This window comes from Gordonia aichiensis (assembly GCF_039946255.1).
GTDB lineage: Bacteria > Actinomycetota > Actinomycetes > Mycobacteriales > Mycobacteriaceae > Gordonia > Gordonia aichiensis_A.
This window is the reverse complement of the sequence record NZ_JBCDWL010000014.1, coordinates 1-111,633: the sequence shown is the minus strand read 5'-3', so window position 1 is coordinate 111,633 and position 111,633 is coordinate 1. Positions and strand designations below refer to the sequence as shown.

Sequence of the window (111,633 nt, the reverse complement as noted above, 5' to 3'; positions counted from 1 at the left end):
TCACCACCCCGTCTCCGAGGCGACCTTCCCAGCCTAACACCGTCACCCGAAGTTCTGCAAACCGTTGGTTTCCGTTGGAAATCCGTTGATCTTCAGTTCCGAGCACCAGTAGCCGGACCCGCAAAAACCACCGCGAACCAGCCGCGGTGATCGATTTCGGGGGCTTGTCTTCGCGGCCGGGCCGCTCTGACTTCAAATAAGTTACGCACCGATGGACACAAACACAAATCCCCAGGTCAAAGCGCTCATTGCAGAGTTTCAGGCGCGCGCCAGCGCAGGGATCGGCCGTTCCGTTGGCATTCGCTGCACGCCGGCAACTGGACCCTTCGGATGGGAATTGGCTGTCACTGTGACAAAACCCGGTGTCCTTCCCCTGCCGGTTCAGAAGCCCTGTCGGACCAGCGACTCCAGAACGTTTCCGGCCGGCGGAAGTAACGAGTTTCCGATGGATGTGCACCTCATGCGCGAGCAAGGACACTGGCTGGTCTGCTGATGCAGCACGGAAACCACGACGAGACCGAGCCGGCGCACTGGTGGACCCGCCGACCGACCACCCTTCGGACAGGCGTCGGAGTACCTGATCAGTGTCCTTCGACTGGACGTCACCCCGCTTGGCACCACACCTATTCGCGGCTGTTCCGGCCCCCGGACGGCTCGCTAGGTTCGGAGCACCACCTCGGTCCAAGTGAAGGGAACACCATGAGAACTCGGAACGGTCGACGTCTCCTCACCAGCGTCCTCGCCGTCACCGCCGGTGCGGCCGTTGCCGGTGCGCTCGGTGCCGGTCCCACTGCCGCCGCCGGAACGAAGATTCTGAAGACCGACACCAGGGTGCCGAACACTGTCGTCCTCACCGTGACCAACGCCGACTCCTACAACGGGATCGACTGCTCGGTCTACGGATTCGGCCCGACCCGCTTCACCGCGCACGGGTTCAGCGTCTCCCCGCGGAACTCGAAGACGTTGACGGTCGGCTCGGTGCCGGCAGGCAACTACACGCTGAGCTGGGGCTGCGGTTCCTTCGCGCAAGAGAAGCACCTCATCACCGTGACCGGCAGGTCCTCGCTGCCTGCGAAGCCGCACATCGTGCCGAATGACTCGGTCCGACTGCCCGCCCCCGGGCCCGCGCCCCGACCGTCGCCGAAACCGGCTCCGTCCGACAACGGCTCCCTCGGCAGCTCCGTGCTGCCTCCGCTCATCGACGCCCTCCGCCCGTTCGTCCCGCCGATCGTCTTCGGGTCGCTCGCCTGACCCGAGACGTTTTCACCGGTGGTTCTCCCAGGTCACGACGCCGAAGGGGGCGGCCCGGCACGAATGCCGGACCGCCCCTTGGAGCAGGCGCGTCGCTGAGCCTGCGGTCTCCTGGCGCAGGACTGCTACCGCTGCGCGACCATCGTCGGCGTGATCGGCGACGGCAGCTGCGTCGACCCCATCAGGTACGCGTCGGCACCCGCCGCTGCGCTGCGCCCTTCCGCGATCGCCCACACGATCAGCGACTGGCCGCGACCGGCATCACCGGCGACGAAGACGCCGGGCAGCCCGGTCGCGCCGAAGTCGGCACCGCGATCGATGTTGCCCCGATCGGTGTAGGTGACGCCGTAGTCGTCGAGGAGGTCGCCCCGTTCCGGGCCGACGAAGCCCATCGCGAGCAGGACCAGGTCGGCCTTCAACTCGAAGTCGCTGTCCTCGACCTTCTCGAACCGGCCGCCGACCATCTTGACCTCGTGCGCCTTCAGCCCGGTGACGGTGCCCCCGTCGCCGACGAACGACTCGGTGTTGACACTGAACACTCGTTCACCGCCCTCCTCGTGCGCTGAGGAGACGCGGAACATCAACGGGTACAACGGCCACGGCGTCGACTCGGCGCGGGTACTCGGCGGACGAGGCATGATCTCGAACTGGTGGACCTGCGCGGCACCCTGGCGCAGCGCCGTGCCGAGGCAGTCCGCCCCGGTGTCACCGCCGCCGATGATCACCACGTGCTTGCCCTCGGCGGTGATCTGACCGTCGACGGTGTCGCCGGCGGCGACGCGGTTGGCCTGCGGCAGGTACTCCATCGCCTGATGGATGCCGTCGAGCTCGCGTCCGGGAATGGGCAGGTCGCGACCGATGGTAGAGCCGTTCGCCAGGATCACCGCGTCGAAGTCGGCGCGGAGCTGCTCGACGGTGAGGTCGACGCCGACGTTGACGCCGGTGCGGAAGAGCGTGCCCTCAGCGGTCATCTGCGCCAGCCGACGGTCGATGATCCGCTTCTCCATCTTGAACTCGGGGATGCCGTAGCGGAGCAGTCCGCCGATCCGGTCCGCACGCTCGAAGACCGTCACTGCGTGGCCGGCGCGCGTCAGCTGCTGCGCCGCAGCCAGACCGGCGGGTCCGGATCCGACGACCGCGACCTTCTTTCCGGTCTGCACGGTCGGCAGCACCGGGGTCACATAGTCCTCACCCCACGCGTTCTCGATCAGTTCACGCTCGACCTGCTTGATGGTGACCGCGGGCTGGTTGATTCCGAGCACACACGACGACTCGCACGGCGCCGGGCACAGCCGGCCGGTGAACTCCGGGAAGTTGTTGGTCGCGTGCAGCCGGTCCATGCCGGCGTCCCACTGCTCGCGATACACCAGGTCGTTCCACTCGGGAATCAGATTGCCCAGCGGACAACCGTTGTGGCAGAACGGAACTCCGCAGTCCATGCAACGGCTCGCCTGGGTCTCCAGAGTCTTCTTGTCGAAGTCGGTGTAGACCTCCTTCCAGTCGAGCAGCCGCAGTTCGACGGGCCGTCGGACCGGCGTATGCCGCTCGGTGTGCTTGAGAAAACCTCTTGGATCAGCCATGTGCCGCCTCCATGATCGCGTCGTTCACGTCTCGTCCCGAGCGCTCGGCGGCGTCGATGGCGACGAGCACTCTCTTGTAATCGCGGGGCATCACCTTCACGAAATGCCCCTGGGCGACGGCCCAGTCGTCGAGGATCGCGGCCGCGACCGTCGATCCGGTCTCGTCCCGGTGCTCGACCAGCAGGCTCGACAGCACCGACAGGTCCTCGTCGTCGAGCGCTTCGAGGTCGACCAACTCGGTGTTCAGATTCGCCTCGAACTGCCCGTGCGGGTTGTACACGTACGCCACGCCGCCCGACATGCCTGCGGCGAAGTTGTGACCGGTGCGACCGAGGATCACCGCGGTCCCGCCGGTCATGTACTCGCAGGCGTGGTCGCCGACGCCCTCGACGACGGCCTGGACACCCGAGTTGCGGACACAGAACCGCTGGCCGACCACACCGCGCAGGAAGATCTTGCCGCCGGTGCCGCCGAAGGCGATCACATTGCCGCCGATGGTGTTGTCCTCGGCGACGAACTCCGCGGGCGCCGACGCCGGCGGTCGGACCACCAGCTTGCCGCCCGAGAGCCCCTTGCCGAGGTAGTCGTTCGCGTCGCCCTCGATGCGCATGGTGATGCCGCGCGGCACGAAGGCGCCGAAGCTGTTGCCCGCCGAACCGGTGAAGTCGATCGCGATGGTGCCCTCGGGCAGCCCGGTGGCACCGTAGGCCTTGGTGACCTCGTGGCCGAGCATGGTGCCGACGGTCCGGTTGACGTTGCTGATCGGCGAGGCGAGGGTCACCCGTGTACCGGATTCGATGGCGGCGCGTGCCTTCTCGATCAGCTCGTTGTCGAGTGCCTTGTCCAGTCCGTGATCCTGCTTGCCGGAGCAGTACAGGTCCTGGTTCATGAACGGCGACTCGGGCATCGTCAGGATCGGCGACAGGTCGAGCTTGCCTGCCTTCGCGCCCTTCCAGTGCGCCATCGCCTTGGTGGTGTCGAGCGCCTCCACATGCCCGACGGCGTCCTGCAGCGTCCGGAAGCCGAGACGAGCCAGGAGTTCGCGGACCTCTTCGGCGATGTAGAGCATGAAGTTCTCGACGAACTCCGGCTTGCCGGTGAACCGCTCGCGCAGCAGCGGGTTCTGCGTCGCGACGCCGACCGGGCAGGTGTCCAGGTGGCACACACGCATCATGATGCAGCCCGACACCACCAGCGGCGCCGTGGCGAAACCGAACTCCTCGCCGCCGAGCAGCGCGGCGATCATCACGTCGCGGCCGGTCTTCAGCTGGCCGTCGACCTGCACGACGATGCGGTCGCGCAGCCCGTTGAGCAGCAGCGTCTGCTGGGTCTCGGCCAGGCCGAGCTCCCACGGAGCGCCGGCGTGCTTGAGCGAGGTCAGCGGGCTGGCCCCGGTGCCGCCGTCGTGCCCGGAGATCAGGACGACGTCGGCGTGCGCCTTCGACACGCCCGCCGCGACGGTGCCGACGCCGAGCTCGGAGACGAGCTTGACGTGGATCCGGGCGCGCGGGTTGGCGTTCTTCAGGTCGTGGATCAGCTGCGCGAGATCCTCGATCGAGTAGATGTCGTGGTGCGGCGGCGGCGAGATGAGGCCGACTCCCGGGGTGGAGCCGCGGACCTCGGCGATCCACGGGTACACCTTGTGCGGCGGCAGCTGACCGCCCTCACCGGGCTTGGCGCCCTGCGCCATCTTGATCTGGATGTCGGTGCAGTTGGTCAGGTAGTGGCTGGTCACGCCGAACCGACCCGACGCGACCTGCTTGATCGCGCTGCGCCGCCAGTCACCGTTCTCGTCGGGGCTGAACCGCAGCGGATCCTCGCCGCCCTCCCCCGAGTTGGAACGCGCGCCGAGTCGGTTCATCGCGATCGCCAGGGTCTCGTGCGCCTCGGCGGAGATGGAGCCGTAGCTCATCGCACCGGTCGAGAACCGCTTGACGATCTCGCTCGCCGGCTCCACCTTGTCGATCGGGATCGGGTCGCGGTCGCCGAAGTTGAAGTCGAACAGCCCGCGCAGGGTGCCGATCCGGGCGGCCTGGTCGTCGACCAGCTTGGTGTACTCCTTGAAGACCGAGTACTGCCCGGTGCGGGTGGAGTGCTGCAGCTTGAACACCGTGTCCGGGTTGAACAGGTGGTACTCGCCCTCGCGTCGCCACTGGTACTCGCCGCCCACCTCGAGCTCGCGGTGAGCGCGTTCGGCGGGACGGTCGGTGAACGCGAGCGCGTGCCGCTGCGCGACCTCGTCGGCCAGCTCGTCGAGCCCGATGCCGCCGAGCTGACTGTTCAGGCCGGTGAAGAACTCGTCGACGATCTCCTGGCTGAGGCCGATGACCTGGAACAACTGGGCGCCGTTGTACGACGGCACGGTGGAGATGCCCATCTTGCTCATCACCTTCAGCACGCCCTTGCCGGCGGCCTTGATGTAGTTGTTGCGAGCCTTGGTGAACCTCTCCTCATGGCTCAGCTCTTCGGTGCCGGGCACCACCAGAGCACCCGACTCCAGCATGTCCTCGATGGTCTCGAAGGCCATGTACGGGTTGATGCCGCTGGCCCCGAAACCGACGAGCAAGGCCATGTGGTGCACCTCGCGGGCGTCACCCGACTCGATGATCAGGCTGGCGCGGGTACGGGTCCGCTCGCGGACGAGATGGTGGTGGACCGCAGCGGTCAGCAGCAGCGACGGCATCGGCGCGAGGGTGTCGTCGGACTCGCGGTCGGACAGCACGATGATGCGGGCACCGTCGGCGATCGCGGCCGACACCCTGCTGCGGACGCCGTCGAGCGCACGGCGCAATCCCGCGCCGCCCTCGGCGACCGGGTACAGGCCGTGGATGTGGACCGACGGGAAGCCGGTGGCGTCGCCATCGATGTCGACCAGGCGCGAGAGATCCTCGTTGTCCAGGATCGGCTGGCTCAGGACGATCTGCTTGGCCGAATCCGGACCCGGGTGCAGCAGATCGCGCTCCCCGCCGATGCGGATGCCGAGGCTGGTGACGACCTCCTCGCGGATCGCGTCGAGCGGCGGATTGGTGACCTGCGCGAACATCTGCTGGAAGTAGTCGAACAGCATCCGCGGCCGGTTCGACAGGACAGCGACGGGAGTGTCGGTTCCCATCGAACCGAGCGCCTCGCCACCGGTGGCAGCCATCGGCCCGATCAGCAGCTTGAGGTCCTCGTTGCTGTACCCGAAGACCTGCTGGCGCAGGGTGACGCGATCGTGCGCCATATGGCCGCGCGGCGGAGCCGGCAGATCGGCGAGCGCGACCTGATTGTCGTCGAGCCACTGCTGGTAGGGAGCGGCGGCCGCGAGGGAGTCCTTGATCTCCTCGTCGGCGACGATCCGGCCGGCCGCGGTGTCGACCAGGAACATCTTTCCCGGGCGCAGCCGCTGCTTGGCGACGATGTCGGCCGGGTCGATGTCGAGGACACCGACCTCCGAACCCAGGACGACGAGCCCGTCGCGGGTCACCCAGATGCGCGACGGGCGCAGTCCGTTGCGGTCCAGGACCGCGCCGATCACCGTGCCGTCGGTGAAGCACACCGACGCCGGCCCGTCCCAGGCCTCCATCAGCGCCGAGTGGTACTCGTAGAACGCACGGTGCGCGGGCTTCATGTCCTCGGCGCGCTCCCACGCCTCCGGGACCATCATCAGCACCGCGTGCGGCAGGCTGCGACCGCCCAGGTGCAGCATCTCGAGCACCTCGTCGAACCGCGCGGTGTCCGACGCACCCGGCGTGCACACCGGGAAGATCTTGTCCAGGTCGGAGGTGGTGAATCCCGACCCGCTCACTCCGTTCCCGGCGATCAGCGCCTCCCGGGCGCGCATCCAGTTCTCGTTGCCGGAGACCGTGTTGATCTCGCCGTTGTGTGCGACGCGGCGGAACGGATGCGCGAGCGGCCACGACGGAAAGGTGTTGGTGGAGAACCGGCTGTGGACCATGCCCAGGGCGCTCTCGACACGGTCGTCCTGCAGGTCGAGGTAGAAGTCGCGCAGCTGGGGGGTGGTCAGCATGCCCTTGTAGACGAAGGTCTGACCCGACAGGCTCGGGAAGTAGACGGTCTCCCGACCGGGACCGTCCTGTCCGGCACCCTTCTCGCCCAGCTCGTACTGGACACGCTTGCGGATCACGTAGACCCGGCGCTCCAGCTCCATGATCTCGGCGTCGGTGGGCGCGGCGTCGCCGGCTTCGGGCCGGGCGATGAACAGCTGACGGATGGTCGGCATCGCATCGCGGGCCAGGGCGCCCAACGTCGACTCGTCGACCGGGACCTCACGCCACCCGAGCACCACGAGACCCTCGTCAGCGACGATCGCCTCGACGCCTTCGACGGCCGCGGCGATGTCACCGCAGGCCTGCGGGAGAAAGGCGATACCGGTGGCGTATGTCCCCGGCGCCGGCAAGGTGAAGTCGACGGCCTCGCGCAGGAACCGGTCGGGCACCTGAATCATGATTCCGGCGCCGTCGCCGGTGTTGGGCTCGGCGCCTGCCGCGCCGCGGTGTTCGAGGTTGACCAGCGCGGTGATCGCCTTCTCGACGATGTCGCGGCTGCGACGACCGTGCATGTCCACGACGAATGCGACGCCACATGCGTCATGCTCATTGGCCGGATCGTAGAGCCCGACGGGCCCCGGCAAGTGCTTCATGAATCTGCCTACTCCGCACGCGACGCTGCGTACTAAACGTACTGGAGAGTCCCGGATCAGAAGTCGGCGCGGACCAGCCGCACCGCCCGGGGAATTCAGCTTCATTGCTGGCCCGCTCAAGCCACAGGGGACAAACCCTGGACACAAGCGCAGTGGTCCTAGTATTCCACTCCGGCCCCGTTGAGGCAAAAAGAAGATATGGTCTCACCGTGTATTCCACGTCACAGTCGCAGCGTGGTCCGTCGCTGCGCGCCCGCGCGTTCGCCACCTCGACCGTCGCCTCGCGACCCCTGATGGCAGCCGCCGGACGCGGGGCCGTCGCCGGCCCCCGACTACTGACCCTCGCCCGGTCGAGCGTCAATCGCGGCCTGTCGTTGGCGAGCCCGGTCCCCCGCCGAACACAGATCACCGCGCTGCGTGCACGCACCGAATCCGGCCAGATCCGCGGCGAGTGGGTACACCAGCGCAGCGGGCTCGGCGGCGGCATCCCACGCCCGGCGTCCGGGACGTCGATGGTCTACTACCTGCACGGCAGCGGCTACGTCATCTGCTCCGCGCGCACCCACCGCGGACTCGTCGCGCGGCTGACCGGGCGCTCGGGCATCGGCGCGTTCAGCCTCGACTACCGGCTCGGCCCGGAGTACCGGTGGCCGAGCGCCGGCGACGACGCGGTCCGCGGCTATCGCTGGCTGCTGGCGCAGGGATTCGACGCCAAGCAGATCATCGTCGCGGGCGACTCCGCCGGCGGACACCTCGCGCTCGACCTGTTGGCTGCCAATCACCGGGACGGCGTGCCCCAACCGCGGGCGATGGCGCTGTTCTCCCCGCTGTACGACCCGTCATTCGAGCTCGCCTGCGCGCTGGAGGCCAGCGGCGTACGCGATCCGATCATCGACGCGGCCGCCGCGCAGCGCTTCCTCCGGCTGTACACCGGTGACGCCGATCCCGACGATCCGCGCATGCGCGTGCAACTGTCGGCCGACATGGACCTTCCGCCCACCTTGATCCAGGTGGGTTCGCGCGAAGTGATGGCCGACGACGCCCGCGCGATCCACCGCCTCCTGACCGAGGCCGGCGGCCAGTCGGAACTGCAGGAATGGCCCGGTCAGGGCCACGTCTTCCAGATGTTCCCGTACTTCACCCCCGAATCGCGCACCGCCGTCCGCGAGGCGGCGAACTTCATCGCCGCACACAGTCGCACGCTCGCCTGATCTACTGCGGCGCCGGTCGGAACGGACCGAATCCGAGCACCTCGGCCGCGACCCCGACCGTGGCAGGATCGGCAACATCCGGCGTGACCGCGGCCGGCCCGCCCCGCGAGCACGAAAGCCGGACGGCGTCCTCCCCATCGGGGAGGACGCCGTCAAGCGTTCACACGGGTGTTCTCAGTGCGCGGTCACCGCGGGGCAGGCAGTCCGGCCTCGCCCGGCAAGGTCTCCGCGTGGGTGTCGCGGCCGCCGTTGCGGCGCTGGTAGATGAGCCCGGCGATCACCGCCGCGATGGTCACGATCGTGGTCAGCGCCAGCGATTCCCGACTGTCGTCGCGCATCGCCATTCCGACGATCACGGCGCCGAGAACGATCAGCACCAGGACGTTGAGCACCGGGAAGAGCCACATCTTGAAGTCGAGCCCGGCACGCTGCTCGGCCGTCAGATTGCGGCGACTGCGCATGTGGGTGACGGTGATGATGATGTAGACGACCACGGCGATCGACCCGGACGAGTTGAGCAGGAACTGATAGACGGTCGCCGTCGGCAGCGCGTAGTTGGCGAACACGGTGAACAGCCCGACGCTCGATGCCGCGAAGACGGCGAAGATCGGAACTCCGCGAGAAGTGGTGCGGCGCAGCAGTTTCGGCGCCTCTCCTCGGTCGGCGAGCGAGAACAGCATGCGCGACGACGAGTAGATGCCCGCATTCAGGCACGAGAGCACGGCCACCAGGACGATGACGTTCATGATGGTGCCCGCGTACGGGATGCTCAGATGGTTGAGCACTGCCGAGTACGGCGATTCGGCGACGTCGGTGGAGTTCCACGGGAGCAGCACGACAATCACCGCGATCGAACCCACGTAGAACAGCAGGATCCGCCAGACGACGCTGTTGATGCCGGCCTTCACGGCCTTGACCGGGTTCTTGGCCTCACCGGCGGCGATGGTCACCGCTTCGGTGCCGAAGAACGAGAAGAACACGATGAGTGAGGCCGTCAGGACGGCGGTCCACCCCATCGGGGCGAATCCGCCCTGGCCGGTCAGATTCGTCATGCCCGGCGCATCCGCACTCGGCAGCAGCCCGAAGATCGCCGCGACGCCGAGCAGCAGGAAGACGACGATGGCCGCCACCTTGATCATCGCGAACCAGTACTCGAAGGTGCCGAAGTTCTCGACCCGGGTGAGGTTGACGCTGATCAGGACCGCCATGTAGACGAGCGCGGCCAGCCAGGTGGGTATCGCGGGGAACATCTGGTGGGTGACGGCGGCGCCGACGACGGCTTCGAAGCCGATCGTCACGCACCACTGGTAGGCGTACAGCCAGCCCACCGACAGGCCGGCCCACGGGCCGAGTTCGCGGCTGGCGTACGACGAGAACGAGCCGGTGGCCGGATTGTTCACCGACATCTCGCCGAGCATCCGCATCACGAGCACGATCAGCACACCGATGGCGGCGTACGAGACGAGCACCGCGGGGCCGGCGTTCTGGATGGCGGTGCCGCTGCCGACGAACAGACCGGCGCCGATGACGCCGCCGATCGCGATCATCGTCATCTGCCGCTCGGTCAACGCACCACGGAGCCGTTCCGTGGCCGACGCCGAGGTGGACGGCGATTGCAAGTGATCCATAGGGGTTCTCCGAGTCACTGTGGGGAGGATTACAGGGGAGGGTCAGGATTAACAGTGTGGCCGATCACAGCAAGAAATGCAAAATAATTTGCATCAGTCACGATCGATGCATGTGATTCCTGCAGATTTTGGGTTACCGTGGACGTGAAGCCAGTCACGTCAGACCGACCGGCACCGACAGTGAGGAACCGAAGAATGACCGATGTCACCATCCGCGAGCAGTCGATCGCAGGCATCGACTGGCTGGTCGTGAGCGGCCCCCGAAGCGATGCCTTCCGCGCCCTCGGCGAACACGCTCGCGACAGCATCGCCGCAGTTCAGGACGCCATGCCCGAGCGCGCCGGCCTACAACGATTCACCACCACCGACAAGGGCCGCGCGGCGCTGGCCGCCGTCACCGACGCCTCGGCCGCCGACCAGCCCGGCCCCCTGGCCGACCTGCGGGCCCTCGCCGAGGGCTCCGGACAGGACTTCGAGGCCCTGCTGCTGGCGAACTTCCGCGGCGACCTCGGCTACGACGACGGCACCGGCTGCAGCGACCTCGCATGGTCTCGCGAATCGGCGTTCATCGCCCACAACGAGGACGGGGCGCCCGGCCTGGACGGCCACTTCCGCTTCGTCACCCTGCTCCTCGACGGCGAGCAGCCGGTCACCGCGCAGTGGTACCCCGGCTTCCTTCCGTCGAATGCCTGGGCGGTCAACGCCGCAGGCCTGGCGTGGGGCATCAACCACGTGCAGGTGGCCCACCCGACCGTCGCGGCAGGTCGCCACTATGTGGCACGCGGACTGCAGGGCGCGAAGAGTCTCGACGACGCCGTCGCCTACCTGCGCGAGCATCCGATCGCCGGCGGCTTCACGTTCACCATCGGCGAGTCGGGCACCGGACGGTCGGTCACCGTCGAATCGGCGGCCGGACAGATCGCCACGCGCACCCCGACCGCCGAGTCCCCGCTGGTGTGGCACACCAACCATCTGCGTTTCCTGCCGACCGAGATCGATGCGCCCGCCTCCCAGTCGCTCGACCAGGCCACCTCGCACCTGGGCCTGTACGACGAGAGCGTCGACCGCGGCCGGGTGCTCGACGGTCTGGCGCTGCCTGCGGGCGAGCCCGACGTCGCGTGGTTCACCGAGCTGATGTGCGACAACCCGATCCCGTGCGGCGGCGTCCACCGCACCGCCGAGGGCGACGACCCGCTGACCACGCTGTGCACCACCATCGTCGACCTGCACGCCGGGCGCGTGCACCTGCGGTCCCCGCACGGCACCTCGTCGATCGCGGTCGCGGACTTCGCGAACGGCCTCGGCTAGTCCGGTCGCCGACGGCCGACGCAGGACACTAGTCGGCGTCGGCGGCGTAGTACGTCTCGAAGCTGCTCAGCAGTCCCTCCTCCTCGAGGAGGGACTCGCGGGCGCTGTGTCCCATCTGCTGCGCGACGCTCGCCGCCAGCGCCTGGACCAGCACCGTGAAGGCGGTCATCGACCGGAGCACCGAGGGGCTGGCGGCCTCGAGGTAGAAGACGTCGTGACCGCTCACCGCCAGCGGCGAACTGGGGTTGTCGGTGAGGGTGATGACGTGGGCGCCCCGCTCGCGGGCGCTCTGCGCGCTGCGCACCGTCTCCATCGAGTACCGGTGAATCGACACTGCGACGAAGCAGTCGCCTTCGCGGATGTGCCGGATGTCGTCGGTGAGTCCGCCGAAGCTGCCGGTGACCACCGAGACCTCCTCGCGGAGCATCCCCAGCAGGTAGCCCAGCAGATACGCCGGCGCGAAGGTCTTGCGCTGGCCCATGACGTGCACGCGCGGCGCGGAGGCCAACGCCTGCACCGCGGACTCCCAGGTGGAGTCGCTGATCTGCGCGAAGGTCCGCGCCACGTTGGTCTGGTCCATCGCCACCGCGCTGGCGCGCAGGTCGCCGTCGAGGTTCTCCAGATTCTCGAAACGGCGAAGCAGCTGCGCCTGCTCGCGCAGCCGTTCCCGGCACAGTGCGACGAGCCCCGGGAATCCCTTCAACCCGAGGCCGCTGGCGAACCTGACCACCGTGGCCTCGTTGACGTCGACGGCCGCCGCCAGCTCCGAGACGGTCATGAACGCCACGCTCTCCGGATCGACCATCACCCGCTCGGCGATGCGCTTGTGCGACGGCGACAGGGCCTCCATCCGAGCGTGGAGCAGCACGAGGAGTTCCTCGAACGTCGTCGGCGCATCGGCGGCCGCCACCTTCTTCGCCATCGTCTTCCTCTCGGCTGTGTCTGATTTCCAACGGTACTAGCGCCCTTTCAACGCTACTGGGGGGTCGACGAGGCTTCGTCGACCCCATCGTAAGAATTGCACGGCCGAACCATTCTGCAATTTTTATTGCATTTCTTGTCGTTCTCTAGTTGAATGGGACGCACCTGCCGTGGTGAGTGATTTCCGCGACAGTCACCTTCCCCGCACGCCTGCCACTCTCGAAACCAGGAGGCCTCCGATGACCCCCGTGCTCACGACGGTCGACGGATCCGTCCAGACCATCGCCTTCAACCGGCCCGACCGACTCAACGCCGTCAGCGAAGAGCTGTACGAGCAGACCATCGTCGCGCTGCGCGCCGCCGACGCCGATCCCGCGATCCGCGCCGTCGTGCTGACCGGCACCGGCCGCGCATTCTGCGTCGGCGCCGACCTGAAGGCCCACGATGCAGGCGGCCGCACCCCGGAACGCCAGCGGTACTACACCGATCTGGGTCAGCGCGTGTGCGAACAGATTCAGACCATGTCGACCCCGGTCATCGCCGCCGTGGCGGGCTACGCACTCGGCGCGGGCGCCGAGATGGCCGTGAGCGCCGACTTCCTGCTGATGGCCGAGGACGCCAAGATGGGCTTCCCCGAGGTCTCGATCGGCACCTACGTGGGCGGCGGCGTCACCCATCGCCTCCCCCGCCTGGTGGGACTGCGGCGCGCCACCGACCTGTTGGTCCTCGGCGACCGGTTCACCGGCGAGCAGGCCGCCGAGTGGGGCCTGGCCTACCGCGCGGTCCCGCTCGAGGAGTTGACCGCCGCGGCCCACGAGCTGGCCGCCAAACTCGCCGCCAAGGCACCGCTGTCGATGGCCAAGATCAAGGCCGCCCTGTACCGCGACGACGACATCGAGACCGCCCTGGCCGACGAGCCCCGGCAGCTCGTGGAACTGATGGGCACGTACGACTGGGCCGAGGGCGTCGCCGCCTTCGCCGAGAAGCGCGACCCCGTCTTCGAGGGCCGGTGACGACATGACCACCGTGAATCCCGTTCTCGACCCCGCCCGCCAGAACCTCGATCCCCTCGACCGTCTGCTGGATCCGCAGTCGATCGCCGTGATCGGCGCCTCGACCAACCCGGCCAAGCGCGGCTACCAGGCCATCCGAGCACTGCAGGACGCCGGCTACGCCCACCCCGTGTTCCCGGTGAACCCCACCGCCGACACCATCCTCGATCTGCCGGTGACCTCGGCGATCACCGACCTTCCGTACGGCGTCGACGCGGCGCTCATCGCGCTGCCCGCAGCCGCCGTGCCGGACGCCCTGCGCGACTGCGCGCGCGTCGGCATCCCCGGCGCGATCGTGCTGGCCAACGGCTTCAAGGAGACCGGTGACCGCGGTGCCGGAGCCGAGGCCCGCCTGCTCGAAGCGATCGCCGAGACCGGCGTGCGGGTGATCGGACCCAACACCTCCGGCATGCTCAACGTCAGCTCCGGCGCCAACCTCGTCGGCCTGCCCGGCGTGCCCGACGGCCCGGTCAGCATCGTCACCCAGAGCGGAAACATGCTGCTCTCGCTGGTCAACGACGACCGCCAGCTCAAGGGCCCGGGCTTCCACGCCTACGTGGGTCTGGGCAACCAGTCCGACGTCCGCTACGACGAGTGCATCACGGCGCTGGCCCGCCAACCGGAGACCGGCGCGGTGGCCCTGCATTCGGAGGGCTTCGTCGACGGCCGCGCCGTGCTCACCGCCCTCGCGGCGACGACGCCGACCACCCCGGTGGTGCTCCTGCGCGGCGGCCGGTCGGAGATCGGCCAGCGCACGGCCCTCTCGCACACCGGCTCCATCGCCGGCTCGGACGCGGTGGCCACGGCAGTGCTCCGACAGGCCGGTGCCGAACTGGTCGACCGATCCGACGAACTGGCCGTCATCGCGGGCACCCTGGCCACCACGGCGGCCCTGCCCGCGGGCAAGAAGGTCGCGATCCTCAGCGACGGCGGCGGCCACGCCACCCTCGCCGCCGATGCGCTCGCCGACGCCGGCGTCCCGCTCGCCGAACTTGCCGACGAGACGCAGGCCGCGTTGCGTCACAAGCTCGGCACCGCTGCGGCCGTCCACAATCCGGTCGACGTCGCCGGCGCCACCGACGCCGACCCGACGGTCTTCGCCGACTGCGTCCGCACGCTGGTCGCCGATCCCGAGGTCGGCCTGGTCCTGATCGTCGGCCTGTTCGGCGGCTACCACGTGCGGTTCGACCCCCGACTGGCCGACGCCGAGGACGCCACCGCGCGCGACCTGCTGGAGATCTCGGCCGACTCGGGCATCCCGCTGCTGGTGCAGAGCTGCTACGCGGCAGAAGACCTGGCCAACCACGGCGTGCTGCGCGCCGGCGGCGTCCAGGTGGTCTCGTCCATCGACCACGCGGTCCGCGCGGTCACCGCGCTGTACCGCCGCGGTCGCCGGATCGCCTCGGCATCGGAGCGGTCGACGCTGGCACTGCCGGCACCGACCGGCCCGACGCTGCCCGCCGGCGTCCTCGACGAACCCGGTGCGCGCCGTCTGGTGGAGGCCGCAGGCATCGACGTGGGGCCCTGGACGCTGGCCGACTCGCCGGAAGCCGCCGCCGCGGCCGTCGCCGAGCACGGCGTGCCGTGCGCGCTCAAGGTGGTCTCGGCGCAGGTCCTGCACAAGTCCGACGCCGGCGGCGTGATCTTGAACGTGACCGCCGACGATGCACGCGAGCGCGCCGCCGCCATGCTCGAGACCGTGCTCTCGCACGTCCCCGACGCGGTGATCGACGGCATCGTCGTCACGCCGATGGCCGAGCGCGGCGTCGAACTGCTGGTCGGCGCCACGCAAGACCCCATCTACGGTCCGGTCGTGGCCTTCGGCACCGGCGGTGTGCTGGTGGAGGCCCTGGCCGACGTCACCTTCCGCGCCGCGCCCTTCACCGAGCTCGAAGCCCTGGAGATGATCGACGAGACCGTCGCATCGCGGATGCTCGACGGCTACCGGAACCTGCCCGCCGTCGATCGCGGCGAACTGGCCCGCTTCCTGGTCCGGGTCGGCGACATCGTCGCCTCGACCCCCCAGATCAGCGAGCTCGACCTCAACCCCGTCATCGCCTCGGGCACCACAGTGCTGCCGGTGGACGTCCGCGTCATCCTGTCCGAATGAGCCCCAACAACCATCCCGGAGCTGATCCCATGACCACTTCTCCCCTGCTGATCGAGCGTGACGGCCACGTCGTCACGTGGACCCTCAACACCCCCGAGACGCGCAATCCCATCTCCGAGCCCGACATGGTCGAGGCGATCGAGAACGCGGTGGCCGACGTCGCCGCCGACCCGACCGTCCGCGTCGCGATCCTCACCGGTGCCGGTTCGGCGTTCTCCTCCGGCGGCAACGTCAAGCACATGCGCGACAAGACCGGCATGTTCGGCGGCACCCCCGCGGAGCTGCGCCAGGGTTACCGGCACGGCATCCAGCGCATCACTCGCGCCGTGTACCACTGTGAGATCCCGATCGTGGCCGCCGTGAACGGTCCGGCGATCGGCGCGGGCTGCGACCTGTCGCTGATGTGCGATCTTCGCGTCGCCAGCACCACCGCGCGGTTCGCCGAGAGCTTCGTCAAGGTCGGCATCATCCCGGGCGACGGCGGCGCGTGGCTGCTGCCCCGGATCGTCGGTGCGGCCCGAGCCGCCGAGATGGCGCTCACCGGCGACGCGATCAATGCGGCGACCGCCCTCGACTGGGGTCTGGTCTCCTCGGTTCACGAGCCCGACGAGCTGCTCGCGGCGGCTCGGACGCTCGCCGATCGTGTTGCGGTGAACCCGCCGCAGGTGATCCGCATGACCAAGCGGCTGCTGCGCGAGTCCCAGCACCAGAGCCTGGAGTCGGCGCTGGAGTTCGCGGCGGCGATGCAGTCGATCGCGCACCAGACCAGCGATCACCTCGAAGCGGTCAACGCCATGCTCGAGCGTCGCGACCCGGAGTTCACCGGGCAGTGACGGCCTCGGCCCACGGCGGCCGATCGACTGACTGACGGACCGGGTTTCGACGCCCGGTCCGTCTGTCATCGGCGGGAGAAGTCGGCGGGCACCGCATAGGATCACCGCATGCAACGATTCCTGCTGTCGGTGATCGCGGTCGTCGCCACCGCGGTCGGCGTGCTCTGGCCGGTCGCCGCCGGATGGGGGTCGTCGTCGAGCGGCACCGCCGACCCGGTGGTCGTCTCCGACTACACCGCCGACTACCAGTTGGCGCGCGACGGCGAGTTGACCGCCACCGAGACCCTGACGACGGAGTTTCCCGGCGGGCGCCACGGGATCTTCCGGTTCTGGGACCTGTCCGACGCGGGTGATGTGAACAAGGGTGTGCGGTACCTCCCCGAGGACATCCGCATCACCATGGACGGGCATGCGGTCCCGGTGTCGATGGGCACCGAACAGCAGGGCCGGTTCAAGGTGGCGAAGATCGGCGACCCGAACTCCTTCGTCGCCCCCGGCACCCACACCTATCAGATCTCCTACCGCATCGCCGGGACCATCGCCAACGGTGATCCGGGACGCTTCGTCTGGCGCGTGGTCGCCAACGGCTGGTCGATGCCGATCGACCGGTCGACCAGCACCGTTCACTTCCCGCAGGCGCCGACATCGTTCGCGTGCAGCACCAACGACGGCTCGCCGTGCACGGTGAGCGAACCCGATCCGACGACCCGCGTGGTCATCACCGGGCCCCTGGCCCCCAACGTCGGTGTGGCGGTCAAGGCCGACCTGCCCTTCCCCGGCCCGGGCCGCACGCAGGTGCCCTGGGGCATCGGGTGGGATCCCGTGCTCGGCCGCTCGGTGGCGATACCGATCGGGTTCGTCGTCTTGTCGCTGCTGACCTTCGGCGGCGGCTTCTACTGGATGCGCCGCAGCCGCGAGCAGACGCCGCTGCTCCCGGTGATGTACGAGCCGCCCGCCGACCCGCAGACTCCGAGCCGGCGGCTGGGACCGGCCCAGACGTACTACGTCGCCTACGAGGCGATGCCGAAGAAGGCACTGGTCTCGACCCTGTTCCACCTCGCCGAGCAGGGCCACGTGAAACTCGACCGGTCCGGGAAGAAGGACTGGACCGTCACCTCGCAGCTCACCCCGGAGCGCTTCGCGTCCCTCGACCCGGCCGCCAACGCGGTCGTCGCCTCGCTCGGCCTCTCGCACGCCGGCTCGACCTTCCGCGCCGACGGATCCAAGGACGCGGGACTGAAGCTGTCGAAGGCGACGACCGAACTCGAGGCGGCCACCCGCGGGTGGGGAATCCTCAGCGGCACCCTCACGCGCAGCCCGCTGGAGATGACCGGTCGCGTGGCCGTCGCCGCCGCGGCCGTCCTGGCCGCGGCGCTGATGATCTTCCAGGTCCTGCCCGCGACGATCATGGCGCTGCCGGTGGCGGCCTTCGCGATCGGCGGCGCGGGCCTGTTCGCGCGGGGCGTCGGGACGCGCCGCACCCGCCTCGGACGGGAGGTGTGGTCTCGCGCGGGCGGTTTCGAGCGGCTGCTGTCGACGACGTCGAACCAGGAGCGACTCGACTTCTCTGCCCGCAAGGAGCTCTTCACCAGCTACATCCCGTACGCGATGGCGTTCGACTGCGCCGACGCCTGGGCCGCCAAGTACCGCTACGCCACCGGCCAGGAGCCGCCCGACCCGGTGTGGTTCCCGGGCTTCTACATGGGCGGCTCGCACGGCCTGTTCGGCGGCGGCTCGGGCTTCGACAGTTTCGAGTCGAGCCTGTCGTCGTCGCTGTCGGCGTACAGCTCGTCGCAGTCCTCGAGCGGCGGCGGCGGGTTCGGCGGCGGCTTCGGCGGAGGCGGTGGCGGCGGTGGCGGCGGTGGATCCTGGTGAACGCGCCGCGCCGCGACCGACGCCCGACGGCACATCGTGACAAGCTCTGTGAAAGCCCCCGAAAGAAAGAGGCACCCTAGTGATCTGGGCATTGATCATCATCGTCGTCCTGCTCGTCCTCCTCGCGGCCTTCGTGATGGTCGGCTTCAACAAGCTGCGCAAGGCCGACATCACCGCGCAGGAGGCGCTCGGCGGCATCGACGTGCAGCTGACCCGGCGCGCCGACCTGATCCCCAACCTGGTCAATACCGTGAAGGGGTACGCCTCCCACGAGTCGGGGGTCCTGGAAGCGGTGACCGCCGCGCGCGCCGGTCTGCAGCAGGCGGCGCAGGGATCATCGGTGCAGGCCAAGGCCGCTGCCGAGGCGCAGATGAGCGGCGCGCTCGGTCGGCTGTTCGCCGTCGCCGAGAACTACCCGCAACTGCAGGCCGCCCCCAACTTCGCGGCGCTGCAGACCGAGCTCGCCGAGACCGAGAACAAGCTCTCGTTCGCGCGCCAGTACTACAACGACGCCGTCTCGCGCCTCAACCAGGCGGTGCAGACCATCCCGTGGATGCTGTTCGCCGGCATGGCCGGGGTCCGCACCCGCGAGTTCTACCAGGCGCCGGCCGGGCAGGAGCTGCCGCCGCAGGTTCAGTTCTGAGCCGACCGGCGGGTACGCGGCGGTGGGCGTCTCAGGGCTCCCACCGTCGGCTGGCGCTCGGATATCGCACCCGCAGGTAGCTGTAGAGGTACCAGCTGACCAGCAGGGCGATCGCCGAGCCGAGCGCCCACCACAGCCACCCGTTCAACAGGCTCAGCCGCACCGCCGCCACCAGCCAGGCCAGCACGAAGAAGACGGTCGCGATGGTCGCCAACAGTCGCACGGTCAACACCAGAGTGGCCGCGATCGACCAGATGGCCCGCCGCCCGACCTCGTGTTCGGGGTCATCACCCATACCGCAAGCTTAGTGTCGCAAGCACAATGGAACTGTGAAGACGATCCTGAACGTGCTGTGGCTGGTGCTGTGCGGGCTGTGGATGGCGATCGGCTACGCGGTCGCCGGCATCATCTGCTGCCTGCTGATCATCACGATCCCGTTCGGGATCGCCTCGTTCCGCATGGCCGACTACGCCCTGTGGCCGTTCGGCCGCACCGTGATCCGCCGACCCGAGGCCGGCGCGGCGTCGACGCTCGGCAACATCATCTGGATCGTGGTGGCCGGCATCTGGCTGGCCATCGGTCACCTCGCCACCGGCGTGGCCCTGTGCATCACGATCATCGGCATCCCGCTCGGGATCGCCAGTTTCAAGATGATCCCGATCTCGCTGGTGCCGCTGGGCGCCCAGATCGTCTCGACCAGCGACCCGCGCGTCGCGTACTGAGCCGTCCGGGCCCCTCCCTGCGAGCCTCACCCCGGAGCGCCCTCGCCGTCCTGCGCGCCGGAGAGCTTCTCGAAGGCCCGCACCGCCGAGCCGACGCCCGGATAGACGCTGTCGGCGGCGAGGTCGGCCATGATCCGTGCCGTCTCCAGCGACTCCCGCAGTTCGGGCGTCACACCGGCCAGAATGAAGCGGGCGCCCACCGAGTGCACGTAGTCGATGAGGTTGTGGAGGGCGGTGGCCGCCGAATAGTCGACGGCGGAGACCGCCGAGCAGTCGAGAACCAGCCAGCGCACCGGGTCGGGCGCGGCCTTGATCAGCGCGGTCACATCGTCGGTGAACCGGCCGACATTGGCGTAGAACAGGTCGGCGTCGTAGCGGAAGACGATCAGGCCCGGCAGGGTCTGGTGGCCCGGCCGCGCGCTCTCATACCGGCGTTGCCCGTGCCGGCCGACGCCGACGACGAACCGTTCGGGCAGATACTGCCGGTGAATGATCTGCAGCAATGACAGCACCATCGCGACGACGACGCCGGTCAGCACGCCGAAGGCGATGACCATGACCGTGGTGAGCACCGCGATCGCGAACTCGACCCGCCGAATCCGCCAGATGCGGGCGAAGCCGGCGCCGTCGATCAAGTCGATCCCGACGACGAAGACGATGGCGGCCAGGACCGCGTCGGGCAGGTGGCCGAGCGGTCCGGACGCGACCGCGACCACCGCCAGCGTCGCGGCGGCCATCGTCAGGTTGGCCACCTGCGTGCGCCCGTGCTGCTGGTCGAGGACGGCGGTCTTGGTCGGGCTGCCGTTGACGACGAACGAGCCGGTCAGCGAGGCGCTGACGTTGGCCGCCGACAGCCCGAGGATGTCGCGGTTGACGTCGACGGCGTCGCCGTGACGCTGCGCGAAGCTCCGGGCGGTGGCGGCGCTCTGCGCCAGGATCACCAGCAGACAGCCGAACGAGATGGTGAGCACGGTCGGGAACTTCGCGATCACCTCCGACATCGGCGGAAAGTGCAGTGACGGAACACCCACGTCGATCGGTCCGATGGTCGGCACCCAGCGGCGCAGGTCGAACACCATCACCGCGGCGATCGAGCCGATGACCACCAGGATCGGCATCGGGAGGGCCGGCCGCCACCGTCGGACCACGAGCAGGCCGAGCAGGGTCAACCCGGCGAACACCATCGCCTGCCACCGCACCTGTCCCAGATGTTCGATGACCGCGCCCCACTTGGCGAGCACATGCCCGCCGGAATGCTTGGGTTCGCCGAGCATCCCGGGGATCTGTTCGGTGATCACCAGGACGCCGACGCCGGCGAGGAAGCCGACGAGCACCGACGTCGACAGGAAGTCGCCGAGGAAGCCGAGCCGCAGTGCCCAGGCCAGCAGCAGCATCGCGCCCGTGACCAGCGCGATCAGGCCGGCCCACGCCAGCCACTCCCCGGTGTCGGGTCGCAGTCCGGCGATGCCCAGTCCGGCGATGCCGGACGCCAGCAGCGCCGCAGTCGCCGAGTCGGCGCCGACGACCAGCAGCTTCGACGCGCCGATCAGCGCGAAGACGATGGCCGGCACGATCAGCGAGTACAGACCGGCGCCGATCGGCACGTGCGCGATGGAGCTGTAGCCCATCGCCTCCGGGATGGCGACGGCGGCCAGTGAGGCACCGGCCAGCACGTCGGCGCGCAGCCAGGAGCGCTGATAGCCGCTCAGTGCCGGTGGCGTGAGGGCGGTTGGTATCAGGCGCCTGCGGCCGCGACCCCGGCTCATCTCCCCGCGGCTCCGAACTCGATCCGGTGACGCAGGGCCTCGAGGACCGCGTCGGCGCTGCGGGCGACGTATCCGCTGACCAATCGTGCCGTCAGGTAGCCGGTCACCGCTCCGCCGATCACGAAGTCGAACTGGACGGTGATCACCGAGTCGGCTCCGTCCGCGGCCACGGTGAACCGCGCTCGATGGCGGAAGCCGCTCACCGCGTGCCAGGCGAGGACTCGGTCACCGACCTCGTCGATCTGGACGGTGCCGCCCACGTACATGGTTCCCAGCACCATGAACACCGCCCATTGCGGGCTGCCGTCGGCGGCGTCCCCGGTGCGCGCGGTGCGGCCGAGGGTGCCGACCGCCGCCATCACCGCCGCCGGGTCGGCGAGCACCGCGGCGACCTCGTCGACCGGGCGCCGAACGGTGATGGACCTCGTCATGGTCGCCATCAGCCGAGCACCGGCAGGACCGATTTGGCGGCGAGCTTCGAGAGCGCCACCTGCATCACGGAGGTCACGTACCGGTAGGCGTCATCCCAATCCGGTTCGTCGCCGTACCGTTCGTGCAGGTCGATGGGCGGCAGCACCTGGATGCGGATCTTGGCGGGCAGCGGCACGTGAGGCAGATCCGCGGGCAGCAGGCCCCACGGCACGCTCAGGCTCAGCGGGACGGTCTTGACCCGCAGCAGTCGGTCGAAATGCAGCCGACGGGCCGTGGCGCGGCCGTCGTTGAGGACGACGAAGGTCTCCTGACCGCCGGTGGCGACCACCGGCACGATCTTCACCTCGTTGGCGTACGCCAACCGCAGGAAGCCTTCCCGGCCGTCGAAGACGATCCGGTTGCGATCGCGCCACGGCCGCAGGGCCTCCACGTCGCCGCCCGGGTAGACGAGGACGTTGGCGCCCTGCGCCAGCAGCCGGCCCGCTCCGTCCATGTCGGCCTGGATCATCCCGAAGCGACGAGCGAACTCCCCGATCCCGGGCACGTTCATCACCAGTTGGTGCGCCAACCCGGCCAGCGGCCGCCCCTCCACAGTGAAGTACGTGTGGTAGGCCAGCATGAACACGAAGGTGTCGGGGACGTTGGCGCCGCCGCTGTGGTTGCCGACGAACAGGACCGGCTCGTCGGGGACGTTCTCGAAGCCTGCGACCTCGGCGCGGAAGTAGAGCCGCGCGGCCAACCAGAAGCGCGGCAGCCACTCGCGGATGAACTCGGGATCGCGGCCCTCCAGCCCCTCCGGGCCACCGGCCAGGACCCGGCCGACCGCCGCGAGCGGTTCCCTGATCAGCGACGACCAGACATCCATCGGTCCACTCCCCTCCGGTCGCCGACGGTCCCCGCTACCGGGGCCGTCGGCGACCGCCTCTCAATGTCCGCGCCGAATCCACTCGTCCAGATCGCCGGCCTCGGCGCCGACCGTCGTCTCGTCGCCGTGCCCGGTGCACACCCGCGTCTGCGGGTCGAGCACCAGGATGCGGTCGCGGATCGACGCGATGATGTCGTCGAAGCTCGAGAACGACCGCCCGGTGGCGCCGGGCCCGCCCTGGAACAGCGTGTCGCCGCTGAACAGCACCTGCTCCGACGGTGCCCAGACCACGCACGAACCCGGTGAATGCCCGGGCGTGTTGATCACCTGCAGCTCGGTGCCGCCGACGGCGATCGTCTGGCCGTCGGCCAAGTCGCCGTGCGCGACGCCAGGATGGGTCTGCTCCCACAGCATCTCGTCGGCCGGGTGCAACAGGATCGGCGCCCCGGTGGCCTCGGCCAACTCCGGCGCCACCCCGATGTGGTCGTTGTGCGCGTGGGTCAGGACGATGGCGACCACCTTGCGGTCGCCGACGGCCTCCAGGATGGGGGCCGCCGTGTGCGCGGCGTCGATGATGACGGCCTCGGCGTCGTCGCCGACCACCCAGACGTTGTTGTCGACGTCCCAGGTGCCGCCGTCGAGCGAGAAGGTGCCCGAGGTGATCACCCGCGTGATGGTCAGGGTGCCGGGAGCGGCGTTCTGGGCGCTCACAGCTCCACCACCGATCGCAGCACGCGGCCTTCCTCCATCGCCTTGAAGGCCGCGTCGACGCCGTCGATGCCGATGCGCTCGGTGACGAACTTGTCCAGCGGCAGCCGCCCCTGCAGGAACAGATCGATCAGCATCGGGAAGTCCCGTTCGGGCAGGCAGTCGCCGTACCACGACGACTTCAGGGCACCGCCGTGGCTGAAGAAGTCGACCAGCGGCATCTCCAGACGCATCTCCGGGGTCGGGACGCCGACGAGGACTACGGTTCCGGCGAGATCGCGCGCGTAGAACGCGGTCTCGTAGGTTTCGGGGCGGCCGACGGCGTCGATCACCACATCGGCGCCGAAGCCGTCGGTGAGGTCCTTGACCGCGGCGGCGACGTCGTCGATCGCCGAGGCGTCGACGGTGTGCGTGGCGCCCAGTTCGGCGGCCCACTCGAGTTTCCGGGGATCGCGGTCGATGGCGACGATGGTCGTGGCGCCGGCGAGCTTGGCACCGGCGATCGCCGCGTCTCCGACGCCGCCGCAGCCGATCACGGCGACCGAGTCGCCGCGACTCACGCCGCCGGTGTTCATCGCCGCGCCGAGGCCCGCCATGACGCCGCAGCCCAGCAGGCAGGCGACCGCCGGGTCGGCGGCCTCGTCGACCTTGGTGCACTGCCCCTCGTGGACCAGCGTCTTCTCGGCGAAGGCGCCGATGCCGAGCGCCGGGGTGAGCGCGGTGCCGTCGGTCAGGGTCATCGGGGTGCTGGCGTTGAAGGTGTCGAAGCAGTACCAGGGGCGTCCGCGCTTGCAGGCGCGGCATTCTCCGCAGACGGCGCGCCAGTTGAGGACCACGTAATCGCCCACCGCGACGTGCGTGACGGACTCGCCGACCGTTTCGACGATGCCCGCCGCCTCGTGACCGAGCAGGAACGGGTACTCGTCGTTGATGCCGCCGGTGGCGTATGCGAGGTCGGTGTGGCACACCCCGCAGGTGCTTATCTTCACCACCACGTCATTGGGCCCGGGATCGGGGATCACGATGTCGACCAGTTCGGTCGGTGCGTTCTTGGTCCGGGAGATAACTCCCTTGACGACGGTGGACACGAAGTCTCCTATTCGACGATCAGCCGAGAGCGGCGATGAGTTCTGCCTTCTTCATCGATGAGTATCCCTTGATTCCCGCGGCCTTGGCGTCGGCCCGCAGATCTGCCACCGTCTTGGACGCGTTGCCCGACTTCGGCGACGTGGATTTCGCCGGTGCGGCCGCGGCCGCGGCGGGCTTGGTCGGAGCCGACTTGGCTGCAGTGGGCTTGGTTGCGGCGGGCTTAGTTGCGGCCGGCTTGGTAGCGGCGGGTTTGGTCGCAGCAGACTTGGCCGGAGTCGGCTTGGCTGCGGCGGGTTTGGCCGGAGCCGGCTTGGCTGCGGCGGGTTTGGCTGCGGCGGGCTTGGTCGCAGCGGGCTTCGCTGCGGCGGACTCAGTTGCGGCCGGCTTGGTAGCGGCGGGCTTGGCCGGGGCCGACTTCGCTGCGGCAGGCTTGGATGCAGCGGGCTTTGCCGCAGCGGGCTTGGTCGCCGCCGGCTTCGATGCAGCGGGCTCGGCTGCGGCCTGTTCGGCCTCAGCAGGCTTCGCGCCGACAGGCTTCGCGGCTTCGATCGCAGGCGTGTCTTGATTCACCAGTCCCGCGGTCAACGGCGAGCGCGCCAACAGCGCATCCCGGAGCGCGACGACCTCCGCGGAAAGTCGCCGGACCTCCTTCTCGAGGCGCTTGATCAGACTCTTGTTCTTCCCACTCATCACCGGTGTCCCTCCAAGGTTCCTCGCCCGGACGGAGTGCCCGACCGGGTCAATTGTGACCCTACTGGGACAATTCAGCCCGCCGCGACTCGCGGGTAACACAATCTGCTCTCCCCGCCGACACCGGGGTCACCACTGGCGTCTGGAAGCTTCCCGGTCCCAGACGTGTGGCCCAACGCCGATCCATCGAGGTCGCGGTCATCGCCGCAGATCAGGTCGGCGACGGCTTGCCTCATGGCGAGATCGATGGGGTGCGACGTCCCCCTCATCAGCAATTAGAGACGTCTGGTGAGTTCAGTCTCAAAATCCTTGACGCCCCCGTCCCGCGCGCGGAACAGTGGAGACATAAGTCCACTCACGTCGTAGCCTTCAGGAGGTCTCCCATGAGCTCATCGTCGTGGTTCGTCGCTCTTCGTCGCCCCGCCCCGGCCGACTTCGAGCGCTGGTTGGAGGCCAAGGCCGCCGACGGCCAGGTGCTGACCGAGTACAGCACCCTCAGCCCGCTGCGGATGAAGTTCACCGACTCCGCGCCGGCGCAGGTCCGGTACGCCGTCGAGCGGCGCGCCTCCCCGGCACCGATCGACTACTACCGGTTCCGCGAACAGCAGGGCTGGGAGCACGTCGGACATGCGGCCGACTTCCACATCTGGAGCCGCACCTACACCGACGAGCGGCCGGCCGGTTTCATCGGCGAGGACCTCGACCACCGCGCGTCCCGGCTGGGCGTCCTGCTCGGCATCGTCGCGGCACTCGCGCTGATCCTCACCGTGGGTCTGGCCGCCGCGAGCGGGCTGGCGGCGGCCGAATCGATCGCCGTCGACTTCTGGGCACCGGCGATCGTCTCGGGCGTCGTCTTCCTCATCGCAGGCTGCGGAACGGTCGCGCTGGCCGTGTCGGCACGCAAGGGCGCCACCCCGGATCACCGCCCCGAGCGGGAGCCGACCAGGGTCTGACCCGGCTGTCGGCTTCTGCCCGAAAGTGTCGGTGGCGCCTGTTAACGTGAGGCCATCCTTGCAGGGAGGTCACGATGCCATCCACATCCAACGCCTTCTCCGAGGCCGCCTTCGACGCGGCGATCGATCGGACCTGGCTGCGTTTCCGGTGCGAGCTCGCCGACCGGCTCGATGCGATGCGCGCGGGCCATCCGATCACCGTCTACGCGCTGTGGACAGAGCTCCTCGGCCCGCAGCCGACGATCGCGTTCAGCCTCACCGGGAACAACCGTCTGCGCTTGACGATCGCCACCGCCGATCTGTTTCCATACGGTCCCGAAGACCGGCAGCGAGTTCAACTGCTCGTCGGCGAGCAGTGGCGAGCCCTGCACGATGCGACGTGCATCCGGGAGTTCGCCCGCCGGCGGGTCGACGCCGCGGCCATGGCGGCGCAGTTCGCGCTGCGCGAGGTCTGGGACGTACCCGACCCGAGTTATCTGGTGGCCGACCAGGATCGCACCCTGCACACCTTCATCACCACCGACACCGCGACCCGCGAACCCAAGATGCGCTGATCGGCTGATCAGCAGCCGTCGGTCGCGGACAGCCGCTCCACGTAACGGTCGCGCGCCGAATCCGACAGCGGCAGCGTGTGCGTGCACACCCACCGAAGGCCCACCGCCGGATCGGTGGTCTGCGAGAAGAGCATGCCCGCGCCGTCCCCGGCGACCGTGTAGTCGTCACCGCCACCGGCAAAGGCCGGTAGCACCCACCGCGCATCGTCGTCGCTCGCCACCCCCAGGGTGGGCGACACCCGCAACGACCGGCTGAACGAGCCATTCACGAGATCGAACTCGAGGATCTCCCGGGTCGCGGTACTGACCAGCAGCCGCGACCCCAACCGGCCGAGCAGGTCGGCGTGCGCATCGACGATCCGGTCGGTCAGTTCCGCCTTCTGCCCGGGTTCCCCGAGTCGCCACACCGACAGATCGCCCGCGGCGGCGACCACGTATCGTCCGTCGGCGCTGAAGACCGCCGACGTGGCCGCCTGTCCCGCATGCATGACCGCGGCCGACCGATCCGGGCCGTCGAGCCGGTAGACGTAGACGTTCCCGTCGTCGGCGGTGACCGCCAACCCGGTTCCCGTGTCGTTGAAGCTCGCGCTCCGCACCAGGTCGTCGGGCCCGACCAGCGGTTCCCCGAGGGCTTTGGGTGCGGCCGGATCGCCGACGTCCCACAGCTGTATGCGCCGGTCGTCGACGCCGGCGGCAAGCACCGGTCCGACCGGCGAGAAGTCCAGCGCATAGGTGTAGCGGGTGTCGGTGCGCAGTTCGCCCGCGCGACGGGGACGGTCGGGATCGGACAGATCCCACAGCTCCACCAGGCCGCCGTTGTTGTTCGCGGTCGCCGCCAGCCGCCCGTCGGCCGAGATCGCCACCCGCGGACGGTTGTTGGCGCGGCGGTCGGTCAGCGCCGAGCCGCGACGCTGCCAGGTGCCCCGGTCGGCGGTGAAGACATTCAGGCGGGTGTCGGTCCCGGTGCTGACCAGGGTCGGCGCGTGCAGGGCGCGCGCCAGACCGCTGGTGCCCGCGGCTCGTTCCGGTTGGACGCCGGGAGGCAGTGACCAGATGTCGACGCCGCCGTCCGACCGCCCCACCGCCAGCTCCCGGCCGTCGCGGCTGAACGCGTTGGTCAGCATCCGCACCGCGCCCTGCGCCGCAGACTTCTGCAGGTTCCACACCAGCAGCGGCGCCGCGGGCGAACTGACATTCCACACGTGGACGATGCCGTCGAAACCGGCCTGCGCCAGCAGCGGGCTGCCGTGACTGGCGTTGACCGACCAGGTGCCCGCCGTCACGCCGGGCAGCGCCTGGTTCTCCGGCCGCGGCGCCATCGGATCGCGCACATCCCAGATCTGCACATTGGCACTGTCGCCGCCGATCACCAGGTCGGCGTCGCCGGGCAGGAAGTTGAGCGAATGGGTGATGCTGGGAAACCCGGTCAGCTGTCCGGCCATGCGCGGCTGGTCTGTGTCGGCGCCGGTCCACAGCCGCACCGTCTGGTCTTCGCTGCCGCTGGCCAGCACGGTTCCGGCGTTGTTGAACACCAGTGTTCGGGCGGCGCCGGAGTGCCCGCGCAGCACGGCCGTCTGAACGGGCTCCCGATCGCCGTCGATCCGGTACATGACCACCGAACCGTCGTCCGACGACGTCGCCAGGTACCGACCGTTGGGACTGAACCGCGTCAGGTAGGCGGTGCCCGCCCCCGGATGCAACACCGCGACCTGCCGCGGCCGGTGCAGATCGGCGATGTCCCACAGCCGGACCGTCCCGTCGCCGCTGGCCCCGGCGACCAGCGGCAGGGACGGATGCAGCGTCACCGAGGTGACGTAGTCACCGAAGCCGTCTAGCTTGGCGACCTCGTGGAAGGGCGGCCCGCCGACCTCGTCGCTGCGCTCCCACACCCGCACCGTGCGGTCGTTGCTGGCGGTGGCCAGCAATCGCCCGTCCGGCGAGAACACCACGTCGAACACCCCCGCGCCGTGGCCGACCAGGGTGCGGGCCAACGGGGCGCTCGCCGCCGCGATCAGACCGCTGCGGATGGTGGCATCGTCCGGGTAGTGCCGGGCGGCGACCGCCAGCAGGCGCGCGGCCAACGACGGGTCGGACCGCTCGAGCCCCTCGATGTTCGACACCAGCGCCGAGTGCTCGGCGGCATTGCGCTCCTGCGCCAGCGCGGCGGACTGCCGCGTCGCGATCACCGCGGTGATCGTCGACGCCAGTCCCAGCAGGACGACCAGGGCGATCGCGCCGACGCGCAGGCGCGTCCGCACGCGCTGCTGCCCGACCGCCGCATCCAGGAACGCCACCGACTCCGTCGACAGCAGCACCTGCCGGTGGGCGCCCATCTCGTCGCGATGCTCCAACGCGGAGGCGAGGCGACCGCCGCTGTACAGGTAGTCCGACGGTCGACCGCTCTCATTCCAGGTCTCGGCATCGGTCTGCAGCTGCTGCCGCCACACCAGGAGGTCGGCGTCGTCGGCGATCCACTCGGCCATGCGCGGCCACGACGACATCACCGCGTCGTGAATGAAGGTGACCGAGTCGGTGCTGACGGTGAGCAGACGAGCATCGGAGAAGGCGTCGACGATTCGAGCGGCCGACTCCGGGAAACGCTCCCGCAGGTCCTCCGGTGACACCGCGTTCCGCATCGGGGTGCGCCACGGACCGAACTGCACCAGGGCCAGCAGCAGTGCGCGGGCCTGGTCTCGATCCGCGGGATCGATTCCCGCCCAAGTGGTTTCGGCGGTATCGGCGAGCGCGGACGTGATCCCGCCCGCCTCGCGGTACGCGGTGGTGGTGAGTCGGTTCCCCACTCGTCGGCCCCACATCACCTGCAGGGCGTGCGCGAGGAGCGGCAGCCGCCCGGCCCGGTCTCCTTCGCGGGAGGCCTGATGGAGGTCGTAAATCATGAGGTCGACGAGTCCCTCGTCGATCCGCCCGCCGGCCAGCCGGACCGGCTCGACGATCACCTGACGCAGCTGCTCGTCGCTCATCTCCGAGACGATCATCGAATGCTCTTGCCAGGCCCGGGCCAGCATCGGGATCTCGACGCAGGCGGCGAAGAAGTCGGCGCGCACGCCCAGCACCACCACGACGCCCGCCGCGGTGAGGGCCGCCACCTCGGCGAGCACGCCGTCGCGGTCGGCCTCCTCGAGCGCGAAGACCTCCTCGAACTGATCGACGACCACCAGGTGGGCGCCGTCGCGGATCTTGCGGCCGGTGAGCTTGCCTCGCCCGACGCGGCGACGGATCGCCGCATCCCAGGGCGAGCCGGCCCGGGCCAGGCCCGCGCCGAGCAGCGACGACTTTCCGGCTCCGGAGATCCCGGTGACCACCACGATGCGGTTGTCGGCACTGGCCTGGGCGCGCCCGAGAAGCACCGCCAACGCGGCGATCGTGTCATCGCGTCCGAAGTAGCGGTCACGGTCGGTGGCCCGCATCGAGGCCAGCCCGGGGAAGGGCGCTTCCAGGCGGGGCTGACTGCCGCCGGGCTCATGGTGCTGCCGCCACAGTCGTTCCCAATCCGGGATCGACACCAGGTCGGTGACGCCGGCGGCGACCGCGCGCTGGTTGAGCCACAGCAGCAGGGGCAGCACGGTGTCGAAGTCTCGCGGAACGTGCCTGCCGTTGCGCCAGTCACTGATCCGCTGCGGAGTCGCCTCGGACCGGCCCGACCTCGCCATTCCCTCGGCGGCGGCGCGCAGCGTCGGCTTGCCGGCTTGGCGGAAGAGTCTCGCGAGCGCCGGACCGAACTCGCTCTCCGGCGGCGTCGAGGTCACGTCTGTGAGGTTATCCGAGGCACCCGACAGGCCCGTCGGTTTCCCTGGCCGCTGCCCCGTTGCGGGCCGTCCGGAGCCGGATTCATCCGGTCCGGAGAACTTTCTGCACCGCCGCTGCCTGGGCATATGCACGGATCTGTCAGCAAATTCTCCGAATCTGACATATCTGCACTTCTAATGTGATAGCCGCCCGCCGCTCCGGTGGGCTCCGTCCATCTACCGTCGGGGTATTCAATGACCAAACGTCTGACCGCGCTGACCGCCGTCGTCACCGCTTTCATCGCCACCGCAGCGCTGCTGCCCGCCACCGCCTCGGCGGCCACGCACCACACCCGCGAGGGAGTCGGCATCGAGCTGACTGCCGCGCAGGTCTCGGTCAAGAAGATCCCGCCGCTCGACTCGTCGCCGACCTCGGCCGAAGCCCTGCTCTCCTCCGACGTGCACGCCGCGCTGACCGGCATCGAGGGCAAGAAGGTCAAGGTCACCCTCGAACTCGGCTACCAGGTCGGCTACCCGGTCTCGATCGCGCCGACCGGCGTGAAGATCACCGCGCACACCCCCGACCTGAAGCTGACCAGCGGCGTCAACATCAAGGCGGCACCGGAGGTCTCCGCCTCGGGCACCGGCGCCGGACTGTCCGTGGGCGAGGTCGGCGCCGAGGTGGGAGCCGAGGCCACGGTCATTCCGTCCGCCGACGTCGAGTTCGAGGTGGGCGCAGGCAAGATCACCACCGTTCCGCTGGCCGAGATCGCGCTGACCAAGCCGACCGCGAACATCGTGCTGTCGGGCGTCGAACTGCACGTCACCAACGCGATCGGCCCCGTCTCGGTGCGTCCCTTCGCGAAGATCTCGGTGTCGACCGAAACCGGCGTCTACGTCTACTACGCCTACGGCAAGACCAGCCGAATCTGACCATCGACGCACCCCGGTCGGGGCCGGGGCCCCGACCGGCGTTTGCGCAGCACACCGGGGCGCGGACGGTCCGCGCACAACCCCCGGAAGGCCAATCCGGTTTCGTCAGAATCGGCGTGCGCCGATAGAGTGAGTCCGGAAATCGGCCTCCGCGGGGAACGAATCCGGTGGGACCAAAAGTTTGCGGTGTGCGCAGGGCACAGCCCACGGGCGCACCAGTTGGGAGAACTACGAGCATGACTGCATGGGACAGCGACCTCCAGGGTTGCTATGACATCGTGATCAACCGCAACCCGGGCGAGCCCGAGTTCCACCAGGCAGTCCAGGAAGTCTTCGAGTCGCTGAGCCCGGTGATGGCCAAGCATCCGGAGTACCAGGACGTCCTGACCCGCATGTGCGAACCCGAGCGCCAGATCATCTTCCGCGTGCCGTGGATCGACGACGCCGGCCAGGTGCAGATCAACCGCGGCTTCCGCGTCGAGTTCAACTCGGCCCTGGGCCCGTACAAGGGCGGCCTGCGTTTCCACCCGTCGGTGAACCTGTCGATCGTCAAGTTCCTCGGCTTCGAGCAGATCTTCAAGAACGCGCTCACCGGCCTGCCCATCGGCGGCGGCAAGGGCGGCTCGGACTTCGACCCCAAGGGTCGCTCCGAGATCGAGATCATGCGCTTCTGCCAGTCGTTCATGACCGAGCTGTACCGCCACATCGGTGAGTACACCGACGTCCCGGCCGGCGACATCGGCGTCGGCGGCCGCGAGATCGGCTACCTGTTCGGCCAGTACAAGCGCATCACCAACCGGTACGAGTCGGGCGTGCTGACCGGCAAGGGCCTGTCGTGGGGCGGGTCGCAGGTCCGTCCGGAGGCCACCGGCTACGGCGCGGTGTTCTTCGTCGACGAGATGCTCAAGGCCAAGAGCGACAGCTTCGAGGGCAAGAAGGTCCTCGTGTCCGGTTCGGGCAACGTCGCGACCTACGCGATCGAGAAGATCCACCAGCTCGGCGGCACCGTGATCGCCTGCTCCGACTCGTCCGGCTACATCGTCGACGAGAAGGGCATCGACCTGGACATCCTCAAGGAGGTCAAGCAGGTCCGCCGCGCCCGGCTGTCGGAGTACGTCGAACTGCGCGGCAACGGCACGCGCGTGGTCTCCGAGGGCACCCTGTGGCAGGTTCCGGCCGACATCGCGCTGCCCTGCGCGACCCAGAACGAGCTCGACGAGAACGACGCCGAGGCGCTGGTTCGCAACGGCTGCAAGATCGTCGCCGAGGGCGCCAACATGCCCACCACGCCGGAGGCCATCAAGGTCCTGCAGGCCGCGGGCGTCGGCTTCGCTCCGGGCAAGGCCGCCAACGCCGGCGGCGTGGCCACCTCGGCACTGGAGATGCAGCAGAACGCCTCGCGCGACTCGTGGAGCTTCGAGTACGCCGAAGAGCGTCTGAGCACCATCATGCGCACCCTGCACCACAACTGCCTGACGACCGCCGACAAGTACGACGATCCGGGCAACTACCTGCTGGGCGCCAACATCGCTGGCTTCGTCCAGGTCGCCGACGCGATGAACGCCCTGGGCGTCATCTAACAGCCGATCGGATCGACGAGGGGGCCCGCCGCATTCGGCGGGCCCCCTCGTCGTCTTCGGCGCTCAGACGCCTACGCGGTCTTCGCCGCCACCTTGTCGACGGCCTTGGCGAAAGTCGTGTTGAAGGCGGCCAGGTCGGGGCCGCCGCCGGCTCCGGCGTCGCCCGCCTGCACGCCCACCAGGTAGCCGTTCACCTGGGCGAAGCCGAGCACCCTGGTGGTCTTGACGGTGGTCCCGTTGAGGACGATCGTCGACCGCTGCTCGACCGCGATCGCCTTGTCGGCCTTGGTCTCGGGGACGTCGATGACCTTCGACGTGGTGGTGCCCTTCCCGCCCGCGGCCTGCCCCTCGGTGATCTCGACCGTTACCTTCGTGCAGGCGCCGCTGATGCTCTTGCGGACATCGTCGACGGTCTGGTCCGAGACCAGCACGGTCTCGGCCAGCATCGACGTGGCCTTCATCGCGACGGCGAAACCGACCTGGGCCAGATCCAGTCGGTCGGGGAACAACGCCACCTGACCGCATTCGGCCGGCGTGACCTTCGCCGACCGCACGGTACCGAGCATCGAGTCGGAGATCTGCTTCAGCTGACCGCGCGGCACCTCGAGCACCTGGTAGCCCGCGGGGAAGCCCGACTTGTCGAGCACCAGGCTCGACGCCCTGCCCGGGTCGGCCGACGACGCCGGAGCGGCCGCCGAGCCCGGGGCCGGGGCGCTGTCGCCGCCGGAACCGCATCCGGCGACCAGGAGCAGCGCCGCGCCGGCGGCGATCGTCGCAGTCGTCTTCTTGATGGTCACGTCTTCGTCATCCCTGTCTGTCGATCGGTGTCGATCTGGCGACCGACACCGACCATCCTGACCGACTCCCGCGGGACGACTGCGTCCGGTGCCGGTGTCCGCTCAGGCGGCGACCTTGTCGACCGCGGCGGCGAAGATCTTCTCGAACGCCGCGCGGTCCAGGTCGGCCTCGGCCAGCGACGACATCTGGACGGTGACGGCGTATCCGCCCACCACGGCCCGACCGACGAGCAGTCGGCTCGTGCCCGATCCCCGACCGTGCACAGTGTGACTGGCGGACTCGACGACCAGAGTCTGGGAGGCCCTGGTGACCGGGCTCGGGAGCACGGTGTAGCCGACGTCGATCCGGGCGTCCTTGATCGGGCCCGCTCCCACCTCGACGCGAACGCTGCGGCACTGTCCGCTGACCCGCTCGCGGGCCGCCGTCAGGTCGGTGCCGGGGGCACCGGGTACGACGGGAACGACCGATTCGCTGATGGCGTGGTCCCGGCTCCGAGCGGCCATCAGACCCGTGTGCCCGGTGTCGACGCTGCCCGCCACCGAACCCGGCGCCGCGCACCCCGACGGCGAGACGGTGGTCTTGGCGGTCGCGTCGTGCAGTTGATCGGCCATCGATTGGATCTCGTCCTTGCCGAGTTTGACGGCGGTGAAACCGCCGGGCAGCTCGGCCTGGGTCAGGGTCAGCTCGGCGGCTCGACCGTCGCCCCGGTCGGACCCGCATGCGGTGGTCAGCGCCAGCACCGCCGCACCCGCCAGCACCGCTCCCGACACCCGCCTCGTCCTGGTCTGCATGTGTCTCCTTCGCCGCACAGCTTCGGCCCTGAATCTACTTGCCGCGCGGCCCGAGTCGGTACTTCAGTGGCGCGGCGCGCGTCGGCCCGTCCACTCGCTCACCGCGCGGCCGCCGATCAGATGCTCGTCGACCATTCTCGGCACCCGGTCCGCCGACAGCCCGTCGTACCAGACGTCGTCGGGGTAGACCGCGACGACGGGCGCCTGCGAACACGGGAACAGACAGCCGGTGACCGTCACGAGGACGTCGTCGTCGCCCAGCCCGCGGTCCTCGAGCACGCGGGCCAGCTCCGGCTGCGTCTCGGCGGCTCCGCGCGCCGAGCAGCGCGGTCCCCGGCACACCAGCACGTGGCGGGAGAAGCCGGGCACCTGTTCCCACAGCGGCGAGGTCAGCGGCGCGGTGGTCTCGCCTGCGGGCACCCCGCCGTCAACGATCGCCTGCTCGAGCATCACCGCGTATCCGTCGCTGTCGCACAGGGAGCCGCCGAAGCGCACCTGCGGACGGGCACCCGCGGGGCGCTCCCGGAGCCAGTGCCCGACCACCCGCCGGAACCATGCGTCCATCTTCCGATCGGTGAGCGTCTGCCCGCTCACCAGCAGCACGCACCGCGCACCGGCGTCGGCCGCGTCGTCGAGGGCCTCGGTGATCGTGTGCGAGGCGCCGCCGAGCACCGCGACGCGCAGCTCGACGTCCGGGAGTCGCTTGGCGAGCGCGGCCAGGGCCGCGGTGAGTTCGGCCGCGGGGTCGCCGCCCCGGTCGGTCGGCGCGGTGACGACCACCCAGTCGGGGGCGGCGGCGGTCCGGTCGATCTGCCGGCTCATCGGACTCCTTCCGTCATCGGCCGCGATGGGGCGACGCCGCACATCACGACCATCGGGGCACCCGTGCGCGGATGCGGCATCACCTCGGCGTCGAGGCCGTAGACCTGCGCGAGCAGGTCGGGGGTCAACACCTCGGCCGGCGCGCCCTCGGCGCAGACCCGCCCGCCGTCGAGCACGATGAGGCGGTCGCAGTACATCGCGGCCAGCTGCAGATCGTGCAGCGCCGCGACCACCGTCAGGCCGAGGCCCCGCGCGAGGTCGAGGATCTGCAGGCCGGCGGCCGCGTCGAGGTGGTTGGTCGGCTCGTCCAGGACCAGTACCCGGGGCCGTTGCGCGACGGCGCGGGCCACCTGCGTCTTCTGCCGCTCACCGCCGGAGAGCGAATGCCAGGCCCGCCGGCGCAGCGACTGCAGACCGACGGTCGCGATGGCCTCCTCGACCGCGTCGGACGCCTCGCCGAGCGGCCGTCCCCACCCCGACGAGTGCGGGATGGTCCCGAGTTCGACGATCTGTTCGACCGTCAGCTCCATCACCGTCGCCGAATGCTGTTCCACCTCGGCGACGATGCGGGCGAAGTCGCGGCGACGGATGGCGCGCACGTCGACCCCGCCGAGCAGGATGTGCCCGGCGTCGGGCTTCTGCCAGCGCATGATCATCGACAGCAGCGTCGACTTCCCCGACCCGTTGGGACCGATGACGCCGGTGAACTGTCCGGCCGGCAGGTCGGCGCTGACCTGCTGCAGAATGCGGTTGCCGTCGCGGGTGAAGTCGATCTCGCGGACGGCGATGCCGGGCGGACCGGGTTCCGAGAACGGTGCTCTCATCATTCGGTCCCTTGCTGTCGGCGGAGCAGGTAGATGAAGGCGGGCACGCCGAGCACCGACGTGACCAGCCCCAGCGGCAGTTCCCGCGACTGCATCAGGCTGCGGGCCAGGATGTCGGCCCAGACCACCACCAGCGCGCCGACCAGGATCGCCATCGGCAGCACGCGGGCGTGCAGCGGGCCGACGAGGAAGCGCACCGCGTGGGGCACCACCAGGCCGACGAAGCCGACGATGCCCGCGATGGCCACCAGGACCGCCGTGCACAGCGACACCAGCGTGTAGAGCACCCAGCGGGTGCGGGCGACGTGGGTGCCCAGTCCGGCGGCGGCCCGCTCACCGAAGGCGAAGGCGTCCAGGGTCCGCGAGTGCAGCAGCACGGCGATCACCGTCACCACGGTGACGACCGCGGTCAGCGCGAGCGTGTTCCAGCGGACGCCGGCCACCGAGCCGAGCGACCAGAACATCACCCGATCGGCGGTGCCGTGCGGACCGAAGTAGATCAGTGCCGAACTCAGCGCGGCCGTCAGGAGTCCGACGGCCACACCGGCCAGGATCAGCCGACCCGGCAGCAGGGCCCCGCCGCGGGTCACCGAGATCCCGAAGACCAGCAGCAACGCGCCCATCGCCCCGACGAACGCTGCCAGCGACACCACCGCGCCGCCTGCCAGGGCGCCCATGCCGAGCCCGGTGCTCAGCACCGTCACCGCGCCGAGCGAGGCGCCGCCCGACATCCCCAGGATGTACGGGTCGGCGAGCTGGTTGCCGGTCAGCGACTGCAGCACCGCCCCGCACACGGCCAGCCCCGCGCCGATCAACGCCGCCCCCACCACCCGCGGCAGGCGCAGCTCGACGACGATGTTCTGGTCGATCAGGTCGGCGTCGCCGATCCCGAGGCGGGCGGCGATCGCATCGACCACCGTCCCCACCGACAGGTCGGCGCTGCCGACCGCGACCCCGATCACCATGCTGACCAGCAACAGGGCGGTCAGCGCGATCAGCCAGCCGGTCAGCGCCGGCAGACCTCGCAGCTTCTCGCGCACGCGCGGACTACTTCGCCAACGCGTCCGACAGGCGTACGGCGCCGTCGATCATCCGGGCGCCCGGTGTGCTCTCGGAGAACGGGATCACCACGAACGATCCCGCCTTGACCGCCTTCAGGTCCTTCATCGCCGGGTCGGATTCGAGGTACCGGCGCTTGGCGTCGGCGCGGTCCCAGTCGGCGTCGATCAGGACGATCACGTCGGGGTCCGCCTTCAGCACGGCCTCCCAACTGGTGTCGGCCCAGTTGCCCGGCAGGTCGGCGAACGCGTTGGTGGCCCTGACCGCGTCCATCACCAGCTGCGGGCCGCCGTCGCGGCCGCCGACCGACGGCGTCGTGGTCTGCGCGTCCCACCACATCACGGTCTTCCCCTTGCCCGCGGCCTTCTCCGTCAACCGGTCGAGGGTGGCGCGCATCTGGTCGTTCACCCTGGTCGCGTCGCCCTGTCGGCCGAACATCGTTCCGTAGTCGCTGGTCTCGCCGGCGACGGCGTCCCAGGACGCCTTCGGCCGCTGCGTCTTGTCGGCGCAGCCGAAGGGCGAGACGTAGCTCGCGATGCCGAGCTCGGCCAGCGACTGCTCGCTGCCGAGCGCCTTGTCGTCGAAGGCGCTGCTGTACGACGCGGCGATCAGGTCGGGCCGCTTCTCGAGCACCGCCTCGCGGCTCGGGTACTTCGCCGACAGGACCGGGATCTTTGCATAGGCCTGCGCCCACTGCGGGGCGATCACGTCGTCGAGGTAGGCGGTGCCGATCAGCTGATCGGCGGCGCCGATCGCGAGTGCCGACTCGGTGGCCCCCTGGTTGACCGTGATGGCGGCCTTCGCCGGTCCGTCGAGGGTGACGGTTCGGCCGCAGTTCTGCAGGGTGATGGCGCCGCTCGACGCGGAGTCGGTCGCCTTGTCGCCGCCTGAGCAGGCGGTGACCGTCAGGACCGCGGCGGTGCAGGCGAGAACCGCCATGTTCTTCAGGGTGCGCAAAGCGACCCCCTTTCCAGATGCTCGTGGAACTACGGGGTTACGTCGCGGCCGGTCTCCTGACTTCACAGGGCTGCCGACAGTCGCACCTTCCCGGGTGGCGAGCAACCAGTGGCCGGAGTCGTCAACTCCCGGCGACTGCCGGACCTGTTCACAGTGGCGAGTACCGTGCCGGAATCTCACCGGACTTCCCGAACACCGTGACGTATCGGGTCGAGTGTATCGGGAGTGGCCGATATCGCCGATTCGCACCGACCGCGCGGGCCGTCAGTTCGCCGTCTGTGCGACGATCCGGCGCAGCGCCGCGAGGAGGTCGTCGACGCCGTCGGACGGCAGCCCGGACCGCAGTGCGGTCTCCAGGCCGGCGACCTCCGCGGCCATCCGAGCGTGCAGGTCGCGCCCGAGGTCGCTGATCCGGACCACCACCTTGCGGCGGTCGGTGGCACTCGGGCTGCGGTACACCAGCGAACGGCTCACCAGACGATCGACCGCCCGGGTCAGCGAGGCGCCGGAGGCGAGGGTCCGCGCGGACACCTCGGACATCGAGACACCGTCGGCGCGGTGCAGCGCGTCCAGGATCAGCCATTCGTCGACCGACAGGTCCAGGCGGGCGCCCAGCGCGGCCACCGCCGCCGTCGTCGCGTGCGCGCCGAGCAGCAGGTTCGTCACCAGTTCGGTGGACGTGGCCGGTTCGGTGGACATGGCGGGAGCCGTGGTTCCGGCGGGCTCTGCGGCTGCGCTCATCTGCCACCTCGGAGTCGTGATCGGCGATCGCCGGACCAATACGCTGTCGGACCAATACGCTACAGAGTAGTTTGACCAGCCGCGAAGCACCTCGCTTCGGTGTGCTTCGCCCCGTCGGAGGAGGCCGGATGCCGCAGCTGCTCCCGGTCGGTCCGACATGCTTCCGAATCGGGGTGGTGATCCCCCTGCAGGGGCCCGGCGGCATCTTCGGTCCGTCGTGCGTGGCGGTGTGCGAGATGGCCAGGGACGAGCTGAACCGAGGCGACGGCGTCGACGGCCGGCGCGTCGAGATCGTCTACATCGACGGCGGGCGGCCGCCGCAGCAGGTGGCCGCCGAGGTCGCGCGGCTGATCGACACCGACCGGATCGACGCCGTCACCGGCTGGCACATCTCGTCGGTGCGCCGACTGCTGGCGCCGCTCGTGAGCGGCCGGGTGCCGTACGTGTACACCTCGCTGTTCGAGGGCGGTGAACGCGCGCCGGGCGTGTACTGCAGCGGCGAGACGCCCGAGCAGCAGATCTTCCCGGCGCTGGCGTGGATGCGCCACCATCTGGGCCTGCGCCGCTGGCACGTGGTGGGCGCCAAGTACGTGTGGCCGCTGATGTCGATGGACAAGACGATCCGGTCGGCGGGCACCCTCGACATCGAGATCGTCGGGAGCACGTTCGTCGAGATGGGCGCGGGAGACGATCCGCGGCTGCCCGCCGCCGTCGCGGGCAGCGGATGCGACGGGGTGCTGATGCTGCTGGTCGGACAGGACGCGGTGGCCTTCAACCGCTCGTTCGCCGCCGCCGGGCTGGATCGGCGGATCACCCGCTACAGTCCGCTGATGGACGAGAACATGCTGCTCGCCAGCGGGGCCGAGGCCACCGAGCGGCTGTACTGTTCGGCGTCGTACTTCAGCAGCCTCACCAGCGGGCACGCCGTCGACTTCCTGGGCCGCTACCTCGCCGCGGCCGGTCCGTCGGCGCCGACGCTCAACAACATGGCGCAGTCCTGCTACCAGGGCATTCAGACGCTGCTCGAGCTCGGTCGTCGGGCCGACGAGCTGTCGGTGTCGGCGTTCGACGCCGCGATCGACGGGCTGGTGCTCGAGAGCCCGCGCGGCGTGGTGACCTATCACGGCAACCAGGCGGTGCAGTCGGTGAATCTGGCGCGCGCCGACACCTTCGACTTCGATGTGCTCCTGACCCTGTGAACCGCCCGCGCCTGCGCTCAGATCGCGAGGATCGGCGCCGCCACCGCGAGCGGCGCCAGCAGCAGGCCCGCCATGACGAACCGACGCCACCGAACGTCCACTCCGCTGCGGCGGAGCTGGTCGTGCCACAGCAGGGTCGCCAACGACGCCCACGGCGTCACGACGGGTCCGGCGTTGACGCCGATCAACAGCGCCGCCATTCCCGCGACGTCGCCGACGCCGACGTCCAGCGCCAGGAAGGCGGGGATGTTGTTGACGGCGTTCGCCAGCAACGCGCCCACCGCGCCGAGGAGCATCAGCCCCGCGGTCGACGTCTCCCACTGCATCACGCGCGCACCGATCCACGCCGCCGCACCGGCCGCGTGCAGCGCCGCAGCCACTGTCGACAGCGAGGTGACCAGCAGCAGCGACGACCACGGCACCAGTCGCACCGACAGTGACGTCGGCGCCGTGCGGATGCCGACCACGACGAGGACCGCGGCCGCCGCCGTCGCCGACAACCAGTACGGGACGGGTGAGACGAGCAGCGGCAGCAGGCAGCCGAGCGTGCCGAGGCTGATGCGCAGCCGGCCGTCCAGCGGGCCCGGGGCACCCCGCGGAGCCGCCGGGTCGGCGCTGATGCGATGCCGCGAGCGGCGCCGATAGACGACCGCCGAGGCGAGGACCGCGAGCGCCGCGGCGACGAGCGCGGGGCGCCACATCGTCGCCAGGTAGTCGCCGGTGCCGCCGAACATCCCTCCGGACACGGCGAGCAGGTTCGTCAGATTCGACACCGGGAGCAGCAACGAACCCAGGTTCGCGATCCAGACGACGGTCAGGCCCACCGCCCACACATCGGCGCCCGAGCGGCGAGCCAGCACGACCGCCAGCGGGGTGACCATGATCGCCGTCGTGTCGAGGGAGAAGAAGACCGTCGACACGGTGGCCAACGCCACCACCTGCACCCAGGTCGCGGCGCGAGCCGGCAGTCCCGGCCATCGGCGCTGCTGCAGCCAGGCCGCGAGGTAGCCGAAGGCGCCCGCGTCGGCCGCCAGGTTGACCACGACCGACATCGCCGCGACGAACAGCAGCACCGGTCCCAGCCGCCCCGCGAGGGCCGCCGCGTCGCGGGGCGCCGTCGCCAGGAGCCAGCCGCCCGCGCCGACGGTGCCCGCAGCGGCCGGAACGAGGGTCCTGATGTCGCGGCTCCTCTCGATCCGGCCGCGGCAGCGGCGTCAGGCTCCGACCGGTGCGCGGCGTCCCTGCATCGGATCGGACTGTTCGATGTAGTGTCCCACCCGCAGCACCGTCTCCTCGTCGAACGCCTTGCCGATGATCTGCACACCGACCGGCAGACCGTCGTCGAGCCCGGCCGGCACCGTCATCGCGGGCAGTCCGGTGAGGTTGCTGGGTCCGGTGTAGCGGATGAAGTTGTCCACCAGGTCAACCGGATCGCCGTTCAGGTCGGCGACCGCCGACCCGATGTCGGGCGCCATCACCGGCAGCGTCGGTGCGATCAGGACGTCGACGCCGGAGAGTGCGGCGGCGAAGTCGTGCTTGATCTGCCTGCGGACCTGCTGCGCCTGCAGGTAGTCGACCGACGAGAACAGCTCGCCCAGGTAGAACAGGAACCGGATGTCGGCGCCGAAGTCCTCGGGGCGGGTCTGCAGGTCGCGGTGATGGATGGCGGAGGCCTCCGACAGGCTGACCGCGAGCTCGGTCCACTCCGAGTACTTCAGCGCCGGGATGCTCACCTTCTCCACGCGGGCGCCGCGGCTGACGAGGTCGTCGATGCGGGCCCGGACCAGTCGCTCCACCTCGGTGTCGACGTCGCGGAAGTAGTAGTCCTCCTCCACGCCGATGACCAGCCCGGTGGGATCACCGGTCAGGGCGCCCCGGTAGTCGCCGACCGGGACGTCGACGCTGGTCGGGTCACGCCGGTCGAAGCCGGCGATCGCCTGCAGCATCGCCGCGGCGTCGTCGACCGTCTTGGCCATCGGGCCGATGTGGTCGAGGGTCCAGGCGAGCGGATAGCAGCCGAACTTCGCGACGCGCCCGTGGGTGGGTTTGAGCCCGACCAGCCCGCACGCCGACGACGGGATCCGGATGGAGCCCGCGGTGTCGGTGCCGAGGGTGCTGAAAGACATGTCGGAGGCCACCGCGGCGCCCGAGCCGCCGCTGGAGCCGCCCGGCACCTTGTCGAGGTTCCACGGGTTGTGGACGGCGCCGAAGTGCGGGCTGTTGTTGTCGATGCCCCAGGCGTACTCGTGCATGTTGAGCTTGCCCGTGAGCACGACGCCGGCCTCGCGGAGCCGGCCGACGACCGTCGCATCGTCGGCCGAGACGAAGTCCCCGTGGATCTTCGAGGCCATCGTGGTCACCTCGCCGGCCACGTACAGGTTGTCCTTGAGCGCCATCGGCACGCCGTGCAGCGGGCCACGGTGATCGCCCGCGACGATCTCCTCCTCGGCCTTCGCCGCCTCGGCGAGGGCCTGCTCGTCGCGGAAGCTGATGTAGGCGTTGACCTGGCCGTTGAGCTCATGCGCGTGGTCGAGCAGCCGCTGCGTCACCTCGACCGGCGACACCTCGCGGGTGCGGATGAGCTCCCCGACCTCGACGGCCGTCTTCGTGAGCAACTCGTCAGCCAACGTGATCGTCTCCCGGGATGTTGCGGACCGCGATGTCGGCGTCGTCGATGCCGATGCCGGCCAGGTCTGCCTTCAGCGCGGAGATCTCGGCCCACTTGGCCTCGATCCGGGCGAGTTCCTCGGCGGTCGGGCTCAGGCCGCGCGCCGCGAGTGTGTCCTTGATGGACAGGGTCATCGGTGGTTCTCCGTCCGATCGGGGTCCCTCGGGCGTCACACCCGCGAGATGAGAGTCATTTGAAATTGTTCCAAATGGAACAGTTTCAAATTAACCGCTTTCGCTCCCCTCCGGGCCCGAACGAGCCAGATCGCCGAGCACCGCCGGACATCGGACGGCAGACCGCGGTCCCCGGGGGCATCTCGCCCCCGGACCGGCGTCAGGACGGGTCTTTGAAGTAGACGAGCTGGTGAGTCGTCGCCAGGAGCGTGTCGCCGGACCAGATCTCGCCGTACTGGTCGAAGTGCCCGTGGCCGAAGCGGGCGGCCTTCGCCGTCGCGAGGACGTGGGCACAGCCGTGCGCCGCCAACTCGTCGGCGGTCGCATGGAAGTACGTGGTCAGCGAGATGGTCCCGGCCGGCATGTACGTGCCGTGCCGCAGGAACACCCGCGGGAAGAAGACGTCGGTCATCGCCGTCAACGAGGGGAAGTCGAGCGGTCGATCCGGTCGGTCGCGGAGCCAGAGCGTCGACGTCGAATCGTCGGCCCGGCCGACGTCGAGCCCGCCGACCACGAAGCGCTTGTCGTAGTTCTTGGCCCACTCGATGAACTCGACGTACTCGCTGGGCGCCACCTCCTCGGGCGCGGGCGCCGCGGGCGGTGCGGACTCGGTGTCGGCCCATGTGTCGCGGACGATGCCGAACACCGCGGTACCGGTGGCGACGATCTGCTCGTCCTGCACGATCGTGAACGTCCAGTGCTGGTTGGTGCGGTTGGTCCGCACCGGCGACGACTCGAGCCGCCAACTCCCCTCGGCGATCGGCGCGGTGTAGTTGACGGTCAGCGCGAGCGGGTCGCCGAGCACGTCGGGGTGCTCGGCGATGCCGCGGACGACGGCCGCGGCCGTGATGCCGCCGAACGGGCCGACCATGTTGTTGTACGCGGGGTGGGTCTGAGCGGTGCGCACCCCGTCGGCCGCGGGGCCGACCGGGGTCGACGCGATCGCCTCGTCGAAAACGTGAGTCATGTCGCGACGGTAGCAGAATGATCGTTCTACATACGAGTAGTATGTGGTCATGGCCACCCCTCCCGTCCGCGACCGACTGCTGATGTCGGCCATCACCCTGCTGCGCAGCAAGGGCGCCGACGGCTTCGGCATGTCGGAGCTGATGGCCCACAGCGGGGTCGCCCGCCGGTCGATGTACCAGCACTTTCCCGAGGGAAAGGCGGAGCTGCTGGAAGCGGCGACCGCCGAGGCCGGCCGGTTCGCGGGCGCGCTGCTGGCCCGCGCACTGGCCGACATGCCCACCGTCGCCGGGCTCACCGCCGTCGCCGAACAGTGGAAGCGCATCCTGGTCGACAGCGACTACGACCTCGGCTGCCCGCTGGTCGCGGCCGCAACGGCCGCCGCCGAGTACCCGGCGGCCGCACACCGGGCCGCGGCGGCCTTCGCCGACATGTCGCGCCAGGTCGCCGACGCCTTCGCGCGAGACGGGCTGCCCGCCGCCCAGGCCGCGCATGCTGGCGAGATGCTGGTCGCCGCCCTCGAAGGCGCCATCATCACCGCTCGCGCACAGCGGTCCACCGCGCCGCTCGATGCGCTCGTGGCACACGTTCACGACACGTGGGGACGTCCGGCCGACGAGTGAGGTCCCTCACCGATCGATGCACGCCGCTTTCCGATTCTGTACAAACGTACATGTACATCCGTACAGAATTGGGCGGCGAGCGACTCGGGAGGAACCGTGGCCAGACAGGACCCGCAGGCGCGGCGCGAAGCGATTCTTGAGGCGGCCGCCGACCTGGTGGTCGAATCCGGCCCCAATCGGCTCACCCACCGCCGGGTGGCCGAGCGTGCCGGCGTCCCGCTGGGTTCCACCACGGCCTACTTCACCTCGATCGACGATCTGCGCACCCAGGCGCTGGAGAAGTTGGCGGCCGAGATCGACGCCGACCTCGCGATCGTCGAACGGGGGCTCGCCGACTCGCAGGGGTCGATCGAGACCCTGGTGGAGCAGATGCACGAGTATCTGACCGACGGCCGGAAGGTCGCCGCCGACGTCTCGCTGATGTCTGCGGCCGCATTCGACCCAGACCTGCGCGAGCTCTCCCTGCGCTGGCAGAACCGGCTGATCGAGATCCTCACCGGCTACGTCGGCCCCGACAACGCTCTCGGGTTGGCCGTCCTCGCCGACGGCGTGACCGTCCACGCGGCCCTGCACGGGACCGCGATCTCCAAGACCACCCTGCACACCATCGTCGCGCCCTTCATGGCGCAGGAATGACGTCCACCATGAGCACCCTCTCGCCCACCGACACCGGGCCCTCGACCCGCCGCGCCTGGATCGCGACCGCGGTGCTGAGCGCCAGCCTGCTCGTGATCGTGATGGACATGACGATCCTCAACATCGCACTGCCCGCGATGTCCGAGGAACTGCGCCCGAGCGCCGATCAACTGCTGTGGATCGTCGACGTCTACTCGCTCGTGCTCGCCGGCCTGCTGGTCCCAGCGGCCTCCCTCGCCGACCGTTGGGGCCGCAAGCGCATGCTGCTGGCCGGCTACACCGTGTTCGGCGGCGCCTCGCTGCTGATCCTGGTCGCCGACACGGCGACCGCGGTGATCGGCGTGCGGGCCCTGCTCGGCATCGGCGGCGCCTTCATCATGCCCGCCACCCTGTCGATGATCCGGATACTGTTCACCGACCCGCGCCAGCGCGCTCGCGCACTGGCGGTGTGGGCGTCGGTCGCCGGCCTCGGCGCCGCGATCGGCCCGCTGATCGGCGGCTTCCTGGTCGAGCACTTCTCCTGGCAGTCGGCCTTCCTGGTGAACGTTCCCCTGATGGCGCTGGCCGTGGTCGCCGGCGTCCTCCTGCTGCCGGAGTCCCGTTCGGCCGATCCCGGAGTGTGGGACTGGGTCGGCATCGCGCTGTCGTTCTCCGGGATGGTGCTGCTGATGTGGTCGGTGAAGCACTTCGGTGCCGAGTCGACCCTCGCGAGTCCCGGAGGCTGGGCCGCCTTCCTGGGCGGCGTCGCCCTGCTGGTCCTGTTCGTGCGCCGCAGTCGGCGCCAAGAACGACCGATGCTCGATTTCGGCCTGTTCGGCAGCCGCGTCTTCACCGGCGGCATCATCGCCGCGCTCGGCTCGATGTTCGCGATGGCCGCCGCCCTGCTGCTGCTCGCACAGTGGCTGCAGGCGGTCGAGGGAAGCTCACCGATCCGCGCCGGCCTTCAGCTGGTACCGCTCGCGCTGTCGGCCGCGGTCGCGTCGTTGGCGGCGCCCGCACTGGCTGAACGCATCGGACCGCGCGCGGTCATCGTCGGCGGCATCGCGGCGGCCGGTCTGGGCATGATCGTCGTCTACCTGGTTCCCGGCGAGCTGCACTACGCCTCGGCCGTGGTGTCGCTCTGTCTGGTCGGCGTCGGGATGGGCGCACTGGCCATCGGTTCGGCGCTGATCATGTCGGGCAGTCCCGAGGATCGGGCAGGCAACGCCGCCGCGATGGAGGAGACGTCGTACGAGCTCGGCAGCGTCGTCGGCGTCGCCCTGCTCGGCAGCATCGCCGCGGTGCTGTACCGCAGCCGCCTGGACGCCTCCGGGCAACTCGACGCCCTCGACCCGCGTCTGCACGAGGCCGCCCGCGAGTCGATCGGCTCCGCCGCGGGCGTCGCCGAGCAGCTTCGCCTCCCCGAGCTGGCCGACGAAGCCGGCGCCGCATTCACCGAATCGATGCAGGTCACCAGCCTCACCGGCGGGCTCATCATGCTGGCCGTCGCCGCCGCCGTCTACTGGGTGGTCCCCGCGAGCACGCGGCTGTAAGTAATCGAGTAGCCCGCGAACGAAGTGAGCGAGCGTATCGAGATGGCCCAGTCTCGATACGCCGTCTCGCTGCGCTCGATGGCTACTCGACAACCCTGAAACCGCACGCCCCAGCCGACGCCCCAGACACCTCGCGCAACCCGCACCCCAGGCACCTCGCGCAGCTCACTTCCCAGGCTTATCGCGCAGCCCAAGCGCCTCGCGTAGCTCGCTTCCCAGGCTCATCGAGTAGCCCGCGAACGAAGTGAGCGAGCGTATCGAGATGCCTCGATACGCCGTCTCGCTGCGCTCGATGGCTACTCGACAACCCTGCAACGGCACGCCTCAGCCGACCACACGCATCGCGCAGCCCGCACCCCAGACACCTCGCGCAGCTCACGTCCCAGGCTCATCGAGTAGCCCGCGAACGAAGTGAGCGAGCGTATCGAGATGGCCCAGTCTCGATACGCCGTCTCGCTGCGCTCGATGGCTACTCGACAACCCTGCAACGGCACGCCTCAGCCGACCACACGCATCGCGCAGCCCGCACCCCAGACACCTCGCGCAGCTCACGTCCCAGGCTCATCGAGTAGCCCGCGAACGAAGTGAGCGAGCGTATCGAGATGCCCCAGTCTCGATACGCCGTCTCGCTGCGCTCGATGGCTACTCGACAACCCTGAGGCGACACGCCCCACCTCCGAGCTGGGTCGGCCACCACTCTTGACATCTCAATGTGATCCACTCTACAGTGCAAACATAAGTAATTACTTATGTTTGGCTTGCGGCGGGCGATCGGCCCGCACGAAGGGAACGGATCTCCCATGGCACAACTCAAGCGGACCATCGGTCCGATGACACTGGTCGCGGTCGGGGCCGCGGGCATCATCGGATCGAGCTTCCTCTACCTGACCAGCCAGTTCTTCTCGAACTTCGGCCTCGGCGGCACGCTGATCGGCATGATCCTGGCGACCGTCTTCGCCAGCTGCGTCGCTCTGGCCATCAGCGAGCTGACCTCGATGTTCCCGCGCGCCGGCGGAGAACTCGTGTTCAGCTACGTGGCCTTCAACCGCGGCGTCGGCTTCGCCGTCGGATGGCTGTTGATCAGCATCTTCACCGGAATCGTCGCCTTCTACGTGACGGCGACCGGCTTCCTCATCAGCACCGTCGCACCCGGGATGAACTCGATCCCGCTCTACTCCGTCGGCGGGAAAACGGTGTTCCTGCCGGTCCTGGCACTCGGCGTCGGCCTGATGCTGGTGATGCTCGCCCTCAACTGGTTCGGCGCGAGCCTCAGCTTCCGTCTCCAGTTGATGCTGTTCATCGCGATGCTCGTCATCGGCGCGGTCGTCATCGCCGTCGGTTTCGGTGCCGGGTCCATCGACAACTTCTGGCCGATGTTCGATTCGACGGTCACCGGCGACACCTCACCCATCGCACAGTCGATCACCTTCATCCTGCCCGCACTCGGCTTCCTCACCGGCTTCAGCATCGTCGCCGTGATGGCCGAGGAGGCCAACGTGCCCGCCGGCCGGATCGGCAAGATCGTCGTCATCGCCGTGATGATCGCCGGCGCCTTCTACGCCGCCATCTTCGCGGCCACCGGCTATGTCCTGCCCTGGCAGGAGACCGCGGCGCTCGACAGCGGCACCATCGAGGCCTTCAAGGTCGCCGGCTTCCCGATCATCTCGTGGGCCGCATTCGTGATCGGCGTCATCGGCATCCTCACCACCTTCATCGCCGTCTTCTCCTCGGTGTCGCGCCTGATCTTCTCGCTCGCCCGCGTCGGACTGCTGCCGAGCTTCCTCTCGCGCGTCGACGAGAAGACCGGCGCGCCGCGCCCGGCCCTGCTGTTCACCGCGGTCGTCGGCCTCGCCCTCGGCTGGATCGGCCCCGGCGGCCTGGTCTGGTTCCTCGACATCGGCGGCGTCAACGTCTCACTGGTGTGGATCTTCACCGTCGCCGCGTTCTACCGCATGCGTCGCAAGTACCCGAACCTGGAACGCCCCTACCTGGTCCGATTCTCCTGGGTTCCCGCAATCGGCGCGCTGGTCGGCGTCGGCCTGATCGTCGCCAGCCTGACGCCGGGCTCGTCGATGCAGCTGCTGTGGCCGGCCGAGTACATCATGATCCTCGCGACCTGGGGCCTCGGCGCCATCTTCTGGTTCGCCGCCCCGCGCAAGCAGACCGCCGAGGAGAGCCTGCAGGGACTGCTCGGCGAGCACTACGCCCAGTTGCAGGAGCCGACTCAGTCGTCGACGTCGTCGGCCACGCCCGCAACGACGGTCGACGCGCCGTGAAGGTACTGCTCGAGGTAGCCGATCACCATCACCTTCAGCTCTTCGACGAGCGCCATGTCGGGCGGATCGGTGGCGAAGGCACTGTCGATGACCTCGGTGATGGTGCGGACGACCACCCCGGCGACGGCGCGGGCACGCGCACCGCTCAGCTCCGGATTCAGCTCGCTGAGCCGCACGACGATCAGCTCGATCGCCCCGCGGGTCGACTCCTCGTCGATCTCGCGGAGGTCGATGCTGCTGCGGACGATCTTGCGGATCTCGACCGCGCCGGGAACGTCGAGCCGGAACTGGGCCAACCGGTCGATGACGGTGGCATACCACTCGCGCCAGTCGTCGCGCCCGAACCGCTGGGCCATCTCCTCGACGTAACCGAACCGCTCGTCCTCGAACTGCTGGGCCAGCTGGCGCACGATCGCGGTCTTGTCGGGGAAGTAGGAGTAGACGGTCGCCACGTTGACGTGGGCGCGTTTGGCGATGACGTTGGTGTTCACCGCATCCATGCCGTCCGTGACCAGCAGTTCGGCCGTCGCCTCGAGGATCGCCGCGAAGGTGCGTTTGCCTCGCGCCTGCGTCGGAATGCGAATTCCGTTCCCCGCGGCCGCGGCCCGTGTGGCTCCCACGCCGTCTCCCTCCCCGATGAACATGACAGTCATCAGCCTATCGAGACCGTCGGCACCGGCCGACGGCTCCCGCCCACCGGGAGCCCGACCTGCGGCGGTGGTCGGCGATGAGCCTGCCGCTGTCCGGGATCCGCGTGGTGGACCTGACCCAGTACATCGCCGGCCCGTACGCGACCATGCTGATGGCCGACGCCGGCGCCACCGTCATCAAGGTGGAGTCCCCCGCCGGCGACGACACCCGTCGCATCGGCCCCTGGGTGCCCGCGGCCGACGGCGACGTCAGCGCCTTCCATCTGCGGATGAACCGCGGCAAGCAGAGCGTCGTCCTCGATCTCAAGTCCGACGACGGTCGTGCCGCACTGGCCTCGCTCATCGCGGGCGCCGACGTGCTGGTGGAGAACTACCGCGCCGGCGTCCTCGAACGCCTGGGCTTCGGTGCGGACCGGCTGAACCGGCTCAATCCCGGCCTGGTGTACTGCTCGATCAGCGGTTTCGGACACACCCCGTCGCCCGACCGCGACCGTCCCGCCTACAACACGGTGGCCGAGTTCGAGTCCGGCATCTACTCGCCGCCGCACCCGCGGGTTCCCGGTGATCTGCCCGGATCGATCGGCCTGCCGGTCGGCGACATGGTCCCGGCGCTCCACGCCCTGGCGGGGTTGAGCATGGCGCTGCTGCAGCGGGCGCGAACCGGCGCGGGCTCGCACGTCGACATCTCGATGTTCGACTCGATGCTCTCGCTCAACGAACTGCGCAGCAGTACCGCGATCAGCACCGACACCGACGCGGTGCCCGACGGCCGCGACTACTTCTGCCCGTACGGGGTGTATCCGACGCGCGACGGCCACCTCTTCCTCGACGTCACCACCGATCGGCAGTGGCGCGGCTTCTGCGCGACCATCGGTCGCCCCGACCTGGCCGACGACCCCGGACTGGCCACCGGGCCCGACCGGTCGGCCCGGTACGACGACGTCATCGGCGAACCGTTGGAGACCTGGCTCGCCGCTCGCGGTCGGGACGAGGCCTGCGCCGCCTTCCTCGCGCACGGCGTGCCCGTGGCGGTGCTGCGGTCTCCGGCCGAGGCCCTGCTTTCCGCGCAGTCCGCCGCACGCGGCATGCCGCTGCTCGTCGACGACGGGCACGGCGCTCAGGTGACCGTTCCCGCCAGCCCGATCCGGGTCCGTCCCTCGACGGCGCCGCACGACCCGATGCCACGACCGCACACCGCGGCCCGACTCGGCCGCGACACCCGCGAGGTGCTGTGCGCGTTCACCGATCTCGACCCGTCCACCATCGACCGCCTGTGCTCCGCGCAGGCCGACCTGTGAGGAGCTATCCGTGCCGGTACTGCAGACCATGGCGGGCCTGACCGGGCCCGCCGCCAGCGACGTCCTCGACGACCGCTGGGTGATGAACTACTTCGCCGCCGTCGGCGACTCCGATCCCCGCTACTTCGACAACCGCGGCGACACGCCTCTCCCCGCGCACGCCGCCTACGTCTCCCATCTCGAATGGGACGCGATCGACCTGCTCCACGAAACCCATCTCGAGGCGTTGACCCCGGCCGAGCGCGTGCGCGGGGTGCACTCGTTCAACTCCACCAGGCTGCACCGACCGCTGCGCTCGGGCGACGCGTTGTCGTCGACGGCCACCGTGGTCGGGGTCGAGCGCCGTCGCGCAGGAGCGAAGATCACCATGCGGATCGACACCGTCGACGACGCCGGGACCGCGGTCGCGACGTCGTACACGGCGACCAACTTCCTCGGCGTCGACGCCGACGGCGACGTGCTGCCGCCGGAGGTCCGGCTCTCGACCGCCGCCGCCGGCGCCGAACCCGTCCGCACCGAGGACATCGAGATCGGCCCGCTGGCGCCGTACGTGTTCTCCGAGTGCGCCCGTGACTACGGGATCATCCACACCGACCTGCAGGTCGCGACCGCTGCGGGCTTCCCCGGCCTCATCCTGCACGGGACCGGAAACATCGCCTACGCGGTGTCGTCGCTGACACGCCACGAATGCGGCGGCGACCCGACCCGCGTCCGCGGTTTCCAGGCTCGCCTCACCGGCATGGTGCTGTGCCCGTCGACGATGACCGTCCGCGTCTTCGACTCCACCGGTGACGGCGCCGTGCACTTCGACGTCCTCACCGACAGCGGCGAGGTCGCCCTCGCCGACGGCATCCTGCTGATCGGAGACCCGGCATGACCACCGACCCGACGCGGCCCGCTCCCGGCGACGACTACTTCCTCAGCGACTGGTTCACCCTCGACCGCGAGCACCTGCAGCAGTTCGCGTGGTCGACCTACCTGGACCCCGAGCACGTCGATCTGACCGTCAGCCACAACAATCCGCTCGGCGCCGACCTCGTCGACGGCTTCTGGCAGGTCAGCATGCTGCTCTACTTCCATTTCAAGTACGGCGCGGGCGGCGCCGACGGCGAGTACGGCTTCAACTACGGCCTCGACCGCGTCCGCTTCCCCGCCCCGCTCCTGCTCGGTCAGCGGATCCGCGTCCACTGCCAGATCCTGGCCGCCGCCGATCATCCGTCCGGCACCCTCGTCACCACCCGCAACACGATGGAGGTCGAGGGGCAGGAGCGCCCGTGCATGGTCGCCGACCTCCTCCTACTGCGCATCGCGCCCCAGCTCAACCAAGGAACCACCCGATGATCCCGCACCTGCCCACCGTCCCCGACTACCTCGCGCACTGGGCGCAGCACACGCCCGACGCACCCGCCGTCGTCTACCGCGACCAGACGCTCACCTACGCGGAGCTGGCCGTCGAGGTCGACCGCGTCGCCGCCGCGCTGCTGGCCTCCGGGGTGCGCCCCGGCGATCGGGTCGCGGTGCTGGCCAACCCCAGCCGCACGTTCTGGCTGACCTTCCTCGGGTCGCTCTCGATCGGCGCGGTGTGGCTGGGCCTGAACCCGAAGTACCGGCTCCCCGAGCTGGCGTACAACGTCGACAACAGCCGACCGTCGCTGCTGATCGGCATGGGCCGGTTCGGCGACCAGGACTTCGCGCCGACGCTGTCGGCGTTGGCCGCCCCGCACGGGTTGTCGCCGATCGTCTTCGACGCGCCCGCCGCCGAGGGCGCCGAGGACTGGGACGCCTTCCTGGCGCGCGGCACCGCGGTCGACGCCGCTGCGCTCGCGGCGGCCCGCGAGGGCATTCGCGCGGACTCCCCCGCGCTGATCGTCTACACCTCCGGCAGCACCGGCCGCCCCAAGGGCGCGGTGCTCGGGCACGGCGGGCTGGCGCGCAGCTTCGAGATCCAGGCGCACCGCGCGCCCGTCGCGCCGCTGCGCGTGGTGGCGAACCTGCCGATCAACCACATCGGCGGGGTCGGCGACCTCTGCTGCACCCCGCTGATCCAGGGCGGGACCATCGTCTTCCAGGACGTCTTCGACGCCCGCGCGATGCTCGACTCGGTGGCCGAGTACGGCGTCAACGCCTTCATGCAGGTGCCGACCACGCTGAAGATCCTGTTCGAGCGTCCCGACATCGACTCCTTCGACCTGTCGGGCCTGCGGTACGTGAGCTGGGGCGGCGGTCCGCTGCCCGCGGACATCATCCGGCGTCTGCGCAGCCGCGACCTTCACGTCGGCACCACCTACGGGATGACCGAGATCACCGGCTCGGTGACCTACTCCGACCTCGACGCCGACGTCGAGCAACTGGCGAACACCGTCGGACGGCCGATCCCGGACATCGAGTTCCGGCTGGTCGACGAGCACGGCGACGAGGTCGCGCCCGGCCAGACCGGCGAAGTCCTCGTCAAGCACCCGGGGCTGCTGCTCGAATACTTCGACAACCCCGCCGCGACCGCCGATTCGTTCACCGCCGACGGCTTCTTCGCCACCGGCGACGTCGGGCTGATCCGCGCCGACGGCAACATGCAGTTGGTGGCGCGGACCAAGGAGATCTTCAAGTCGGGCGGCTACAACACCTATCCGCGCGAGATCGAGCTGGTCCTCGAGGAGCATCCGGCCGTGCGTCTGGCCGCCGTCGTCCCGGTCAAGCACCCGGTGTTCGACGAGGTCGGAATCGCCTACCTGGAGGCCGACCCGGCGCAGGTCGGCGACGACGAGCTGGCGCAGTGGTGCCGCGACCGGCTGGCGAACTACAAGGTGCCCAAGGGGTTCGTGATGATGGACGCGCTCCCGCTGCTGCCGGTCGGCAAGGTGGACCGGATGGCGCTGCGGGCGATGGCCGCCGATCGATTCGCGGACGCGTTCGCGAGCTGACGCGGCACCGAATGCCTCACGCGCGGGCGATGTTTCACGTGAATCAATGCCACGACGATGCATCGCCCGCGCGGCCGTCGTCGAGGTGGCATGGTGGGACGATGACCTCCGCTCACGCCGCCCTCGCCCGCCGCGCCTACGAGTCCCTCGAGCCCTTTCATGTGCTCGCCTACTTCAATCCGGGGCTCGGCAGCGCCCAGGAGTCCCTCGGCATCGATCCGCACGCGTTCTATGTCGGCGCCCGGGCCCGGCCGCTCGGCGAGACCACCGGCGCCGTGGTCGCCGCCGCCTTCTACAACTTCTCCCCCGACCTGATCGAGGCGTCATGGGAGCGGGCCGTCGCCGTCGGCCTGGACGCGATCGACGCCGCGCGCTACGCGATGCTCGACGAGCAGTACCGCGCCATCCTGGGCACGGCCTGCGACGACCTCGCGCCGCTGCTGCCCGAGTACGAGGCCGTCGTCGCCGACCTGCCGCGTTCCGGTCGGCCCCTCGGTGCGGCGTGGGCGGCGAGCCCCGCACCGAGCGAGCCGCACCTGGCGCTGTGGCGTCACCTGTCGATCCTGCGGGAGTGGCGGGGCGACAACCACATCGCCGAGCTCGTCAGCCACGGCCTCGACGGCATCGACGCCGGCGTCTTCCACGAGGCCCAACTGCCCGATCCGGCCGTGCCGCGGCGGGTGATGGGGCGGCGGATGTTCCAGCTGACCCGCGGATTGTCGGACCAGGACTGGGCCGGCGCCCTCGACCGGCTGGCCTCGCGCGGGCTGGTCGAGATCGAGGGCGACAGCCACCGTCTCACCGCCGCCGGTTACGAGCTGTACCGGCTGCTCGAGGATCGGACCGACGAGGTCACCGGCGCGAGCCTGCCCGCCGGATTCGGTGATCTCATCGACCGGACCCGCCCGTTCGTCAAACCGATCCTCGACGCCGGCGTCCTGCCCGGAACCAGGAAGAAGGCCTGATCACGGCTTCCACGAACCGCCTTCCTGCCGGGTGGCGTGGTTGACGCGGTTGTAGAAGTTGATCGTGGAGATGGCGACGACGAGGGCCGCGAGCTGCGCCTCGTCGAAGGCCTCGACCGCCCGCTCCCACAGGTCGTCGGAGACGGCCTCGGGCTTGATCGACAGGTGCGTCAGCTCCTCGGTCATCTCCAGTGCGACGCGCTCGGCCTCGGTGAAGTACGGCGAGTCCCGCCACGCGCCCACCGCGAACAGCTTCTCGTCGCTGACGCCGAACCGGCGCGCCAGCCGCCAGTGGCCGTCGAGGCAGGTGCTGCAACCGTTGAGCTGGCTGGCGCGCATGTTGACCATCTCGCACAGATCCTGCGGGAGGCCGGTGTCGGCGACGGACTTGTGCATCGCCATCAGGGCGTCGAAGACGCCGGGCAGAAGCATGGCGGGGTTGGTCATCCGAGCGGTCATGGTGGTTCTCTCCTCGTGTCTGGGCCGGTGCGATCACCGGACTGTCACAGGCGAAGCATTCGCTCCCCTCACCCATATGACGCGACAGCAGACAAGGATGTGACACATGGACGAAGAGATCTTCACCGCGGCGCGCCCGCAGCTCCTGGGGGTGGCGACCCGGATCCTCGGCTCGGCCGCCGACGCGGAGGAGGCGGTGCAGGAGGCGTGGATTCGCAGCGCCGCGGCACCGGCAGACCTCGAGCGCCCCACCGCGTGGCTGACGACGGTCGTCTCGCGGATCTGTCTGGACATGCTGCGCGCCCGCCGTGACAGTGCCCCGATCGATGCCGTCGAGCCCGTCGATCCGATGCCGGGTCCGGAGGCGCAGACCCAATTGGCCGACGCCGTCGGCGCCGCACTGGGCGCAGTGCTTGACTCCCTGGGCCCGGCCGAGCGGGTGGCGTTCGTGCTGCACGACGTGTTCGGCGTCCCCTTCGACGACGTCGCGGTGATCCTCGGCAAGACGCCGGCGGCCACCCGTCAGGTCGCCGGCCGGGCGCGTCGTCGTGTCGCCTCGCCCGAGCCGGCGACCGGTTCGCGGCGGGCCGACGCCGTCGACGCCTTCCTGTCGGCGTCGCGCGACGGCGACTTCTCCGCGCTGGTCGAGCTTCTCGATCCCGACGCCGTCTTCCGGACGTTCACCGACGACCAGCCGCCCGCGCTGGTGCATGGCGGGCCGGCGATCGCGGAGGCGTTCATGTTCCGCGCCAAGACCGCGCTGACCGCGACGCTCGACGGCAAGGTCGGCATCGCCGTCCCGGTCCCCGGCGCCCGCGACGGCCGGTTGCTGCTGGTCATGGACGTCTCGTTCACCCCGCAGGGGCGGATCTGCGGCGTCGACGCGACGCTCCGCGCAGCGGAGTTGGCCGTCGTCGAGGTGACGACCCTCTGACATTCCGCTCTGCGCCGGCGCCGTCGTCTCGATGCGCTCCCCCGCTCCGCTCCTCCGCTTACTCGACAACCCTAGGAACAGGCTGGTCGAGTAGGCGCCGGCCCTTTTCAGGCTGGTCGAGTAGCCACCGAGCGAAGCGAGGCGGCGTATCGAGACCCCCGCACCAATCGTCTCGATGCGCTCCCCCGCTCCGCTCCTCCGCTTACTCGACAACCCTGGAAACAGGCTGGTCGAGTAGCCACCGAGCGAAGCGAGGCGGCGTATCGAGACCCCGCACCAATCGTCTCGATGCGCTCCCCCGCTCCGCTCCTCCACTTACTCGACAACCCTAGGAACAGGCTGGTCGAGTAGCCACCGAGCGCAGCGAGACAGCGTATCGAGACCCCCGCACCAATCGTCTCGATGCGCTCCCCCGCTCCGCTCCTCCACTTACTCGACAACCCTGGAAACAGGCTGGTCGAGTAGCCACCGAGCGCAGCGAGACAGCGTATCGAGACCCCCACACCATCGTCTCGATGCGCTCCCCCGCTCCGCTCCTCCACTTACTCGACAACCCTAGGAACAGGCTGGTCGAGTAGCCACCGAGCGAAGCGAGACAGCGTATCGAGACCCCCACACCATCGTCTCGATGCGCTCCCCCGCTCCGCTCCTCCGCTTACTCGACAACCCTAGGAACAGGCTGGTCGAGTAGCCACCGAGCGAAGCGAGGCGGCGTATCGAGACCCCCGCACTCACTCCGACAGTCGCGCGGAAAGCCAGTCGACGGTCTGCATGCCGAACAGGTCGGTGCCCCAGCCGTAGGCGTCGGTGATGAACTTGACCATGCTGCAATCGGTCGGCTGGTAGTCGACCTTGCCGCCGCGGCTGCGCCATTCACGGGTCAGCTTGCGCGAGTCGGCGGCCGGCACCAGCGACATCGGCGAGTCGTCGGCCCGGCAGGAGGCGATGAGCGTGCGGACGCCCTTGGCCGGGGTGCCGCGGCCCATGATGTTGTCGTCGTACGCCCGCTGGAAGGCCTTGATGTTCGCCGGCGACTGCCCGCCCTTGAACAGGGTGTTCAGCGGCACCAGCGGCAGGGTGAAGTATGCGGGGGTCTGGCACTGGGTGCGGTAGTAGTCGGCGACCTTGCGGCCGGCGTCGGTGAGGTGGTCGTCGACGCGCATGTCCGGGTACGCCGGCTCCAGGCCGAGTAGCGTGGCCATGGCGAAGCCGGAGCCCACCGAGCCGTCAGCGGTCGCGATGAAGTTGCGGTAGTTGGAGACCATGCCTTCCATGACGGCGGCCTTGATGTTGAGCTCGGGCGCGTACTGGTCCTTCATCTCCAGCGCGTGCCCGGTGCCGACGCCGCCGCCGGCGATGCCGAACATGCCGATCGGCGCGGTCTTCGACAAACCGGCGTCGTCGACCGCCAGCGCGGCACGAAGCGCATCGAGGCTGGTCCGCGCGTTGTACTTGCCTGCGAACACCCCGTGCGGACGCGGATCGCCGTTGTTGCCGACGTCCGACATCACCACCGCGTAACCCTTGCCGAACATCTGGGCCAGCGGCCCCAGCGCCGACCACGATGCGCCGTCCATCGGATCGGCGCCGGTCCACATGGCCGACGGATGGCAGTTGCCGCCGACGCTGTCGTTGGCCATCTGGTAGCTGACGATCGGACGGTCGGCGTTCTTGCGGCCGTCGCGCGGAATCATGATCAGACCGGTGCTGATGTCGGGGGTGCCGTCGAGCGCGGTGGTGACGTACATGATCTTGTACGCGTCGACGTTGCCGGGTTGGAAGCCCATGAACTGGACCTTGACCGGCTTGGCCTTGAGCAGCGTGCCCGGCTTCTCCGTTCCGGTGAGCTTCGGCTCCCGGTAGAACGGGTCGGTGGACAGCAGCGGTTTGACGACCTCGTCGGGGGTGCCCATCCGCCCGGAGGTGAACGCCTCGACGACGAAGCCGTTGAAGACCTCGCCGAGTTGCGGCGTCCGATTGGGCGGGCCGGCGGTTGCCGGGGCGGCGATCAACGATGCCCCGACCACCGCGGCGACGGCGACGGCGATGAGACGACCGAGCGACTTCATTTGATCTCCACCTTCAGGGTCTCCAGCGCCGACTGCATCATCGGCAGGACATTCCAGATCGGCCGGTGCTGCTCCATCTGCGGATCGGCGGGCATCACCAGTTCGCGGCGCAGCTCGGGCCAGCGGTTCTCCACCTGGTACCGGTACTTCGGCAGCAGTTCGTCGGTGATGTAGGCCCAGCGTTCGTCGAACACCGACCAGTTCCACGAGGGCAGCGGCAGGGTGACCGCGACGGTCCGACCGTCGGCGGTCCGACCGGTGAACTGCAGCGGACGGTACGACCGCAACGGCGGGACGCCCGCGACCGACGGCGAGCCGGCGAGCGTGCTCGCGTAGGTCATGGCCTCGCCGACGTCGCCGCGGTAGGCCCGGACCGCGTCCCACTGCTTGTTGATGACGTCGCCCTGCTCACGCTTGAGCAGGCGCGCGTTGCCCGCAGCGATGCCGTCGGGCGTCTTGCTCGCGATCTGCTCCCAGGAGGTCATGATGTCGTCGGGGAACAGGCCCGCGCGGTGCATCTCGCGCAGGGCGGGCAGACCGCCGGTCACGTATGCGCGGTGCATGGGCATCAGGTCGCTGAAGATGTTCTTCTGCATGACCAGGATCGAGGCCTGGACGTGCTTGAGGTCGGCCGGGGTGATGGTCGCGCCGACGCGCGCCAGCGCACGCAGACCGCTGGGCAGCCGGTCGGTCGCCGGGCCGAAGGCCCGGTTGGTCTCGGTGACGATGGCGTTCGCGACCGGTGCCAGGCGAGTGAACTCGTAGACGCCGGTGGCGAGTTCGAAGTCGAGCAGCCCGCCGCCGAAGTCGGCCCCCACCAGGCCGCCCATGCCGGCCCACTGCAGTTCGCGGTGTTTGAGCTGCAGGTTCTTGTAGAACTGGTACGACTTGGCGAGATTGCCCCGGTTGGCGCTGACACCGGCCCGCGGGTTCCACGACTTGAGGTCGATGCCTGCGGCGGCCGTGGTGTCCGCGAGCCGGTACTGCAGCAGCAGCGCCTGGTACGACGTCGGCGCGACCCCTCGTTCGCGCGCCTCGTCGAGCAGGCCCTTCAGCACCTTCGGGTCCGTCGGCAGTTTCGGATTCACCCCGCCCGGTCCGTGCGCGGCGTCGCGGTTGACCATCGGCAGGTTCAAATACCGGTCGACGGCGCCGACGGCTCGCGCCTGCGGTGCCGTGGCCGCCGAACCGATCAGGAGCGCTGCCGCGGCGACCATCGCCGCACCGGCCTTCCACCTCGCCACTGCGCGCATCGACTTCACCGGTCACCTCCTGCGGCACCCGCCGCGCTGATACTGTTCAGCGGAGTCGTCTCATCCACTGATTCGGGTCAGTGAAACATCACGATGTCACATCACCAAATGGTCACATCGGACATTCGGCAGCTGGAAAAATGCCGCGTCACACAGCAAGTGGGCAGGTCAAACGTCGAATCGCCGCGCGACCACAGATCGTCGACGACGGCAGCGGCAACACCGCCGCCACGCCAAGTTCACTTGATCGACGGACAGCCGCAGCACGGGTGTCGGATGGTGGCGGTAGCCTTCGCCGAATCCCCCGGCCCGGCTCCCGGCGGCTCGTAGAGTTCGATCATGACCCCCACCACGCTCGACATCACCAACGAGGACGGCATCCTGCTGATCCGCCTCGACCGCCCCGACCACCTCAACGCCTTCACCATGACGATGGCCGCCGAACTGATCCAGACCTTCCGCGACGTCAACGACGACGACGCGGTCCGCGCGGTCATCGTCACCGGCGCCGGCCGCGCCTTCTGCGCCGGCATGGACCTCAACAGCGAAGCGGGCAATGCCTTCGGTCTCGACGACACTCGACGACCGACACTCGCCGACATGTCCGACCTCGACGACCCCCGGCTCGACCGCATCCGGGACGGCGGCGGTCGACTGACCCTCGCGATCCATGCCTGCCGCAAACCGGTGATCGCCGCGATCAACGGCGCGGCGGTCGGCATCGGCGCCACGATGACGCTGCCGATGGACGCTCGTTTGATCTCGACCCGGGGACGCATCGGCTTCGTCTTCGGCCGTCTGGGCATCGTCCCGGAGGCGGCGTCGTCGTGGTTCCTGCCGCGGATCGTCGGCTTGCCCACCGCGCTCGACCTCGTCTACCGCGCCGACGTCCTCGACGCCCCGGCCGCCCTCGACGCGGGTCTCGTGCAGAGCGTGCACGACCCCGAGGATCTCCTGGACGCCGCCCGCTCGCTGGCCGACGCCTGGACGAAGGGACGTTCGCCGATGGCCGTCGCCCTCGCCCGACAGATGCTGTACCGCAATTCGGCACGCGAGCATCCCGTCGAGGCGCATCGCATCGATTCGCTGGCGATGTTCTATACGAGCATCGGCGACGGCGCCGAAGGCGTGAGCGCGTTCCTCGAGAAGAGGCCGCCGGAGTTCACCTCGAAGGCCTCGCAGATGCCCGACTTCTATCGGGAGTGGATCGGCGAGTAGCGACCGGTCACCCGCGGGCGGAGGTCAGACCCGCGGCCCGGCCCCGGCGCCGGTAGTACGACTTGGCGCAGGCGTTCTGCTGGTGCCAGTACATCCGCAGCGCGGCCGGCAGCCGCGGAATCCAGAAGGCGTCCTCGATCGGCAGCAGCGGCGGCCGGGCACCGAGTTCGACGTCGGCCACCACGACGCCGGGCCCCTCACGGGTGTTCCGCGAGGCGAGCACGGTGCCGTCGGCGGCGACGATCTGGGTGGCGCCGACGAACGAGGTGGCGTAGCGGACGGTCGCGTCGATGCCGGGGACCAGCAGGAAGTCGGTGGTGAAGCCGCCGCAGTGCGACGCCTGCAGCACCGGGGCCCCGACGCGCCGCGCGAACTCGACGGGCGCCTGTTCGGACAGGTACCGGTTGTACTGGGCCAGCGGGCCGAGTGCGCGGTCGGTGATCGCGCCCCAGTTGGTCGGCACCGTCCACCAATGCGTTCCGGTCATCACCGCCTCGACCCCCGACAACCGCCGTGCGGTCTGGCTGCGGATCAGTTCCCAGCACACCGCGGCGCCCATCCGGCCCAGGCCGGTGTCGAAGACCCCGTCGTCGCTGCCGGGTCCGTAGAAGGCGTTCTCCCACATGGTCGGCAGGTCCTTGTCGTGCAGGTGCACGGCGCCGTCGGGCTCGAACAGGTGGTATCGGTTGTGGACTTCGCCGCGGTCGGCGATCAGCATGGATCCGCCGATCCGCACGCCGCGGGCGCGGGCGGTCGTGGCCAGCATCTCGACGGCGGCGTTCGTCGCCGGGAGCACGCTGCGATAGGTCTCCGGCCGGAACGGCAGCGGCGACGTGGCGAACTCGGGAATCGCGATCAGCGTGGCCCCGCGCCGAATCGCTTCGTCGATCGAGTTCTCCAGGCGTCGCAGGTTCTCGGCGACGTCCCCCACCACACCGGCCAGCTGCACCGCGGCGGCTCGGATCACGGTCGTCATGTCGTCTCCCTCGCACGTGTCGGTCGTTCCCATACGAATCATCGTCGACCGGTGCGGGCGCGTCGACGGCGGTGCGGCTCCAGGACACGGCCGGCGAGCGTCGGCATCGGGTTCCGATGTCCGAGTTCGGCCTCCCCGACATCCGGAATCGCGGATGATGAAGATGGCAACGTGTGATCTACACCTCACAGTTATCTGGACTAAGTACAATTTAGTGCGTACGATTGCCAGCACGACCACAACACGCCGAGCCAGCCCGTAGGAGCTGATCATGCCTTTCGAGGACAACACCCGCCCCCTGACCACCGCGGCGGGAGCACCCGTCGCCGACAACCAGAACAGCCTCACCGCCGGGCCCCGCGGACCGGTCCTGATGCAAGACGTCTGGCTGCTGGAGAAGCTCGCCCACTTCGACCGCGAAGTGATCCCCGAACGACGCATGCACGCCAAGGGGTCGGGCGCCTTCGGCACCTTCCGCGTCACCCACGACATCAGCCAGTACACCCGCGCCGACCTGTTCAGCAAGGTCGGCAACGAGTGCGAGACGTTCGCCCGCTTCTCGACCGTCGCAGGCGAACGCGGCGCGGCCGACGCCGAGCGCGACATCCGCGGCTTCGCGGTCCGGTTCTTCACCGAGCAGGGCAACTGGGACGTGGTCGGCAACAACACCCCGGTGTTCTTCCACCGCGATCCGCTCAAGTTCCCCGACCTGAACCGCGCCGTCAAACGGGATCCGCGCACCAACCTGCGCAACGCCGAGAACAACTGGGGCTTCTGGACCAACCTCCCCGAGGCCATCCACCAGGTGACGATCGTGATGAGCGACCGCGGCATCCCGCGCAGCTACCGGCACATGCACGGTTTCGGCTCGCACACCTTCAGCCTCATCAACGCCGCGGGCGAACGGAACTGGGTCAAGTTCCACTTCCGCACCCAGCAGGGCATCGAGAACCTGACCGACGCCGAGGCCGCCGCCGTGATCGCCGACGATCGTGAGTCGCACGGTCGCGACCTGTACGAGTCGATCGAACGCGGCGAGTTCCCCAAGTGGACCCTGTACATCCAGGTCATGCCCGAGGCCGACGCGGCGACGTATCGCTTCCATCCGTTCGACCTGACCAAGGTGTGGAGCAAGAAGGACTACCCGCTGATCGAGGTCGGCGAGTTCGAGCTCAACCGCAACCCCGACAACTACTTCGCCGATGTGGAACAGGCCGCGTTCACCCCGGCCAACGTGGTTCCCGGCATCTCCTTCAGCCCCGACAAGATGCTCCAGGGGCGGCTGTTCTCCTATGGCGACGCCGCCCGCTACCGCGTCGGCGTCAACCACCACCAGATCCCGGTCAACTGCCCGCATGCGGCCGCCGGCGCCAACACCTACCACCGCGACGGCGCCATGCGCGTGGACGGCAACCAGGGCGGGGTGCCCGGGGTGGAGCCGAACAACTTCGGCCGCTGGTCCGAGCAGCCCGAGTACGCCGATCCGGCGCTGGCCGTCGGCGCCGTCGCCGACCGGTTCGACTTCCGTGCCGACGACGACGATTACTACACCCAGGCCGGCGACCTGTTCCGGCTGATGACGCCAGAGCAGCAGCAGGCGCTGTTCGACAACACCGCTCGCGCCATCAAGGGCGCGTTGCCCGGCACCGTCGAGAAGCACATCGAGAACTGCACCCAGGCCGATCCGGCGTACGGCGCGGGCGTGCGCGCGGCGTGCGAGAAGCTGGGCGCCCTGTAGCAGTCGCCCTCGACCCCCTTCCTACTCTCGGGTAACAAGTGCTACCTTTCTGAGCACAGATCACAGCGGCGCCGGCGTACGATCCACGTCACGCTCGGCGCCGCTGTTCGGGTTCGGGGAGTGAACACATGGGTCGGTTCTGGCGGCGCGGGATCGCGCTGGTCGTTGTCATGTCGCTGTTGTCGGCGACCGGGATCCTGCTCGGCATCGGCCCGGCGCAGGCCGCCCCCGCCGCGCTCGGGATCAACCCGCCGCAGTGGACCAAGACCTACCAGTCGCCCCGGTACGCGGGAGTCAACGTGCAGGCCAGCGTCCCGATCCGGATGTCGGACGGGACCGTCCTGCGCGCCGACGTCTATCGGCCCGCCGACGCCGCCGGACGTCCGATCGCCGCCAAGACGCCGGTGATCGTCAACATGACGCCGTACAACAAGCTGATCAGCATGCTCGCGACCGCCGCCTTGAACATCCCGGGCCTCTCGCAGCCGGTGATCGACTTCCTGGCGAGCATCAATCTGTCGGGTACTCCGATCTCCGGCACCGAACAGCTCCTCAAAGTCGCCAAAGGCGGCCTGACCAGCTCGTTCTCGGTGGATCCGAAGCTGGTCCGCAGCGGATACACGCAGATCGTGGTCGACGTGCGCGGCACCGGCACCTCGCAGGGCGTCTGGGACGTCTTCGGCCCCCGCGAACAGAAGGACACCCTCGAGGTGCTGTCGTGGGCCCGCAAGCGGCCGTACTCGAACGGCGACCTGGGCATGTCCGGATACTCGTACTCGGCCATCAACCAGTTGCAGGCCGCCTCGAAGCGCCCGCTCGGGCTCAAGGCGATCTTCCCGGCCGCGCCGATGACCGACATCGTCGCCGACGTGGTCGCGCCCGGCTCCGGGTTCGGTGCCGGCTTCCTGGCGCTGTGGCTGACCACCGTCAACTCGCTGAAGATGATCCCCGACCTGCCGAGTCTGCTGCGCGGGCAGTTCGACCCGAAATGGCTGCAGTCGCGCGTGCAGGATCCGGCGGTCTTCTTCGACGCCTACCTGCAGGGTCTGCTGGCGCCGAGCACCGACGCGCTCAGCGGCCGTGCCCGCGAGTTGGTGCAGATGAACTCGGCGTACCGGAAGGCACTGACGACCGATGCGGCCGCCGTGCAGGTTCCGACGTTCGTCGTCGGCGGTTGGCAGGACCTGTTCACCAACATGGAGTGGCGGGCCCTCGACCAGCTCAGCGGCCTGCCGCTCGCCAAGAAGAAGCTGCTGATGAGCACCGGTCAGCACGTGACCAACGGGTGGGACACGCTGGGCCGCCCCGGGCAGCCGCCGAACTGGGGTGTGCTGCAGCGCGCCTGGTTCGACAAGTGGATCAAGGGCGTCGACAACCACGTCGATCGGTACGCCCCAGTCACCAGCCACCAGCTCGGCGGCGGCTGGGTGCAGTCGACGCAGTTCCCGCGCGCCGGGCAGGAGCATCGCCGGATGTACCTGACCTCGCGGCGCAGCGGCACGTCGCCGACGTCGCTGGCCGACGGATCGCTCTCACCGACGGCGCCGACCCGCAAGGCCACCTGGACGGTCGCACCCGGAATCACCACCCTGTGCTCGGGTGACACCAACCGCGACCAGATCGGCTTCCTGGCCTGGCTCGACGTGTGCAGCAAAGACAATCGAGTCGCCGAACGCGGGGCGCTGACCTTCACCTCGAAGCCGGTGCGACGCGCCACATCGATCAACGGGCCGATCAACCTGCACCTGCGCACCAAGGTCGACGCGCGCGACGGCTTCTACGTCGCGGTGGTCTCCGACGTCGCGCCGGGCGGCGCCTCTCGCGTCATCTCGACGGGCTCGATGACGGTGTCGCTGCGCAACCAGATGGTCGCCTCCCGTTCCGGTTTCGCGCCCAACGGCGACGTGGTGGACCCCTATTACGCCCTCGACGCGTTCTCGCGCGCGACGGTGAAGCCCGGTTCGGCGCAGACCCTCGACATCGGGACGCTCGGCACCGACGCGCTGCTCAAGCCGGGCCACCGCCTGCGGGTGAGCGTGTACGCGCTCAACGTCACGCGCGCGGTGTCGTTCGGTCCGATCAGCCACGACAGCGGCCTCAAGCCCGAACACGTGGTCCTCGACCCGGCGAACCCGAGTTGGCTGCAGGTGCCCAGCAACACCCCGCTCCCCTAGGTCTGATCCCGAGCTGGTCCACGGCGCGCCACGACCCAGGCGCCTCGAAGCCACACTCACCCCCGAAGACACCCGTTCCCCCAGGCACGTCCATAGCACCCCGCGACCCAGCCACACTCGCCCGCGAGGCCGCCCGTTCCTCCAGGCTTGTCGAGTAAGCGACCGAGCGAAGCGAGGACGCGCATCGAGACACCCCGGCAGTACGCTCAGACGCGGGGCGACGAGGAGGGACTCGTGGAGCACGAGACGGACGAGCCGACGTCATTGGGACCGATGTTCACAGCGGCGTACGTCTTCGCCGTGGTGATGATGGGCACGACTCTTCCCACTCCCCTGTACCCGCGGTTCCAGCACGCGTACGGCTTCGGCAGCGCCGTCACCACGGTGCTGTTCTCGGTCTACGCCGTCGGCGTGATCGCCGGCCTGGTCCTGTTCGGGCGCATGTCCGAGAGCGTGGGCCGCAAGCCGATGCTGTGGTTGGGGCTGGCGCTGTCGGTGGCCTCGGCCGTCGCCTTCCTGATCGAGGGCCAGATGTGGCTGCTGTATCTCGGCCGGGTCCTGTCCGGGTTGGCAGCGGGCGTGTTCACGTCGACGGGGACCGTGACGGTGATCGGCAATGCGCCCCCGAGCAGGCTGCCGCTGGCCGCCGCGGTGGCCACGGCCGCGAACATGGGCGGGCTCGGGTCGGGCATCCTGATGGCCGGACTCGTCGCGCCGATCGTGCCCGACGCCCTGTTCGATCCCTTCCTCATCCACCTCGCGCTGCTGGTCGTGGCCGGTATCGCGCTGTTCTGGGTACATGACACGCCGCCCACCCGCTCCGGGCTGTCGTTGCAGTTGCCGGGTCTGCCGGAGGGCTCTCGGCGCGTCTTCCTCGCCGCGACGCCGGGTGCGATCGCCGGGTTCGCTCTGATGGGCGTGTACTCCGCGGTCGCTCCCAATCTGCTCGCCGATCACCTGGACGTCGCCTCATCGGCGGTGATCGGGATCGTCCTGGCCCTGACGTTCCTGTCGTCGGCGGTCGCACAGATCGCGCTGCGGTCCCTGGCCGATCGGCGGCTGCTGCAGATCGGACTGCCCGTGATGGTAGTGAGCACCGTCCTCCTGGTTGTGGCATTGCTCGCCTCGAGCGTGCCGATCCTGGTGCTCGCCGTCATCCTCACCGGCGCCGGCCAGGGCCTGACCTTCCTGGCCGGGATGCGTTCGCTGGCCCAAGTCACGCCTCCGCATGAGCGCGCCAACGTGACCACGTCGTACTTCGTGCTCGCCTATCTGTGCATCTCGGTCCCGTCCATCGCGACCGGTCTGATCGCGATCCCGCTGGGTCTGGTCACCGCCACCGTCATCGCTGTCACGGTCTTCGCGGTGACCGCGCTGAGCGGACTGCCGCTGACCGGCCGAATCGGGTCCGGTCACATAGGTTGAAAACCGCCCTGTACTGGGTCAACACACCTGAACAACGGAAAGCAGACGGTCGCCGGCGGCAGTCGCGGCGACGGCGCATACTTGCTCGGTGGTGATGCCTCGACGCGACTTCCTCGCCGCCCTCGCGGCCGGTGCCTGGTTGGCTGCCGGCTGCGCCGCGCCCGACGACCCCGCGGCGGGCGGCCGGTCGGTCGGGCCTTCGACGCCCGACCTCGTCGCTCACGCCCGGTCGACGCGGCCCGTCGTCGCTCCGCTCGGCGTCGTACCGCCGACGTCGGCGCGTCTGCCGCTGCCGCACGGCACGCTCACCGCTCTTCCCGGGCACGGCAGGAACCTGGCGCTGACCGTCGACGACGGCGCGAACTCGCACGTCGTCGGGGCGTACATCCGGTTCGCGCGCGACACCGGCGCTCGCTTCACCTTCTTCGTCACCGGGAGCTACGAATCGTGGACCGACCATCGGCGCGAGCTGCGACCGCTGGTGGAGTCCGGGCAGATCCAGCTCGGGAACCACACGTGGGACCACCCCGATCTCACCTCGCTCACCCCGTCGGGCGTCGCCCACCAGTTGCGGCGGACCCGAGACTTCCTCAAGAACGAGTTCGGCGTCGACGGCGCCCCCTACTACCGGCCACCGTACGGTTTTCATGATGCGCGGGTCGACGCCGTCGCCGCCGACCTCGGTTACACCGTCCCGACCCTCTGGTACGGCTCACTGTCGGATTCGGGACTCATCACCGAGCAGTACCTCCTCAAATGCGCCCGACAGTACTTCCACGCCCAGGCCATCGTGATCGGGCACGCCAACCATCCGCCGGTCACCCACGTCTACCCGCAGTTGGCGGAGATCATCCGCAGTCGCGGACTGTCGATGGTTACGTTGAACGACGTCTTCGAGCCGCCGCGACCGGCGATGCCGCACTGAGCCTGCCGGACGGCCCATCCGGCTCGCCGAGCACTGCGCCCCCGCAGCGACCTCCCTCCCAGGCCTACCGAGCACACAGCCCCCGCAGCGACCGCCCTCCCAGACCTACCGAGCACACAGCCCCCGCAGCGACCGCCCTCCCAGGCCTACCGAGCACACAACCCCCGCAGCGACCGCCCTCCCAGGCTTGTCGAGTAACCACCGAGCGCAGCGAGGCGGTGTATCGAGACTGCGGCGGTGCCGTACATTCCCGCACACTCGTTCGCGGGGTACCCGATGATCCTGCTGCTCCCAGACACCAGGCCACATCCGGGTACTGCGGTTCGACGGCTGCGTTGATGCAGGTCGGCAGCGCTGTCGGGCTCGGTCCGTCCCAAACAGTGGATGTGCGGACGCAGGATCTCGGCGTCGTCGTGGGTGAGGAGGCCGCCGACGATCGCTTCCTCGATCATCGTTCCCAGGTCTGGTCGTTCGCCTGAAGCCACCACCCACGATGTGCCGAACAGAAAAAGATGAGGTCGGGTTGCATTTCTGCAACCCGACCTCTTCTGGCGATCCGTACCGAACCGCTCTCTGTGGGCGAAGGGGGACTTGAACCCCCACGTCCCTAAGGACACTGGCACCTGAAGCCAGCGCGTCTGCCATTCCGCCACTCGCCCGTGGCTGTCCGTGTGGACTTGAAAAAGATAGCACGCATCCGGGGGCAAATGAAAAATCGGCGCGCCGCACTCCCCTGACCTGCGGTTTCGTCATCGTCCCGGCGCGCACCCCTCCGGCGAAATCTGTGACAACAGCTACAGGAGTCACTCGTCGAACTCCACCGGCGCATTCTGGCCGGTAACATGGCCATTCAAGGTATGCACGTCGACCCAACATGCGACAGAAAGGCTCGTGATCTCGTGGGTTTCTTCGACCGTATCGAGCGCAAGCTCGAGTCCGCTGTGGACGGCGGGTTCGCCCGCGTCTTCGGCGGCAAGGTCGCGCCCCAGGAGATCGAGCATGCTCTGCAACGCGAAGCCGAGACCTCCGCGGAGGACCTCGGCGACGGCGCGACCCTGGTCGCGAACAGCTACACGGTGACGCTCAGCGACTCGGATCTGGACGAGGTCTCGACCGAGTACGAGCTGAACAGGAAGATCTTCTCGCGCCACTTGGAAGACTTCATCCGTGACAACGGGTGGCAGACTTACGGGTCTGTGGTCGTAGAGTTCGAACCAGCACCGTCGTTGCACACCGGGCAGTTCCATACTCGCGGCGTCGTCGACCCCGACATCGCGCTGCGCCCGGTGGCACCGCGCGCCAGGCCCGCCGAACAGCAGAAGACATACCGACCCGACAGTCACGACCGAGGAGCCCGAGCCATGACCAATCCCCCCGGAAACGACCAGGGCGGCCAGAACTACGGATACGCCCCGCAGGGCGATCCGAACCAGCCCCAGTACGACTACAACCAGCAGGGCTACGGCGTCCCGCATGGTCACGAGCAGCACGGCTACGCGCAGCCCCAGGGTCAGTACGACCAGCAGCAGGGTTACGGTCAGCAGGGCTACGGCCAGCCGGCCGAGCAGGACTACGGTCAGCAGCAGTACGACTACAACCAGCAGGGCGGCTACGACCAGCAGCAGTACGGGCAACCCCAGTACGACCAGGGCCAGCAGTACGCCCAGCCCGGTTACGAGCAGCCGCAGTACGACCAGGGCGGTCAGCAGTACGGCCACGGCGGCTACGACCAGCAGCAGTACGGCCAGCCCCAGTACGACCAGGGCGGCTACGACCAGCAGCAGTACGCGCAGCCGGGCTACGGCCAGCAGCCGCAGTACGACCAGGGGCAGCAGTACGACCAGGGCGGCTACGGCGCCCCGGCCTACGGTCAGCCGGCCGGCTACGCGCCCTCGACCATCACCCTGGTCCTCGAGGACGGCAGCAACCGCACCTTCTCGCTGCGCCAGGGTTCCAACGTGATCGGCCGCGGTCAGGACGCCCAGTTCCGCCTCCCCGACACGGGCGTCTCGCGCCGTCACGTGGAGGTCCGCTGGGACGGTCGGACGGCGATGCTGACCGACCTGAACTCGACCAACGGCACGACGGTCAACGACCTGCAGGTGAGCAGCTGGGAGCTCGCCGACGGCGACCGCATCCGGCTCGGTCACTCCGACATCACCGTCCGGTTCCAGTAGAAGATTCCGCATAGGATTGCTCTTCGGGTGACGATCTCCCGTCACCCGAAGGCTGAATGCATCCGGGGGCACGACAACCGGATACCCGTCTGTGAGGGAGGTGATGGGACTAGATGCAGGGCATCCTGCTGCAGGTGATCCGCTTCGGATTCCTCATTCTGCTCTGGCTCTTCGTGTACGCCATCATCCGGGCGATGCGCTCAGATCTCGCCGCGGCCGCAGGCACCCGGATGCCGCTGGTCACCGGACGCGCGGAACGCAAGCAGCGCGCCACCCGGGCCCGCGGTGCGGCCCGCTATCTGGTGGTGACCGCCGGCGCCCTGGCCAACACGCGCATCACGCTGGGCACGCAACCGGTGCTGATCGGCCGGGCCGACGACTCGACGCTGGTCCTGACCGACGACTACGCCTCTGAGCGCCACGCGCGCCTGTCACCCCGCGGCGACGACTGGTACGTCGAAGACCTCGGCTCCACCAACGGCACCTACCTCGACCGCGCCAAGGTGACCACCGCCGTCCGCGCCCCGCTCAACACCCCGATTCGAATCGGTAAGACCGTGATCGAGTTGCGCCCGTGACCCTTGTGCTGCGCTACATCGCGCGAAGCGACCGCGGCCTGGTCCGCACCAACAACGAGGACTCGGTGTACGCCGGTGCTCGCCTGCTGGCCCTCGCCGACGGCATGGGCGGCCACGCCGCGGGCGAGGTGGCCAGCCAACTGGTGATTCAGGCGTTGCGTTCGCTCGACAACGACGAACCCGGCGGCGACATGCTCTCCGCGCTCGAACGCGCGACCGCCGAAGGCAATGCCGCCATCGCCCAACAGGTCGCCAAACAGCCCGAGCTGGAAGGCATGGGCACCACGCTGACCGCCATCCTGTTCGCAGGCAACCGGATCGGCCTGTGCCATGTGGGCGACTCGCGCGGCTACCTGTACCGCGACGGCGAACTGAGTCAGATCACCCGCGACGACACCTTCGTGCAGAGCTTGGTCGACGAGGGTCGAATCACCCCCGAGCAGGCCCACACCCACCCGCAGCGATCGCTCATCATGCGCGCGTTGACCGGCCAGGAGGTCGAGCCGACGCTCATCATGCGCGAGGCCCGCGCCGGCGACCGCTACCTGCTGTGCAGCGACGGCCTGTCCGACGTGGTCAGCGAGGAGACCCTCGCCGACACTCTCGGCTCGATCGCCGACCATCGCGCGTGCGCCGACCGGCTGATCGAGCTCGCCCTGCGCAGCGGCGGCCCCGACAACGTGACGGTGGTGGTGGCCGACGTCATCGACACCGAGTACGGCGATTCGACGCCCATCGTCGGCGGCGCCGCAGGCGACGACGGGTCGGCCGAGTACGTGCCGAATCCGTCGACCGCCGCCGGCCGGGCCGCCGCACTGCGCCAGCCCGCCCCTCCGCGTGCCCGCCCGACCATTCACGAGCCCGACGAGCCGGCGGCGACGAAGTCGAGCTGGCGATGGCCGCTGGCGATCATCGCGGTCCTGGCCGTCATCGGACTGGCCGTGGCCGCCGTGTTCATCGTCCGCGCCAAGGCGATGGCCAGCACCTTCGTCACCGCCGTCGACGGGAACGTCGAGATCTACTCCGGCACCCCGGACAAGCTGCTCTTCTTCACCGTGCAAGCCCCGAAGGAACGCGTCTGCGTCGACGATCTGACCGTCGACAATCCCAGCGTCCGCTTCGTCGCCGCGGGGTCGAGCGAGGGCTGCACGCCGATGAAGGTCGACGACCTGACCGGCATCGGCCGCACCACGGTGCTCTCGAACAACATCAAGAACGACTCGCTCGCCTCGGCTCACGAGCGGGTGCGGGCCCTGCAGTTCCTACCGGTGTGCACGCCGGCACCGGAACCCAAGCCTGGCGAACCCAAGCCGGGAGAGCCCAGGCCGACCGAACCCAAACCGGGTGAACCGAAGCCCGCCACTCCCGAGGCCCCGGCGACCGTCACGACTCCCGCGCCGGCGCCGTCGACCGGTGCCGACGGGCATCCGACCTGCCGGAGCATCACATGACGTCCGCTCCGGCCATGCATGCTCCCCCGGCGCCGCCGCCGAAGAGCGCCGGGCGCACCACCGAGGCGATCCTCCTGTCGTTCGCCGTGTTCGTGGTGTTCGCGGCGCTGTTGATCGTGCAGGCAGCCCAGGGGCAGACCTTCAGCTGGGACCTCGTCAAGTACCTGCTGGCGTACGTGGTGCTGTTCGGCGTCGCCCACCTGGTGGTCCGACGGTTCGCGCCCTTCGCCGATCCGCTGCTGCTGCCGTGCGTGGCACTGCTCAACGGACTGGGTCTGGTCATGATCCATCGGCTCGACCTCGGCTCATCACGAAGCGATGAGCTGGTCAAAGCCGACCAGATGACCCACAACGCCGACCAGCAGCTGCTGTGGGCGGTGCTCGGCATCATCGCGTTCAGCCTGACCCTGATGCTCATCCGCGACCACCGCACCCTGTCGCGCTACGCCTACACGCTGGGCATCGGCGGCATCATCTTCCTGGCGATCCCCGCCATCCTCCCGGCGTCGATGGCCGAGGTCAACGGCTCCCGCAACTGGATCAAGCTGCCCGGGTTCAGCATCCAGCCCGGCGAGTTCTCGAAGATCCTCATCATCGTCTTCACCGCCGCCTTCCTGGTGTCCCGCCGGGATCTGTTCACCACCGCGGGAAAGCAGTTCGCCGGAATCGACTTCCCCCGCCTGCGCGACCTCGGTCCGCTGCTGGCCGCCTGGGTCATCGCGATCGGCGTGCTCGCGCTGGAGAACGACCTCGGCACACCGCTGCTGATCTTCGCCACCGTGCTGACCATGCTCTACGTCGCCACCTCCCGGGTGAGCTGGCTGATGCTGGGCGTCACCCTGTTCGCGATCGGCGCGATCGTCGCGTACCAGTTGTTCTCGCATCTGCGGGTGCGCGTGTCGATCTGGCAGGATCCGTTCGCCCAGTACGACACGTACGGCTATCAGATCGCGCAGAGCCTGTTCGGATTCGCGACCGGCGGCATGTTCGGCACCGGCCTGGGGTCGGGTCGACCCAACATCGTGCCCTTCGCCAACACCGACTTCATCCTCACCTCGTTCGGCGAGGAACTCGGGCTGGTGGGTCTGGCCGCGATCCTGATGATGTACCTCGTGCTCACCATGCGCGGGATGCGCGCGGCCGTCGCCGTCCGAGACAGTTTCGGCAAACTGTTGGCGGCGGGGCTGAGCTTCACCATCGTCTTCCAGGTGTTCGTCGTCTTCGGCGGCGTGTCGAAGCTGATCCCGCTGACCGGTCTGACGACGCCCTTCCTGGCCTACGGCGGATCGTCGCTGCTGGCGAACTACATTCTGCTGGCGCTGCTGATCCGGATCTCCAACGCCGCCCGCGAACCCGACAGCCCGAAGCCGCGACCGACACCGCCGGTGGAGTCTTTGAAGACCCAGGTGGTGCGTAGACGGTGAATCGCCCCATCCAGAAAGTGGCCATCGCCGCGATCGTCATGGTCGTCGCGCTGCTCGCGAACGCCACCTACGTGCAAGTGTTCAAGGCCGACAAACTCCGCTCGGACACGCGCAATTCACGGGTCCTGCTCGACGAGTACGCGCGCCAGCGCGGCGTCATCGTCGCCGCCGACGGCACCGTGCTGGCCGAGTCTGTCCCCACCGACAACCGGTTCAAGTACCTGCGCCGCTACCCGAACGATCCGGCGGCGTTCGCGCCGGTGACCGGCTACTTCTCGTTCGTGTACCGCGCCGACCGCGGCGTGGAGCAGGCCGAGGACACCGTCCTCAACGGCAACGACGACCGGCTGTTCACGCAGCGCTTCATGGACATGTTCTCGGGCCGCGATCCCCGCGGCGGGAACGTCGTGACGACCATCGACTCCAACCTGCAGCGGGTGGCCTACCGCGAACTGAAGAACGCGGGCTGTGACGGCCCGTGCCGCGGTGCGGTGGTGGCGTTGGAGCCGAGCACCGGCAAGATCCTGGCGATGGCCTCGACGCCGAGCTACGACCCGAACGCCCTCGCCTCCCAGGACTTCGCCGAGGCCGAGAAGGCGTGGCAGACCGACAACGCCGACGGCAGCGACGATCCGCTGACCAACCGGGCGATCAACTCGCTGTACCCGCCGGGCTCGACCTTCAAGGTCGTCACGACGGCCACCGCCCTGCGCGCCGGACTGGGACCCCAGACCCGTCTGACCTCCGCCTCCCAGATCACCCTACCCGGCAGCGGGGCCACCCTGTCGAACGACAGCGGCAGTACCTGTCCGGGCGGGACCGGCGGCACCGTCTCGCTGGTGCAGGCCTTCCAGTATTCGTGCAACACCGCGTTCGCGCAGCTGATGACCGAGAAGATGCCCGGCGACGCGCCCGAGCAGTTCACGTCGACGGCGAAGCTGTTCGGCGTCGGCGAAGACCCGGCGGGCATTCCGATGGACGTCGCGAAGTCGACCGTCGGCGACATCGGCAACGATCTGGCGATGCTCGGTCAGTCGGCGATCGGCCAGCGCGATGTGCGTCTGACGGTGTTGGAGAACGCGGTGATCGCCGCGACCGTCGCGAACGGCGGGGTGCGGATGCGCCCCTACGTCGTCGACAAGCTGCAGACGGCCGACCTGCGGAACATCTCGACCACGGCGCCGTCGACGGTGAACCGGCCGCTGACGGCCGAGCAGGCCGACCAGATCACCGAGATGATGGTGCGGTCGGAGCAGAACACGGCGAACGCCCAGGCGGGCATCGCCTCCAAGACCGGTACCGCAGAGCATTCGGACACCTCGCGCGGCGGCGAGACGCCTTTTGCGTGGTACATCGCATTCTCGCCGAGCTCCAACGCGCGGATCGCGGTGGCAGTCATCATTGAAAACGGCAACAGGGGACAGAATTCGTACGGTGGCCTCGCAGCGGCCCCGATCGGACGCGCTGTCATGAACGCATACGCGGGAGGTGCTCGATGAGCCTGCAGAACGGCACCATCATCGCAGATCGCTATCGGCTGGTCCGATTGATCGCCACGGGCGGCATGGGCCAGGTGTGGGAGGCCCTCGACACCCGGCTCGATCGTCGAGTGGCCGTCAAGGTCCTGAAAGCCGAGTACTCGAACGACTCGGAGTTCCTGCGCCGATTCCGCACCGAGGCGCAGACCACCGCCCGGCTCAACGATCCGGGCATCGCGAACGTCTTCGACTACGGCGAGACCCCCGACCGCAACGGCGGCGATCCGCTCGCCTACCTGGTGATGGAGCTCGTCGACGGTGAGCCGCTGAACTCGGTCATCTCCCGGATGGGTCAGCTGTCCCTGGCGCACACGCTCGACATGCTCGAGCAGACCGGGCGCGCGCTGCAGGCGGCGCACACCGCGGGCCTGGTGCACCGCGACGTGAAGCCGGGGAACATCCTGATCACGCCGGCCGGGCAGGTCAAGATCACCGACTTCGGCATCGCCAAGGCCGTCGACGCGGCCCCGGTCACGCAGACCGGCATGGTGATGGGCACCGCCCAGTACATCTCGCCCGAGCAGGCCACCGGCGGGGAGGCGACGGCCGCGTCGGACGTGTATTCGCTCGGTGTGGTCGGCTACGAGGCGTTGACGGGCCGCCGGCCCTTCCTGGGCGACGGCGCCATCACGGTGGCGATGAAGCACATCCAGGAGCCCCCGCCGCCGCTGCCGCAGTCGGTGCCCGCCCCGGTGCGCGAGCTGATCGACATCACCCTGTCGAAGGATCCGGCCCACCGGTACGCGACCGGCGGCGAGTTCGCCGACGCGGTGGCGATGGTGCGCGCCGGCCATCGACCCCCGCCGCCGCGCACCGCGGTCGGGGTGATCGCACCGGCCGGCTCCACGCGTGCGATGACCTCCCCGGTGCCGCCCGCGCCGGCGCCGATCGCCCGCCCGCGCACCGGTCCGGCGACGGCCGCCGCACCGGTGGCCGATTCGGGCTGGAGCACCACGCACAAGGTGCTGACCGCTGTCGCCGCCCTGCTGCTGCTGGCGGCGATCGCGCTGGTCGGCTACTGGATCACCTCGAGTCCGCGGACGCCGACGGCGCCGACCACGTCGTCACGCACGACGATGACGGTCACCCAGGAGCCGACGACCGTCACGCAACGTCCGACGCGGACCACCGAGAGCACCCCGGAACCGACGTCGACCACCCCGGAGCCCACCTCGGAGACGCCCACCGCGACCTCGGAGACGCCGACCACCACCGAGCCGACGACCACCTCGCGCCAGTTGTTCCCGCCGATCACGATTCCGGGTCTGCCCGGCGGCGGGGGGTGAGCGCGATGCTCGATCCGCACTACCTGTCCGACCGATACGAGCTCGGTGAGACGCTCGGCTTCGGCGGCATGTCCGAGGTCCAGTTCGCGCGCGATCTGCTCCTGCACCGGGACGTCGCGATCAAGGTGCTGCGCGCCGACCTCGCCCGCGATCCGACGTTCTACCTGCGGTTCCGCCGGGAGGCGCAGAACGCCGCCAAGCTGAACCATCCGAGCATCGTGCAGGTCTTCGACACCGGTGAGGCCGAGACCGACGAGGGTCCGCTGCCGTTCATCGTGATGGAGTACGTCGAAGGCGAGACGCTGCGCGATCTGCTCCGCTCGGCCGGACACATCGCGCAGAAGCAGGCGATGACGTGGATGGCCGACGTGGCGGCCGCGATGGACTTCTCGCACCGCAACGCGATCGTGCACCGCGACATGAAGCCGGCGAACGTGATGATCGACCGGTCGGGCGCGGTGAAGGTGATGGACTTCGGCATCGCCCGCGCGATGGACGACACGTCGGCCACCATGACGCAGACCTCCGCGGTCATGGGAACCGCCCAGTACCTCTCGCCCGAGCAGGCGCGCGGGATCAAGGTCGATCCCCGCAGCGACATCTACTCGATGGGCTGTGTGCTGTTCGAGCTGGTGACCGGCGAACCGCCGTTCACCGGCGACTCGCCGATCGCCGTCGCTCACCAGCACGTTCATGAGGATCCGCGGCGGCCGTCGTCGATCCGGCCGGAGATCACCCCCGAGCTCGAGTCGGTGATCATGAAGGCGATGAGCAAGAATCCGGCCAACCGGTATCAGACGGCCGCCGAGTTCCGCTCCGACCTGATCAAGGTGCTCGCCGGCGGCAAGCCGGCCGCGCCGATGCTCCTGTCCGACGAGGAACAGACCGCGCTCATCGACTCGCCCCGCGTGCCGGTGCGCAACGAGGCGCTCCCCAGCAGGCGCGGCGGGTCCGACGGCGACGACGAGCAGGAGGTGCCCGGCGGGTCCGGGCTCTTCCACCGGCGGCCCGTCCAGGTCGCCGTCGCGCTGATCGGCATCCTCGCCCTGCTGATCGGGCTGTTCGCCTGGTCGCCGTGGAAGAGTTCCGAACCGATGATCTCCGTGCCGACCGTCGCCGGACTGGCCGCGAACGCGGCGAAGGCGAACCTGCAGCAGGCCGGGTTCACCGTCAAGGAGACCAAGGAGCCGAGCTCGGACATCGCCGAAGGTCTGGCGACGCGCACGGTCCCGGGCGACGACGTCCCGACGCCCAAGGGCTCGGAGGTGACCCTCTACGTCTCGTCGGGTCCGCAACGACAACCGATTCCCGACCTGCGCGGAAAGACCCCGGACGACGCCACCAAGGCGCTGAAGGTCCTCGGGTTCGACGAGGTCAAGAAGCAGGACCTGGAATCGACCGAGGCCCTCAAGGGCAAGGTGGTCCGAACCAATCCGCGGGTCGGAACACCCGCCCCGGTGAACGTCGCGGTGATCCTGTACGTCGGGACGGGGCCGAAGGAGGTCACACTCCCGGATCTGCGCGCCCAGACGCAGTCGGAGGCCCGGCAGACGCTCAGTCAGCTGAACCTGGAGATGGCGGCGGTGCAGGTCGACTCCGAGTTGCCCGCGGGCCAGGTGGTGAGCACGTCGCCGGAGCCCGGCACCACGGTGCAGGTCGGCAGCATCATTCAGGTTCAGATCTCTCGCGGCAACATGTTCGTGATGCCCGACCTGCGCGGAAAGACGCTCGAGGAGGCCCAGAAGGCGCTCGAGGACGCGGGATGGCAGCCGAACACCCTGAGCTCCAGCGAACGCGGCGTCGGGCTGGCGAGCCGGGACGACGGCAAGGTGATCTCGCAGTCCCCGTCGGCGGGCAGCAAGCTGCGCAAGAACGCGACGGTCTCGGTCGTGATCGGCCGGGCCAGCCTGATTCCGGGCTGACCCGGGGTCTCACTCGCCGCCCGAGAGCGCCTTCGCCATCTGGTTCTCCAGTTCGGCGACGGTCGCCTCGGGCACCGTCAGCCCGCACTCGCGCAGCCAGTTGGCCAGCATCCGGTGACCGCCCTGGGTCAGGACGCTCTCGGGATGGAACTGGACGCCGTGGATCGGCAGGTCCCGGTGCCGCATCGCCATCACGATGCCGCTCTCGGTGCGGCCGGTGACGATGAGCTCGTCGGGCACGGTCTCGGGGGCGACGGTGAGCGAGTGGTAGCGCGTCGCGGTGAAGGGCTGCGGCAGGCCCGCCAGCACGCCGGTGCCGTCGTGGTCGACGAGCGAGGTCTTGCCGTGCAGCAGTTCCGGGGCCCGGACGACGCTGGCGCCGAACGCCTCGCCGATGGCCTGATGTCCGAGGCAGACGCCCAGCAGCGGGGTGCCCGCCTGCGCGGCGACCGACACGATGGGCACGGTGGCGCCGGCCCGATCGGGGGTGCCGGGGCCCGGGCTGAGGAGGATGCCGTCGAAGTCCGCGACCACCGCGTCGAGGTCGGCGAGCCGCTCGTCGTCGTTGCGCCAGACCACCGCGTCCACGCCGAGCTGCCCCAGGTACTGGACCAGGTTGTAGACGAAGCTGTCGTAGTTGTCGATGACGAGGATGCGCACGTCGTCCAGGTTAACGGGTTCCCCACCTGGGCTTGTACTCAGTTACCGTGGACACATGCCTAAGTCAAAAGTCCGGAAGAAGACCGACTACACCATCAACACTGCCAGCCGCACCCCGGTGAAGGTGAAGGCGGGTCCGTCCGGCGTCGTCTATCAGTCGGTCATGTTCGGCCTCATGCTGCTCGGACTGGTGTGGCTGATCGTGTACTACCTGGGCGCCTCCACCGGCAAGTACTCGGTCCTCGACTGGATGACCTCGCTCGGCCCGTGGAACATGTTGATCGGATTCGGGTTCATGGTGGTCGGCCTGTTGATGACCATGGGATGGCGCTGACCCTCGTCGGATCGGAAAAGTCCTGGTGACAGTCCCCTTTTCCGCAATGACATGTGTGCAATCCATCCCCACTGTGGATAACCCCTGTGGATGAGACCCGATCGCTTGTGGATGAACCCGGCGATGGAGAGGTGCGGAGCATCAACGAGTCGGCGGCCGCCATGACACGGCGATGGTCCACGCCCCTGCCCGCGGCGATCGCGCTGATCGGTGCGGGAGTGGCGCTCGCAGCGGCCACCGCGGCGTCGTACACCGACCCCGCGGCCATGGTCTTCCTCGGCATCGCCGCCGCCGCGTTGATCGTCACCGGCGTCGTCTCGCTGGCGCGACGACCGCGGCTGACCCTGCTCGACGGGCCCGTTCTCGTGGTCAAGACGCTGCGCGGCACCCGCACGCTGACCGTCTACGACATGGAGCGGGTGTCGGTGCTGCACACCCGCCGGATCGTCGGCCAGACGCGGCAGCTGGCGATCGATCTGCCCGACGACCGTCTGCTGGTCTTCGGGCGCTGGGATCTGGGCGAGGAGCCGACCGCGGTGGCCGAGACCCTCCGCGCGGCCGGCCTGCCCGTCGAATAGCCTCCCCGTCGCACACATTCCACAAGCCCGCACAGTTCGACGCGGCCGCGTCGGTCCTCTGCGCTGTGCGGCTGCCTCGGATCCGCGGCGCTACAGGCTCGCTTCGGCCGCGAATCCGGTGCCGATCGCGAGCGCGATCACGAACAGCAGCGCCAGCCCGTACCAGCCGATCCGAGTGACGTGCTGGTAGGTCTGCTTCTCCGGCGGCAGCACCTTCATCGGCACCCACAGAACGGCGAGCGCGGCCGCCGCGCCGAACACGAGCCCGCCCAGATGCCCGAGCAACGAGATCCCGGTGATGCTGAACGAGAGCACCACGTTGATGACGATCACGGCGATCACGTTGGTGGCGGGCAGCTTCAGCCGCAGCACCACCACCAGCAGCGCTCCCAGCAGCCCGTAGACGGCGCCCGACGCGCCCGCGGTGATCTTGGGTCCGGACTCCAACGCCATGACGGCGGCACTGCCGCCCAGCAGTCCGATGAGATAGACCGCGAAATAGCGGGCCGGACCGAAGACGCGTTCCAGGTCGGCGCCGATCAGGTACAGCGAGATCATGTTGACCGCGACGTGCAGCACCGACCAGTGCAGGAAGCCCGACGTGAACAGGCGCCAGTACTCGTTCTCGAATCCGGCACCGCTGATCAGCGCGCCCTGCTGCATGATCGACGAGTTCAGCAGGTTCGTCGCGCTGCCCGCCTGCAGGACGCAGGCGAGAAAGACCACGACGTTGACGGCGATCAGCCCGTAGGTGACCACGGGCCGTCGGCGGTCGGCGCCCGTCGTGTTCAGGGTGGGTGCCGCGGTGGCCACGCGGACCGACGACGCGGCCTCGCCGACACAGTCGACGCAGTGTTGGCCCACCGAGGCGGAACGGAGGCAGTCCGGACAGGCCGACCGCCCGCAGCGTGTGCAAGACAGCGCTGTCGGGCGGTCGGGGTGCCGGTAACAGGTCGGCGTCAAAGTCAGCTGAGTTCGATGCTCTCGATGACGACCTCGTCGACCGGGCGGTCGGCGCGGTCGGTGGCGGTGGTGGCGATCGCATCGACGACCTGCTGCGAGGCCGCGTCCTTGACCTCACCGAAGATGGTGTGGCGACGGTTCAGGTGCGGGGTCGGGCCCACGGTGATGAAGAACTGCGAGCCGTTGGTGCCGGGCCCGGCGTTCGCCATCGCCAGCAGGTAGGGGCGGTCGAACTGCAGTTCCGGGTGGAACTCATCCTTGAACTGGTAGCCGGGGCCGCCGCGGCCGGTGCCGGTCGGGTCGCCGCCCTGGATCATGAAGCCGCCGATGACACGGTGGAAGACGGCGCCGTCGTAGAACGGGCCGCTGGCCTCGCCCTTGGCGTTCTTGGTGGAGTAGTCCTTGCTGCCGTCCGCCAGGCCGACGAAGTTCTCGACGGTGACGGGTGCGTGGTTCGGGAAAAGTTCGATGACGATGTCGCCGCGATTGGTATGCAGGGTCGCGGTCTTCTTCTGCTCGCTCACACCGTCCATGAAACCAGAAGTGCTGCGACCATGAGGGCGGCAACCGCGAGGGCAGGGCAGATGCGTGCGGCGCCGGTGGCGTGCCCGGAGGCCACCTGGCACGCTGGGAGGATGCCGAACAAACTACTGGTCGCTCTCGCGTCCGTGCTCATCTTGCTGTTGACCGTGCTCGCAGTGGTGTTGCGGCGTTCCCGGACCGAGCATCCGCCGGTATCGCCGACGGTGCCGCGCGTGGAGGACCTTCGCGGTCTCAGCAATGCCTGAGCTGTGACGGGTATTTTGTAGAGGTGACTTCCGACGAGACGCGCAAGGTGGATCCGCAGGGCCCGGGTCCGCGAGGCCCGCAGGGTCCAGGGGGTCCCCAGGGTCCGGGAGGTCCGCAGGTGCCGGGGCAGCGCGGTCCGCGCGGCCCGGAACCGTCGACTCCGCCCGCAGCGTCGTCGGCCCAGCGCACGAATCCGGCTCCGCCGAACGGTCCGAATCCGGCACCTCAGCCCGGCGGACCTGCGCCGCGCCCCCCGCAGCCGGGTGCCTCGCAGCCCGGTGCGCCCCAGTCCGGTGCGCCCCAGCCCGGCGGCCCCCAATCCGGTGCGACTCAGTCCATCGGCCCCCAATCGGGTGCGCCGTCGCGAGGAACTCCGCGTCCGGCCCCCGGCGGGCCGATGAACCAGGCCGGTGGCCGGCCGGTGCCGCCTCCGGCGCCCTCGCATTCCGGTCCGGCACGGCCGTCGGCGGGTCAGCCCGGCCCCGGACAGCCGCAGGGCCCGCAGCAGCGCCCCGCCGGACCACCGCAGCGGCCGGCCGGGCCTCCGCAGCGCCCGGCGGCGAACGGCCCGTCGTTCCCCCCGGTTCAGCAACCGGGCGGCCCCACCCGACCGGCCGCCGCGGCCGGGCAGACCGAGCCGGACCGTCCGCTGGCCTACTCGGCTGCCGCACCGACCGCGAACCGCCCGGCGCCGGGTCCGACCGGCGACTCGCCGACGACCTCGGCACCATCGGCCCAGACCCCGACCACCGCACCGCCCGCTACCGCTAAGGACGACCACACCGTGGCCACTGCATCGAGAGCCCGGCCCACGGCAGGCCGCCGAGCCGAGTTGAACTGGAACGCCGTCATCGCGTTCGTCCTGTCGGCGATCGGACTGCTGTCGCCGGTCGGCATCTGGCTGGGTTACCGCACCCGCGCGGCGATCGACGCCAACCGCCAGATCGGCCGCGAGTTCGCCACCGCGGCGATCATCATCGGCTGGCTGTGGGTCACCTTCCTGGTCCTGGGCGTGCTGGCCTACCTGTGGATCCTGATCTGACCGCTCGCGCCGCTCAGCCCTTGGCGGCGTAGACGCCCGCGCGGCGACCGAAGAAGCTGCTGTCGCCCAGCGACGCCCCCGAGGCGTAGCCGCCGGCCGAGACTCCCGACGTGCAGCGACCGGCCGCGTACAGGCCGGGAATCGGGTCGCCGGAGACGTGCAGCACCTCGGCGTCGACGCTAGTGCGCAGTCCGCCGAGAGTGAATCCGCCGACCATTCCGCGCAGGTCGATCGCCGCCACCGGCGAGCCGATCGGCGCGACCCACTCCGGTCGCTTGTCGAACAGCGGGTCGGTCCCGTTCCGGGCGTGCCGGTTGTAGTAGTCGACGGTGCTCTGCAGCGCACCGTCGGGCAGGCCCATCTCTCCCTCGAGTTCGGCGACGCTCTCGCACACCCACGTCGGACGATGCCGCAGTTCCGGGGTCGCGGTCGGCCGCGAGCACCCCTGCTCGTATGACGCCTGATCGATGATCAGGTAAGTCTCGCCGCCGCACCCGTACAGCGCCGCCTGCCCCACCCGGCCCGGATAGGTGTCCTCGTTGATGAAGCGCTGACCGCGGCCGTCGACGAGGATGCCGCGGATGAACAGCTGCGGGTCGCAGAAGTACGCGACCTCCGCGGCGTCCATGTGCGCCAGGTCGGCGCCGAGCGCCTGCGCCATCGCGATCGCCCGACCGTCGTGCTCCTCGATCGCGGCCGCCGGGCGTCCGACCAGCCGCGGGGCGTGCGACTCCAGCATCTGCGGGTGGTAGGCGAAGCTGCCGGTGGCCAGGACCACCCCGCGGTGAGCGCGGACGGCGACGGTCCGACCGTACTGGCGCGCGGTCACCCCGACCACCCGATCGCCGTCGACCACCAGGGCCTGCACCCGCATGTCGTAGGCGGCGCGAACACCCAGCTCGCCGGCGCGGTCGGTGAGCGGTTGCATCAGCATGTAGCCGCCGCCCCGCTCGGCGTCGGCCCGCTTGTCGGACATCTGCGGCACGTGTCCGCGCGGTGCAGGCGGAATCGTGTCGTGGAACGGCGCGGCGTTCTCTCCGCCGGTGTACTGCAGGCCGTCGTCGAAGGGCTGTTCCCACCCGGGTTCGCCCCAGAACGATGCCTTGAACGGCACGCCGCACTCATCGGCGAGCCAATGGTAGTGGGCGACGCTCCCCTCGCAGTAGGCGTCGATCTTGGCCGTGTCGACGCCGGGTCCGAGCGCCTGCGTCATGAAGGCCTTCATGGCCTCGACGGTGTCGTCGAAGCCGCACGCCTTCTGCAGCGGCGTGCCGCCGCCCAGGTAGAGGAAGCCGCCGGCCATCGCCGCCGCACCGCCCCAGCCGCCGGTTCGCTCCAGGACCAGGACGTCGGCGCCGGACTGTGCGGCACCGACTGCCGCGGAGGCGCCGGCGACGCCGAACCCCGCGATCACCACGTCGGCCTGGTCGGTCCATTCCTCGACGTCGTCGATCGATACCGGTCGGATTGATGGCGTGTGCGGCATGAGGCGACCTCTCGCTGTGCGGGTGAGACATACGTCTCATACGTTGGCACCCGCGGGTAGGCTCGCAGGCAGATGGTTCCGCCCAGCGGGATCGCCCCGTTCATGCGCCGCAGCCCTGACGTAAAGCCACGGTCGGCGCACGCCCCTTCCGGGGACGACGGCGTCGTTCCGCACCACGACAGGAGTGAAGTGATGACCGATCTGACGAAGTTCTACATCAACGGCCAGTGGGTCGATCCCGTCGGCGAACCGACGTTCCTCGATGTCATCAACCCGGCCACCGAGCAGGTCGCGGGGCGGGTCGCGATCGGCACCGCGGCCGACGTGGATGCGGCCGTCATCGCCGCGCGACACGCCTTCGAGGGGTGGTCGAACAGTACCGTCGACGAGCGGGTCGCACTGATCGGCGCGATCATCGCCGAGTACCAGAAGCGGGCCGCGGATCTCGCGGCCGCCGTCACCGAGGAGATGGGCGCGCCGGCCGGGCTGTCGATGGCGGCGCAGGTGCCGATCGGGTTGGCGCACCTGGCCACGGCCGCCGAAGCGCTCAAGACCTTCTCGTTCGTCGAGGAGCGCGGCACGTCGCGGATCGTGAAGGAGCCGATCGGCGTGTGCGGTTTCATCACGCCGTGGAACTGGCCGCTCAATCAGGTGATGTGCAAGGTGGCGCCCGCGCTGGCCACCGGCTGCACGATGATCCTCAAGCCCAGTGAGGTCTCGCCGTTCTCGGCCGCGATCGTCGCCGAGATCTTCGACGCGGCGGGCGTCCCCGCCGGCGTGTTCAACCTGGTCAACGGCGACGGTCCCGGCGTCGGCGCGGCGCTGTCGGCGCACCCGGACATCGATCTGATCTCGTTCACCGGATCCACCCGGGCCGGTGTCGAGGTCGCCAAGGCCGCCGCGCCGAGCGTCAAGCGCGTGGCGCAGGAGCTCGGCGGCAAGAGCCCCAACATTCTGCTCGACGACGACTCGCTGGCCGCGAACGTCGCCGCCGGCGTCGGCTCGATGATGCTGAACTCGGGGCAGTCGTGCAACGCCCCCAGCCGCATGATCGTCCCGAGTCACCGGCTCGACGAGGTCGCGGCCGCCGCCGCGGAGGCCGCGTCGAGCCTGACCGTCGGCGACCCGACCACCGATGTGCGGCTGGGCCCGGTAGTCTCCGAGGCTCAGTTCACGAAGATTCAGGGGCTGATCGAGCGGGCGATCGCCGACGGCGCCAAGCCCGTCGTCGGCGGCCCGGGACGCCCGGAGGGCCTCGACTCCGGCTACTACGTGCGCCCGACGGTGTTCACCAATGTCACCAACGACATGGAGATCGCCCGCACCGAGGTCTTCGGTCCGGTGCTGGTGGTGATCGGCTACGACTCGGTCGACGAGGCCGTCAAGATCGGCAACGACACCGAGTACGGCCTGGCAGGCTACGTCTCAGGCGAGGACCTCGACGAGGTCCGCCGGATCGCGTCCAAGCTGCGCGCGGGAACCATCACCCTGAACTCGGCGAACATCGATACGACGGTCCCGTTCGGCGGATACAAGCGCAGCGGCAACGGCCGCGAATGGAGCGACTACGCCTTCGACGAGTACCTCGAGGTGAAGTCGATGGTCGGCTTCGGCTCCTGATCTCGGGCCGATCGACCAGGCGACGGCTGACCGACCAGGCGACCAGAACACAGGCCGCCCCACAGGCCGATCGACCAAGCGACCAGAACGCAGCCCGCCCTCCCAGGCCGATCGACCAGGCGACCAGAACGCAGCCCGCCCCTCAGGCCGATCGACCAGGCGACCAGAACGCAGCCCGCCCCACAGGCTGATCGAGTAAGCGACCGGAGCGCAGCGAAGGCCGCGCATCGAGATCCCCCACCCCGGGTCTCGATGCGCTCCCCCGCTCCGCTCCTCCGCTTACTCGACCACCCTGCAAAACAGAACGACGGCCACCCACAGGTCAATCAACCAAGCGACCAAAACGACGGCCGCCCCCACAGGCTGATCGACCAAGCGACCAAAACAAAGGCCGCCCCACAGGCTGATCGAGTAAGCGACCGGAGCGCAGCGAAGGCGGCGCATCGAGATCCCCCCACCCCGGTCTCGATGCGCTCCCCCGCTCCGCTCCTCCGCTTACTCGACCACCCTGCAAAACCCGCTCCACGCCAAGCAATACGCAGGCCGCCCCTCAGGCTGATCGAGTAAGCGACCGGAGCGCAGCGAAGGCCGCGCATCGAGATCCCCACCACCCTGCAGAACTCCGGAGCGCAGCGAAGACCGCGCTCGCCTACAGGTAGTCGGCGCGCAACTGCTCGGCCGACAGCGGCGACAACAGCCCCGGCGCGACGTCGAAGGGCGTCTTGGCGCCGACGTCTCCGGCTCGGTTCATCCGTGCCGCGGCGCGCGCATAGGCGACGAGGACGCTGGCAGTGAACTCAGGGTTCGACTCCAGTCCCAGCCGGTACTCGATGACCTGCTTGGTGCCCTCGGAGGTGGCACCGCTGCGGATCACGAAGCCGCCGTGCGGCATGCCGCGGTGATCGCGTTCGAGCTCGTCTGCGCTGATGAAGTGCACGGTGGTCTCGTAGGGCTCGAAGTAGTCGGGCATGGTCACGATCTCCGCGCGGACTGTCTCGGCGTCGGCACCGTCTTCGAGGACCACGAAGCACTCGCGCGTGTGTCGCTCGCGCGTGGTGAGTTCAGGGTTCTCGCCGGCCCGGACGGCGTCGATCGCCGTCTCGGACGGCAACGTGTACTGGACGCCGCCTGCGACGCCCGGAACGCGACGCAGCGCGTCGGAATGTCCCTGGCTGAGCCCGCGGCCCCAGAACGTGTACGTGGCGCCCTGCGGGACGATCGCCTCGCCGTAGACGCGGTTGAGGGAGAACAGGCCGGGATCCCAGCCGGTGGAGATCACCGCGGTGGTACCCGCGGCACGTGCGGCGGCGTCGACGGCGGCGAAGTGCTCGGGGATCCGCGCGTGATTGTCGTAGCTGTCGACGATGCTGTAACGCGAGGCCTGCGCCGGACTCTGCTCGGGCAGATCGCTGCGCGAGCCGCCGCACAGAATGAGCACGTCGACGTCGTCGCGATCGCGATCGAGGTCGGCGATCGGGAACACCGGAGTCTGGGCATCGACGGTCTCGACGCTCTGCGGGTCGCGCCGGGTGAAGACCCCGACCAACTCCATGTCCGGGTTCAGGCCGAGTGCGGTCTCCACCCCGCGGCCGAGGTTTCCGTAGCCGACGATGCCGATGCGGATCCGTGTGGTCACTTGAAGCAGTCCTTCTCGTTGCGCGCAGCCGCCGGGCGATCCGACAGACGGGCCCGATTCTAGTGGGCACCGCACCGCGCGCCGGAAGTGGCGGCCGCCCGGCCGAGTCCGGCCCGGTGATCGCCGTCGGTGCGTAGGATGACGTATCTGTCCGAGCCGATCCGGGGGTCTGCATCGTGCCTTATCTGAGTCTTCTCGTGCTCGCCGTCTGGGTGGCGGCGCTGATCGACGTCATCGTCGCCGACGAGTACCGCGTCCGGCACCTGCCGAAGGTGGTGTGGCTGCTCATCGTCATCCTGCTGCCGCTGGTCGGCTCGGTGATCTGGCTGCTCGTCGGGCGCCCCGAGGGCCCGGCGCCGACCACGCCCGCCCGGACCACCGGTCACCCCGAGTACGAGCGCCCGGAGAACCGCAGCCCCGAGTACCTGTCGGCGATCGCCGCGCGGGAGGACGCCGAGTATCGTCGCCGCGTCCGTGAGCGCGCCGAGGCGCAGCGTCGTCGGGCCCGCGACGACGATGGATCCGGCGGACCATCCGCCGGGAGCTGATCAGGCGGCGCCGGCTCGCCCGGTTTCGGCACGGCGCCGATCCGGAACTCGGCCGGTCATGAGCCGATTCAGCAGCGGCCGAGGAGGACTGGGCCGGGCTGAGCGCGAGATCAGCGGGCGGGCCGCAGCCTACGCACCGCGAGCGCCTGACTGCCGGCGAAGAGAGCGACGTCGACCGCGACGGCGAGGACCGCGGCGATCACCAGAAGAGTCGCACCGAGCGCAGAGACGACGGCGACGGCCCCCGCAGCGAGCAGGTTGGCGACCATCACCAGGAGCAGCGCGCTGCGCAGGTCCAGGCGCGCGAGCATGATGAGGATCAGATCCGCCCACAGCACCACGGCGGCACCGGTGGCGACGAACACCCAGACGGGCAGCGGAAGGGAGGTCGCGATGGTCGGTGCCGCGATCGCGACGCCGACTCCGAGCAGCGTGCAGTAGGCGGCGTCGAGCCTGAGACTCAGCCGACCCATCCGATCACCGGACCACTGGAGCCGACCACCCGGGCGCTTCATGACATCGATGCTATCGAAGCGACAGGCCCGCCGGGCGGTCACGTGGCTTTCGGCAGACGAGACGACACGATCGCGGAAGAATGTGGGCACAAACGAATCAAGCCCGGCATGAGAACGTCTCTCGTACCGGGCTTGAACTCTGTGCGTTCGTACTCTGTTGTATTTGGGCATGTTTGGAAAAGTACCTGATCAGCAGGCACTTGTTCGGCCGACCCGCGTTCGGCACAAGAGAATCGCTGCCCTGGCACAACTATCGAGAACTGCCACTGGATTCCCGTCACCGTGGTGCCGCTTCGTGTTGGCACTTATCGACAACTGCGAGTGTGAATCGGTACTCCCCGGGCTTTGGAACGGGGTCCGACAAGCATCACCTCGGAGTGCATCCCAATGCTATCCGGTTGTCGGCATTGCAAATTCTGTCGATGCGGCCCCTGCCTCCGGCCACCTGACAGTCGCGGTCTTGTAGCGCGTGTAGAAGCGCACGCCTTCCTTGCCGTGGACGTGGTGATCGCCGAAGAGTGAACGCTTCCAGCCGCCGAATGAGTGGAACGCCATCGGGACGGGAATCGGCACGTTGATGCCGACCATGCCTGCGCGTGCCTGCGAGATGAACGTTCGCGCGGCACGACCGTCGGCGGTGAACAATGCAGTGCCGTTGCCGAACTCGTGGTCGTTGACCAACTGGAGGGCTTCGTTGAACGAGTTCACGCGCACAATGGCGAGGACGGGGCCGAAGATCTCCTCGCGGTAGATCTTCATCTGAGGCGTGACGTGGTCGAACAGCGACGCGCCGAGGAAGAACCCCTCCTCGCGGATCCCGTTCCGACCATCGACCACGAGCTCGGCGCCTTCGTTCTCGCCAGCCGCCACATACGACATCACTCGCTCGCGATGCTCCGGCGTCACCAACGGGCCCATCTCCACTCTGGGCTCGGTACCGGGCCCGACGCGCAGCTCAGCTATCCGCTCGACCAGCCGCTCGCGGATTGCGCGGGCCACCTCGTCGCCGACGGCGACCACGACGGAGATCGCCATGCACCGTTCGCCCGCCGATCCGAATGCCGAGCCCATCAGCGCGTTCACCGCGTTCTCCACGTCCGCATCGGGCATGACCACGAGATGGTTCTTGGCGCCGCCGAGCGCCTGCACACGCTTGCCGGCCTCCGTCCCGGTTCGATATACGTGCTCGGCGACCGGAGTGGATCCGACGAAGCTGACCGCCTCGACACGCGGATCGGTGATCAGCGTGTCGACCACCTCGCGGCCTCCGTGCACGATGTTGAAGACCCCGTCCGGCAGCCCCGACTCGGTGAGCATCGCCGCCATCTCCATCGCCAGGGTCGGCACCTTCTCCGACGGCTTCAGGACGAAGGTGTTGCCGCATGCCAGCGCCACCGGGAACATCCACATCGGGACCATTGCGGGGAAATTGAACGGCACTACACCGACCACGGGGCCGAGTGGCTTGCGCAGGGACATGCCGTCGACGCCGGTTCCGACGTTCTCGGTGAACTCGCCCTTCATCAGTTCGGGGATGCCGCAGGCGAACTCGACCACTTCGATGCCACGCTGCAGTTCGCCCTTGGCGTCGTCGAGTACCTTGCCGTGCTCGTCGCAGATGATCGCCGCGAGCCGGTCGATGTCGGCGAGCATCTTCTCGCGGAAGGTGAACAGGACTCGTGCTCGGACGTGCGCCGGAGTGACCGCCCACGCGTCGAAGGCACGTGCGGCGGCAGTGACGGCGGCCTCGGCGTCGCCGCGGGAGCCGACCGGTACGCGTTTGGTGACCTCACCGGTGGCCGGGCAGTAGACGTCGGTGGCGTCGGGAGCGTCTGGATCGACGACGCGGCCGTCGATCCAGTGGCCGACGGTATCCATGGCGATGGCAGTGGAAGACATGGGAACTCCTCAGAGGTGGAAGGGAAGAGAAGGGAAGGGAAGAGAAGGGAAGGGAAGAGGAAGGGCTCAGGGTGTGATCGGCGATCAGTAGATGCGGCGGTAGATCTCGCAGATCTCGTCGGCGGTCGGGACCACCGGATTGTTCTGGGGCGACCCGGAAGCCAGCGCCTGCTCGGCCATCGTCGGCAACAGGGCGGACCAGCGCTCGGCGTCGACGTCCAGCGTCCGCGGGGACGGTACGGCGAGGTCGTGATTGAGGCGCCGCAGCTCGTCGACGAAGCGTTCGCCAGCGACTTCGTCGGACACTCCGTCGTCGGCGATACCGTAGGCGCGAGCGCAGTCTGCGTAGCGGGAACGAGCACCGGGAAGCGAGAACTCGGCGACGACCGGGAACAGCATCGCGTTCGAGAGCCCATGGCTGACGTGGAAGTGGGCGCCGAGGGGCCGGCTCATGCCGTGCACCAACGCGACACTCGAGTTGGAGAACGCGATACCGGCCTGCGTGGCCGCCAGCATCATCTGCTCGCGTGCCTGCTCGTTCGACCCGTCGCGGTAGACGCTGCGCAGGCAGGAGGCGATCGTCGAGATCGCGGTGAGTGCGAACCCGTCGCTGAACGGATTGGCCTTGACACTGACGTAGGCCTCCACCGCGTGGGTCAGCGCGTCGATACCGGTGTCGGCGGTGAGCCGCGGCGGCATCGACAGGGTCAGCGTGTAGTCGATGATCGCGGCGGTCGGCAGGAATGCCAGCCCAGGACACAGCATCTTCTCGCCGGTCTCCGAGTCGCTGATGACCGTGAATCGGGTGGCCTCCGAGCCGCTGCCCGCCGTGGTCGGGATGGCCACGAGCGGCAGCATCGGCTGGTCGGTTGATGTCGGTGCCTTGAAGTCTCGCATCGGCCGATCGGTGGTGGTCAGGAGCGCGACGGCCTTGGCCGTGTCGAGTGAGCTGCCGCCACCGAAGCCGACGACTGCGTCGCACCCGTCGGCGCGGGCCATGTCGACGGCCGGACGCAACGAGTCGGTCGTCGGATCGGGGACGACCCGGTCGAAGACGCTGAACTCGATGCCGGCCGACGCCAGCGACTGACCGAGACGTGCGACGGCACCGGTGGAGGTCAGGAATTCGTCGGTTACGATCAGCGGTCGGCGGCAACCGAGGTCAGTCAGGAGTACGGACAGATCGTTCAATGCACCGGCGCCGATCCGCAGGACGCGTGGCAGGGCGATGACGTTGGACATGTGGCGGGCCTCTGGTCGGGTACGGGGTCGGTTGTGACTCTGCCCGACCCCGTGCGACCCGACAACGGCCAAATGCACACACTCCTGTGCGTTTGTGCACGATGGTTCCCACGTCTGCGCCACCTGTCGACCAGCGCAGATCTCCGCAGGTGAGAGGAGGGAAGGGGTTACACGATGATCCCGTACTCCTTTATGTGGTGGTACAGCGTGCTGCGGCTGATGCCCAGATAGTCGGCCGCGTGGGCCTTGTTGCCGTGGTAGATCTCCATCGCTCGCATGATCGCGTCACAGCTGGCCTGCTGCCATGGTGTCATCTGCTTGGTCGTTGCCTTCATCCGTAGTTCGGTCGGTAGGTCGGCGACGTCGATGAGCGTTCCGCGGGAGCGCGCCAGTGAGCGCAGCACCGTCGCAAGCTCTCGATGGTTGCCCGGCCACGAGTACGACTCCAGGATCCGCGTCGCCTGCGGTGTGAACCGGTACCGAACGCCGGGACCGGCGATTTCGTTGAGCGTGCTGAGCAGCTCCGAGCGTTGATCGCGCAGCGTCGGGAGATCCAGACGTGCGTCGAACAGGTCGAGGAGCCGGGCATGGTCGGCGTCGCCGGGGACCGACGTGGCGGCCAAGATTCGCGGCCGCCCGGAGACGAGGAGATTCTCGATGAGGTCGCGTGCTGCTTTCGACAGCAGATCGAGGTTGTCAATGGTGAGCACATCAGGGAACGCCTCGCAGGCCAGGGCGCGCAGCTCGTCCTCGACATCGGCGGGCTCCGCGGTCCGGCCGTCGATCGCGCGCACGGCGAGGCCCGCCGCGACCTGGCTGAGGGCGGTCGTGCGTCCGCTGCCTGGTTCGCCGACGATCACTGAGGAGCCGGTGCCGGCCTGGATGTCGTTGATCCCCTGCTGCACGCGGCTCCGTCGACGTAACGGTGTGGCGGCGCGCGGCACCGCCGGGCGCTGTCGCGTCCGCAGTCGGATCAGTACTGCGTCCGACCCCTCGATCGATTCCATCTCGATCTGGGCGGTCTGCCCGCTGGTCAGCTCGCACTCGGTGCGCGTGGTGCCGTGCACGCCGTCGGCCAGTTGCTGCAACGCCGTGACATCGGAGTCGGACAGGGTGCGGGCCGCAATCGAACTCTGCAGCACCATGGAGTGGGATACGGCCACGACCATCGCCGCCGGGTGACGTGTCGCCTCCTCGAAGGCGCGGATCACCGAGCGGGTGCGACTGCCCGCAGTGTCCTGGATGTTCTGTTCGATCTCGGCGATCGCCGAGTCGATGAACGGCCGCATCAGACTCGACTCAGCTCCGACGACGCTCATGACGTCAAGCACGCCCATCAAGTGTCCGTTGAGCGGGTTGAGGATCGGCCTGCCGTAACAGCTGTAGCCGTGCAGACCCTCCATGAAGTGTTCGTCGCCGCGCACGAACAAGGGGCTCCGTGTCTCGAAGGGGGTCGCCAGCGCGTTGGTGCCCGTGGTGTCCTCGCGCCACACCGCGCCCGGCGTGGCTCCGATCCGCTCGACGACGGCGTCGATCTGTCGGCATCCGTTCACCGTAGTCAGCATTTCGGCTTGGGCACCGACGAGCATCACCGAGAGTCGTTCGCCGTCGATTCCGTTACGAATCCGGTGCAACACCGGCGCAGCTGCGCGAAACAGTCGGCTCGTGGGGTCGATGTCGCCGGCGGTCGGGGGATCCATCGGCTTGGACGGATCGAGACCGTATTGGCGTGACCGCTTCCACGAAGCGTGCAGGAGGCGGCTCGCGCGGCTCGTTGTGAACGACGCCAGCGCGTCTGTGACGTTGTCTTTCATCGGATACGACCTCTCGATCTTCCTCCGGCGCGGGTTGGACGCACGCGTGCTTCAGACGACACCTCTCGAGGAGTGTGAACGCCATCACTTGCAATGGCAATCACAATAGCGGGTGCGGGGGAGGGTCCCGCTCGCAGATTCGGGGTGTACGGATACCGAACAGATAGGTGTGACGCACGACGCAAGACTGAATTGCGTCGCCCTCCCCGGTACTTTCGGCGGACCTGTTCCCCGGGTTCCGCGGCCCGAGCTTCGAGGCGACTTTCCCCGTGCCGGCGGCACTTGAATCGAGAGGATTGTGATGACCTCACTCATCGCCCCGACCCCTGGACTGGGGTTCGACCTGGCGACCAAGAAATACAGTCACTTGATCGACGGGCGGCTCGTCGATGGCGCCACCGACGTCGCAGTGCTCGACCCGGGTACGGCCGAGCAGGTGGCCACCACTCCCGCAGCATCGACCGAGCAATTGGACGACGCGGTCGCGGCTGCACGGCGCGCTCTCCCCGGTTGGGTGGCACTCAGCGTCGACGAGCGCGGAGCGATCCTGCACCGAGTCGCCGACGTGCTCGTCGAGCACCATGAAACGTTGGCGCAGCTGACCACGCTGGAACAGGGCAAGCCGATCGCGCAGGCTCGTGACGACATCAGCTGGTCGATCGATTTCACGCGGTACTTCGCCGACTACCGACTCGAGACCGAAGTCCTGCGTGATGACAAGAACGGGTACGTGGAGCTGCGCAGGCGACCGGTCGGCGTAGTCGGCGCGATCACCCCGTGGAACTTCCCGCTCTTCCAAGCTCTTTACAAGCTGGCTCCGGCCCTGATCGTCGGCAACACGATGGTCCTGAAGCCGTCGCCCACCACGCCGTTGGCGACCTTGCACTTCGCTGAACTGGTGCGCGATGTGATCCCGGTCGGCGTGTTCAACGTGGTCGGCGATGCGGGCGACCTCGGTGCGCACCTCACTTCGCACCCGGGGATCAACAAGGTGTCGTTCACCGGTTCCACCGTCACCGGCCGCCGCGTGATGGAGGCGTGCGGTCCCACGCTCAAGCGACTGACGCTCGAACTCGGTGGCAACGACGCGGCCATCGTGCTCGACGACGCCGACATTGAGAAGACCGCCGAGGGTCTCTGCACCTGGGCGTACGCGAATGGCGGCCAAGTGTGCGTGTCGATAAAGCGGATCTATGCGCCGTCGTCGATCTACGAGCAGTTGGTGGAGGCGCTCGCCCGACGCGCGTCGGAGCTGACCGTCGGGCACGGGCTCGACGAGCAGACGTGCCTTGGCCCGGTGCAGAACGCGACGCAGTTCGAGAAGGCCCGCGCGAGCTTGGCCTTGGCGCACGAGCACGGAACGGTCGTCGTGGGCGGTCAGACGCTCGACCGGCCCGGCTACTACGTCGAGCCGACCCTGGTTCGCGACGTTGACGAGGACAGCCCGCTGATCCGAGAGGAGACGTTCGCTCCGATTCGTTCGGTTCTTCGATACGACGACCTCGACGATGCAATCGCCCGTGCCAACGACACTCCGTACGGGCTCGGCGCGTCCGTGTGGGGCACCGACATCGAGCGAGCCATCACCGTCGCCGGCCGTCTGGATGCCGGCACCTCATGGATCAACCATCACTTCCAGCTGACCCCCGACGTCCCATTCGGCGGTATCAAGCAGTCCGGCCTCGGCGCCGAGTTCGGCCGCATCGGCATCGAAGGGTTCGTCGATGTTCACGTCGTGAACCTCAAGCGGTCCTGACCCACCACCAATCAGCTCTATCCCGAACTGAGCGCACCGGCTTCGCGGTGTGCTCGTCCACCCCACAGAAGGAACTCTCATGAAAACCCTCGCAGCAGTCGTCGTCGAGCCGGGCAAGCCGATCGAGATCGAAGAACTCACCCTGGCCAAGCCGGGCCCGCACGAGGTCCTCATCCAGTACCAGTACGGTGGCCTGTGTCATTCGGACGTGCACATCGCGATCGGTGACACCATCGCCCGGCTGCCGATGGTTCTCGGTCACGAGGGTGCGGGCATCATCCAGGAGGTCGGCCCCGGCGTCACTCGAGTCAAGCCCGGCGACCATGTGATCTGTTCCTTCACCCCGACCTGCGGGCGCTGCAAGTACTGCGCCACCGGACGCCAGTCGGTGTGCGACATGAACGCGGCCATGCTGGAAGGCCACCTCGAGGGTCCGCGCTGGCCGATCAGCGGACCGCGCGGCCAGTACGGCGCGATGTGCACACTCGGCACGTTCAGCCAGTACAACGTCATCAACGAGTACTCGGTTGTGAAGGTCGACGACGACATCCCGCTCGACAAGGCAGTCCTCGTCGGGTGTGGCGTCCCGACGGGTTGGGGCTCGGCCGTCTACGCCGCCGACACTCAGCCCGGCGACATCGTGGTGATCTTCGGTATCGGAGGTATCGGCATCAACGCGGTGCAGGGTGCCAAGCACGCAGGCGCCGAGCACATCATCGTCGTCGACCCGCTCCAGAACAAGCGGGACAAGGCCATCGAGCTGGGCGCGACCCTGGCCTTCGACAATGCGGCCGACGCCAAGGTCGCGGTCGACGAACTGACCAATGGGCAGGGTGCCGAATCGGCGATCATCACCACCGACTTGATCACCGCGGAGCAGGTCAGCGACGGATTCTCGATGATTGGCCGCTGCGGAACCCTGGTGCTCACCGCGCTGAACCGGATCGACGAGATCACCGTCAAGGTTCCCAGCACCGAGATGAGCTACTTCCGCAAGACCATCAAGGGTTCGCTGTTCGGCGACTGCAACCCCACGTATGACATTCCGAAGCTCGTCCGCATGTACGCCGACGGAAAGCTCAAGCTCGATGAGCTGATCACCAAGGAGTACAGCCTCGAGCAGGTCAACGAGGGCTACGACGACCTGCTGTCGGGCAAGAACATCCGCGGAATCATCAAGCACCAGCACTGACCGATTGAGCGGTCGCGCCGCGGCGTCGATCCCGGTCTCTGCGAAAGCGGGGATCGAGGTCGGCGCCGCATGCGCAACCGACCCGAATCCTGTGAGGAATCATCATGACGCTCACTGTGAGCGAACTCGTCGGCGCCGCAGGCGGCGGCGCCCTTGGGGCGGCGCTCGGCGCGCTCGGCGCCTTCTCCCTGATGGGCGTGGTCGTCGTCGTCGCCACGTTGGCGACCACCTTCGGTCCCGACACCGGGCTCGTCGACGGTCTCGCGTTCGGTCCGGTCTTCGGTCCGCACGTGATGTTCGCCAGCGGAGCGGCCGCCGCGGCCTACGCGGCCCACATCCGGCGCCACGAGTCAGGGCGTGACATCGCCAAGCCGCTGATCACCTACGACAGGATGTCGATCCTCGGCGTCGGCGCGGTTTTCGGAGTGCTGGGTCAGTTGCTGGCCCGGGCGGTCGGCAAGATTCCGATCGCGCGCGCTACCGACGGTTCGGAGATCTCGATGGTCGATTCGCTGGCGGTGAGCGTGGTCCTGACTGCACTCATCGCGGCGGCGCTGTGGGCGCGCACCCCCGCTGCCGAACGAATGACTTGGGTGCCGTGGCAGCACCGTGCATCGGCGGTGCTCACCGTCGGCGCGATGGGCGGTGCGATCGCCGGGTCGGTGTTCCTGGCCTGGCCGGAGGACTCGCAGGCAATGGCCGGCCTGTTCCTCTACGGTGCGTCCGCTGTGACACTGCTCGCGCTGGTCTTCGGCGCGGCGGTACCGGTGACCCATCACATCACGCTGCCCGCGGCGATCGCTGCCGGCGTCGCGGCCGCGCACACCGGTGAGGCGACGTGGATCCTGGTCGCGGCGGTGGCTGCCGGCGTCGTCTCCTCGGTCGTCGCCGAGGGATGGGCGCGTCTGGTGTTGGAACGCTGCCGGATGCACCTGGACCCGCCCGCAGTCGCGATCGCGATCATGGCGACGGTGCTCGCGCTGCTCAAGTTGGGGCTCGCCTAGATGGCTCCGGCCCGAACGCTGCACTCCAAGGTCGGCGCAGAGGACCTGCTTGTCCTGCTGGCCGTGGCGCGCAGCGGAACCATCACCGGTGCCGCTGCGCGGCTCGGCGTCGACCACTCCACGGTCAGTCGGCATGTGGCCCGCATGGAGAAGAAGGTCGGGCAGCGCCTGTTCAATCGGTCGTCGAGCGGATGGCAGCTCACCGAGACGGGACGTCGGCTGCGATCCATCGGCGAGCGGATCGAGCAGAGCGTCGACGATGCGGTCCGCGTCGTCGACGCTGACGGCGAGGACGACGTGTGCGGGCCCGTGCGGCTACTCACCCCGGACGCCTTCGGCTCATATCTCGCCCCGCACGCCCTGGCGGCCGCGGTGGCCAGGCACGGGTCCCTCCGTCTGGAACTGCTCACGTCCACCACCCATCTGGACCTGAGCAGCGGCGAATACGACATCGCCGTCTCCCTGGAGCCGCCGCCATCCCGCGCGGTCGTCTCCCGCCGCCTGTGCACCTACTCGCTGGGACTGTTCACCTCGGTCGAGTACGCGGCGACCCACGCTGAGCTCCCCTACGTCGACGACCTGCGAGATCGTCGTCTCGTCTACTACTTGGACGGTCACCTGGACATCGCCACTCTGCGTGTGCTCGATGAGCTCCTGCCCGGGGCGTGCGCGACTGTGCAGTCCAACAGTGTGAGCGCCCAGATCCAAGCGGTCCTCGCCGGTCACGGTATCGGTCTGCTCCCGACATATGCCGCCGCGTTCCATCCGGGACTGATACCGGTCCTGCCCGACAGCGTCGCCGTGGGGCAGCAGTACTGGCTCGTCGTCCCCTCGGCGGTGCAGCGCGCACCGCACATCCGGGTGGTCGCCGACGCCCTCATCGAGCGCCTGTCCGGGCATCTCGAACCCGGCGCACCAGATTCCGTCCCCTTCACACCCCGTCCCTACCCACCAGGAGGATTTCCCACTGATGTCCACTTATGACACTCTTTCGCTCGCCGTCGGAGACGACGGCGTCGCCCTGTTGACCCTGAATCGACCGGACGCGCTCAATGCCTTGAACTCGACGATGATGCGTGAGTTCGCCGAGGCGCTGGACGAGGCGACGCGTGCCGAATCTCAGGTCCTCGTGCTCACCGGAGCCGGCCGAGCCTTCGCTGCGGGCGCCGACATCGCCGAGATGCGCGACCGCACCTTCGGTGACATGACCGACGCCGATCACCTGTCGCTGTGGGAGCGGCTCGCGCAGCTGCGTATTCCCACCATCGGCGCCGTCAACGGCTTCGCGCTCGGCGGCGGCTGCGAGATCGCGATGATGTGCGATGTCCTCATCGCAGGCGAGGGCGCCTCGTTCGGACAGCCGGAGATCGCTCTCGGCATCATCCCCGGCATCGGTGGAACCCAGCGGCTGACTCGGATCGTCGGGAAGGCTCAAGCGATGGACCTGGTGCTCACCGGTCGCCGTATCGATGCTGTGGAAGCTCACCGAGTCGGCCTGGTCAGCCGCGTGGTCCCCGACGCTGACGTCCTCGACGAGGCTTTGAGTGCGGCCCGACAAATCGCGGGCTTCTCCGCGCGCGCGGTGCGCGCCGCCAAGGAGTGCGTGCTGCGCGCGGATCAGACGCCGCTGTCCGAAGGCCTCTTGTTCGAACGACGGTGGTTCCACTCGTTGTTCGCCTTCGCAGACCAGACCGAGGGCATGTCTGCGTTCCTCGACAAGCGGCCGGCGAGGTTCACCGATGACTAACCAGCGTCAACCGAAGAATTCAACAGTCGATTCGTACGCAGCCGCTGCTGAGCAAGCCTGTGATCCGGGTCTATTCTGGCTGTCCGCGGCCCGCGCGATCAGCTGGGTGGACGAGCCGTCCCGACCGTACAGCGAGAACCCGGACGGCACCGTCGACTGGTTCCCGGGAGCAACCGTCAACACGGCCTACAACGCGGTCGACCGGCACGTCGCCGAGGGTAACGGCGACCGCGCCGCACTGATCTACGTCTCTCCGGTGACCGGCCGCGAAGAGACCGTGACCTACCGCGATCTGCTCGAACAGGTCCGCCGGGCGGCCGGCGCGTTGCGCCGCCTGGGAGTGCGCACCGGGGACCGAGTCCTGGTGTATATGCCGATGATCCCGGAAGCCGTCGTCACGATGCTGGCCTGCGCACGACTCGGTGCGGTGCACGCGGTGGTCTTCGGCGGCTTCGGCTCAGCCGAGCTGGCAGTTCGCATCGACGACGCCCGCCCGGTGGTGATCGTGACCGCCACCGGAGGACTTGAGCCAGGCCACACTGTGCCGTACCTTCCGCTGCTCGACGCGGCCCTCGACGAGTCCCGGCACCCCCCCGCGACACGTCGTCGTCGTTGATCGGCCGGAGGTGCCCCCGCCGGCCGATCGGGTGATCATCTGGCCGGTGTACGACTGGGCCGAGCACGACTGGGCGGAACTGATCGCGGTTGCCGAGCCCGTCGATCCGGTTCCGGTCGCGGCGCACGACCCGCTGTACATCCTGTACACATCGGGGACCACCGGGACGCCGAAGGGAATCGTCCGAGACAACGGTGGCCACGCTGTCGCGCTGTCCTGGTGCATGCGGCACGTGTACGGGTGCCAAGCCGGGGATGTGGTCTTCGCAGCCAGCGACATCGGCTGGGTGGTCGGGCATTCGTTCATCGTTTACGGTCCGCTGCTCGTCGGCGCCACGACGGTGCTGTTCGAGGGCAAACCGGTCGGCACCCCCGACGCAGGAGCGTTCTGGGACGTCGTCGAACGCCATCGGGTCGATGTGCTGCTCTCCGCGCCGACCGCGATGCGCGCGGTGCGCCGCGACGACCCGAACGGGGCGCTGCTCGCCGAGCACGACGTGTCGAGTCTGCGCGGGATCTTCCTCGCGGGCGAGCGGCTGGATCCGGACACACAGCGGTGGCTGGGGCAGGTCCAGCCGGCGCCGGTGATCAACAACTGGTGGCAGACCGAGACCGGCTGGCCGGTGGTGTCGAACTTCCTCGGCCTGACGTACTTCGAACCGCGGCCCGGCTCGTCCACCAAGCCGGTGCCAGGCTTCACCGTGGAGATCCTCGGGTCCGACGGGGCAGCGGTCCCGGTGGGCCACGAGGGAGCGGTGTGCCTGCGGCTGCCGTTGCCGCCGGGGACGCTGACCGGAGTGTGGGGCGACGACGAGCGTCTCGCGCGGGCCTACCTCACCGAGCACCCCGGCTTCTACAGCTCCGGCGACGGCGGCTACGTCGACGAGGACGGCTACGTCTACATCCTGGGCCGCACCGATGACGTGATGAACGTTGCCGGGCACCGGATGTCGTCAGGACAGATCGAGGCCGCGATCTCCGAGCATCCGGGTGTGTCCGAGTGCGCGGTGGTCGGAGTCCGCGACGAACTGAAGGGGCAGCGGCCCCACGCGATCCTGGTGCCGGCGATCGACTCCGTCGACGGGGCGGACCAGCTGCGAGCCGAGGTCTCGGCGCTGGTGCGTAGCCGAATCGGACCGATCGCCTCGCTGGCCGGGGTCGAGGTGGTCGGTGCACTACCCAAGACCCGCTCGGGAAAGATCGTCCGCCGCTGCCTGCGGCAACTTCTCGAAGGCGCCGAACTCGAGGTGCCGCCCACCATCGAGAACCCGGCGGCGCTCGACGATCTGGCTCGTGCTCTCGGACCTTCACCGCGCGGATAACGCTGCGGCTCAGCAACTCTCCTTAGGAGGACAACTCTCATGTCTACTTTTCAAGCACTGGTCGCCACCCTCGTCGGCGATTCAGTCCGGCCGGAGTTCACCGACCGCGAGCGGCAACCGCTCGGTGCGGACGAGGTGCGCGTCGACATCAGTCACTCGAGCGTGAACTTCAAGGACGCGCTCGCCTTCACCCCGGGCGGCGGCGTAGTCCGCGACTATCCGATCATCCCCGGCATCGACCTGGCCGGGGTGGTGACCGAATCGACGTCGGCCGACTTCAAGGTCGGCGACCACGTCATCGCCCACGGCTACGACATCGGAACCGCCCGCGATGGCGGATACGCGCAGGAGACGGTGGTCCCGGCCGACTGGACGGTGAAGCTGAACTCCCTGACGCCGCGCGAGGCCGCCACGATTGGCACCGCCGGATTCACCGCCGCGATGAGCGTCGCCGCGATCCTCGACTGGGGCGTGACGCCGGACTCGGGTCCCGTCGTGGTCACCGGGGCCACCGGCGGGGTCGGTTCGGCAAGCATCGACCTGCTGGCCGCGCGTGGCTTCGAGGTGATCGCCGCGTCGGGCAAGCCGGACGCGGCCGACAGTCTGCGTGCGCTCGGCGCCGCCGAGGTGATCGGCCGGCTGCCACTGGACCCCGATGCCAAACCGCGGCCCTTAGGCCGCAGTCGGTGGGCGGCGGCCGTCGACTGCGTCGGCGGTACGGCGTTAGCCGACATTCTGAGCACTACCGACTACGGCGGGGTGGTGACGGCCAGCGGTCTGACCGGCGGCGCCACGCTCGCCACCACCGTCATGCCGTTCATCCTCCGAGGGGTGGGGCTCTTGGGTATCGACTCGGTGCAAATGCCCATCGACCGGCGCCGGGCCCTGTGGCAGCGGATCGAGACGGACCTGCGGCCGCGCAGCCTGGACCGGATCGGGGTCGACGTGCAGATCGGCGACGTACCGACTGTGGTGGATCAGCTGCGTCGTGGAGATTTCACCGGTCGTGCGGTGATCGACATGAGTCGGGGATGGGCATGACCGCGGTCCTGGACCACCCACTACCCGCACCGGCTGCCAGCCAGGTATCAGCCCGTGCGGCGAGGCCCGGCGAATGGCTCGACGGCGAGGGGCCGCTGTGGTGGTACGTCCGCGAGGACGGCGGTCTGTGCCTGGTGCATCGATTCACCACTGCCGACATCAGCGACGACGCACTGGTCGCGTCGTTGTCGCTCCTGGTCGACATCGGCGCGCTGGCCGGTCAAGACGACTTCGAAGCCGCGGCAGTGCACATCATTCTCACCTCGGCACCAACAGCAGTGGAAGCGTGGGACGCGTTCTACCGCAATTCCGTGCGAAATCTGACCGACGGAACTGCGGCGTTCGCACCCATCCACCGCCGAGCCCGATCCTTGGTGACCGGCGGTTCAGTCCTTGAAGTAGGCAGCTGTTTCGGCTTCTTGGCAATCCAGCTCGCGAAAGACGGCCGGACAGTTTCGGCGTGCGACCTCAGCCGAAATGCGGTCACGCTGCTCCGCCGCCAGGCGAGCCGCTGCGGTTTGCCGATCTCGACTAGGCACACGGATGCAACCGCGCTGTCGTACGACGACTCGAGCTTCGACACCGTGACGCTCATCCACCTTCTCGAACACTTGGAAACCGAACAGGCGTTGACTGCGATTCGCGAAGCCCTGCGTGTCGCCCGACGTATGGTCGTCATCGCCGTCCCGTTCGAGGAAACGCCGAGCGTGCACTTCGGTCATCGACAACGCCTGACTGTGGATGCCCTGCATAGGTGGGTGCGACAGGTGCCACACTCTGGTGCGCAGGTCTTCGAAGACCACGGAGGCTGGCTGCTACTGACACCTCCCTGAGCAAGCTCAGGCGGAGCGCCGTGGATTGGTTCCGTCGTTAGACGGTCGTGGTAGGGCGGGTGAACCAGCCCGGGTCGGGTGGAGACGGTGCTGTCCCAAGTGCTCGTCGGGGCGATTCATAGCGTCGGCGATACCAAGGTTCAAGATGCACACCCCGGTACCGATTCGTCGGTGCCGGGGTCCTCTTTTCCATAGACGCATCCGAGAGCTTGTCAACTTTTCCGTGTAAGTCGATCAGGTATTCGATTTATAGGTGATGGTTGATACGGTCTGGATACGCGAGCGAGAGTTGCTCGAGGGCGCGTTTCCAGTTGGTGGTGACCGCGCCTTCGACCAGTCGTCCGGAGGCTCGTCGTTTGGCGGCGGGCAGGCCGCGTTCCTTGGCGCGGTCGCGGGCGCGTTTGTCTTCGATGTTGCAGATCGCCATCCACAGCAGCTTCATCGCGGCCTGATCGTTCGGGAAGTGCCCCCGGTTCTTGGTGACCTTGCGCAGCTGGTAGTTCAACGATTCGATGCTGTTGGTGGTGTAGATGACCCGCCGCAACTCCGGCGGGAACGCCAGGAACGGAATGAACCGCTCCCACGCATCCCGGAACGTCTTGACCGCCGACGGGTACTTGCGACCGAGGTCGGAGTCGGCGAACGCCTCCAACGCCTCGGCAGCGGCCTGTTCGGTCGAGGCCTGATAGATCGGCCGGAGCAATCCGGCGACGGCTTTGCGGTCGCCGTAACCGACGAACCGCATCGACGCCCGGATCAGGTGCACCACACACGTCTGAACGGTCGCCTCCGGCCAGGTCGCCTCCACGGCCTCGGCGAAACCGGTCAGCCCGTCACAGCACACGATCAGGACGTCGGCGACTCCGCGATTGCGTAGCTCGGCGCAGACGGCGGCCCAGAACTTGGCGCCCTCGGTCTGCTGAATCCAGATCCCCAGGACGTGCTTGACGCCCTCCATATCGACACCGACCGCAATGTGGGCGGCCTTGTTGCGCACGTGCCCGCCATCGCGGATCTTGACGATGATCGCATCGAGGTAGATCACCGGATACAGCGCCTCGAGGTCGCGGGTCTGCCATTTGGCGACCTCGTCGGCGACCTCCTCGGTGACCTTCGAAATCGTCTCGTGAGACAGGTCGGTGCCGATCGTCGAGGCGAGATGGTGCTGAATGTCGCGGATCGTCATGCCGCCGGCGTACAGCGAGACGATCATCGCATCCAGTCCGTCGAGGCGGCGTTGGCCTTTGCGGACCAGCATCGGCGTGAAGCTGCCATCCCGGTCCCGCGGCACCGACAACGCCACATCGCCGATCTCGGTCGCCACGGTCTTGGCGGCGTATCCGTTGCGGGAGTTCGGAAACGACGCCGCATCCGGATCCCCGGCCTCGTACCCGAGGTGCTCGGTCAGCTCGGCATTCAGGCCTCGTTCGAGGGTTGCTTTGAGAAGCGAGTTCAGCAGGCCGTCCTGCCCGCCGACCGGCTCGCCGGCATCGATGCGCGCGAACACCTCATCGAGTGCCCCTGAGGCGATCAGTTCGTTGGCCATCTCGGTCTGCCGACGGCGTTGCTCCGCACGCGAATCATCCACGCTCACATCATGATTGACAGTCACTACAGCGGTTCCCTTCAGGGTTGAACCTCACCGCTTACACAGACCATCTGACACGCCCGCATCCGAATTGATTCCCTCGAATCTGCCAAAGCCGCATTCCATCAATCACGCCACTCGCGGCCTCGATGTCTCAGTGCTCGGCTCGACTGTGGTGCGTAAAGACAGTGCACCTCAATCGAGACGACGACAGATGCGCACAACAGCACTGGATCGACGCTTCGCTGCACGGGTGGGGCCCTCCACCGGCAGAGGAGTGCCGACCAGACCGAACTCGCACGACGCTACGACGAACGTTATCTGCGCTATGGGTACAAGCCGATGACGACGGGGCGAGAAGTTCGGTTCCGCGGGCCGGCCAAGCTGACCGTGCGAAGTCGCCAATACGCTGCCCTAACACGCCATTCTCGATGCTCGGTCCGAGGGATTTGCCGACGACCGGCTGCAACGGTCCATGCGGGTGCAGGGGTCCTGCACAATCCCGGATAGCTTCGAACCAAATGTTCGTCAGCGCCATCCCCTACGGCACAACGGAGTGGCTCAGCGACTACTACCGCCGCAATGCCGTCGAGACGACCAACAGCCAGCTCCACAACGACCAGCCGCTAGAACGTGGCTACACACGAGTGTTCGGCCACGTCAAAACAGCATTCCTGCTCGGGTTCACGATCTTCGCCCACAATCAGTCGTGCATCGTGAATCACTTCCACAAAGCTGGGCAAGACGTCCCGCAGGCCTACGCGATCACGCATCAACCGCTGGACCGCCCATGTGAGGCGCCCAGCAAAGCCAAGCGCCGCGCATCACCCAGCGGGTGACGAGCCGCAATCGCGCTTTCAGATACATTCCAGACCCCACTCCGCTGCACCCTCCGCGATCTCGCGTGCCGAAACCCCGCCAGCGAGACTGTCGTGGAGTCATCAGGGTCCAAGACGGGCGCTCACGTGGGTCCGCGACCGTCCTCTGCCACCGGCCCCGCCCCACCAGGAACGAAAAACCCCAGGCGAACCCACGCCTAAGGCTTTTCCAAATCCGAACCAAGGCCATATCTAAATATGCCAGCACGGCATATTTGGAAAAGTACCTGACCACGGGCTTGATGATCGGTTAAACGAGCTTTGGCACACCGCAGATTCCGCTATGGCACAGACGAAGAAGTTTCTGATTCAACGGGACGCATCGGCTCATCAGGCGATAACAGGTCGAGCGCCTCATCGAGAAGCGCATCCACGACCGTCCCCGCCACCTCGTCGAACGACACAAGTCGACTCCGGCGGGGCCGTTCAACCAGAGTGCGAACTCGGGGGCAGTCAAGACACGGCGGTGTCAACTCGTGGAAGCAACGTTGTCCTTCAGTAGGCGTTCGAAGACTTCCCTCGGAGTGTAGAAACCCAGGCACTGACGTGGTCGCTCATTGAGCTCGCGGGCGATGGCTTCCAGATAGAGCTGATCAGACGGGATCTCGGTGCCCTTCGGCAAGTATTCGCGGATCAGACCGTTGGTGTTCTCGTTGGTGGGTCGCTCCCACGGCGAACGCGGATGAGCGAAGTAGATCGGCAACTCGGCAGCCACGGTGACGCTGGCATGCTCGGCCATCTCGGTACCCTGATCCCACGTCAGGCCTTGCCGCATGAACTCCGGCAGTCCCCGCAGGTGATCGATCAGCACATCAGCGACCCCGGGTGCCTTCTTCCCGTCCGGCAGACCCAGGAGCAGCGTGTACCGGCTCGTGCGCTCCACCAGGGTCACCGCCGCGGACCGGCCGGCCTTCCCGACGATCAGATCCCCTTCCCACCAGCCCGGCACCCGCCGATCAGACGCCGTCTCGGGACGGTCATCGATACTGACCATGCCCACAATCCGCGCCGACCGCTCACCGACCGACTTGCGAGGTTTACGCGCGGTGCGCTTGGACTGCAACATGATGCCCTGAGCAGCCAACTCTCCCTTCGGGAGGGCATAGATCCACCGATAGATCGACTCATGCGAAACCAGGCGCCCCTGCGCGTTCGGTGAACCCGTCATGGGATCCACTGTGGGGTCTTCGACCTCGAGCTTCAACCTCCCGGCGATCTGGCGCGGCGTCCGCGACCTGCGCAGGTCTGACCGCACCCGGTCGGCGAGCACAGAGTCAGCATCGATCGCCCGCATCTGTGGGCGGGCCCGTCGTGCGTTGGCTTGCTTGTCGGCGTGCACGACCCGATAGGTGCCCGCCTCGGTGGCGTTGCGTTTGATCTCCCGCGACACCACCGACTTGTCCCGCCCGATCTGCTCGGCGATCGCCGTGACCGTCATCCCCGCCCGCCGACCAACCGCGATCTCCGTTCGATCCGCCAACGTCAGCATCATCCGCCCCAGCCCCACCCAGGTCTCCCACCGTGCTACCCGCAACCCCTCATGGCCTGCGATGTTGCTACGACGCTATGACACCGCCAGGTTCAGGGGTCCAGTCCGCGCCGACCGCGCAACCTCACCGATCCGGTGCCCCAACACTCCCTACTCGATGCGCGGCTCCCTAGACCGCCCCACCACCAACTGCGACGACCCCTGCGGCTGCCGAGGCACCGTGATCATCCCCCACAGCCACCTCTCCAACATTCGACAACGACAACCGTACGGAACAACCAAGTGGTACGCGGACTATCATCGGCGAAACGCTGTCGAAAGCGCCAACAGTCAACTACGTAACGACCAGGCCCTCGAACGCGGCTACACACGAGTCTTCGGTCGCCTGAAGAACGCCTTCCTGCTCGGATTCACAATCTTCGCCCACAACCAAGCCTGCATCCTCAACCACTTCCACCTACGTGGGCAGGACGTCCCCGACACCTTCCGCCTCACCCACAGACCGCTCGCGCCTCAACACGCATGGAACAGCGGTCAACGAGGCTCATCAGACGGCTAGTCCGCCAGATCACAACGTCTGCTGCCAAAGCGCTGCGCCAGCGTCTCCCACGGAGGCCATCAACCCTTCGTCCCCATCGAAGTCCGCGGGCGATTTCTACGGAAAGGGAGGGTTCGACCGAAGTCAGCGCGGCCCCTGAGCACGAACAAGTCCCAGACGAACCAACGTCTGGGACTTATCCAAATCTAGCGCTGAGACATATCCAAATACGCCATTTGTGGAGCCTAGGAGATTCGAACTCCTGACATCTGCCTTGCAAAGGCAATCGGGACCGCAGGTCAGCACGTCGAAACCAGTTCCACCAGGCGAAACAGATGATTCTCACTCACCCTAAATCACTCAGTTTCAGGACCACGTGTTGCCATCTTGTTGCCACGGAGAAGGCCCCGGCGACTCGGGGGTGAGTGCCGGGGCCTCGGATGAACCTATCAGTCGACGGGCGAGGTCACCGGGCCTTGCGCCGATACCGGTTCAGGACGAACAGCTCTGCCAGCGTCCAGCCGGTGAACCCGCCCCGAACCGACTCCGAGTACGGTCCTGCCGATCGGTCGCCGGCCAACTGTCCGGGATTGGTCATCAGCCTTGCGGATGCGGTGGTGATCACTGCGCCGACGTCATCGTAGGGTCCGTCGTCGTCGAATCCTCGGCCTCGGGTGTACGCCCGTGCCATCGCCTCCACGATCGGGATGTGCTGCTCGGCGAGGGACACCGCAGTCGGGTCGGTGGCCTTGCCGAGGAACGCAGCAACATCTACGCCTTCGACGATCACGGCGTCGCGGTCAGGACGGAGACGGCTTCGGGATGCAGCAGACCGAGGTCGTAGCGGCAGGTGACGCGCAGACCAACCTGATCGTATTCGGCATACCGCTCGTTCAAGACGGTCACCGACGGGGAGGTGTCGCGGGCGATCGCCACGGTCGACATGTCTGCGAGTACCGCGGTGCCGGCGGCGAGCTTGTTCGTCACCGTGGCCGGGATACCGAACAGGGTGGTCCCGGATTGCTTCGACGGGTCGGGCTGCAGCAGGTACCGCTTGGAGCTGGTCGCCTCCTTGAGCTTGCGCAGCGCAGCGAAGTCGGCACCGGACAGGAACCACCGGTTGGGGCTGATCTCCTTGGCGTTGAGGGCGGCGATGGCGTCGAGGAGGCTGTCGGGGTCGGCGACGTCGAGTTCCCCGGTCGTGACGCCGGTCTGCTTGGTGATGCCGGTGATCGCGTCGGAGGTACCGGTGCCCTGCAGCAGACTGTCGTCGAGGAGGTCGGAGACGTCCTTGACCAGACGGGACTTGAGAACCGAATCGATGCCGATCACCGACTGTCGGACCAGCTCCGAAGTGAATCGCATGATCGTCTTGATCGACTTGCGCTCATTGGGCATGAGGGTGATCTCGTCGAAGGCGACGTCGGCGGTATCGGGGATCAGTCCGCCTTCGGCGACGAAGCCGGGAGTCGAGCCGGAGACGAGCTTCGGGATACGGAGTTCGCGTGCGGTGTCGAAGATACGCGGCCCGGAGCCGAGGACTACCGAGGCGGCTTCGAGGGGCTGGACGAGCAGCGAAGAGACCTGTTGGGCGAGCAGGGTGGGGTTGGTGACGGTCGTTTCGACCATGATGTTTGCCTCCTGGCAGTAGATGATTCGGGATCGTCGCCGCCAGGACGAGATGAAGGGGCGCATACCAGATGCACCCCTTCATCGTCTCACATAGTGAGAATGATTGTCAGTTGCCGCTGTAGACGATCACGGTGTGTTCGAGGTCTTCCAGCTTGGCGATGACCTCGTTCAGCCTGTTCATCAGTTGCTCGAACTGGAACTCATTCATGGTGTTCACCTCCCTCCGAGGAGTCCGAGGAGGTTGACTTCCCCTGCCGTCGAGGTTGCTCCTTGTCCGACGTCGCCGATCGGCCGGCGTGCAGCCAGGTGCGGCTTACGGGCGAGGAGCTCGTCGATCGCTTCCCGGAGGTGGGAACCGTCCTCGTCGAGGTGGTCGTCGGCGTAGTCGAGGTCGGTAGGGTCCTGCAGCCTGCCGTCGGCGGCGACCAAGGCGCGGTGCAGGCGGTGAGCGAGTTCGTCGGCGTGCTGCGCCCGCTGACGGTACCGTCCGTTCTCCTGCCTCAGTTTCTCCACGTACTCGCGTGGGAACGTGTCAGGCTCCTCGCCGGTGCCCTGATCTTGAATCACGTCATCGGGGTCACGCTGTTCTTCCAGGACTTCCTGCTCTTCGGTCATCTGATCCCCTTCTCGCGTGCTGTCTTCCATGTCTCTCTAATCCCTTCTCTCAGAACAGGTCTCGGACTGCAGGTGCAGCCCTTGTGATGTTGGAACGGATGCTCTGCAGGCCAGACGCGGCCTTCACGCCACCACCATTCGCAGAGCTGGCAGGCGTTCGCCGACTTCTCCCTGATCCATCCCTTGGTGAGGCCGGAGCGGACCATTGCATCGGTGGCGGCCTCGGCGGCAGCTTCCAAAGGCTCCGAGCGTGCCAGGCGTGCGACGATCGCCTCCGGCACCTCCGATGCCTCGGCGACCGTCAGTACGGTGTCCGCGGCCTTCGTCAGGCGAGGAACATCATCTGGATACGGCACACCCGAGACCGGTAGCGGTTCCTGTAGTTCGATCATCATCTGTGCTGCCATCGCCATATCGGCCAGTGATCTGGCTCGTCCGTTGGCTTCGGCGATCAGGTGGGCGATGATGCGGACGGTTTCCTCTCGGTCGAGGAGTCCTTCCAGGTATGAGTGGTAGGCGGCGAGGATCGTCTGCTCCGATTCCGCTGCCAAGGCCTGCAGCGTGTCCCGGTAGGCCATCAGTTCACCAGCTTGGACAGGTCGACCGCGGCCGAGTCGAGAGACGCTGTTCGGCGGGCCTGCCTGATCTTGGTGATCTCGTCGTCGCCGTACCCGAGGCGTTGCAGTGCGTAATCGGCCGGCAACAGCCCGGATGAGTACAGTTTGACGATCGCGTCGGCTTCCTGCCCGATGGAGCGGGTCGCCGGATCAGCCCACACGATTCGAGGTTCCACACGATGCGGATCAGCGCCGTCCCGGACTGCGACGATCAGGCGGGCGATCTGCTCCCAGGCCCGACCGAAGACTTGCTGACGGGCCTGCGCCCTGGCGGTCAGGGAAGCCTCGGCAGCCCGGAGAGCATCAGCCGAAGGTGGAGTCGCCGTCAACTGTCCGATGTAGTGCGAGGGCAGCGCCGATACTGCCATGATCTGCCCGAGGAGAATCCGTACCGCAGCCTCATAGCCTCCGAGGTCCGCGGAAGCCAGTTGCCCGAACTTCGAGTCGGGGTTCTCCGAGACCATCGCCCGGTTGCCCTCCGGGATCGGATTGGTCACGTTCCCTTCTTCGTCTTCTTCCAACTCGATGCCGGTGGCCCAACGTCGAGGCCTACCAACGTATTCCGAGGTCGTCAGCATGTCCGTCAAGGTCTTGTTCAGGGCGTCGACCAACGGTTTCAAATCTTCGATTTCGGATACGCCGTCGTCGAGGAGGCGATCGGAGTTCGTGAGGCGCACGACCGGGACGACTCCCAACGGATTCGCCAGCGTCTCCACGACCTTGAAGCCCGCGGTCGTCGCGCCGGTCTGCTCGGCCCGTAGACGAACGATCTCGTTCGGCCCGTACCAGACAGCCTCGGTCGTCGTCTCGGTCTCCCACTTCTTGAGTGCTGCGATGATCTGGCGGGTACCGGGATCGGCGATCACCGAGACCTGCCGTGCCGATTCGATCGTCACCTTCGGCCGGCCAAACCTGTCTGCCCACACGATCGCGTACGAGGCACCCAGGAGAAGGGCTTCCCGATGGGCGATCGTCGACGTCTGATCCAGATCGTTGAGCATCCAGTCGTCCCAGACGTCGACGCCGGCGAAACCCGTGACTCGAAGGCGTTCAGTCAGGGAGGTGATCGCCAGGCGGGGAATGTTCGAGGCCATCCGGCCGAAGC

94 protein-coding genes, 2 tRNA genes, 1 pseudogene and 1 riboswitch are annotated in these 111,633 nt (G+C 68.5%); of the genes and pseudogenes, 51 read left to right on the top strand and 46 right to left on the bottom strand.

The window, feature by feature from the left end:
* The first annotated feature begins 699 nt into the window (after positions 1-699).
* Positions 700-1,251 (top strand): hypothetical protein, encoded by a 552-nt coding sequence (locus AAFO60_RS15810; RefSeq protein ID WP_347957177.1) that lies wholly within the window; start codon positions 700-702, stop codon positions 1,249-1,251.
* 125 nt (positions 1,252-1,376) lie between these two features.
* Here the strand turns inward: AAFO60_RS15810 and AAFO60_RS15805 are convergent, their stop codons facing one another.
* The gene (locus AAFO60_RS15805; RefSeq protein WP_347957176.1) at positions 1,377-2,831 is read right to left on the bottom strand and encodes a glutamate synthase subunit beta; all 1,455 of its coding nucleotides are present in this window, start codon (positions 2,829-2,831) and stop codon (positions 1,377-1,379) included.
* Positions 2,824-7,473 carry a glutamate synthase large subunit gene (gene gltB / locus AAFO60_RS15800; protein WP_347957175.1) on the bottom strand — a complete coding sequence of 1,550 codons (4,650 nt, stop codon included), beginning with the start codon at positions 7,471-7,473 and terminating at the stop codon, positions 2,824-2,826. The genes AAFO60_RS15805 and gltB overlap by 8 nt, the downstream gene beginning before the upstream one ends.
* A gap of 209 nt (positions 7,474-7,682) precedes the next feature.
* On the opposite strand from gltB, the gene AAFO60_RS15795 reads away from it, so the two are divergent.
* Positions 7,683-8,684, top strand: coding sequence for an alpha/beta hydrolase (locus AAFO60_RS15795; RefSeq protein ID WP_347957174.1), 1,002 nt, complete (start codon positions 7,683-7,685; stop codon positions 8,682-8,684).
* A 185-nt stretch (positions 8,685-8,869) separates the two neighbouring features.
* Here the strand turns inward: AAFO60_RS15795 and AAFO60_RS15790 are convergent, their stop codons facing one another.
* Positions 8,870-10,312 carry an amino acid permease gene (locus AAFO60_RS15790; RefSeq protein WP_347957173.1) on the bottom strand — a complete coding sequence of 481 codons (1,443 nt, stop codon included), beginning with the start codon at positions 10,310-10,312 and terminating at the stop codon, positions 8,870-8,872.
* 195 nt (positions 10,313-10,507) lie between these two features.
* On the opposite strand from AAFO60_RS15790, the gene AAFO60_RS15785 reads away from it, so the two are divergent.
* The gene (locus tag AAFO60_RS15785; RefSeq protein ID WP_347957172.1) at positions 10,508-11,620 is read left to right on the top strand and encodes a C45 family peptidase; all 1,113 of its coding nucleotides are present in this window, start codon (positions 10,508-10,510) and stop codon (positions 11,618-11,620) included.
* Positions 11,621-11,648: 28 nt separating this feature from the next.
* On the opposite strand, the gene AAFO60_RS15780 is transcribed toward AAFO60_RS15785, so the two are convergent.
* Positions 11,649-12,542, bottom strand: coding sequence for a MurR/RpiR family transcriptional regulator (locus AAFO60_RS15780; protein ID WP_347957171.1), 894 nt, complete (start codon positions 12,540-12,542; stop codon positions 11,649-11,651).
* Between the two features lie 238 nt (positions 12,543-12,780).
* Between AAFO60_RS15780 and AAFO60_RS15775 the strand changes: the two genes are divergently transcribed.
* The 5 genes from AAFO60_RS15775 (at position 12,781) to AAFO60_RS15755 (ending at position 19,054) form a co-directional block, all read left to right on the top strand.
* A complete protein-coding gene (locus AAFO60_RS15775) occupies positions 12,781-13,554 on the top strand; it encodes an enoyl-CoA hydratase/isomerase family protein (protein ID WP_347957170.1) in 774 nt (257 codons plus the stop codon).
* Positions 13,555-13,558: 4 nt separating this feature from the next.
* The gene (locus tag AAFO60_RS15770) at positions 13,559-15,703 is read left to right on the top strand and encodes an acetate--CoA ligase family protein (RefSeq protein WP_347957169.1); all 2,145 of its coding nucleotides are present in this window, start codon (positions 13,559-13,561) and stop codon (positions 15,701-15,703) included.
* A 29-nt stretch (positions 15,704-15,732) separates the two neighbouring features.
* The gene (locus tag AAFO60_RS15765) at positions 15,733-16,536 is read left to right on the top strand and encodes a crotonase/enoyl-CoA hydratase family protein (RefSeq protein ID WP_347957168.1); all 804 of its coding nucleotides are present in this window, start codon (positions 15,733-15,735) and stop codon (positions 16,534-16,536) included.
* 108 nt (positions 16,537-16,644) lie between these two features.
* Positions 16,645-18,411, top strand: a complete 1,767-nt coding sequence (locus AAFO60_RS15760; RefSeq protein ID WP_347957167.1) for a DUF2207 domain-containing protein — start codon at positions 16,645-16,647, stop codon at positions 18,409-18,411.
* 79 nt (positions 18,412-18,490) lie between these two features.
* Positions 18,491-19,054 (top strand): LemA family protein, encoded by a 564-nt coding sequence (locus tag AAFO60_RS15755; protein WP_347957166.1) that lies wholly within the window; start codon positions 18,491-18,493, stop codon positions 19,052-19,054.
* A gap of 31 nt (positions 19,055-19,085) precedes the next feature.
* Here AAFO60_RS15755 and AAFO60_RS15750 read toward each other — a convergent pair whose 3' ends face one another.
* Entirely contained in the window at positions 19,086-19,349 is a 264-nt protein-coding gene (locus tag AAFO60_RS15750) for a hypothetical protein (protein WP_347957165.1), read from the bottom strand.
* A 34-nt stretch (positions 19,350-19,383) separates the two neighbouring features.
* Between AAFO60_RS15750 and AAFO60_RS15745 the strand changes: the two genes are divergently transcribed.
* Positions 19,384-19,776: a YccF domain-containing protein gene (locus AAFO60_RS15745; protein ID WP_347957164.1), complete on the top strand. Its 393-nt coding sequence runs from the start codon at positions 19,384-19,386 to the stop codon at positions 19,774-19,776.
* 26 nt (positions 19,777-19,802) lie between these two features.
* Here AAFO60_RS15745 and AAFO60_RS15740 read toward each other — a convergent pair whose 3' ends face one another.
* The 6 genes from AAFO60_RS15740 to AAFO60_RS15715 are packed head-to-tail and all read right to left on the bottom strand — an operon-like array spanning position 19,803 to position 25,326.
* Complete coding sequence (locus AAFO60_RS15740) at positions 19,803-21,542, bottom strand: SulP family inorganic anion transporter (RefSeq protein ID WP_347957163.1); 1,740 nt, start codon at positions 21,540-21,542, stop codon at positions 19,803-19,805.
* Complete coding sequence (locus tag AAFO60_RS15735) at positions 21,539-21,973, bottom strand: SRPBCC family protein (RefSeq protein WP_347957162.1); 435 nt, start codon at positions 21,971-21,973, stop codon at positions 21,539-21,541. Before AAFO60_RS15735 ends, AAFO60_RS15740 begins: the two co-directional genes overlap by 4 nt.
* A gap of 8 nt (positions 21,974-21,981) precedes the next feature.
* The gene (locus AAFO60_RS15730) at positions 21,982-22,839 is read right to left on the bottom strand and encodes a lysophospholipid acyltransferase family protein (RefSeq protein WP_347957161.1); all 858 of its coding nucleotides are present in this window, start codon (positions 22,837-22,839) and stop codon (positions 21,982-21,984) included.
* A gap of 60 nt (positions 22,840-22,899) precedes the next feature.
* Complete coding sequence (locus AAFO60_RS15725) at positions 22,900-23,550, bottom strand: MBL fold metallo-hydrolase (protein WP_347957160.1); 651 nt, start codon at positions 23,548-23,550, stop codon at positions 22,900-22,902.
* Complete coding sequence (locus AAFO60_RS15720) at positions 23,547-24,635, bottom strand: S-(hydroxymethyl)mycothiol dehydrogenase (protein ID WP_347957159.1); 1,089 nt, start codon at positions 24,633-24,635, stop codon at positions 23,547-23,549. Before AAFO60_RS15720 ends, AAFO60_RS15725 begins: the two co-directional genes overlap by 4 nt.
* A gap of 19 nt (positions 24,636-24,654) precedes the next feature.
* Positions 24,655-25,326, bottom strand: a complete 672-nt coding sequence (locus tag AAFO60_RS15715; protein WP_347957158.1) for a Rho termination factor N-terminal domain-containing protein — start codon at positions 25,324-25,326, stop codon at positions 24,655-24,657.
* Between the two features lie 383 nt (positions 25,327-25,709).
* On the opposite strand from AAFO60_RS15715, the gene AAFO60_RS15710 reads away from it, so the two are divergent.
* Positions 25,710-26,279 carry a DUF2812 domain-containing protein gene (locus AAFO60_RS15710; RefSeq protein ID WP_347957157.1) on the top strand — a complete coding sequence of 190 codons (570 nt, stop codon included), beginning with the start codon at positions 25,710-25,712 and terminating at the stop codon, positions 26,277-26,279.
* Positions 26,280-26,353: 74 nt separating this feature from the next.
* Positions 26,354-26,833 carry a TY-Chap domain-containing protein gene (locus AAFO60_RS15705; protein ID WP_347957156.1) on the top strand — a complete coding sequence of 160 codons (480 nt, stop codon included), beginning with the start codon at positions 26,354-26,356 and terminating at the stop codon, positions 26,831-26,833.
* 8 nt (positions 26,834-26,841) lie between these two features.
* On the opposite strand, the gene AAFO60_RS15700 is transcribed toward AAFO60_RS15705, so the two are convergent.
* Positions 26,842-30,600, bottom strand: a complete 3,759-nt coding sequence (locus AAFO60_RS15700) for an NACHT and WD repeat domain-containing protein (RefSeq protein ID WP_347957155.1) — start codon at positions 30,598-30,600, stop codon at positions 26,842-26,844.
* Positions 30,601-30,834: 234 nt separating this feature from the next.
* Here AAFO60_RS15700 and AAFO60_RS15695 point away from each other — a divergent pair, with 234 nt between their 5' ends.
* Together AAFO60_RS15695 and gdhA are read left to right on the top strand one after the other, a co-directional pair.
* On the top strand, positions 30,835-31,512 hold the full coding sequence (locus AAFO60_RS15695) for an MspA family porin (protein ID WP_347957154.1): 678 nt from the start codon (positions 30,835-30,837) through the stop codon (positions 31,510-31,512).
* Positions 31,513-31,748: 236 nt separating this feature from the next.
* The gene (gene gdhA / locus AAFO60_RS15690; protein WP_347957153.1) at positions 31,749-33,092 is read left to right on the top strand and encodes an NADP-specific glutamate dehydrogenase; all 1,344 of its coding nucleotides are present in this window, start codon (positions 31,749-31,751) and stop codon (positions 33,090-33,092) included.
* 71 nt (positions 33,093-33,163) lie between these two features.
* Here the strand turns inward: gdhA and AAFO60_RS15685 are convergent, their stop codons facing one another.
* The 7 genes from AAFO60_RS15685 to AAFO60_RS15655 form a co-directional block, all read right to left on the bottom strand.
* On the bottom strand, positions 33,164-33,889 hold the full coding sequence (locus tag AAFO60_RS15685) for a hypothetical protein (protein ID WP_347957152.1): 726 nt from the start codon (positions 33,887-33,889) through the stop codon (positions 33,164-33,166).
* Between the two features lie 102 nt (positions 33,890-33,991).
* Complete coding sequence (locus AAFO60_RS15680) at positions 33,992-34,681, bottom strand: hypothetical protein (RefSeq protein ID WP_347957151.1); 690 nt, start codon at positions 34,679-34,681, stop codon at positions 33,992-33,994.
* Between the two features lie 63 nt (positions 34,682-34,744).
* Positions 34,745-35,503: a (2Fe-2S) ferredoxin domain-containing protein gene (locus AAFO60_RS15675; RefSeq protein ID WP_347957150.1), complete on the bottom strand. Its 759-nt coding sequence runs from the start codon at positions 35,501-35,503 to the stop codon at positions 34,745-34,747.
* On the bottom strand, positions 35,500-36,327 hold the full coding sequence (locus AAFO60_RS15670) for an ABC transporter ATP-binding protein (protein WP_347957149.1): 828 nt from the start codon (positions 36,325-36,327) through the stop codon (positions 35,500-35,502). The genes AAFO60_RS15675 and AAFO60_RS15670 overlap by 4 nt, the downstream gene beginning before the upstream one ends.
* A complete protein-coding gene (locus AAFO60_RS15665) occupies positions 36,327-37,367 on the bottom strand; it encodes a FecCD family ABC transporter permease (RefSeq protein ID WP_347957148.1) in 1,041 nt (346 codons plus the stop codon). The genes AAFO60_RS15670 and AAFO60_RS15665 overlap by 1 nt, the downstream gene beginning before the upstream one ends.
* Positions 37,368-37,374: 7 nt before the next feature.
* Positions 37,375-38,325, bottom strand: a complete 951-nt coding sequence (locus AAFO60_RS15660; protein ID WP_347957147.1) for an ABC transporter substrate-binding protein — start codon at positions 38,323-38,325, stop codon at positions 37,375-37,377.
* A gap of 47 nt (positions 38,326-38,372) precedes the next feature.
* Positions 38,373-38,558, bottom strand: a riboswitch (cobalamin riboswitch).
* Between the two features lie 49 nt (positions 38,559-38,607).
* Positions 38,608-39,084, bottom strand: coding sequence for a MarR family winged helix-turn-helix transcriptional regulator (locus AAFO60_RS15655; protein WP_347957146.1), 477 nt, complete (start codon positions 39,082-39,084; stop codon positions 38,608-38,610).
* Between the two features lie 128 nt (positions 39,085-39,212).
* Between AAFO60_RS15655 and AAFO60_RS15650 the strand changes: the two genes are divergently transcribed.
* Entirely contained in the window at positions 39,213-40,283 is a 1,071-nt protein-coding gene (locus tag AAFO60_RS15650) for a substrate-binding domain-containing protein (RefSeq protein WP_347957145.1), read from the top strand.
* Between the two features lie 17 nt (positions 40,284-40,300).
* Here the strand turns inward: AAFO60_RS15650 and AAFO60_RS15645 are convergent, their stop codons facing one another.
* The 4 genes from AAFO60_RS15645 to AAFO60_RS15630 all read right to left on the bottom strand — a co-directional run bounded on the left by AAFO60_RS15645 (position 40,301) and on the right by AAFO60_RS15630 (position 44,091).
* Complete coding sequence (locus AAFO60_RS15645; protein WP_347957182.1) at positions 40,301-41,461, bottom strand: SLC13 family permease; 1,161 nt, start codon at positions 41,459-41,461, stop codon at positions 40,301-40,303.
* A 36-nt stretch (positions 41,462-41,497) separates the two neighbouring features.
* Positions 41,498-42,910 (bottom strand): amidase, encoded by a 1,413-nt coding sequence (locus AAFO60_RS15640; protein WP_347957144.1) that lies wholly within the window; start codon positions 42,908-42,910, stop codon positions 41,498-41,500.
* A complete protein-coding gene (locus AAFO60_RS15635) occupies positions 42,903-43,085 on the bottom strand; it encodes a hypothetical protein (RefSeq protein ID WP_347957143.1) in 183 nt (60 codons plus the stop codon). The genes AAFO60_RS15640 and AAFO60_RS15635 overlap by 8 nt, the downstream gene beginning before the upstream one ends.
* A 199-nt stretch (positions 43,086-43,284) precedes the next feature.
* Positions 43,285-44,091, bottom strand: coding sequence for an acyl-CoA thioesterase (locus AAFO60_RS15630; RefSeq protein WP_347957142.1), 807 nt, complete (start codon positions 44,089-44,091; stop codon positions 43,285-43,287).
* A gap of 49 nt (positions 44,092-44,140) precedes the next feature.
* Here AAFO60_RS15630 and AAFO60_RS15625 point away from each other — a divergent pair, with 49 nt between their 5' ends.
* The 4 genes from AAFO60_RS15625 (at position 44,141) to AAFO60_RS15610 (ending at position 49,157) form a co-directional block, all read left to right on the top strand.
* The gene (locus AAFO60_RS15625) at positions 44,141-44,713 is read left to right on the top strand and encodes a TetR/AcrR family transcriptional regulator (RefSeq protein ID WP_347957141.1); all 573 of its coding nucleotides are present in this window, start codon (positions 44,141-44,143) and stop codon (positions 44,711-44,713) included.
* A 96-nt stretch (positions 44,714-44,809) separates the two neighbouring features.
* The gene (locus AAFO60_RS15620; RefSeq protein ID WP_347957140.1) at positions 44,810-45,349 is read left to right on the top strand and encodes a TetR/AcrR family transcriptional regulator; all 540 of its coding nucleotides are present in this window, start codon (positions 44,810-44,812) and stop codon (positions 45,347-45,349) included.
* Positions 45,350-45,357: 8 nt separating this feature from the next.
* Entirely contained in the window at positions 45,358-46,881 is a 1,524-nt protein-coding gene (locus AAFO60_RS15615) for an MFS transporter (RefSeq protein ID WP_347957139.1), read from the top strand.
* A gap of 800 nt (positions 46,882-47,681) precedes the next feature.
* Entirely contained in the window at positions 47,682-49,157 is a 1,476-nt protein-coding gene (locus AAFO60_RS15610) for an APC family permease (RefSeq protein WP_347957138.1), read from the top strand.
* On the opposite strand, the gene AAFO60_RS15605 is transcribed toward AAFO60_RS15610, so the two are convergent.
* Positions 49,106-49,777 carry a TetR/AcrR family transcriptional regulator gene (locus AAFO60_RS15605; protein ID WP_347957137.1) on the bottom strand — a complete coding sequence of 224 codons (672 nt, stop codon included), beginning with the start codon at positions 49,775-49,777 and terminating at the stop codon, positions 49,106-49,108. The genes AAFO60_RS15610 and AAFO60_RS15605 overlap by 52 nt on opposite strands.
* A 107-nt stretch (positions 49,778-49,884) precedes the next feature.
* Here AAFO60_RS15605 and AAFO60_RS15600 point away from each other — a divergent pair, with 107 nt between their 5' ends.
* The 5 genes from AAFO60_RS15600 (at position 49,885) to AAFO60_RS15580 (ending at position 54,988) form a co-directional block, all read left to right on the top strand.
* A complete protein-coding gene (locus AAFO60_RS15600) occupies positions 49,885-51,105 on the top strand; it encodes a CaiB/BaiF CoA transferase family protein (protein WP_347957136.1) in 1,221 nt (406 codons plus the stop codon).
* A gap of 10 nt (positions 51,106-51,115) precedes the next feature.
* Positions 51,116-51,982: a MaoC/PaaZ C-terminal domain-containing protein gene (locus AAFO60_RS15595; RefSeq protein WP_347957135.1), complete on the top strand. Its 867-nt coding sequence runs from the start codon at positions 51,116-51,118 to the stop codon at positions 51,980-51,982.
* Positions 51,979-52,446, top strand: a complete 468-nt coding sequence (locus AAFO60_RS15590) for a MaoC/PaaZ C-terminal domain-containing protein (RefSeq protein ID WP_347957134.1) — start codon at positions 51,979-51,981, stop codon at positions 52,444-52,446. The genes AAFO60_RS15595 and AAFO60_RS15590 overlap by 4 nt, the downstream gene beginning before the upstream one ends.
* Positions 52,443-54,023 (top strand): class I adenylate-forming enzyme family protein, encoded by a 1,581-nt coding sequence (locus AAFO60_RS15585; protein WP_347957133.1) that lies wholly within the window; start codon positions 52,443-52,445, stop codon positions 54,021-54,023. Before AAFO60_RS15590 ends, AAFO60_RS15585 begins: the two co-directional genes overlap by 4 nt.
* 101 nt (positions 54,024-54,124) lie before the next feature.
* The gene (locus AAFO60_RS15580; protein WP_347957132.1) at positions 54,125-54,988 is read left to right on the top strand and encodes an SCO6745 family protein; all 864 of its coding nucleotides are present in this window, start codon (positions 54,125-54,127) and stop codon (positions 54,986-54,988) included.
* On the opposite strand, the gene AAFO60_RS15575 is transcribed toward AAFO60_RS15580, so the two are convergent.
* Entirely contained in the window at positions 54,989-55,447 is a 459-nt protein-coding gene (locus tag AAFO60_RS15575; protein ID WP_347957131.1) for a carboxymuconolactone decarboxylase family protein, read from the bottom strand.
* 106 nt (positions 55,448-55,553) lie between these two features.
* On the opposite strand from AAFO60_RS15575, the gene AAFO60_RS15570 reads away from it, so the two are divergent.
* On the top strand, positions 55,554-56,381 hold the full coding sequence (locus tag AAFO60_RS15570) for a sigma-70 family RNA polymerase sigma factor (RefSeq protein ID WP_347957130.1): 828 nt from the start codon (positions 55,554-55,556) through the stop codon (positions 56,379-56,381).
* 731 nt (positions 56,382-57,112) lie between these two features.
* On the opposite strand, the gene AAFO60_RS15565 is transcribed toward AAFO60_RS15570, so the two are convergent.
* Together AAFO60_RS15565 and AAFO60_RS15560 are read right to left on the bottom strand one after the other, a co-directional pair.
* On the bottom strand, positions 57,113-58,450 hold the full coding sequence (locus AAFO60_RS15565; RefSeq protein ID WP_347957129.1) for a lipase family protein: 1,338 nt from the start codon (positions 58,448-58,450) through the stop codon (positions 57,113-57,115).
* Positions 58,447-59,703 (bottom strand): hypothetical protein, encoded by a 1,257-nt coding sequence (locus AAFO60_RS15560; protein ID WP_347957181.1) that lies wholly within the window; start codon positions 59,701-59,703, stop codon positions 58,447-58,449. Before AAFO60_RS15560 ends, AAFO60_RS15565 begins: the two co-directional genes overlap by 4 nt.
* A 339-nt stretch (positions 59,704-60,042) precedes the next feature.
* On the opposite strand from AAFO60_RS15560, the gene AAFO60_RS15555 reads away from it, so the two are divergent.
* The gene (locus AAFO60_RS15555; RefSeq protein WP_347957128.1) at positions 60,043-60,921 is read left to right on the top strand and encodes a crotonase/enoyl-CoA hydratase family protein; all 879 of its coding nucleotides are present in this window, start codon (positions 60,043-60,045) and stop codon (positions 60,919-60,921) included.
* Positions 60,922-60,928: 7 nt separating this feature from the next.
* On the opposite strand, the gene AAFO60_RS15550 is transcribed toward AAFO60_RS15555, so the two are convergent.
* Positions 60,929-61,897: a carbon-nitrogen hydrolase family protein gene (locus AAFO60_RS15550; protein WP_347957127.1), complete on the bottom strand. Its 969-nt coding sequence runs from the start codon at positions 61,895-61,897 to the stop codon at positions 60,929-60,931.
* 271 nt (positions 61,898-62,168) lie between these two features.
* On the opposite strand from AAFO60_RS15550, the gene AAFO60_RS15545 reads away from it, so the two are divergent.
* From AAFO60_RS15545 to AAFO60_RS15530, 4 genes are all read left to right on the top strand, one after another.
* On the top strand, positions 62,169-63,635 hold the full coding sequence (locus AAFO60_RS15545; protein ID WP_347957126.1) for a catalase: 1,467 nt from the start codon (positions 62,169-62,171) through the stop codon (positions 63,633-63,635).
* Between the two features lie 128 nt (positions 63,636-63,763).
* Complete coding sequence (locus AAFO60_RS15540; protein WP_347957125.1) at positions 63,764-65,809, top strand: CocE/NonD family hydrolase; 2,046 nt, start codon at positions 63,764-63,766, stop codon at positions 65,807-65,809.
* Between the two features lie 234 nt (positions 65,810-66,043).
* Positions 66,044-67,234, top strand: coding sequence for an MFS transporter (locus AAFO60_RS15535; protein ID WP_347957124.1), 1,191 nt, complete (start codon positions 66,044-66,046; stop codon positions 67,232-67,234).
* Positions 67,235-67,328: 94 nt separating this feature from the next.
* Positions 67,329-68,159 carry a polysaccharide deacetylase family protein gene (locus AAFO60_RS15530; protein ID WP_347957180.1) on the top strand — a complete coding sequence of 277 codons (831 nt, stop codon included), beginning with the start codon at positions 67,329-67,331 and terminating at the stop codon, positions 68,157-68,159.
* Between the two features lie 576 nt (positions 68,160-68,735).
* On the opposite strand, the gene AAFO60_RS15525 is transcribed toward AAFO60_RS15530, so the two are convergent.
* Positions 68,736-68,818 (bottom strand) — tRNA-Leu (locus tag AAFO60_RS15525).
* A gap of 240 nt (positions 68,819-69,058) precedes the next feature.
* On the opposite strand from AAFO60_RS15525, the gene AAFO60_RS15520 reads away from it, so the two are divergent.
* From AAFO60_RS15520 to pknB, 7 genes are all read left to right on the top strand, one after another.
* A complete protein-coding gene (locus AAFO60_RS15520) occupies positions 69,059-70,336 on the top strand; it encodes a DUF3662 and FHA domain-containing protein (RefSeq protein WP_347957123.1) in 1,278 nt (425 codons plus the stop codon).
* Between the two features lie 113 nt (positions 70,337-70,449).
* Entirely contained in the window at positions 70,450-70,914 is a 465-nt protein-coding gene (locus AAFO60_RS15515) for an FHA domain-containing protein FhaB/FipA (protein WP_347957122.1), read from the top strand.
* On the top strand, positions 70,911-72,365 hold the full coding sequence (locus AAFO60_RS15510; RefSeq protein ID WP_347957121.1) for a PP2C family protein-serine/threonine phosphatase: 1,455 nt from the start codon (positions 70,911-70,913) through the stop codon (positions 72,363-72,365). The genes AAFO60_RS15515 and AAFO60_RS15510 overlap by 4 nt, the downstream gene beginning before the upstream one ends.
* Positions 72,362-73,789: an FtsW/RodA/SpoVE family cell cycle protein gene (locus AAFO60_RS15505; protein ID WP_347957120.1), complete on the top strand. Its 1,428-nt coding sequence runs from the start codon at positions 72,362-72,364 to the stop codon at positions 73,787-73,789. The genes AAFO60_RS15510 and AAFO60_RS15505 overlap by 4 nt, the downstream gene beginning before the upstream one ends.
* Positions 73,786-75,288 (top strand): peptidoglycan D,D-transpeptidase FtsI family protein, encoded by a 1,503-nt coding sequence (locus AAFO60_RS15500; protein WP_347957119.1) that lies wholly within the window; start codon positions 73,786-73,788, stop codon positions 75,286-75,288. Before AAFO60_RS15505 ends, AAFO60_RS15500 begins: the two co-directional genes overlap by 4 nt.
* Positions 75,285-76,613 (top strand): serine/threonine-protein kinase, encoded by a 1,329-nt coding sequence (locus AAFO60_RS15495; RefSeq protein WP_347957118.1) that lies wholly within the window; start codon positions 75,285-75,287, stop codon positions 76,611-76,613. Before AAFO60_RS15500 ends, AAFO60_RS15495 begins: the two co-directional genes overlap by 4 nt.
* 5 nt (positions 76,614-76,618) lie before the next feature.
* Positions 76,619-78,535: a Stk1 family PASTA domain-containing Ser/Thr kinase gene (pknB, locus tag AAFO60_RS15490; RefSeq protein WP_347957117.1), complete on the top strand. Its 1,917-nt coding sequence runs from the start codon at positions 76,619-76,621 to the stop codon at positions 78,533-78,535.
* Between the two features lie 9 nt (positions 78,536-78,544).
* Here pknB and AAFO60_RS15485 read toward each other — a convergent pair whose 3' ends face one another.
* Positions 78,545-79,195, bottom strand: a complete 651-nt coding sequence (locus AAFO60_RS15485) for an aminodeoxychorismate/anthranilate synthase component II (RefSeq protein WP_347957116.1) — start codon at positions 79,193-79,195, stop codon at positions 78,545-78,547.
* Between the two features lie 55 nt (positions 79,196-79,250).
* Between AAFO60_RS15485 and crgA the strand changes: the two genes are divergently transcribed.
* Together crgA and AAFO60_RS15475 are read left to right on the top strand one after the other, a co-directional pair.
* The gene (crgA, locus tag AAFO60_RS15480; protein ID WP_347957115.1) at positions 79,251-79,529 is read left to right on the top strand and encodes a cell division protein CrgA; all 279 of its coding nucleotides are present in this window, start codon (positions 79,251-79,253) and stop codon (positions 79,527-79,529) included.
* A 131-nt stretch (positions 79,530-79,660) separates the two neighbouring features.
* A complete protein-coding gene (locus tag AAFO60_RS15475) occupies positions 79,661-80,107 on the top strand; it encodes a PH domain-containing protein (protein WP_347957114.1) in 447 nt (148 codons plus the stop codon).
* Positions 80,108-80,197: 90 nt separating this feature from the next.
* On the opposite strand, the gene AAFO60_RS15470 is transcribed toward AAFO60_RS15475, so the two are convergent.
* Entirely contained in the window at positions 80,198-80,971 is a 774-nt protein-coding gene (locus AAFO60_RS15470; RefSeq protein ID WP_347957113.1) for a rhomboid family intramembrane serine protease, read from the bottom strand.
* A 101-nt stretch (positions 80,972-81,072) separates the two neighbouring features.
* Positions 81,073-81,603: a peptidylprolyl isomerase gene (locus AAFO60_RS15465; RefSeq protein ID WP_347957112.1), complete on the bottom strand. Its 531-nt coding sequence runs from the start codon at positions 81,601-81,603 to the stop codon at positions 81,073-81,075.
* A 102-nt stretch (positions 81,604-81,705) separates the two neighbouring features.
* Between AAFO60_RS15465 and AAFO60_RS15460 the strand changes: the two genes are divergently transcribed.
* Together AAFO60_RS15460 and AAFO60_RS15455 are read left to right on the top strand one after the other, a co-directional pair.
* Positions 81,706-81,858 (top strand): hypothetical protein, encoded by a 153-nt coding sequence (locus AAFO60_RS15460; RefSeq protein WP_347957111.1) that lies wholly within the window; start codon positions 81,706-81,708, stop codon positions 81,856-81,858.
* Positions 81,859-82,256: 398 nt separating this feature from the next.
* A complete protein-coding gene (locus tag AAFO60_RS15455; protein WP_347957110.1) occupies positions 82,257-82,901 on the top strand; it encodes a DUF4190 domain-containing protein in 645 nt (214 codons plus the stop codon).
* Between the two features lie 13 nt (positions 82,902-82,914).
* On the opposite strand, the gene AAFO60_RS15450 is transcribed toward AAFO60_RS15455, so the two are convergent.
* Entirely contained in the window at positions 82,915-84,387 is a 1,473-nt protein-coding gene (locus AAFO60_RS15450; RefSeq protein WP_347957109.1) for an FAD-dependent oxidoreductase, read from the bottom strand.
* Between the two features lie 192 nt (positions 84,388-84,579).
* Between AAFO60_RS15450 and AAFO60_RS15445 the strand changes: the two genes are divergently transcribed.
* Positions 84,580-86,007, top strand: coding sequence for an aldehyde dehydrogenase family protein (locus tag AAFO60_RS15445; protein ID WP_347957108.1), 1,428 nt, complete (start codon positions 84,580-84,582; stop codon positions 86,005-86,007).
* A 649-nt stretch (positions 86,008-86,656) separates the two neighbouring features.
* Here the strand turns inward: AAFO60_RS15445 and AAFO60_RS15440 are convergent.
* Entirely contained in the window at positions 86,657-87,643 is a 987-nt protein-coding gene (locus AAFO60_RS15440; RefSeq protein ID WP_347957107.1) for a diaminopimelate dehydrogenase, read from the bottom strand.
* 176 nt (positions 87,644-87,819) lie between these two features.
* Between AAFO60_RS15440 and AAFO60_RS15435 the strand changes: the two genes are divergently transcribed.
* The gene (locus tag AAFO60_RS15435; protein ID WP_347957106.1) at positions 87,820-88,191 is read left to right on the top strand and encodes a PLDc N-terminal domain-containing protein; all 372 of its coding nucleotides are present in this window, start codon (positions 87,820-87,822) and stop codon (positions 88,189-88,191) included.
* Between the two features lie 110 nt (positions 88,192-88,301).
* Here AAFO60_RS15435 and AAFO60_RS15430 read toward each other — a convergent pair whose 3' ends face one another.
* From AAFO60_RS15430 to AAFO60_RS15415, 4 genes are all read right to left on the bottom strand, one after another.
* Positions 88,302-88,706 carry a hypothetical protein gene (locus AAFO60_RS15430; RefSeq protein WP_347957105.1) on the bottom strand — a complete coding sequence of 135 codons (405 nt, stop codon included), beginning with the start codon at positions 88,704-88,706 and terminating at the stop codon, positions 88,302-88,304.
* Positions 88,707-89,096: 390 nt separating this feature from the next.
* The gene (locus AAFO60_RS15425; RefSeq protein ID WP_432211718.1) at positions 89,097-90,605 is read right to left on the bottom strand and encodes a CoA-acylating methylmalonate-semialdehyde dehydrogenase; all 1,509 of its coding nucleotides are present in this window, start codon (positions 90,603-90,605) and stop codon (positions 89,097-89,099) included.
* Positions 90,606-90,689: 84 nt separating this feature from the next.
* A complete protein-coding gene (locus tag AAFO60_RS15420) occupies positions 90,690-91,847 on the bottom strand; it encodes an iron-containing alcohol dehydrogenase (protein WP_347957104.1) in 1,158 nt (385 codons plus the stop codon).
* 167 nt (positions 91,848-92,014) lie between these two features.
* Positions 92,015-93,661 carry a sigma-54-dependent Fis family transcriptional regulator gene (locus AAFO60_RS15415; protein ID WP_347957103.1) on the bottom strand — a complete coding sequence of 549 codons (1,647 nt, stop codon included), beginning with the start codon at positions 93,659-93,661 and terminating at the stop codon, positions 92,015-92,017.
* A 301-nt stretch (positions 93,662-93,962) separates the two neighbouring features.
* Between AAFO60_RS15415 and AAFO60_RS15410 the strand changes: the two genes are divergently transcribed.
* The 8 genes and pseudogenes from AAFO60_RS15410 (at position 93,963) to mftM (ending at position 103,171) form a co-directional block, all read left to right on the top strand.
* On the top strand, positions 93,963-95,417 hold the full coding sequence (locus tag AAFO60_RS15410) for an aldehyde dehydrogenase family protein (RefSeq protein ID WP_347957102.1): 1,455 nt from the start codon (positions 93,963-93,965) through the stop codon (positions 95,415-95,417).
* A gap of 79 nt (positions 95,418-95,496) precedes the next feature.
* Positions 95,497-96,609: an NDMA-dependent alcohol dehydrogenase gene (locus tag AAFO60_RS15405; protein WP_347957101.1), complete on the top strand. Its 1,113-nt coding sequence runs from the start codon at positions 95,497-95,499 to the stop codon at positions 96,607-96,609.
* Positions 96,610-96,713: 104 nt separating this feature from the next.
* Complete coding sequence (locus tag AAFO60_RS15400; protein ID WP_347957100.1) at positions 96,714-97,613, top strand: hypothetical protein; 900 nt, start codon at positions 96,714-96,716, stop codon at positions 97,611-97,613.
* Positions 97,614-98,597, top strand: a complete 984-nt coding sequence (locus tag AAFO60_RS15395) for a LysR family transcriptional regulator (RefSeq protein ID WP_347957099.1) — start codon at positions 97,614-97,616, stop codon at positions 98,595-98,597. It begins immediately after the preceding gene.
* Positions 98,584-99,360 (top strand): enoyl-CoA hydratase-related protein, encoded by a 777-nt coding sequence (locus AAFO60_RS15390; protein WP_347957098.1) that lies wholly within the window; start codon positions 98,584-98,586, stop codon positions 99,358-99,360. Before AAFO60_RS15395 ends, AAFO60_RS15390 begins: the two co-directional genes overlap by 14 nt.
* Positions 99,353-101,297 (top strand): annotated as a pseudogene (locus AAFO60_RS15385) (AMP-binding protein). Before AAFO60_RS15390 ends, AAFO60_RS15385 begins: the two are co-directional and overlap by 8 nt.
* A gap of 39 nt (positions 101,298-101,336) precedes the next feature.
* Positions 101,337-102,338 carry an acryloyl-CoA reductase gene (locus tag AAFO60_RS15380; RefSeq protein WP_347957097.1) on the top strand — a complete coding sequence of 334 codons (1,002 nt, stop codon included), beginning with the start codon at positions 101,337-101,339 and terminating at the stop codon, positions 102,336-102,338.
* Complete coding sequence (gene mftM / locus AAFO60_RS15375; RefSeq protein WP_347957096.1) at positions 102,335-103,171, top strand: mycofactocin oligosaccharide methyltransferase MftM; 837 nt, start codon at positions 102,335-102,337, stop codon at positions 103,169-103,171. Before AAFO60_RS15380 ends, mftM begins: the two co-directional genes overlap by 4 nt.
* Before the next feature lie 247 nt (positions 103,172-103,418).
* On the opposite strand, the gene AAFO60_RS15370 is transcribed toward mftM, so the two are convergent.
* Complete coding sequence (locus tag AAFO60_RS15370) at positions 103,419-104,717, bottom strand: IS256 family transposase (protein WP_347957178.1); 1,299 nt, start codon at positions 104,715-104,717, stop codon at positions 103,419-103,421.
* 563 nt (positions 104,718-105,280) lie between these two features.
* Between AAFO60_RS15370 and AAFO60_RS15365 the strand changes: the two genes are divergently transcribed.
* Positions 105,281-105,598 carry a hypothetical protein gene (locus AAFO60_RS15365; protein ID WP_347957095.1) on the top strand — a complete coding sequence of 106 codons (318 nt, stop codon included), beginning with the start codon at positions 105,281-105,283 and terminating at the stop codon, positions 105,596-105,598.
* Between the two features lie 508 nt (positions 105,599-106,106).
* On the opposite strand, the gene AAFO60_RS15360 is transcribed toward AAFO60_RS15365, so the two are convergent.
* The 7 genes from AAFO60_RS15360 to AAFO60_RS15330 all read right to left on the bottom strand — a co-directional run.
* Positions 106,107-107,126: an IS30 family transposase gene (locus AAFO60_RS15360; RefSeq protein ID WP_432211719.1), complete on the bottom strand. Its 1,020-nt coding sequence runs from the start codon at positions 107,124-107,126 to the stop codon at positions 106,107-106,109.
* Positions 107,127-107,903: 777 nt separating this feature from the next.
* Positions 107,904-107,992 (bottom strand) — tRNA-Ala (locus tag AAFO60_RS15355).
* A gap of 138 nt (positions 107,993-108,130) precedes the next feature.
* Positions 108,131-108,454: a hypothetical protein gene (locus AAFO60_RS15350; RefSeq protein WP_347957093.1), complete on the bottom strand. Its 324-nt coding sequence runs from the start codon at positions 108,452-108,454 to the stop codon at positions 108,131-108,133.
* Positions 108,451-109,293 (bottom strand): phage major capsid protein, encoded by an 843-nt coding sequence (locus tag AAFO60_RS15345; protein WP_347957092.1) that lies wholly within the window; start codon positions 109,291-109,293, stop codon positions 108,451-108,453. Before AAFO60_RS15345 ends, AAFO60_RS15350 begins: the two co-directional genes overlap by 4 nt.
* Positions 109,294-109,509: 216 nt before the next feature.
* On the bottom strand, positions 109,510-109,911 hold the full coding sequence (locus AAFO60_RS15340) for a hypothetical protein (RefSeq protein ID WP_347957091.1): 402 nt from the start codon (positions 109,909-109,911) through the stop codon (positions 109,510-109,512).
* Entirely contained in the window at positions 109,908-110,489 is a 582-nt protein-coding gene (locus AAFO60_RS15335; protein ID WP_347957090.1) for a hypothetical protein, read from the bottom strand. Before AAFO60_RS15335 ends, AAFO60_RS15340 begins: the two co-directional genes overlap by 4 nt.
* Positions 110,489-111,633 (bottom strand): phage portal protein (locus AAFO60_RS15330; protein ID WP_347957089.1); only part of this gene is annotated, 1,145 nt, incomplete at its 5' end. The genes AAFO60_RS15335 and AAFO60_RS15330, both read right to left, overlap by 1 nt.

Excerpts from the sequence above, each read along its gene's own strand:
- AAFO60_RS15810 (WP_347957177.1), top strand. The coding sequence starts at position 700 with ATGAGAACTCGGAACGGTCGACGTCTCCTCACCAGCGTCCTCGCCGTC.
- AAFO60_RS15805 (WP_347957176.1), bottom strand. The coding sequence starts at position 2,831 with ATGGCTGATCCAAGAGGTTTTCTCAAGCACACCGAGCGGCATACGCCG.
- gltB (WP_347957175.1), bottom strand. The coding sequence starts at position 7,473 with ATGAAGCACTTGCCGGGGCCCGTCGGGCTCTACGATCCGGCCAATGAG.
- AAFO60_RS15790 (WP_347957173.1), bottom strand. The coding sequence starts at position 10,312 with ATGGATCACTTGCAATCGCCGTCCACCTCGGCGTCGGCCACGGAACGG.
- AAFO60_RS15785 (WP_347957172.1), top strand. The coding sequence starts at position 10,508 with ATGACCGATGTCACCATCCGCGAGCAGTCGATCGCAGGCATCGACTGG.
- AAFO60_RS15780 (WP_347957171.1), bottom strand. The coding sequence starts at position 12,542 with ATGGCGAAGAAGGTGGCGGCCGCCGATGCGCCGACGACGTTCGAGGAA.
- AAFO60_RS15775 (WP_347957170.1), top strand. The coding sequence starts at position 12,781 with ATGACCCCCGTGCTCACGACGGTCGACGGATCCGTCCAGACCATCGCC.
- AAFO60_RS15770 (WP_347957169.1), top strand. The coding sequence starts at position 13,559 with ATGACCACCGTGAATCCCGTTCTCGACCCCGCCCGCCAGAACCTCGAT.
- AAFO60_RS15765 (WP_347957168.1), top strand. The coding sequence starts at position 15,733 with ATGACCACTTCTCCCCTGCTGATCGAGCGTGACGGCCACGTCGTCACG.
- AAFO60_RS15760 (WP_347957167.1), top strand. The coding sequence starts at position 16,645 with ATGCAACGATTCCTGCTGTCGGTGATCGCGGTCGTCGCCACCGCGGTC.
- AAFO60_RS15750 (WP_347957165.1), bottom strand. The coding sequence starts at position 19,349 with ATGGGTGATGACCCCGAACACGAGGTCGGGCGGCGGGCCATCTGGTCG.
- AAFO60_RS15740 (WP_347957163.1), bottom strand. The coding sequence starts at position 21,542 with ATGAGCCGGGGTCGCGGCCGCAGGCGCCTGATACCAACCGCCCTCACG.
- AAFO60_RS15735 (WP_347957162.1), bottom strand. The coding sequence starts at position 21,973 with ATGACGAGGTCCATCACCGTTCGGCGCCCGGTCGACGAGGTCGCCGCG.
- AAFO60_RS15730 (WP_347957161.1), bottom strand. The coding sequence starts at position 22,839 with ATGGATGTCTGGTCGTCGCTGATCAGGGAACCGCTCGCGGCGGTCGGC.
- AAFO60_RS15715 (WP_347957158.1), bottom strand. The coding sequence starts at position 25,326 with ATGAGTGGGAAGAACAAGAGTCTGATCAAGCGCCTCGAGAAGGAGGTC.
- AAFO60_RS15710 (WP_347957157.1), top strand. The coding sequence starts at position 25,710 with ATGAGCTCATCGTCGTGGTTCGTCGCTCTTCGTCGCCCCGCCCCGGCC.
- AAFO60_RS15705 (WP_347957156.1), top strand. The coding sequence starts at position 26,354 with ATGCCATCCACATCCAACGCCTTCTCCGAGGCCGCCTTCGACGCGGCG.
- AAFO60_RS15695 (WP_347957154.1), top strand. The coding sequence starts at position 30,835 with ATGACCAAACGTCTGACCGCGCTGACCGCCGTCGTCACCGCTTTCATC.
- gdhA (WP_347957153.1), top strand. The coding sequence starts at position 31,749 with ATGACTGCATGGGACAGCGACCTCCAGGGTTGCTATGACATCGTGATC.
- AAFO60_RS15680 (WP_347957151.1), bottom strand. The coding sequence starts at position 34,681 with ATGCAGACCAGGACGAGGCGGGTGTCGGGAGCGGTGCTGGCGGGTGCG.
- AAFO60_RS15675 (WP_347957150.1), bottom strand. The coding sequence starts at position 35,503 with ATGAGCCGGCAGATCGACCGGACCGCCGCCGCCCCCGACTGGGTGGTC.
- AAFO60_RS15670 (WP_347957149.1), bottom strand. The coding sequence starts at position 36,327 with ATGAGAGCACCGTTCTCGGAACCCGGTCCGCCCGGCATCGCCGTCCGC.
- AAFO60_RS15660 (WP_347957147.1), bottom strand. The coding sequence starts at position 38,325 with ATGGCGGTTCTCGCCTGCACCGCCGCGGTCCTGACGGTCACCGCCTGC.
- AAFO60_RS15655 (WP_347957146.1), bottom strand. The coding sequence starts at position 39,084 with ATGAGCGCAGCCGCAGAGCCCGCCGGAACCACGGCTCCCGCCATGTCC.
- AAFO60_RS15650 (WP_347957145.1), top strand. The coding sequence starts at position 39,213 with ATGCCGCAGCTGCTCCCGGTCGGTCCGACATGCTTCCGAATCGGGGTG.
- AAFO60_RS15635 (WP_347957143.1), bottom strand. The coding sequence starts at position 43,085 with ATGACCCTGTCCATCAAGGACACACTCGCGGCGCGCGGCCTGAGCCCG.
- AAFO60_RS15630 (WP_347957142.1), bottom strand. The coding sequence starts at position 44,091 with ATGACTCACGTTTTCGACGAGGCGATCGCGTCGACCCCGGTCGGCCCC.
- AAFO60_RS15625 (WP_347957141.1), top strand. The coding sequence starts at position 44,141 with ATGGCCACCCCTCCCGTCCGCGACCGACTGCTGATGTCGGCCATCACC.
- AAFO60_RS15615 (WP_347957139.1), top strand. The coding sequence starts at position 45,358 with ATGAGCACCCTCTCGCCCACCGACACCGGGCCCTCGACCCGCCGCGCC.
- AAFO60_RS15610 (WP_347957138.1), top strand. The coding sequence starts at position 47,682 with ATGGCACAACTCAAGCGGACCATCGGTCCGATGACACTGGTCGCGGTC.
- AAFO60_RS15600 (WP_347957136.1), top strand. The coding sequence starts at position 49,885 with ATGAGCCTGCCGCTGTCCGGGATCCGCGTGGTGGACCTGACCCAGTAC.
- AAFO60_RS15590 (WP_347957134.1), top strand. The coding sequence starts at position 51,979 with ATGACCACCGACCCGACGCGGCCCGCTCCCGGCGACGACTACTTCCTC.
- AAFO60_RS15585 (WP_347957133.1), top strand. The coding sequence starts at position 52,443 with ATGATCCCGCACCTGCCCACCGTCCCCGACTACCTCGCGCACTGGGCG.
- AAFO60_RS15580 (WP_347957132.1), top strand. The coding sequence starts at position 54,125 with ATGACCTCCGCTCACGCCGCCCTCGCCCGCCGCGCCTACGAGTCCCTC.
- AAFO60_RS15575 (WP_347957131.1), bottom strand. The coding sequence starts at position 55,447 with ATGACCGCTCGGATGACCAACCCCGCCATGCTTCTGCCCGGCGTCTTC.
- AAFO60_RS15570 (WP_347957130.1), top strand. The coding sequence starts at position 55,554 with ATGGACGAAGAGATCTTCACCGCGGCGCGCCCGCAGCTCCTGGGGGTG.
- AAFO60_RS15565 (WP_347957129.1), bottom strand. The coding sequence starts at position 58,450 with ATGAAGTCGCTCGGTCGTCTCATCGCCGTCGCCGTCGCCGCGGTGGTC.
- AAFO60_RS15560 (WP_347957181.1), bottom strand. The coding sequence starts at position 59,703 with ATGCGCGCAGTGGCGAGGTGGAAGGCCGGTGCGGCGATGGTCGCCGCG.
- AAFO60_RS15555 (WP_347957128.1), top strand. The coding sequence starts at position 60,043 with ATGACCCCCACCACGCTCGACATCACCAACGAGGACGGCATCCTGCTG.
- AAFO60_RS15550 (WP_347957127.1), bottom strand. The coding sequence starts at position 61,897 with ATGACGACCGTGATCCGAGCCGCCGCGGTGCAGCTGGCCGGTGTGGTG.
- AAFO60_RS15545 (WP_347957126.1), top strand. The coding sequence starts at position 62,169 with ATGCCTTTCGAGGACAACACCCGCCCCCTGACCACCGCGGCGGGAGCA.
- AAFO60_RS15540 (WP_347957125.1), top strand. The coding sequence starts at position 63,764 with ATGGGTCGGTTCTGGCGGCGCGGGATCGCGCTGGTCGTTGTCATGTCG.
- AAFO60_RS15530 (WP_347957180.1), top strand. The coding sequence starts at position 67,329 with ATGCCTCGACGCGACTTCCTCGCCGCCCTCGCGGCCGGTGCCTGGTTG.
- AAFO60_RS15515 (WP_347957122.1), top strand. The coding sequence starts at position 70,450 with ATGCAGGGCATCCTGCTGCAGGTGATCCGCTTCGGATTCCTCATTCTG.
- AAFO60_RS15505 (WP_347957120.1), top strand. The coding sequence starts at position 72,362 with ATGACGTCCGCTCCGGCCATGCATGCTCCCCCGGCGCCGCCGCCGAAG.
- AAFO60_RS15495 (WP_347957118.1), top strand. The coding sequence starts at position 75,285 with ATGAGCCTGCAGAACGGCACCATCATCGCAGATCGCTATCGGCTGGTC.
- pknB (WP_347957117.1), top strand. The coding sequence starts at position 76,619 with ATGCTCGATCCGCACTACCTGTCCGACCGATACGAGCTCGGTGAGACG.
- crgA (WP_347957115.1), top strand. The coding sequence starts at position 79,251 with ATGCCTAAGTCAAAAGTCCGGAAGAAGACCGACTACACCATCAACACT.
- AAFO60_RS15465 (WP_347957112.1), bottom strand. The coding sequence starts at position 81,603 with ATGGACGGTGTGAGCGAGCAGAAGAAGACCGCGACCCTGCATACCAAT.
- AAFO60_RS15460 (WP_347957111.1), top strand. The coding sequence starts at position 81,706 with ATGCCGAACAAACTACTGGTCGCTCTCGCGTCCGTGCTCATCTTGCTG.
- AAFO60_RS15455 (WP_347957110.1), top strand. The coding sequence starts at position 82,257 with ATGAACCAGGCCGGTGGCCGGCCGGTGCCGCCTCCGGCGCCCTCGCAT.
- AAFO60_RS15450 (WP_347957109.1), bottom strand. The coding sequence starts at position 84,387 with ATGCCGCACACGCCATCAATCCGACCGGTATCGATCGACGACGTCGAG.
- AAFO60_RS15445 (WP_347957108.1), top strand. The coding sequence starts at position 84,580 with ATGACCGATCTGACGAAGTTCTACATCAACGGCCAGTGGGTCGATCCC.
- AAFO60_RS15430 (WP_347957105.1), bottom strand. The coding sequence starts at position 88,706 with ATGAAGCGCCCGGGTGGTCGGCTCCAGTGGTCCGGTGATCGGATGGGT.
- AAFO60_RS15425 (WP_432211718.1), bottom strand. The coding sequence starts at position 90,605 with ATGTCTTCCACTGCCATCGCCATGGATACCGTCGGCCACTGGATCGAC.
- AAFO60_RS15420 (WP_347957104.1), bottom strand. The coding sequence starts at position 91,847 with ATGTCCAACGTCATCGCCCTGCCACGCGTCCTGCGGATCGGCGCCGGT.
- AAFO60_RS15415 (WP_347957103.1), bottom strand. The coding sequence starts at position 93,661 with ATGAAAGACAACGTCACAGACGCGCTGGCGTCGTTCACAACGAGCCGC.
- AAFO60_RS15410 (WP_347957102.1), top strand. The coding sequence starts at position 93,963 with ATGACCTCACTCATCGCCCCGACCCCTGGACTGGGGTTCGACCTGGCG.
- AAFO60_RS15405 (WP_347957101.1), top strand. The coding sequence starts at position 95,497 with ATGAAAACCCTCGCAGCAGTCGTCGTCGAGCCGGGCAAGCCGATCGAG.
- AAFO60_RS15400 (WP_347957100.1), top strand. The coding sequence starts at position 96,714 with ATGACGCTCACTGTGAGCGAACTCGTCGGCGCCGCAGGCGGCGGCGCC.
- AAFO60_RS15395 (WP_347957099.1), top strand. The coding sequence starts at position 97,614 with ATGGCTCCGGCCCGAACGCTGCACTCCAAGGTCGGCGCAGAGGACCTG.
- AAFO60_RS15390 (WP_347957098.1), top strand. The coding sequence starts at position 98,584 with ATGTCCACTTATGACACTCTTTCGCTCGCCGTCGGAGACGACGGCGTC.
- AAFO60_RS15380 (WP_347957097.1), top strand. The coding sequence starts at position 101,337 with ATGTCTACTTTTCAAGCACTGGTCGCCACCCTCGTCGGCGATTCAGTC.
- mftM (WP_347957096.1), top strand. The coding sequence starts at position 102,335 with ATGACCGCGGTCCTGGACCACCCACTACCCGCACCGGCTGCCAGCCAG.
- AAFO60_RS15370 (WP_347957178.1), bottom strand. The coding sequence starts at position 104,717 with ATGGCCAACGAACTGATCGCCTCAGGGGCACTCGATGAGGTGTTCGCG.
- AAFO60_RS15365 (WP_347957095.1), top strand. The coding sequence starts at position 105,281 with ATGTTCGTCAGCGCCATCCCCTACGGCACAACGGAGTGGCTCAGCGAC.
- AAFO60_RS15360 (WP_432211719.1), bottom strand. The coding sequence starts at position 107,126 with ATGCTGACGTTGGCGGATCGAACGGAGATCGCGGTTGGTCGGCGGGCG.
- AAFO60_RS15345 (WP_347957092.1), bottom strand. The coding sequence starts at position 109,293 with ATGGTCGAAACGACCGTCACCAACCCCACCCTGCTCGCCCAACAGGTC.
- AAFO60_RS15340 (WP_347957091.1), bottom strand. The coding sequence starts at position 109,911 with ATGACCGAAGAGCAGGAAGTCCTGGAAGAACAGCGTGACCCCGATGAC.
- AAFO60_RS15335 (WP_347957090.1), bottom strand. The coding sequence starts at position 110,489 with ATGGCCTACCGGGACACGCTGCAGGCCTTGGCAGCGGAATCGGAGCAG.